This is a genomic window from Candidatus Pantoea persica, assembly GCF_013753875.1.
GTDB lineage: Bacteria > Pseudomonadota > Gammaproteobacteria > Enterobacterales > Enterobacteriaceae > Pantoea > Pantoea persica.
Genome location: NZ_SMDS01000022.1, coordinates 57672 through 153423, shown reverse-complemented (window position 1 = coordinate 153423; position 95752 = coordinate 57672). Strand labels below are relative to the sequence as shown.

The following is a 95752-nucleotide window of genomic DNA, read 5'->3' as shown; positions in this document are numbered from 1 at the left end:
CCGGTATTCCTCCAGATCTCTACGCATTTCACCGCTACACCTGGAATTCTACCCCCCTCTACGAGACTCAAGCCTGCTAGTTTCAAATGCAGCATGTGTTAGGCCTGCCGCCAGCGTTCAATCTGAGCCATGATCAAACTCTTCAATTTAAGTTTGATGCTCAAAGAATTAAACTTCGTAATGAATTACGTGTTCACTCTTGAGACTTGATATTTTTAAAGTCCTTGGACTTATTGATATCTGTCCTGCGAGTGCCCACACAGATTGTCTGATAAATTGTTAAAGAGCATGCTGCTATTATTCAGCGTCGCGGGCTGCGCATATTACGCTTTTTTCCCCTCAGAGTCAACCACTTTTTTCAGCGATTTTCTCCGGCGACTCAGCTGCCTGAGCCTCCTGAACACCGCATTCCGTAAGCCGTTGTGCCGTGTCAGTGGAGGCGCGTTATAGGGAGTTCTTTCCGGCTGACAAGTATTTCTTTTAAAAAATTTTCCGCATGCCTTATTTAAGCAAGCGGGTTAAAAGCAGGTACTTAACGGCCAAATTCCATACGAAAAGGCGGCGCTAACCGGGAAAATAGCCATCACGTCCGTTTATGCCGGTGCTATGCTGTTACCTCGGTCTCTTGCCAGCTAGTGATACCTATTATAAGAAGGATTTTCGATGATACGATCCGCGCGCAGTATGGACGGTCTGCCATGGATAGCCGCAATGGCGTTTTTTATGCAGGCACTGGACGCCGCCATCCTTAACACGGCCCTTCCCGCTATCGCCACCAGTCTTGAACGCTCCCCTCTGGCCATGCAGTCCGCCGTTATAAGCTATACGCTAACTGTCGCCATGTTAATACCGGTCAGCGGCTGGCTCGCCGACAGCTTCGGCACGCGGAAGGTCTTTATCCTGGCGGTCACGATCTTTACTCTCGGCTCGCTGGCCTGCGCCCTGTCCCTCTCGCTGACGATGCTGGTGGTGTCGCGTATCGTCCAGGGCGTTGGCGGGGCGATGATGATGCCGGTGGCGCGCCTGGCGTTGCTGCGCGCCTATCCGCGCAGCGAGCTGTTGCCAGTGCTGAACTTTGTCACCATGCCAGGCCTGGTCGGGCCGATACTGGGTCCACTGCTCGGCGGCATTCTGGTCACCTATGCCAGCTGGCACTGGATCTTCCTAATAAATATTCCCGTCGGCATCCTCGGCGTATTCTATGCGCGCAAATATATGCCGGACGTTACCCTGCCTAAGCGTCGCTTTGATTTTCTCGGCTTTCTGCTTTTCGGCGCGGGGCTGGTGCTGCTCTCGGTGGGTATCGAGCTGTTTGGCGAGCGCATCGTCTCCGCTTGGCTGGCAGCCGGCGCGCTGCTTGCCGGTCTACTGCTGCTGCTTCTCTATATCATCGCGCATGCGCGCCTTCATCCTGCACCGCTGATCGGCCTGCCGATGTTTAAGACCCGCACCTTTTCAGTCGGCGTTATCGGTAATATCGCCTCGCGCCTCGGTACCGGATGTGTTCCTTTTCTAATGCCTTTGATGTTACAGGTGGGCTTCGGCTTCTCGGCGGTCGTGGCGGGCTGCATGATGGTGCCGACGGCAATCGGCTCTATTCTGGCGAAATCCACGGTGACGCGGGTGCTGCGCCTGCTTGGCTATCGCCGCACGCTGGTCGGGATCACCATTATCATCGGCATCTTAATCGCCAGCTTTGCGCTGCAGTCGCCTGCCGAAAGCATCATTCTGCTCCTGCTGCCGCTGTTTATTCTCGGCATATCGATGTCGACGCAGTTCACCGCAATGAACACCATAACGCTGGCCGACCTGAACGATGATAACGCCAGCGGCGGCAACAGCGTGCTGGCCGTTACCCAGCAGCTGTCGATCAGCTTTGGCGTCGCCGTGAGCGCGGCGGTGCTGCGCTTTTATCAGGAGATGGAGGCCGACACCGTCGCGCAGTTCCATGCAACCTTCCTGACTATGGGGACTGTAACGGTGATTTCCGCCTTTACCTTTGCGCTTCTGCGGCCCGGCGACGGTCGTCATCTGATCACCAACCGCGATAAAAAGAAAAAAGCCGCTTAGGTCGACGCGCACACAACCAGCACCTGCGTCAGCTCCAGCGTTTGCTGGCTGCCGTCGGGGTCGCCCAGCCGATAAATAAGCGTATCGATCGCCAGCTGGCCCAGCTCGTCTTTCGGCTGGTGAATCGTGGAAAGAGGCGGCGTCAAATAGCGCGCCAGTTCGATATCGTCGTAGCCCATCACCGCCATATCCTGCAGAATGCGCATCCCCGCCTGAAAAAGCGCATGATAGACGCCGATCGCCATCGCATCGTTGCTGGCAAAGACCGCCTGCGGCGGCGTATGCAGTGCCAGCAGCGCGGTCATCGCGTTGTAGCCGCCCTGAAATTCAAAGTCGCTGTTAACGACATAGCCCGGCGAGATCGCCAGACCGTTTTTCTCCATTGCGTGGTAATAGTCCTGCAGTCGATCAGATGCTGCGTCGCCATTTCGCTGCCGAGCAGCGCATTGTCCTGAATAATGTCGCCGCAGCCTTCAAACGGCGCCTAGTCCATCATCACTGTAGGGATAGCGGTTGAGTATCGCCGCCGACGGCAGATGGCTTTCGGTACACATGATCAGCAGTCCGTCGACGCGCTTTTGCAGCAGCGTCTCCAGGCTGCGATTCATCCGCTCTTCGTCGTCCGCCGTGTTGCAGAGGATCAGGCTATAGCCGCGCTCGTAACAGCTCCCTTCCACGCCGCGCACGACTTCGGCGTAAAAACGGGTTGCTGCTGGCGGTCAGCAGCATGCGGATCGTGTGCGTCTAATTCAGCTTGAGGCTGCGCGCCAGCGCATAAGGGGCATAGTTGAGAGCGCTGATCGCCCGGTCGACTTTCTCTCGCACCGCTTCGCTGACGAAGCGGTTATTATTGATCACGTGCGAGACGGTGGAGGTGGAGACGCCCGCCATGCGGGCGACATCTTTCATGGTTGCCAAGGCTTAAGCCCTGCTGAAGTAAAAATTCGTCGATCTCTTCGCGCCACGGCACAGAGGGCTGCGCGCCCGGACGCGTAACGGCGATGGCAGCCGCCGCATGAGCGAAACACACCACATAATACAGGCTTTTGCCTTCCAGCCGGGCGGTAATAAAGGCGCAGTTAAAGGTATCGCCCGCCGCGATGGTATCCACGGCTTTTACCGTAAAACCGAAGATGAGCTGGCCCTTGCCCTGCTCGCTCAGCCAGACGCCGCGTCGACCCAGCGTAATCAGGACGGTGGCGATGCCTTTGGCGTGCAGCGCTTCCGCAGCGCGCGGCGCCTCTTCGTCACAGGTGACGGCGATGCCGGTCAGGCTTTCCGCTTCGGTTTCATTCGGCGTAATTATATCCACCAGCGCCAGCAGTTCATCATCCAGCTGCATCGTCGGCGCCGGGTTAAGGATGACCTGCGTCTGATTCGCGCGCGCGATTTTCGCCGCGGCCAGCACGCTCTCCCGCGGCGACTCCAGCTGCATCAGCAGCGCGGAGGCATCCGCAATCACCTGCTGATAAAGCGTCACGCACGCCGGCGTCAGTGCAGCATTGGCGCCCGCGCTAATGCCGATGGCGTTCTCGCCTTCGCCGTTAACGAAAATCATCGCCACGCCGGTCGATTCATCAGCGACGGTTTCTACCGGCGTGGTATCGATACGGTCCTGCGCCAGCTGCGCGCGGATACGCTCGCCGATGGCATCGTCGCCGAGACAGGCAATAAAGGCGATATCTGCGCCGGCGCGGCCGGCGGCGACTGCCTAGTTAGCTCCTTTGCCGCCAAACGCAATGATGTACTGTTTCCCGATCACCGTTTCACCGGGACGGGGAAAGTGAGCCAGGTTAAGAATATGGTTAGCATTGATGCTGCCGAGAACGGCCAGTTTTACGCTTTTGCTCATAGGGTGTGATCCAGAAAGAGTGCACCACCGGTTTAAAGGTGGCGCATTGCCTTGCTTTTCTTTGAGTTATTTGGTGACTAGCTTCAGGTCAACCGGGTTGATCGCCTGCACTTTTTCACCTTTCAGCACTTTGTCGGTAGTGTCCACGCCAATAATGCCGATTTTATCCGGCACATCTGGGCGACAGCTGCCGCCAGCTTGCCGCCTTCAACCGCTGTCACGCTGTCGGCGTTGCCGTCAAAGCCGACTACCACGACATCAGATTTCCCGGCGGTTTGCAACGCGCGTAACGCGCCGAGCGCCATTTCATCATTTTGCGCAAACACCGCCTGCACGTATGGATGCGCCTGCAGCAGGTTCTGCATCACGTTCAGGCCTTTAGTGCGATCGAAGTCCGCCGGCTGGCTCGCCAGCACCTGGAATTTATGTGTGTCAGAGTCCTGCTTGAAGCCTCCGCCGCGCTCGCGCGCCGCAGAGGTGCCCGCAATACCCTGCAGTTCGATAATCTTCGCGCTGTCGCCCAGACGTTTGGCGATATAGTCGCCCGCCATTTTCCCGCCGAAACGGTTATCAGAGGCGACGTGACTGACCACTTTGCCCTGCGCCGCCACGCGGTCTAGGGTGATTACTGGAATGTTCGCCTGGTTGGCCATCTCACCGCATTGCCGACCGCATCGGAGTCGGTGGGGTTAATCAGAAGCAGTTTGGCGCCGCGCATGGTGAGATCCTGCACGTTCGCCAGCTCTTTTGCCGGGTTGTTCTGCGAATCGAGCACTACCAAGTTATAGCCCAGCTTATCCGCCTCTTTCTGCGTGCCCTCTTTCAGCGAGACGAAGAAGGGGTTGTTCAGGGTAGAGACCACCAGTGCGATGGTATATTTTGCCACGGCGCTGGCGCTTAACGTTGCGCCAAGGATCACGGCCAGTGCAGTCAACTTTTTCATCACTTCATCCTGTGTAAAGGTAAGAGTTATTTGCTACTTTTGTTATCTACCAGCACCGCCAGCAGGATGACCACCGCTTTCACGATCATCTGGTAGTAGGAAGAGACGCCCATCAGGTTCAGGCCGTTATTGAGGAAGCCGAGGATCAGCGTGCCCATAATGCGCCCTTTGCCGCCCGCCAGGCCGGTGCCGCCCAGCGCGTAGATATAGCGGCCGAGGCGCGCGTGGTGCAGCATGTACCAGGCGAGCAGGAAAACAATGGCCATCAGCCACACCGGCGTCGGGATGCCTAGCGGACGGCCGATGCCGAACCAGCCGAAGAGATCGGCGTTGTCGTTGAAGCCGGTATTGATCGGGCTGCCGTAGGTATACATCATGTGACGCCGCGCAGCAGCAGCATCATCACCAGCGTGGCGATAAAGGCCTGTACCTTGCCGCGCGCCACGATAGTGACGGTCACGGCGCCGATTGCCGCGCCGAGCACCAGCGCGCCCGCCGCCGCCAGCGCGTTAACCTCCATGCCTGCCAGCGAGGCGGCCACCGCGCCCGTCAGCGCCAGCAGCGATCCCACCGAAAGTTCGATGCCGGACGTGAGGATCACCAGCTTCATGCCGACCGCCATGATGGCGTTGACCGAGGTCTGCTGCAGAATATTGAACAGGTTCGCCACGGTGAAGAAGTTAGGACTCTGGCTCGCGACCACCGCGATCAGCGACTTTTGACTCCATCAGCCAGGCTTTGCTGAACCAGCGACGGCTGGACGGTAAGGTTTGGGTACTCATACAACTAAATCCTCGCTGTGTTGCTTGCCCACGGCGGCTGCCATTAACGATTCCGCCTACTCACGGGTAAATTCGACGCCTGAGCGGCCTTCATGCATCACCAGAATACGGTCGCTGATGCCGAGCACTTCCGGCATTTTCGATGACACCAGAATGATGCTCAGCCCTTCGGCCTTGAACTGATTGATCAGCTGGTAAATCTCTTTTTTCGCCCCGACGTCGACGCCGCGCGTCGGTTCGTTCAAGATCAGCACGTTGGGGCGCGTCATCAGCCCGTGCGCAATCGCCACTTTTTGCTGGTTGCCGCCGGAGAGCAGGCCGATCGCCTGATCCATCGACGGCGTTTTAATATTGAACAGGCGGATGAAATTGCCCACCGCCAGCTGTTCCGCCGCGTGCTTCAGCGTGCCGCCGCCGCGGCTGAAGTAGCGCAGCGCGGTCAGCGACATGTTCTCTTTGACCGACATACCCAGCACCAGCCCGTCGCGCTTGCGATCTTCGGAGATATAGACGATGCCGCTGGCCAGTCCGTCCTGCGGCGCACGCGCCGTGATTTCCCGTCCGTCAAGCCGGACACGACCTGTGCTGAGCGGCAGCGCGCCGTAGAGCAGCTTCATCAGCCCGGACACGCCGAGAATCTCGCCTTTGCGCAGCGAGAAGCTGACGTCGTGCACGCCTGGTCCGCTGAGGTTTTCAACCTTCAGACGCACCTCGCCCGGCGCCTAATCGAGGCGCGGATACTGATCTTCCAGCTTGCGCCCCACCATCATTTCGATCAGGCTCTCTTTGCTGAGATCCTTCACCGGACGCTCGGCGATAAACTGCCCGTCGCGGAACACCGTGACGTAATCGCAAATTTCAACGATCTCTTTCATGCGGTGAAAGATATAGACAATGCCGCAGCCCTGCGCCTTCAGCTCGTTGATCACGCGAAACAGCGACAGGATTTCGGTATCGGTCAGCGCGTCGGTCGGCTCATCCATGATGATCACCTGCGACTTAAAGCTCAGCACCTTGGCGATCTCCAACATCTGCTGATCGCCGATCGATGGATCGCCCACCAGCTGGTGGCTGTTAAAGCGCAGGTTAAGGCGCTTCAGCAGCGCATCCGCCTCGGCGTACATCCGTTTCCAGTCGATGCGGCCAAAGTGGTTAACGAATTCGCGACCCAAGAAGATGTTCTCCGCCACGGTCAGCTGCGGAATCAGGTTCAGCTCCTGATGGATAATGCCGATTCCCGCTTCCTGCGACTCTTTGGGGCCGCTGAAAGTGGTCTCTTCGCCGAGCCAGCGCAGCGAACCGGCATCGCGGCTGTAGATGCCGGTCAGCACTTTCATCATGGTGGACTTGATGGCGCCGTTCTCGCCCACCAGCGCCATGAAGCGTCCCGGGTAAACAGCTAGCGACACGCTCTTTAACGCCTTAACGCCGGGAAACGATTTTTCAATCCCCTGCAGCTGTAGTGCAGTATAAGGTTGCATAACGGCCTCAGAAGGTGCCGCTAGCGCTCAGGATGACATTCGCAAACGGAGAGCACTCTCCGCTGCGAATGACCGCCTGACTACGCTGGGTCTGTTGTTTGAACTGTTCGTGGCTGATGTAGTGCACGGTGATGCGGTTTCCCTGGTGCCGTTGCAAGGCTTCGAGCACGGCGAGAAGCTCGCTGTGGAGCTGCAGATTGTACTGCTTGATATCTTCCGCCATCAGGGCGCTTTCCACCTGCATAAAAGCGGGCGTGCCCGGCGTCAACGCCAGATCGATGCGCTGCGGACCTGCCAGAATGGGCAAGCCGGCATCGGCAATAGTCAGCGTATCGGTATGGCCCAGCCCAGGCGGGCAATCACGTAAGAGAGTTCAGCGTTTAACAGGCGACCTTTTTTCATTTTTTGCTCCAGAGCGAAACGTTTCTCTCGCCGCGGTGTATGAAAAGGCGCAGGTAACTCAACGGGGGAATATGAGAAGTGTGATCGCTATCGAAACGTTTCGCTTTCGCGGGCGGGAATTTGGCTTTGGTGCCCAAACGGGCCGCTGAAGCGGCTCGTCACAAGGAAGATTACGGCGCTTTGCGCACCTGTTTGACGTCAAGCTCGATACTGTTGAAATCCTTGTCCAGCTCGCCCGTCAGCTCAACGCGATCTTTCGGCGTCACAGTCAAACCTTCCCAGCGCTTGTGGTCGATCTCTACCTTCCATCGTGCCAGTGGCGTCGCGGAACAGATAATTTTCATCGCCGATCTGCTTCTTCAGCTGACCGCGCAACGTAATCCAGCTGTCGTCCTTCATCTCTTCCGCCTGTTTAACAGTGACGACGCAGCTCTGATCGTTTTTAAAACCTCCCTGTTTCGCCTGAGTCGCAGGCGCATTCGTGTCGACAAATCCACCTTGCGTAGCGGCGAAAACCGGAGCGGTCGTCAGCGCCAAGATGGCTAAAAGTGCGGCTTGCTTTTTCATCTATCTACCTTATTTCCATGAATGTATGTTTGCTACGTCTAAAGCAGGGACTTCTTGACAGGATCTTAACCGACAAAAACAGGCGAAAAGTCGCGATATCGCCTGTACAAGCGCCGTTCTGCTTCGTATAAAGCTTTCTCGGACACAGGAGAGTATATGCGCATCTTACTGATCGAGGACGATCGCCTGATTGGCGACGGCATCAAGGCTGGACTCGGCAAGCTTGGCTTCAGCGTCGACTGGTTTATCTCCGGCGAGGAGGGCTATACCGCGCTGCACGCTGCTCCCTGGGATGCCGTTATTCTCGACCTTTCGCTACCGCAGCGCGACGGGCTGGAGATTCTGCGCGACTGGCGGCAGCAGGGCGCGGACGTGCCAGTGCTGATCCTGACGGCGCGCGACGCCCTCGATCAGCGTATTGAAGGGCTGCAGCTCGGCGCGGACGACTATCTCTGCAAACCTTTCGCCCTGACCGAGGTGGCGCGCGCCTGCAGGCGCTAATCCGTCGCCGACACGGCCAGCTGCAGCCTGAGCTACGCCACGGCAAACTGGTGATGCAGCCTGCCAGCCACAGCGTCACGCTGGATGGCGAAGCGCTGCTGTTGAAAAGCCGCGAGCTGGCGCTGCTGGAACTCTTTCTGCGCAATCCTGGCCGGGTGCTGACGCGCAGCCAGCTGGAAGAGAAGCTCTACAGCTGGTATGCGGATGTCTCCAGCAACACGGTAGAAGTACATATTCATCATCTGCGCAAAAAACTCGGCAGCGCCTTTATTCGCACCGTGCACGGCGTCGGTTATACGCTGGGAGAGGCGGAATGAGTTTGTTTCTGCGCCTTGGCTTCGTGCTGCTGCTCGGCTTCTGCTAGGGCAGCGCCAGCCTGAGCGCCTGGCTACAGACGCACGACACCGTCAACGAGCTGTTCGACACGCAGCTGCTGCTGGCGCGCAACCTGCTGGATAACGGCGCCGGGCTGAGCGAGGCGGAGATGCAGCGGCTGGGCGAGCGCTTCTGGCAGCCGCCGGGACAGGAGAAAAACGGTATCTGGCTGGGCTTGTCGATTGTGCGCGACGTCGCGCAGCTGCACGGCATACAGCTTAGCTTCAGCCAGCGGGTAGGGCGGCGGACTCTGCGTCGCCCTGCGCTGGTAGGCGTCAGATCTCGACCTGGGTGCCCAGCTCGATAACGCGGTTCGGCGGGATCTCGAACTGATCCGGCGCGCGCAGGGCGTTGCGTTGCAGCGCGAGGAAGAGCTTGCCGCGCAGGCTTAGACACCAGGGGCGTTTGCCCATAATCAGCGACTCGTGCGACATAAAGAACGAGGTTTCCATCATGCGGCAGTTCAGCCCTTCCAGCCTGCAGCGGAGGAAAATCTCCTCTACGTTAGGCGTTTCGCGCCAGCCGTAGCTGGCCACCACGCGCCAGAAGGTGGGCGACAGCTGCTCGATGGCGACGCGGCGCACGTTATGCACGTAAGGCGCATCTTCGGTGCGCAGCGTCAGAAACACCACGCGCTCGTGCAGCACCTTGTTGTGCTTCAGGTTGTGCAGCAGGGCAAACGGGATCACGTTCAGCGCGCGCGACATATAAACGGCAGTGCCCAGCACGCGCACCGGCGGCGACTTCTCCAGCGAGGCGATCATCGCCTCCAGCGAATTGCCGTGCTCATGCATACGGCGCAGCAGACGAAAGCGCTCGCTCTTCCAGGTGGTCATAATCAGGAACATTACCAGACCCAGACAGATTGGCAGCCAGCCGCCGGAGAAGAGCTTGATCAGGTTGGCGGAGAAGAGCGGCACGTCGATGCAGAGAAACAGCGTCAGGATCAGGCCGACCACCACCCGGTTCCAGTGCCAGTTCTTCACGGCGACGGTGCAGGAGAGAATCGACGTCAGCACCATAGTGCCGGTCACGGCGATGCCGTAGGCCGCCGCCAGGTTGCTGGAGTGCTCGAAGCTAATAATCACGATCAGCACCGCAAAATAGAGCACCCAGTTGATAATCGGCACGTAAATCTGTCCCGACTCCATCTCGGAGGTGTGAATAATGCGCATGCCTAGCAGATAGCCCAGACGCACCGCCTGACGCGTCAGGGAGAAGACGCCGGAAATCACCGCCTGCGAGGCGATAACCGTCGCCAGGGTGGCGAGGATCAGCAGCGGCACCAGCGCCCAGTCGGGCGCCAGCAGAAAGAAAGGGTTCTTAATCGCTTGCGGATCGCTGAGCAGCAGCGCGCCCTGGCCGAAGGCCGAAGTAGTTAAGCACCAGCGACGGCAGCACCACGATAAACCAGGCGATGCGAATCGGCAGCTTGCCGAAGTGTCCCATATCCGCATACAGCGCTTCCACGCCGGTAATCGCCAGCACCACCGCGCCGAGCGCAAAAAAGGAGATGGTTTTATAGTGCATGAAGAAACCCACCGCATGGGCAGGATTCAGCGCCTGCAGCACGTCAGGGTTTTTCATAATGCCGGAGACGCCCAGCACCGCCAGCGTCAGAAACCACACCAGCATTACCGGCGCGAAAAATTTGCCGACGATGCCGGTGCCGTGTTTCTGGATCACAAATAGCAGCGTCAGCACCGCGATAGAGAGCGGAACGATATAGGGATCGAGCGACGGCGCGGCGATTTCCAGGCCTTCAATCGCCGACATCACGGAGATGGCCGGGGTAATCACCACCTCGCTGTAGAAGAAGCTGCCGCCAAGAAGTCCCATAATGACCAGTATCGCCGTCGCCCGGCCGCCTGTGTTGCGTCCCGCCAGCGACATCAGCGTCAGGATGCCCCCTTCGCCGGCATTGTCCGCGCGCATGACGTAGCTGATATATTTCAGCGACACCACCAGCACCAGCAGCCAGAAAATCAGCGAGAGAAAACCGAACACAGCTGCGCGCTCCACGCCGAAACCGAACTGGTCGGAGAGGCATTCGCGCAGGGTATAGAGCGGGCTGGTCCCGATATCGCCATACACCACGCCAATCGCGGCCAGCGTTAACGCACCAAGTGATTGCTTATTATCCGAGCTCATAGAATTATCTTTTGTTAGAGCCGAGAGGCGCAAACCCCATAGCTCTTGCCATCAAAAAGCGCACAGTATGCACTTGTTTCCCCAAAAACCTATCCCTGCCTTCGCTGCGGGTTTGTCCTTTGCCGATTTATCATGCGATATGACAAGCCGCAGCGGCATTGTGCGATAATTGAATTTTGTGACACAAAAAAGCGGACGGCAATCAACGCTTTCACGCATCATAATCAGTAGAGTAGTGCGCCTGCCACCTTACAACGGCAGCAGAATCAGAAGGACAGTGAAGTGATTATGGCTCAACCCCATCTTTTGGCGGAAAGAATTTCTCGCCTCAGCAACGCGCTTGAGAAAGGCCTGTATGAACGCCACGATGCAATTCGCCTGTGTCTGCTGGCGGCACTGAGCGGCGAAAGCGTGTTTCTGCTTGGCCCGCAGGGCATTGCCAAGAGCCTGATAGCCCGCAGTCTGAAATATGCGTTTCAGCACGCCCTCGCGTTTGAATACCTGATAACGCGCTTCTCGACGCCGGAAGAGGTTTTCGGTCCGCTGTCGATTCAGGCATCTGAAAGATGAGGGGCGCTATCAGCGCCTGACCAAAGGCTATTTGCCGGACGCGGAAATAGTGTTTCTGGATGAGATCTGGAAAGCGGGCCCCGCCATCCTCAATATCCTGCTGACAGCCATCAACGAGCGGCGCTTCCGCAACGGCGACAGCGAAAAGAAAATCCCGATGCGCCTGCTGGTCACCGCCTCGAACGAACTGCCGGAGGAGGACAGCGGACTGGAAGCACTCTACGACCGCATGCTGATCCGCCTGTGGCTCGACAACGTGCATAAAAAGCAGAACTTCCGCAGCATGCTGACCCATCAGCAGGATGAGAACGCCAACCCAGTCGCGGAGTCGCTGCGCATCAGCGATGAGGAGTATCACCATTGGCTGCAGGGCATCACCCAGGTCACGCTGCCAGACAACGTCTTTGAGCTGATCTATCAGCTGCACCAGCGTCTAGATACCCTGCCGGATGCGCCCTACATATCCGAGCGCCGCTGGAAAAAAGCCATTCACCTGCTGCAGGCCAACGCCTATTCGATCTGATCTTGCTGAAGGATTGCCTGTGGCACGACTCGCGTCGATGCAGGTGCTGGAGCGCGCTATCGATCAGCTGATGACGCAGCAGGCCTGGCAGCAGCAGACGCTGCTGCTCAAACTGCAGCAGATCAAAACGCGCCGCCTGGCGCTGCAGCAGCAGCACAGCGTGGCGCAGGGCATCGTGCTGGAAAAACACAGCGGCATGTTCAGCCGCAAGCCGCATGACGACTAGCCCGCCAGCCTGGCTAACGAGCAGCTGACCCTGATGCTGCAGCAGCCGCTGACGCTGCACGATATGCAGGTCACGCACCTGGCTTATCGCGCGCGACGCGCTGGAGCAGTGGCTGCTGAAGGGCGGCGATATCCACGGCAAGCTCAACGGCATTGGCTTCGCCCAAAGCCTCGATCTGCTGGTGGATGCGCAGCACTGCCTGGCGCTGCGCGACGTCAGCCTGCAAACGGTGCGCCTGACGCTGCCCGGCGGTGCGGCGCACAGCGAGCTACCCGCGGAGATCAGCGAGGCGCTGGACGAGCTGGACAACTAGCTGCGTGCTCAGCGCCATCTGTTCAGCCAGCACCAGCGCTGCCTGTTTATTAGCGACGACTGGCTGGCGCGCATCGAAACCAGCCTGAAGGACGTTGCCGAACAACTGAAACAGGCGCGTAAATAATCTCACTGGAGACGCTCAGCACACTGCTCTCCATCGGCGAAGCCGAACTGAGCGAGGAGCTGATCCTCGCACTGCTCGCCTCGCCGCAGCTGGCGATCTTTTTCGAGAAATTCCTTGGTCTGAAGCAGGCGATGCTGCGCGACGTGCCGCGCTGGAAAGCGGAGACCAACGCCGAGCTGAAAGCGACGCCGGTGTCGGCGACGCTGGCCAGCGAGTTTGAGCTGTTCCAGCGCGTGCAGTTGCTCGGCCACCGCGACTTCAGCCAGCGGCTGCCTGAAATTCTGACATCGCTGGCGCAGCTTCCCTCGCCTTTTATCGACGAAGCCCATCGGCTGCTGCAGCACACCGACGCCCACGCACTCAGCGGCGCGCAGCATACGCTTTTCCTGCAGCACTGGCGGCTCAGCCTGACGCTGCAAACCTTGACGCTCAACGAGCAGCTGCTGGAGCAGCAGCGCGAGCGGCTGATGGCAGAGCTGCAGCAGCGGATGGCGCTGAGCGGCCAGCTGGCGCCGATGCTGAGCGATGTCAACGAGGCGGCCGCCGGCCGTTTGTGGGACATGAGCAAAGCGCCGCTGCAGCACGGCGACTATTAGCTGATGCTGGAGTACGGCGACTTTTTACAGCAGCAGCCGGAGCTGATGGCGCTGGCGCAGCAGCTGGGTCGCAGCCGCGAGGCGAAGTCGGTGCCGTCGCAGGAGGCGCCGCTGGAGACGTTCCACCAGCTGGTGCGCGAGCCGAACGCGGTGCCGGAAGAGGTCAGCGGCATCACCAGAGCGACGACGTACTGCGCCTGCTGCCGCCGGAGCTGGCGACCATCAGCATCGGCGACCTGGAACTGGAGTTTTATCGCCGCCTGGTAGAGAAGCGTCTGCTGACTTACAAACTGCAGGGCGACGCCTGGCATGAAAAGGTGACGCTGCGCCCGGTCAGCCACCAGCAGCACGAAGAGCAGCCGCGCGGCCCCTTTATCGTCTGCGCCGACACCTCCGGTTCGATGGGCGGCTTTAACGAACGCTGCGCCAAAGCGTTCTGCCTAGCGCTGCTGAAGGTGGCGCTAGCTGACCGCCGCCGCTGCTACATTATGCTGTTCGCTCATGAGGTTATCGACTACGAACTCACCGGTGACGACGGACTGGAGCAGGCGATCCGCTTTCTCAGCCAGCGCTTTCGCGGCGGCACCGACCTCGCCGCCTGTCTGTCGGCGGTGGTCAAACGCATGGAGGGTGCGCTGTGGCAGGACGCTGACGCCGTGGTGGTGTCGGACTTTATCGCCCAGCGCCTGCCGGACGAGATCGTGAGCACGGTGAAGCTGCGCCAGCAGCAACAGCAGCAGCGCTTTCACGCCGTGGCGATGTCGGGGCACGGCAAGCACGGTATTCTGCACATCTTCGATCATATCTGGTGCTTCGATACCGGCATGAAAAGTCGCCTGCGCCGCCGGTGGCGCCGTTAGTCACGGGGCAGCAATCCTGATTTGCTATAGTGAATGACTCGCTGTGTTTATTCAGCTAACGGAGTCACTGTGACCACCGCACAACAACATCACGATTTACCGGCGCCGACCCGCACGGTACGCCTTTCCGGCAGTAGCGTCGCAGAGAAACGCGCCGAACTGCTGGCCTATTTTACGCAAACCTGGGAACTGTATGAGAGCCTGCTCGACTGTCTCGTCGACGATTGCATCGAGGCGATGATGGCGATCGGCATGGATGAGATGAGCTGGGACGATCTCGACGACAGTCACTACGCCTGGCCTAGCGTAGAGGAAGTACGCGACTACCGCGGCAAGGTGAAAAGCCTGGTGACGCACTTTATTCAGGCGATGCCGCTGACGCTGCCCATCGACTGGGAAAGTCCGGCCTGGGTGATCATTATGGGTATCGAGCATGAGCGCATCCATCCGGAAACCTCCAGCATGCTGATGCGTCAGCTGCCGATTGAATGGGTCAAACCGCAGCCGCAGTGGCCGGTTTACTCGCAGGCGCGCCACGCGCGCGACAGTGTGCCCGCCAACAGCCTGATCGCGATGCCCGGCGGCGGCGTCACCCAGGGCAAAAGCGACGACACCTACGGCTGAGACAATGAATATGGCAGCCAGACCACCGAGCTTAAGCCCTTCAAAGCCAGCAAGATGCTGGTCAGCAACGCCGAATTCTTTGAATTCGTCGCGGCGGGCGGCTATCAGCAGCACCGCTACTGGGATGACGAAGGCTGAGGCTGGCGCAGCTTCGCCGAGGCGCAAATGCCGACCTTCTAGCTGGGCGATCCCCAGCGCCCCGAGGCGCTGAAGCTGCGCCTGATGACCGAAGAGGTCGCGATGCCCTGGGACTGGCCGGCGGAGGTCAATCAGCTGGAGGCGGCCGCGTTCTGCCGCTGGAAAGCGCAGCAAACCGGCGCGTCCGTGCAGCTACCGTGCGAGGCCGAATGGATGCAGCTGCGCGAGCAGGTCGACGGCGATCAGCCCACGTGGCAGCAGGCGACGGGCAACATCAATCTGGCGTACTGGGCCTCCTCCTGCGCCGTTGACCGCTTAACCCATTAACCCAGAGTGACTTTTTCAACATCGTGGTCAACGTCTGGCAGTGGACGACGACGCCGACCAACGGCTTCGAAGGGTTCCGCGTCCATCCGCTCTACGACGACTTCTCCACGCCGACCTTCGACGGCAAACACGCGCTGATCAAAGGTGGCAGCTGGATCTCCACCGGCAACGAAGCGCTGAAGTCGTCGCTTTTCCAGCATGCGGGCTTCCGCTACGTCGTCTCCTCACGAAACCGACAGCATGGTGTTGCAGTATCTCGACTTCCAGTACGGCCCGCGCTATTTCGGCGTCGCGAACTACGCCGAGTCACTGGTGGCGCTGCCCCACTCTCTGGCGCGCCATAAGGATATCGGTTTGGGCGCCGACCTGGCGCAGCACATCCAGTTCGTCCAGGGCGACGCCTGCAATCTGAAACCGCAGCCCGCCCAGTACGATCTGGTGCTGGCCGCCAACCTGATTGACTGGCTGCGCCAGCCGCAGCGCTTCCTGCAGGATATCGCGCCAATGATTCTTTCCGGCGGGCTGCTGCTGCTCTCCTCACCCTATATCTGGCTGGAGGAATTTACGCCGAAAGAGAACTGGCTGGGCGGCGTGCGCGAAAACGGCGAAGCGCTCACTACGCTGCAGGCGTTGCAGCGTCTGCTGGTGGCGGAATTTGAGCCGATCGGCGCGCAGCAGGATCTGCCCTTCGTGATTTGCGAGACGGCGCGCAAGTATCAACACACGCTGGCCCAGGTCACGCTGTGGCGTAAGCGTTAAGCCCAACGGCAGCGGCAAACGCCGCTGCCGGAGATTGCCTGCCGCCCCGTTTTGCTGCACATTCACCTCTGTTCAAAACAAGAAGAGCTGACCCGAGGATGATATAGCCGAATCACTGCAACTGGACAACCTGGATCGCGAGATCCTCAATGTGCTGCTGGAGAACGCCCGCACCTATGCCGAGCTGGCGAAGCAGCTTAACGTCAGCCTGGGCACCATCCATGTGCGCGTGGAAAAAATGAAGCAGGCGGGCATTATTCTCGGCACGCGGGTTGAGATCGACCCGCGCCAGCTGGGGTTCGACGTCTACTGCTTTATCGGCATTATCCTGAAAAGCGCGCGCGACTACCCGGCCGCGCTCAGCAAGCTGGAGGCGCTGGATGAAGTGGTGGAAGCTTGGTACACCACCGGCCACTACAGCATCTTTATCAAGGTGATGAACCGATCCATCGATGCACTGCAGCAGGTGCTGATCAATAAGATCCAGACCATCGATGAAATACAGTCCACCGAAACGCTGATCTCGCTGCAAAACCTGATCATGCGCACCATCAAGCCTTGATCCTTTTTCTTTCTGTGCACAAGCTTATCCCGGACGAACACCGCCTGCGCTAACGGCTGCGTTCTCTTCGCTTATTTTATTAACCCTATTTTCCACAGGTAGATCACGGCTTGATCACAGCGTACAATGCTCGCCTTTATTTCAGGGAGATCATAATGGCCGACATTACCTTAATCAGTGGCAGCACGCTGGGCAGCGCAGAATATGTGGCCGAGCATCTGGAAGAAAAGCTGCAGGACGCGGGTTTTTCGACCGAACTGCTGCACGGTCCGGCACTGGATGCGCTGCCGCAGCAGGGCATCTGGCTGATCGTCACCTCGACGCACGGCGCAGGCGAACTGCCCGACAATCTGCATCCCCTGTATGAGGCGATTGAGGAAACCCAGCCTGATCTGTCGGCGCTGCGCTTCGGCGCGGTCGGCCTCGGCAACCATGAATACGATCTCTTCTGTGGCGCAATCCGCATGCTGGACGAGTTGCTGATCGCGCGCGGCGCACAGCGTATCGGCGATCGGCTGGAAATTGACGTGCTGGAGCATGAGATCCCCGAAGATCCGGCTGAGGCCTGGCTCAGCGGCTGGCTTAGCCATCTTTAAGCGGATCTTTCGCCACAGGGGATCGCCTTTTTTGCCGGATCACTAGTTGAAAATTCTGTTTTCAGCGGATCGCGATCGCTTTTTTTATGGATAAACTGCCTGTATGCTGCGCAAAACAGGTGGTTATCCAGAGAACAACCGATAATGCTTTTTCAGGATATGTATAAGTGACCATTTTGATCTCAGTTTATACGGATCCGGATCACCGATCACTCACAGCAAGCGATCCTTTCTTTCTAGATGATCTTACTGGGCTTTCTCGCCTTATCCACAGCGTGAGGCGATCCAAATAAGAAATCTAACAGAAAGATCATAATACAGAATAAAGCTCCTTTCTTTTAAAACCCATGGATCCCGCCACTTTTACCCCAGGAGGGATTTCAGTAGAATCCACCGTCTAGAGCAACGATCCCAGCCTGTTCATCAACGAGGTACCACTTAATGTTTTATCCAGATCCTTTTGACGTCATCGTGATTGGTGGTGGTCATGCGGGCACAGAAGCCGCGATGGCCGCTGCCCGAATGGGTCAGCAAACTCTGTTACTCACCCATAACATTGATACGCTTGGACAAATGTCCTGCAACCCGGCGATCGGTGGCATTGGAAAAGGACATCTGGTTAAGGAAGTGGATGCCTTGGGCGGCCTGATGGCCACCTCGATCGATAAAACGGGCATTCAGTTTAGGATACTAAACAGCAGTAAAGGCCCTGCCGTGCGCGCCACTCGCGCGCAGGCGGATCGCGTGCTGTATCGCCAGGCGGTACGCACTGCGCTGGAGAATCAGCTCAACCTGATGATCTTCCAGCAGGCGGTTGACGATCTTATCGTGGAAAACGATCGCGTCGTGGGCGCCGTGACCCAGATGGGGCTGAAGTTCCGCGCCGAGACAGTCGTGCTCACCGTCGGCACCTTCCTCGACGGCAAAATTCATATTGGGCTGGATAACTACAGCGGCGGCCGCGCCGGCGATCCGCCGTCGATTCCGCTGGCGAAGCGCCTGCGTGCGCTGCCGCTGCGCGTCAGCCGCCTGAAAACCGGTACACCGCCGCGCATTGACGCGCGCACTATCGATTTTTCCGTGCTCAGCCCGCAGCACAGCGATAACCCGATGCCGGTCGTCTCGTTCATGGGCGATGCGTCGCAGCATCCGCAACAGGTGCCCTGCTGGATCACCCATACCAACGAGCAGACCCACGAGGTGATCCGCAATAACCTCGATCGCAGCCCGATGTGTGCCGGGATCATCGAAGGGATCGGCCCGCGCTACTGCCCGTCGGTCGAAGACAAGGTGATGCGCTTCGCCGATCGCAACGCACACCAGATCTTCCTCGAGCCGGAGGGGCTGACCAGCAACGAAATCTACCCGAACGGCATCTCTACCAGCCTGCCGTTTGACGTGCAGATGCAGATCGTGCGCTCGATGAAGGGTCTGGAGAACGCGAAGATCGTCCGTCCGGGCTATGCCATCGAGTATGACTTCTTCGATCCGCGCGATCTCAAGCCGACGCTGGAGAGCAAATATATTCACGGTCTGTTCTTCGCCGGGCAGATCAACGGCACCACCGGCTACGAAGAGGCGGCCGCTCAGGGTCTGCTGGCCGGCCTCAACGCCGGACGCCAGTCCGCCGACAAAGAGGGCTGGGTGCCGCGTCGCGATCAGGCCTATCTCGGCGTGCTAGTGGACGACCTCTGCACCCTCGGCACCAAAGAGCCCTACCGCATGTTTACCTCGCGCGCCGAGTATCGTCTGATGCTGCGCGAAGACAACGCCGATCTACGTCTGACCGAAACCGGCCGCGAGCTGGGCCTAGTGGACGACGCACGCTGGGCGCGCTTCAACCAGAAGCTGGAGGCAATTGAGCAGGAGCGTCAGCGTTTGCGCGATTGCTGGATCCATCCGAGGTCGGAAAACGTCGCGGAAGTGAACGGCCTGCTGAACGCGGCGCTGACTAAAGAGGTGAGCGGCGAAGATCTGCTGCGCCGCCCGGAACTGACCTACGCGCAGCTTACCGCGCTGCCGAGCTTCGGTCCGGCGCTGATGGACACGCAGGTGGCCGAACAGGTCGAGATTCAGGTGAAGTACGAAGGCTACATTGCGCGCCAGCAGGAAGAAATCTATCGCCAGCAGCGCAATGAGAATACGCTGTTGCCGACCGAGCTGGACTATCGTCAGGTCAGCGGCCTGTCCAACGAGGTGATCTCCAAGCTGAATGACTACAAGCCCTCCTCTATCGGACAAGCGTCGCGCATTTCCGGCATTACGCCTGCGGCGATCTCCATTTTGCTTATTTACCTGAAAAAAACAAGGGCTGCTGCGCAAAAGCGCCTGACCTGAAATGGGGCGAGGTTCCTCGCCCCCACTGACTGGACTCATGCTGTGATCACAAAACTCACCTCGCTGCTGAAGGTAGCTAATATTTTTCTCTCCGATCAGCAAAAAGCGCAGCTGGTCGCCTATGTCGGTCTGCTGGACAAGTGGAACAAAGCCTACAACCTGACCTCGGTGCGCGATCCGCAGCAGATGCTGGTGCGCCATATTCTTGACAGCATCGTCGTGGTGCCGCACCTCAAGGGCAAACGCTTTATCGATGTCGGCACCGGTCCCGGCCTGCCGGGCATTCCGCTGGCGATCGTAATGCCGCAGGCGCAGTTCACCCTGCTGGACAGCCTGGGCAAGCGCGTGCGCTTTTTACGCCAGGTGCAGTATGAGCTGGGGTTAACCAACGTCACTCCAGTGCAGAGCAGGGTAGAGGAGTTCCCGTCAGAGACGCCGTTCGACGGTGTGATTAGCCGCGCTTTCGCCTCGCTGCAGGATATGGTGAGCTGGTGTCACCAGCTGCCGTCCGCGCAGGGCCAGTTCTATGTGCTGAAGGGCGTGCGCCCCGATGAGGAGATCGCCAGCCTGCCGGCCGGTTTTCGCCTGGTATTCGTTGAAGCGCTGCAAGTGCCTGAGCTGGAAGAGGAGCGCCACCTGGTGGTGATTGCGCGCCAGTGGCCCTACGGGCAGTAAGGTTTAACGGCCACCCGCTGATTGCCTTAGCGGGCACGCCGTCTAAAAGTTAAGCAGTCGGTTGCCGGACGTGAGGTAATTTTCACGACGGCGTTAGCGAAACAAGGTCAACAAGGCTCACGGAAATTATCCGAAAAGCTCTATTACATTTAGCTTTTAATTCACATTTATTTATCAGGAAGATCACTTTTAACGGCACCGCGGTGTAAAATTATAATCATGCTAGCAAATATATCGAGGTAATAACTCTGCGTACGTAATATCAATTTAACGTTCTTGCCGCATTCTGGGTTGTCAATCGACTGTTTTTATCGAAAATAAGCGCGTTCTGGCGCGCGATAATGATAATTTCTAAGTAGCTGATTGCTATAGGTTTAAGGAGAAGTTAGCCGCCGTTATTATTGCTTGTCGGTAATTTATACCGGCGCGTTAGTGCTTAGGATGTGATATGGATCACACTTTAAAGGCAGAGCTGACAGGGAATTTCAGCTGCGCAGCAAGAGCATTCCAGCCGGTAATCTTTGGAAAAATAGCCGTTCGGGAAGAAATTTAAATAATTGTTCACCTTTTGGCTACTTACGGATTAAAATCGCAGGTGTGGCCCGTATAATTTGCAACGGCTTTATGCTGCTTGACTCGAGTGAGTAAGGGCAGTCTACGACACGCGACATACCCCTTATGGGGCAGGAGAGTAACAGCGCCATGTCAGTGTCTCTTTTTACAGTGTGAAATTCGCCCGAACCGTGCTGGCTCTTCAGCTGGTGACCGTTGTCATCATCATCGGCGCGCTCTTTGCCCTGAAATATGTCACCCTGGGTGTCTCTGCACTTGCTGGCGGAGCGGCAGCCTGACTGCCAAACGTGTTGTTCATGTTTTTAGCCTGGCGCCTGCAAGGGCAATCCCCCGCCTCGGGACGGGTTGCATGGAGTTTCGCCTTGGGCGAAATCGGCAAAGTCGTTGCAACTATCGTGTTGCTCTATTGTACGGCCGTGTTGCTCTATTGTACGGCGTTGGGTGTTTTCAGAGTGGCGTTCTGGCCGCTCGGGATAACCTGGTTATCGGTGCTGGTGGTTCAGATGTTGGCACTGGCGGTAATTAACAACAGAGGGTAAAAGGCATCATGGCTGCAGGAGAAACTCAAACTCCACAAGAGTTCATCGGTCACCATCTGACGCATCTTCAGTTGGACCTCCGTACCTTCGAGTTAGTGAATGCTCACGACGCTCCCGCAACGTTCTGGGTATTAAATACCGATTCTATATTTTTCTCTCTGGTGCTGGGATTGATCTTCCTAGTGTTGTTCCGCAAAGTGGCGAAAAGCGTCACCAGCGGCGTGCCAGGGAAAATGCAGGCTGCTATCGAACTGGTTATCGGCTTCGTTGACAGCAATGTGCGCGACATGTACCACGGTAAAAGCAAACTTATCGCCCCGCTGGCTCTGACGATTTTCGTCTGGGTCTTTCTGATGAACTTCATGGATCTGCTGCCTATCGACCTGCTGCCGTATATCGGCGAGCACTGGCTGGGCCTGCCGGCGCTGCGCGTCGTGCCGTCCGCAGACGTGAACATCACGCTCTCTATGGCGTTGGGCGTCTTTATTTTGATTCTGTTCTACAGCATCAAAATGAAAGGTGTAGTCGGCTTCGCAAAAGAGCTGACGCTGCAGCCTTTTAATCACCCGATCTTCATCCCCATAAACCTGATCCTTGAAGGTGTTAGCCTGCTGTCCAAACCGGTTTCTCTCGGTCTGCGACTGTTCGGCAACATGTATGCGGGTGAGCTGATCTTTATCCTTATTGCCGGTCTATTGCCGTGGTGGTCGCAGTGGGTGCTAAATGTGCCGTGGGCCATTTTCCACATCCTGATCATCTCGTTGCAGGCTTTCATTTTCATGGTCCTCACGATTGTTTATCTGTCGATGGCATCTGAAGAACATTGATTTTTTCTCAACACTAAGCATTTTAACTGAAACAAACTGGAGACTGTCATGGAAAACCTGAATATGGATCTGCTGTACATGGCTGCCGCTGTTATGATGGGCCTGGCGGCAATCGGTGCTGCGATCGGTATCGGCATCCTCGGAGGTAAATTCCTGGAAGGCGCCGCGCGCCAGCCGGATCTTATCCCTCTGCTGCGTACGCAGTTCTTTGTTGTAATGGGTCTGGTGGATGCAATCCCGATGATCGCTGTTGGTCTAGGTCTCTATGTGATGTTTGCTGTCGCCTAAAGCCTGTCGCTCTTTGTTCATTCATTGCACGCTGTGCCGTAATGAACGGTTCTGCCGCTTATCACTGCGATAACGGCAGATAAGTTAACAATTTAATTAGAGGCATTGTGCTGTGAACATTAACGCAACAATCCTCGGCCAGGCCATCGCGTTCATCCTATTCGTCGCATTCTGCATGAAGTACGTATGGCCGCCGATTATGGCAGCCATCGAAAAGCGCCAGAAAGAAATTGCTGAAGGCCTTGCTTCTGCTGAGCGCGCGAAGAAGAATTTGGATCTCGCACAGGCTAATGCGACCGACCAGCTGAAAAAAGCCAAAGAAGAAGCTCAGGTCATTATCGAGCAGGCGACCAAACGCCGCGCTCAGATTCTGGACGAAGCGAAAACTGAAGCCGAGAACGAGCGTAACCGCATTGTGGCGCAGGCGCAGGCAGAGATCGAAGCCGAGCGTAAACGTTCCCGCGAAGAGCTGCGTAAGCAAGTCGCGTTGCTGGTAATAGCTGGCGCCGAGAAAATAATCGAACGTTCCGTGGATGAAGCTGCTAACAGCGACATCGTTGATAAACTGGTCGCTGAACTGTAAGGAGGGAGGGGCTGATGTCTGAACTGATTACTGTAGCTCGCCCCTACGCCAAAGCAGCTTTTGACTTTGCTGTTGAGCATCAAAGCATTGAACGCTGGCAAGAGATGCTGGCGTTCGCCGCGACCGTAGCACGCAATGAACAAATGGCCGATCTGCTTTCTGGCATGCTGAAGCCGGAAGCGTTATCGGCTTCTTTCATTGCCGTCTGCGGCGATCAATTAGATGAACACGGGCAGAACCTGATTAAGGTTATGGCTGAGAACGGACGTTTGACAGCGCTTCCGGCTGTACTGGAACAGTACATTCAACTGCGCGACACCTATGAGGCGACCGCTGAGGTTGATGTGATTTCCGCCAGTACACTGAGTGACAGCCAGCTGACTAACATCAGCGCCGCGATGGAAAAACGTCTGTCACGCAAAGTTAAGCTGAATTGCAAAATTGATAAGTCCGTCATGGCAGGCGTGATCATCCGTGCGGGTGATCTGGTCATTGATGGCAGCGTGCGCGGCCGTCTTGAGCGTCTGGCAGACGCCTTGCAGTCTTAAGGGGACTGGAGTATATGCAACTGAATTCCACCGAAATCAGCGAACTGATCAAGCAGCGCATTGCTCAGTTCAATGTCGTGAGCGAAGCTCACAACGAAGGTACTATCGTCTCTGTAAGCGACGGTATCATCCGCGTACACGGCCTGGCCGATGTGATGCAGGGTGAGATGATTGCCCTGCCGGGCAACCGTTACGCTATCGCCCTGAACCTCGAACGCGGCTCTGTCGGCGCCGTGGTCATGGGCCCGTACGCTGACCTCGCCGAAGGCATGAAGGTTAAATGTACCGGTCGTATTCTGGAAGTGCCGGTCGGTCGTGGCCTACTGGGCCGCGTGGTGAACACCCTGGGCGCGCCAATCGACGGCAAAGGCGCGATCGACAACGACGGCTTCTCGCCGGTTGAAGTGATCGCACCGGGCGTTATCGACCGTCAGTCAGTCGACGAGCCGGTTCAGACCGGTTACAAATCTGTCGATGCGATGATTCCAATCGGTCGTGGCCAGCGTGAGCTGATCATCGGCGACCGTCAGACCGGTAAAACCGCGCTGGCAATCGACGCGATCATCAACCAGCGCGACTCCGGCATCAAGTGCGTCTACGTCGCTATCGGCCAGAAAGCCTCTACCATCGCGAACGTGGTGCGTAAGCTGGAAGAGCACGACGCGCTGGCGAACACCATCGTGGTTGTCGCCTCTGCGTCTGAATCTGCCGCACTGCAGTACCTGGCGCCCTACTCCGGCTGCGCCATGGGCGAATACTTCCGCGATCGTGGCGAAGATGCGCTGATCGTTTACGATGACCTCTCCAAGCAGGCTATCGCTTACCGTCAGATTTCTCTGCTGCTGCGCCGTCCGCCGGGCCGTGAAGCGTTTCCGGGCGACGTGTTCTACCTCCACTCCCGTCTGCTGGAGCGTGCGTCACGTGTAAGCGCTGACTACGTTGAGCGTCACACCAACGGCGAAGTAAAAGGTAAAACCGGTTCACTGACCGCACTGCCGATCATCGAAACCCAGGCGGGTGACGTTTCCGCGTTCGTTCCGACCAACGTAATCTCTATTACCGATGGTCAGATCTTCTTGGAATCAAACCTGTTTAACTCCGGTATTCGTCCGGCGGTTAACCCGGGTATCTCGGTATCGCGCGTAGGTGGTGCTGCACAGATCAAGATCATCAAGAAACTGTCCGGCGGCATCCGTACCGCGCTGGCGCAGTATCGTGAACTGGCGGCGTTCTCGCAGTTCGCTTCTGATCTGGACGACGCGACCCGGAAACAACTGAGCCACGGTCAGAAAGTGACCGAGCTGTTGAAACAGAAACAGAATGCGCCAATGTCTGTCGCGCAACAAGGTCTGGTGCTGTTTGCTGCCGAGCGCGGCTACCTGAACGACGTTGAACTGGCGAAGATCCTTAGCTTTGAAGCTGCGCTGCTGGCGTTCGCAGACCGCGAACATGCCGAGCTGATGCAGGAAATCAACCAAACTGGTAACTACAACAACGACATCGAAGCCAAGCTGAAAGGCCTGCTCGACACGTTTAAAGCAACCCAGTCTTGGTAATGTCTGGCGGCTTGTCTGAAAAGACAGGCCGCAAGGCTTTGGAGGAGAAGCTAATGGCCGGCGCAAAAGAGATACGTAACAAGATCGGAAGCGTGAAAAACACGCAGAAGATCACCAAAGCGATGGAAATGGTCGCCGCCTCCAAAATGCGTAAAACGCAGGAACGCATGGCGGCCAGCCGTCCGTATGCAGATACCATGCGCAAAGTGATTGGTCACCTTGCGTTAGGCAATCTGGAATACAAGCACCCTTACCTAGAAGAGCGCGACGTTAAGCGCGTCGGCTACCTGGTCGTTTCGACTGACCGCGGGCTTTGTGGTGGTTTGAACATTAACCTGTTGAAAAAGTTGCTGGCGGATATGAAAGCCTGGTCCGATAAAGGCGTACAGAGCGATCTGGCGATTATCGGTTCCAAAGGCCTGGCGTTCTTCGGCTCTGTAGGCGGCAACATCGTGGCGCAGGTCACCGGCATGGGAGACAAACCTTCCCTGTCTGCATTGATCGGCCCGGTAAAAGTAATGTTGCAGGCTTACGACGAAGGTCGTATCGACAAGCTCTATGTCGTCAGCAACAAATTCAATAACACCATGTCTCAGACTCCGGCTATTACCCAACTGCTGCCGTTACCGCCAGCGGAAGGTGAAGAAGATATGAAGGCGAAGACCTGGGATTACCTTTACGAGCCCGATCCGAAAGCGCTGCTGGATACCCTGCTGCGTCGTTATGTCGAATCGCAGGTTTATCAGGGTGTGGTGGAAAACCTGGCCAGTGAGCAGGCCGCACGTATGGTGGCGATGAAAGCCGCAACCGACAACGGCGGAAACCTGATCAAAGAGCTGCAGTTGGTTTACAACAAAGCTCGTCAGGCCAGCATCACCCAGGAACTCACCGAGATCGTCTCGGGAGCCTCCGCGGTTTAACCAGGTATACCCGCATAACAGGCGCCAAAGCCTGCCGGCAACAGAACGACGCGCGGGCACGCTCGGGGCGAGCACAAGCAGGCAACGCTGCTGCGGCGTCTGTTAAGACGGGTAAAACGAATTAGGTAGAGGATTCAAGATGGCAGCTGGAAAGATTGTCCAGATTATCGGCGCCGTAGTTGACGTCGAATTCCCTCTGGACGCGGTACCGCAAGTGTACAATGCCCTTGAGGTTAAGAATGGTGATGCTCGTCTGGTGCTGGAAGTTCAGCAGCAGCTGGGCGGTGGCATGGTGCGTACCATCGCCATGGGTTCTTCTGACGGCCTGAAGCGCGGTCTGGAAGTTGCTGACCTGAAAAAACCGATCCAGGTTCCAGTGGGTAAAGCCACCCTCGGCCGTATCATGAACGTGCTGGGCGAGCCGATCGACATGAAAGGCGACATCAAAGAAGAGGACGGCAGCGTAGTAGAGATCTCCTCTATTCACCGCGCAGCGCCTTCTTATGAAGATCAGTCTAACTCGCAGGAACTGCTGGAAACCGGCATCAAGGTTATCGACCTGATGTGTCCGTTCGCCAAGGGCGGTAAAGTCGGCCTGTTCGGCGGCGCGGGTGTAGGTAAAACCGTAAACATGATGGAGCTGATCCATAACATCGCGGTTGAGCACTCAGGTTACTCGGTATTTGCCGGCGTGGGCGAGCGTACTCGTGAGGGTAACGACTTCTACCACGAGATGACCGACTCCAACGTAATCGACAAAGTTGCGCTTGTGTATGGCCAGATGAACGAGCCGCCGGGCAACCGTCTGCGCGTTGCACTGACCGGTCTGACCATGGCGGAAAAATTCCGTGACGAAGGCCGCGACGTTCTGCTGTTTATCGACAACATCTATCGTTACACCCTGGCCGGTACGGAAGTATCTGCACTGCTGGGTCGTATGCCGTCAGCGGTAGGCTACCAGCCGACCCTGGCTGAAGAGATGGGCGTGCTGCAGGAGCGTATTACCTCCACCAAGACCGGTTCAATCACCTCCGTACAGGCCGTTTACGTCCCTGCGGATGACTTGACTGACCCGTCTCCAGCGACCACCTTCGCCCACCTGGACTCCACCGTTACCCTGAGCCGTCAGATCGCGTCTCTGGGTATCTACCCGGCCGTTGACCCGCTGGGTTCCACCAGCCGTCAGCTGGATCCGCTGGTGGTTGGCCAGGAGCACTACGACGTGGCGCGCGGCGTGCAGTCTCTGCTGCAGCATTACCAAGAACTGAAAGACATCATCGCCATCCTCGGTATGGACGAGCTGTCTGAAGACGACAAACTGCTGGTGGCACGCGCGCGTAAGATTCAGCGCTTCCTGTCGCAGCCGTTCTTCGTAGCGGAAGTCTTCACCGGTTCTCCGGGTAAATACGTCACGCTGAAAGACACGATCCGTGGCTTTAAAGGTATCATGGACGGCGAGTTCGACCATCTGCCGGAGCAGGCTTTCTACATGGTCGGCTCTATCAAAGAAGCCGTGGAAAAAGCGAAGAAACTGTAATAACGGTTTCCCGGGAGGACAGATATGGCTATGACTTATCACCTGGACGTCGTCAGCGCGGAGAAGCAGCTTTTCTCTGGCCTGGTGCAGAAGATTCAGGTGTCAGGCAGTGAAGGTGAGCTGGGAATCTTCCCGGGCCACACGCCGCTGCTGACTGCCATCAAGCCTGGAATGATCCGTATCGTGAAGCAGCACGGCGAAGAGGAGTATATCTACCTCTCTGGCGGCGTGCTGGAAGTGCAGCCGGGCAGCACCACCGTTCTGGCCGATACCGCTATCCGCGGTACCGACTTGGACGAGGCGCGCGCTCTGGAAGCGAAACTCAAAGTAGAAGCGCATATGAACAGCAGCCACGGCGACGTGGACTATGCTCAGGCCTCTGCGGAGCTGGCGAAAGCCATTGCTAAACTGCGCGTGATCGAGCTGACCAAAAAAGCGATGTAATCAGGCTTTATGCATTACGAAATGCCAGCCCATTGGGCTGGCATTTTTTTATCCCCGCCATAATCGCGGCGCGCGCCTAATTTCGACCTGAGAAAAATGTAGTAATCTCAGGGGTAAATCGTTTAACTTTCGCATGTCAAAAAATCTGTCAGGATGATTATGTCTAACAGCTCTATGAGCGTGGTGATCCTTGCTGCCGGAAAGGGCACCCGTATGTATTCCGATCTGCCCAAAGTCCTGCACACGCTTGCAGGCAAGCCCATGGTCCAGCACGTGATCGACGCCTCAATCGGCCTCGGCGCGCAGCGCATTCATCTGGTTTACGGCCACGGAGGCGACAGGCTCAAGACTGTGCTGAGTGAGCCGTCGCTTAACTGGGTGCTGCAGGCGGAGCAGCTAGGCACCGGCCATGCCGTGCAGCAGGCCGCGCCCGCATTCGCTGATGATGAAGACATCCTGATACTCTATGGCGACGTGCCGCTGATCGCTCAGGCGACGCTGCAGCGCCTGTGCGACGCGAAGCCGGCGGGCGGCATCGGCCTGCTGACGGTGGTGCTGGACGATCCCAGCGGCTATGGCCGCATCGTGCGCGAAAACGGCAACATCGTTGGCATTATCGAGCAGAAAGACGCTACGCCGGAGCAGCTGACGATCGCGGAAATCAACACCGGCATTCTGGTGGCCAACGGCGGCGATCTGAAGCTCTGGTTGGCGCAGCTCACCAACAACAACGCGCAGGGCGAGTATTACATCACCGATATTATCGCGCTGGCGCACCAGGAAGGCCACCAGATCAACGCGGTGCATCCTACGCGCGCCAGCGAAACCGACGGCGTCAACAACCGCCTTCAGCTGGCGACGCTGGAGCGGGTTTATCAACGCGAACAGGCGGAAAAACTGCTGCTGGCGGGCGTTATGCTGCGCGATCCGGCACGCTTCGACCTGCGCGGCACGCTGACGCACGGCCGCGACGTCGACATCGATGCTAACGTGATTATCGAAGGCGAAGTCACGCTGGGTAACGGCGTCAAAATCGGCGCGGGCTGCATCATCAAAAACAGCGCCATCGGCGATAACTGTGAAATCAGCTCCTGTTCGGTGATCGAGGATGCCAACCTCGCCGCCGACTGCACCGTGGGACCTTTCGCGCACCTGCGTCCCGGCAGCGAACTGGCGCAGGCCGCGCACGTCGGTAACTTCGTCGAGATGAAAAAGGCGAGGCTGGGCAAAGGCTCCAAGGCGGGCCACCTGAGCTACCTCGGCGACGCGGAGATCGGCGCCAACGTCAATATCGGTGCGGGCACCATTACCTGCAACTACGACGGCGCGAACAAATCAAAAACCATTATCGGCGACAACGTCTTTGTCGGCTCCGACACCCAGCTGGTGGCGCCGGTGAGCGTGGCGGCGGGTGCCACCATTGCGGCGGGCACCACGGTCATGAAAGATGTCACCGAGGCGGCGCTGGTCTACAACCGCAAAGAACAGAACAGCAAAGCGGACTGGCAGCGTCCGGCGAAGAAAAAGTGATTTTAACGGCCAGCCCTGCCCTGCCCTGGCCGCAGCAGTAATACAATAATAATCCCCACTCTCTACAAGGCTCGGAGAGCCCGGCAATGCCGGATATCAGGTCGTATGACAACGAAAGATGGCCTAAAACCATCAGGTCAGGAATAACGTTTATGTGTGGAATTGTAGGTGCAGTAGCACAACGCGATATCGCAGAGATTCTGCTGGAAGGTCTGTGTCGTCTTGAGTATCGCGGGTATGATTCGGCCGGTCTGGCCGTGGTCGATCGTCAGGGTCACGTGACGCGTCTGCGCCGCGTCGGCAAAGTGCAGATGCTGGCGGAGGCCGCCGAGCAGCAGCCGCTGATTGGCGGCACCGGTATCGCGCATACGCGCTGGGCAACCCACGGCGAGCCGTCGGAAGCCAACGCGCACCCGCACGTCTCCGAGCAGATCATCGTGGTGCACAACGGCATTATCGAAAACCATGAGCCGCTGCGCGAAGCGCTGATGGCGCGCGGCTATCGCTTCGCTTCTGAAACCGACACCGAAGTGGTGGCGCATCTGGTGCACAGGGAACAGAAACAGGGTGGCACGCTGCGCAACGTAGTGCTACGCGTGATCCCACAGCTGCGCGGCGCCTACGGCATGGTGATCATGGACAGCCGCGATCCGTCGCTGCTGGTGGCGGCGCGTTCAGGCAGCCCGCTGGTGATCGGACGCGGCGTCGGCGAGAACTTTATCGCCTCCGACCAGCTGGCGCTGCTGCCGGTGACACGTCGCTTCATCTATCTGGAAGAAGGCGATATCGCCGAGGTCAGCCGTCGCGACGTCACCATCGTCGATCGCGCCGGCCACAAGGTCAGCCGTCCTGAAATCGAATCCAGCGTGCAGTACGACGCGGGCGACAAAGGCATCTATCGCCACTATATGCAGAAAGAGATTTATGAGCAGCCGATGGCGATCAAAAACACCCTGACGGGGCGTTTCAGCCACGGCGAGGTCGATCTCAGCGAGCTAGGGCCGCACGCCGAAGCGCTGCTGAGCCAAGTAGAGCATATCCAGATCATCGCCTGCGGCACCTCTTATAACTCTGGCATGGTGGCGCGCTACTGGTTCGAATCGCTGGCGAATATTCCCTGTGACGTGGAGATCGCCTCTGAGTTCCGTTACCGCAAATCGGCGGTACGCAAAAACAGTCTGCTGATCACCCTGTCTCAGTCGGGCGAAACCGCTGATACGCTGGCGGCGTTGCGTCTGTCCAAAGAGCTGGACTACCTAGGCTCGCTGGCGATCTGCAACGTGGCCGGCTCGTCTCTGGTGCGCGAGTCCGACCTAGCGCTGATGACCAAAGCGGGCACCGAAATCGGCGTCGCTTCGACCAAAGCCTTCACCACGCAGCTTACCGTGCTGCTGATGCTGGTGTCGAAGCTGGGCCGCCTGCGCGGCATGTCGGCGGAGGTAGAGCACACGATCGTACCCGGCCTGCAGGCGCTGCCGAGCCGCATCGAGCAGATGCTGTCGCAGGACAAGCACATCGAGCTGCTGGCGGAAGATTTCTCCGACAAGCAGCACGCGCTGTTCCTCGGCCGCGGAGATCAGTATCCGATCGCCATGGAGGGGGCGCTCAAGCTGAAAGAGATCTCCTATATCCATGCGGAAGCCTACGCCGCGGGCGAGCTGAAGCACGGCCCGCTGGCGCTGATTGACGCCGATATGCCGGTTATCGTAGTGGCGCCCAATAACGAGCTGCTGGAAAAGCTGAAGTCGAATATTGAAGAGGTGCGCGCGCGCGGCGGCTTGCTGTACGTGTTCGCCGATCAGGACGCCGGCTTCAGCGACAGCGACGGTATGAAGATCATTTCGCTGCCGCATGTAGAAGAGGTTATCGCGCCAATTTTCTACACCGTGCCGCTGCAGCTGCTTTCCTATCACGTTGCGCTGATTAAAGGCACCGACGTGGATCAGCCGCGAAATCTGGCGAAGTCCGTCACCGTAGAGTAAAAAAGCGGGCCCTGAAAAGGGCCCGTTTACTTTTTGCGAATTGTCATATAAATGCCATATTTCGTACATTTCACTGTCATCAAACTGTCCTATTTTCCCTCCTGCAGCAATCACTGACTCCAACTATAACGGCTTCAAGCCTGAGATAAACTCCCCTGGAGGGAACATGACACTGATGTGTAGCACCGTAGCGCGAATCCTTACCGCCACTCTCGCCGTAAGTGCGGTATGTGCCTTTGCAGCCACAGATTTGACGGGCGCGGGCGGTACTTTCCTGGCGCCGGTTTATGCCAAGTGGGCAGCAGAATATCAGCAAGCCACCGGTAGCAAAATCAACAATTGCCGGGCAACGACGGTAAACGTCCAGCTTGCCAAGCTTTTCAGGATCGGTGCTGACCTTTGATACGGTGGGTTGTTTGCCGGCATCATCCACCGGTGCAGAGATCATCAGTTGTTGAAGATGCCGCTCACGGATCGCGCATTGAGCTTCAATGGGCAAACAATCAATGTGGTATTCGTAAGCCTTGGTGACGGGACGTTTACGTACCAGAGCAGGCGTATTTTTCGTTAAACGCGCCAATATCTCTCTAATGCCTTTAGTAGTTTTAGGGAGACCCATTACGCCAATAATGTTCTTTAGCAACAACAAACATAATTATGATGCCTTACGTATGTAACTTTTAATCTTGTAACGGCTGGGCCAAATGGTTTCAGGTTCGACCCCTAGCGCCTCACCAATAATCTTCTGATAGGTTTTATAAGGAGTCCGTAAAACCGTTTTGAGCGAATCCTTGCTGTAGCCGGCTTGCAAGGACAGTAAGCGAAACGACAGCCCCAACTTATGGATCTCCGCTTTAATGATTTCAGGGTGCTAATCCGCACACACGTCTTCTTTTCTACTCATCATTCGTCTATCCTAAAAAGTTATCCGTATGGGTAATCAGATGGTTATCTATACGGGTAAAATATAAATCACCAAAAAAAACCAAATCAAGGTATTTTTGGTTATTTATAACTATATTTTTTTGCTTTTTTTTTACAGAAAGGAACTGCTTATGAAAAAAGAACAAGTTGGTGTTTTTCGTGCACCTGATAAAGAACCTGTCATTGATAGAATTGCCCAGCTAGCAAGAAAGTACCCTTCTAGAAGGGCGGCGGCTAGGGCTTGGGGAATAAACATCAATACACTCAATACTTATTATAAGAAGGAGGCAAATCCACCAATGCCACGTGAAAACCTTCTTTCTCGAATCGCGGAAAGTGAGGGCGTTACTCTAGAATGGCTTAAGTTTGGAAATGATGAAACACCAAAAAAAACCAGAAAATATTGATTGTCGTGATTCATTGGTGGAGATGCTATCATTTTTAACTCAAGAAGAGCGGGTACAACTGACAGCTATGCTAGCTCGTAAAGGGGTAGAGACAATCCTCTACCTGCTTAATCCTGAAAACCAAGCACTTCTTGAGCTAACAGAAGATAAAAAACGAGCTGCTTTGAGGATGGAGTCCATATCAGAAAAACAATTTAGAGAGATTTTATCCAAAATTGAAATCAGTACCAGAGAAACCATTTCAGAAGTAGACCACTCTGATACTAACATCCGGGCCAGAGCCTGAAATAGGAATTGGCCCAGTTAAAATTTTTTGTAAATGCAATTTAAAGGACATTAAAGCTTGCTTGTAGTGGTATCAAATATTTTACTTCTAGGCGAACAATTGTTTATTTTTTAAGCATTGGTATCAAATCAGAAAATCACTTCTAACCTCAAGAAATCCCATGAGTTCCCGCCAATTCCCGGATATTCCCACAAGTATCAAATAAATTACTTCTCTATATAAGCGCACCGCGCGGGCAGGCTGGCGGGAGAAAGCGGGAGGATCAGACGTTGGTATAGCGCGCGGTTTCCGGCAGCCAGCGCTCAATCAGCGCCTTCGCCTGCTCAGGATAGTGCTGGTGGATATGGCGCGCCACACGCTGCACTTCCGGCACCATCGCCTGATCGCGCAGCAGGTCTGCGACTTTAAACTCGGCGTTGCCGGTCTGGCGCGTGCCCAGCAGCTCGCCGGGACCGCGGATCTCCAGGTCGTGCTGGGCGATAACAAAGCCGTCGTTGCTGTCACGCAGCACCTGCAGACGACGCTGCGCGGTTTTGCTCATTGGCGCCTTGTAGAGCAGCACGCAGTGCGAGGCTACCGCGCCTCGGCCGACGCGACCGCGCAGCTGGTGCAGCTGCGCCAGGCCGAGGCGTTCGGGGTTTTCGATAATCATCAGGCTGGCGTTGGGCACGTCGACGCCGACTTCAATCACCGTGGTCGCCGCCAGCAGCTGGATCTCGTTGGCTTTGAACGACGCCATCACCGCCTGCTTCTCGGCGGGCTTCATGCGCCCGTGCACCAGGCCGATATTCAGCCCAGGCAGCGCCGCTTTCAGCGCCTCCCAGCTCGCTTCCGCCGCCTGCGCCTCCAGCAGCTCCGACTCTTCAATCAGGGTGCAGACCCAGTAGGCCTGACGCCCTTCCTGACAGGCGTGCTGCACGCGCGCGATAATCTCCTTGCGGCGGCTGTCGGGAATGGCGACGGTGGTGACCGGCGTACGGCCCGGCGGCAGCTCGTCAATGGTCGAGGTATCGAGATTGGCGTAGGCGGTCATCGCCAGCGTGCGCGGGATCGGCGTGGCGGTCATTATCAGCTGGTGCGGATGGAAGCCCTGCTCTTCGCCTTTCTCCCACAGCGCCAGCCGCTGATGCACACCGAAGCGGTGCTGTTCGTCAATGATCACCAGCGCCAGCCCGTTGAACTGCACCTGCTCTTGGAACAGCGCGTGGGTGCCGACCACCATCGCCACCTGACCGCTGGCGATCGCCTCCTGCTGCGCCTGACGCGCCTTGCCTTTCTGCTTGCCAGCCAGCCAGCCGACTTCGATGCCAAGCGGCGCGAACCAGCTGCGGAAGTTGCTGGTGTGCTGCTCCGCCAGCAGTTCGGTGGGGGCCATCAGCGCCACCTGCTTGCCGTGCTCAATAACGTTAAGCGCCGCCAGCGCCGCCACCAGGGTTTTGCCGGATCCGACGTCGCCTTGGACCAGGCGCATCATCGGAAAGTCGTTGGCCAGGTCGCGCTCAATCTCCTGCACCACGCGCTGCTGCGCATTGGTGGGAGAGAAGGGCAGCGCCGCCAGCAGCTGGTCGCTCAGCGTATGGCGCGGCTGCATCGGCAGCGCGTAATAGCGCTGCGCGCCGGCGCGCACCGCCAGCATGCTGAGATTGTGCGCCAGCAGCTCTTCCAGAATCAGTCGGCGCTGCGCCGGATGACAGCCCGTCTCCAGCTCGCTCAGGCGCAGATCGGGCGGCGGGCGGTGCAGGGTGCGCAGCGCGTCCGGCAGGCTAATCAACCCCTGCGCCAGCTCCTGCGGCAGCAGTTCGGTGATTGGCACGCTCTCCAGCAGCGTCAGCGCCTGATCGGTGAGGCTGCGCAGCGTCGCCTGACGGATGCCTTCGGTAGTGGGATAGACCGGTGTTAAGGTCTCTTCCAGCGTAACCGGGCTTTGCTCGCCCTGGACGCGATATTCGGGATGGATGATTTCCGCGCCGCGCTGGCCACGCTTGATCTCGCCGTAGGCGGTGACGTGGCGGCCCGGCGCGAGGCTGTTCTTCATACCGGCGTTGAAGTTGAAGAAGCGCATGGTCAGGATGCCGCTGCCGTCGCTAATCTGGCACACCAGCATGCGACGGCGGCCGAAGGTGACGTCGGACTGCAATACCTCGCCCTCGACCGTCGCCCAGATGCCGGGCAGCAGATCGTTGATGGCGTAAAGCTGAGTGCGATCTTCGTAGCGCAGGGGAAGGTGAAGAAGCAGATCCTGAATGGTGTGCAGGCCGAGTTTGGCCATTTTCGCCGCCTGGCTGGCGCTGACGCCGGTTAGGGTACTGAGCGGAATGGCATCCAGCAGAAGGCCTTTCATTTCTTTTTCCCTGTGGCCTGCATCGTGGCCCACCAGTCAGCGTCGGCTTCCACTTTGCCCTGAGCGTTGATATGCGGACAGGGCAATCCTTTCTGCTTCGCGATGCGCGCCAGCACCGGGTAGCCGCCTTCGAACAGCAGACGCTGATAATCCGCTTCATCCAGCAGGCTGTGCTGACGCTGATAGAGGCCGGCGTTCTGCCGCTGGCGCTGCGCTTCATAGAGGATCAGCGCGGAGGCGACAGAGACGTTCAGCGACTGTACCATGCTACCACCGGGATAATGATATCGCGATCGGCCAGCGCCAGCGCTTCGGCGGTGATGCCGGTCTTCTCCTGGCCCATCAGAATGCAGGTCGGCAGGGTATAGTCGATTTCGCAAAAGTCGACCGCTTTGGCCGACAGATTGGTCGCCAGCACCTGCATGCCGCGATCTTTCAGGTCAGTCACCGCCTCGGCGATGTTGCGATGGGTTTTCATCTGCACCCAGCTGTTGCTGCCGGCAGAGGCGGAAATTGTGGTGCGCATGCGTTCGCTGGGCCAGACGGCGTGCACTTCGTGAATGCCCACCGCGTCGGCAGTGCGGATCACCGCCGAGACGTTATGCGGCTTGTGCACCTGTTCTATGCAGACGGTGAGATCGTGCTGGCGCAGCGCCAGCATCTCCTGGATACGAGCAAAACGTTGAGCGTTCATGCGTTAGTTACGGTTACGGTGCACTTTGATCACGTCAGGCATCACGCGGATTTTACGCATAATGTTAGCCAGATGGACGCGATCGCGCGCGGTCAGGCGGATAAAGGCGCTGTATACGCGGCCGTCGCGCTCTTCGGTGTTCAGGCTCTGAATATTCGAACCCGCGGTGTTAATTGCCGCCGTCAGGTTCGCCAGCGCGCCCTGATGGTTGAACATGTCGACCTTGATTTCCGCCACGAACTCCTGGTCAGTGACCTTATCCCACTCCACCGGCATGAACTTCTCCGGCTCTTTCTGGTAGCCGCGAATATTGCGGCAGGATTCGTGGTGCACCACCAGGCCTTTGCCGGGACTGACGTGCGCGACGATCGGGTCACCGGGAATAGGGCGGCAGCACTTGGCGAAGGTGATCAGCACGCCGTCGGCGCCCTTGATCGGCAGTTTGCCGCGTTTGCTGTTGCTGGGCGGCGTCGCATTGATCGATTGCAGCAGGTTCTTCGCCACCACCACGCTCATGGCGTTGCCTAGGCCGATTTCCGCCAGCAGATCGTCCAGCGACGTCAGCTTCATGCGGTCCAGCTCCTGCTTGATATTCGCCGGCGGGATCTCCGCCAGCTTGCGTCTGCCGCCGAGCGCGTGGCTCAGCAGGCGACGGCCAAGATTCACGGAGTCTTCGCGCTTGAGGTTTTTCAGCAGCTGACGAATCTTGGCGCGCGCTTTGGAGCTGACGACGAAGTTGAGCCAGGCGGCGTTGGGACGCGCGCCCGGCGCAGTAATGATTTCTACCGTCTGGCCGCTGGTGAGCGGCTGCGACAGCGGGTAAGGCTGGCGATCGACGCGCGCGCCGACGCAGGCGTGGCCGATATCGGTATGCACCGCATAGGCGAAATCGACCGGCGTCGCGCCGGCCGGCAGTTCGACGATGCGGCCTTCCGGCGTAAAGACGTAGATCTCGTCCGGGAAGAGATCGGACTTCACGCTTTCAATAAATTCAAAGGAGCTGCCTGCGCTCTGCTGCAGCTCCAGCAGGCTTTGCAGCCAGCGCTGGGCGCGGATTTGCGCAGTGGTGCCGCTTTCGCCCGCCTGTTTATAGGCCCAGTGCGCCGCGACCCCCATTTCCGCCATCTGATCCATATATTCGGTACGGATCTGCACCTCGACCGGCACGCCGTGCGGACCGATCATCGAGGTGTGCAGCGACTGATAGCCGTTGGCCTTGGGGATAGCGATGTAATCTTTCATGCGGCTTGGACGCGGTTTGTACAGGCTGTGCATCTGACCGAGCACGCGATAGCAGGTATCCACATCCTTCACGATCACGCGGAAGGCGTAGATATCCATGATGGAGTGAAAGCGCTGCTCTTTCAGCGTCATTTTGCGGTAGATAGAGTAGATATGTTTTTCACGGCCGCTGACACGGCAGGGAATGCCCGCTTCCTGCAGACGCCCGTCGATTTCCGACAGGATCTTCTGAATCATCTCTTTGCGGTTGCCGCGCGCCGCTTTTACTACCTCTTTAATCACGCGATAGCGATTAGGGTAGAGCGCCTCGAAACCCAGCTCTTCCAGCTCGGTTTTCAGGTGATGAATACCCAGGCGATGCGCCAGCGGACTGTAGATTTCCAGCGTTTCCAGCGCGATGCGGCGGCGCTTGTCCGGACGCAGCGCGCCCAGCGTGCGCATATTGTGCGTGCGGTCGGCCAGCTTGATGAGAATGACGCGGATATCCTGCACCATCGCCATAATCATCTTGCGGAAGTTCTCTGCCTGCGCCTCTTTCTTGTCGCGGAAGGTCAGCTTATCCAGCTTGGAGACCCCCTCCACTAGCTCCGCCACGCTTTTGCCGAACAGCTGCTCCATATCCTGATAGGTCGCCGGCGTGTCTTCGATCACGTCGTGCAGCAGCGCGGCCATCAGCGTTTCATGGTCGAGCTTCATCTCCGCCAGGATACAAGCGACGGCTACCGGATGGGTGATATAGGGCTCGCCGCTGGATCGTGTCTGTCCATCGTGGGCATCACATGCGACAAGGTACGCTTGCTGGAGGCGCTTGATTTGCTCCTCCGGCAGGTATTTTTCAATCAGCTGATTGAGGCTTTCAAACAGATACAAGGTAGGCCTGCAGATTGCTGTTAACGACGGCCTTCAGCGATAGCGGTAACGGCTTGTAATTCAGCGGCTTCCTGCTCTTGCTGCTCCTGACGATCACGCACATCCAGAATCTGGTTGGTGATCAGGCCTTCTTCGATTTCGCGCAGGGCGATAACGGTGGCTTTATCGTTCTCTTCCGGAACCAGCGGATCTTTGTCGCCTACCTGCATCTGACGTGCACGACGTGCAGCGACCAACACCAGGTCAAAACGGTTACCAATTTTTTCTACTGCTTCCTGAACGGTTACGCGTGCCATAGGTGTGCTACTCCACAGATGAAGAAATGACAGGGCATAATACTGAAACTGACTTCAGACTGCCAATAGTTTGCTGATTAAAGCATCATGGCGCGCCTTCTGACGCCCTATGCGCAGGCGCTCAGCGCGAATAATGGTCTTCAGATCCGACAGCGCCAGATCGAAGTCATCGTTGATAATTAAATAGTCGTATTCAGCATAGTGGCTCATTTCGGAGACCGCCTGCGCCATACGACGGGCAATCACCTCTTCTCTGTCCTGACTGCGGCCGCGTAGACGGCGGTCCAGTTCGTCCTGCGAAGGTGGCAAAACAAAGATGCTGCGTGCGGTGGGCATTTTCGCGCGGATCTGCTGCGCGCCCTGCCAGTCGATATCCAGAAACACGTCAACGCCGGTGGAGAGCACCTGCTCAATCGCTTTGCGCGACGTGCCGTAGTAGTTGTCGAACACTTTCGCATACTCAAAGAAGGCATCTTCGGCGATCATCGCTTCAAACTCATCCTTCGAAACGAAGTAGTAGTGTTCGCCATGGACTTCACCGGGACGCATGCCGCGGGTGGTGTGTGAAATAGACACCTGCGTATCGTACAGCGGTTGTGTCTTCAGTAAAGCCTGAATCAGGCTGGATTTACCCGCGCCGCTGGGGGCGGAAACAATAAAAAGCGTGCCTTGAGCCATGGTCTTCTTGAATTGAGTAAAGAGCGGAGTCGATTTACTGCACACTATACACGGCTTAGCGTCGTCACGCAGCGCTAAACTTTTGCGGCGCGGCACGTAAAATCGTGTCTGCCGGCAAGTACCCCCTCTTTTTTCCTGCGCGGCGCGTTCCGTTGTGCTCCGTTGCCCGTCGCCTTTTCATTTTGCTGCCGTTTCAATGGGCGAAACGAAAAGAAGGCTGCCATGAAATAATGCTGTGCCTGTTGTCGAGCCTGATGCTGCTGCGTGCCGGTTCGGTCAGCGCGCTCTGTCCGGTATGGACGCCAGCGCGTGCGCAGAGTGAAATTGCCCGTCTGGAGAGACAACTGCAGCAGTGGGACGACGCCTACTATCGCGCAGGCGAAAGCTAGGTGAGCGATGCGGACTACGATAGCCTGCTGCAGAGCCTCAGGGTCTGGCAGCGCTGCTTTCGGCGCGCGCCGCCAATGCGCCGTAGTTGCCGGTGAACGGCAACGTGGCGCATCCGGTGGCGCATACCGGCGTCAGAAAGCTGCGCGACAAGCTGGCGATGGCTTACTGGATGCAGAATCGCCGGGATTTGTGGGTGCAGCCTAAAATTGACGGCGTGGCGGTCACGCTGGTCTACGAGGCGGGAAAGCTGACCGCACTGATCAGCCGCGGCGACGGCTTGCGCGGCGAGTCATGGCTGGCGAAAGCCGCCTGGATTCCGGCCATTCCCCTTAGTATCAAGAGCGACGTGCCGCGCATCGTGCTGCGGGCGATCTGCCTCTGAAGATGACCGATCATCATCAGGCGCGCGACGGCGGCAAAAATGCACGGCCGCGCGTGGCGGGTGCGCTGAACAGCCAGACGCCCGTCCAGCTGCTGCATGAAATCGGCCTGTTTATCTGGGCCTGGCCGGACGGTCCGGCGTCAATGGAGGCGCGGCTGCAGCAGCTTGCCGACTGGGGGGATCGGGCTGTCGCAGGCGTGGAGCGAACCGGTCAGAGATGAAGAGAAGGTGGCGCGCTGGCAAGAGCGCTGCTTCAACGCGCCGCTGCCCTTTGTCAGACGGCGTCTGGTGCATCAGGCGATGCGTCCCGCTGGCGACAGCTGTATGCCTGGCGAAGGCGACTGGGCGGCGGCGTGGAAATTCCAGCCGCCGAACGTCACCAGCGAAGTGCGGTCGGTGGGCTTTAATGTCGGTCGCACCGGCAATATCGCCGTGGTGCTGCACCTCCAGCCGGTGCAGCTCGACGATAAAACCGTCCGACGTGTCAGCATGGGTTCGCTGCAGCGCTGGCGATGCTGGGATGTCATCGCTGGCGATCAGATGGCGATAGGCCTGGCGGAGCAGGGCATTCCGCGGCTGGAAAGGGTGATCTGGCGCGTGGGCGAGCGCAGCTATCCCCAGCCGCCAGATCCCGCAAGCTTTACGCCGCTTACTTGCTTCGACTTTACGCCGCCCTGCCATCAACAGCTGCTGTCGCGGCTGAGCTGGCTGAGCCAAAAGGCGGTGCTGAATATTGCCGGCGTGCAGCGCAGCACCTGGCTACGGCTGATGGATCAGGGCGCGATAAGCCATCTCTTCTCGTCTCGTGGATGACGCTAACGCCCGAGCAAATCGGCCCAGCGTCAGGTATCAGCCCGACGCGCGCTCGGCAAATCTGGCATCAGTTCAACCTGACGCGACAGCAGCCGCTGCGGCGCTGGATCAGCGCGCTTAACGCCCTGCCGGATACGCTCTGGTAGACGCTACAGCAACGCGACCTGCAGCAGTGGCAGACGCTGCCAGGCGTTGGGGCAACGCTGGCGCAGCGTATCCATGCCATGCTACAGGATGCACGTATACAACAGCTCATCACGTTTCTGCAACAGCAGGGCATCGCGAATGGCGTCAGTGCTCAGGATGAAGGTAATTGAAAACGGGCAGGCCGAGGCGGAAGCGCAGCGCCAGCAGACGCGCCAGAAAGCCAAACAGCAGCGTAATGATGATCTCCGCCTCATGGGCTAGCGACGTTTTTAACAGCAGAATATAGATCCAGCCCGAGGCGAAAGCGATACCTGCGTAAAGCTCCTTCTGGAACACCAGCGGAATGCGGTTGTATAACATGTCACGCAGCACGCCGCCGGTGATCACCGCGGCGATAATCATCGCATGTCCGCTGTCCAGCGCGACTTGGGCGCCAATAATAATAGAAAACACCACTAGGCCAAGCACGTCGAGCACTAAAAAGACTTTGCGCAGGTGCATCATCAGGGGCGCCAGCCATATGGTAATCACCGCGGCGGCGGCTACGATCATGATATATTCCGGATGCTTTACCCAGCTCTGCGGATAGCGGCCGAGCAAAATGTCGCGCACCGAGCCGCCACCAATCGCCGTGACCGAGGCGATGATAATCACGCCGAACAGGTCCATCTTGCATCTTCCCGCCGCGAGCGCGCCAGCCATCGCTTCTGCCGTGATGCCAATGATTTAGAGAACGGTTAATAACATAGTAGGCTCCAGAAGGCGGGCGGCAAAGCTACAGATTAAATAAAAGCGTAATGGTTGCGCATGTGTCAGGTGACGGCTTGGCATCAGTTTAACTTATGGCGGCGGTCAGAAAAACGCCGGCGTGGCAGGAAATACGTGTTGCCGCTGTGCTAACAGCCGTGAGCGCTGCTTTCTCAGGCTGCGCGCCCGGGCGCAACGGTATTAAGGAAAAGAGCGGCGCAAAACAAAAAGAGAAAAGAAAAAGAACGATGCGAAAGGAGAGCCGCGCGAGGTTTTAAAAGCGCCGCTTAATTGCAGAGAAAAAAACCGGCTGAGAAAAGAAAAAAGCGTGCTGTTTCCAGCACGCGAATGCATCTTAAGGATGCCCAGAACCCACCATACAGACTTATTTTTATTATTCGGTTCTTGCGCGAATACGCTGAAATTCTTTCAGGTCGAATCGATATTCAGGCTGAAAGCCTGAACGGCCATAATAGCAGTAAATCAACATTCTGAACGACGCCATCGCCAGATAACCCCAGATGGCGCACAGCAAGGACAGCGTTAGCCAGACGATAAATAAGGTAACGCCCAGACCAAACAGCACCGATAAAGTTTCGGTAAAGGCAATACGCGTATAATTTTTTTCACGCTGCAGAATGGCGCAATAGTGCTGGCCCTGCGGAATGATGATAAAGATGGCGGAAACCATTTTCAGCATAATAGCCAGTTCCGGCTGTTGCAAATACAGGCCAATAATATCGCTGCCGGCAAAAATCACGGCAAAAATAATCAGGCTAAGCAGCATGTTTCCCCAGTAAAGTATCGACTGGTCACGTATTGACAGGTTGCCGCTGCGCAGCAGCGAATTTGAGTAGCTGCGATCGGCGAGCGTATCGATCACCAGCAGCCCGACAATGGCGATAGCCAGCAGATTCAACTCGTTCGCCTGCAGAATTTGCGCCAGTAAAGAGAGCTGCAAAACGCCGATGCCGGTAATTTTAATCGACGACAGAATCGACCATTTTGCGCTAATAAAACTTCGTTCACGTATCGCCATTATATGCTCGTTAGATACAGAGACCGAATAAGTTTTTACGTGTTAAACAGCCAAGCTATTTCACCCAGAGATTAATGCCATCTGTCTGGTCTACGCCCTGCGGCTTTGCGACAGGCCTCACCTGTTATTATTGATTCAATGCGATGGATTTCTGATATATAAATTATTTCCCCGGTATTTTATTATCCCGGGATAAGGCCATTTTTCTGGTGTTTAACAAGAAAATAGCCAGATCCTGGGTAAATCCCTTTGTGGCTTTATATTTTCCTGCTAGCATCCTGCTTGCGATCTTAACAAGTTCTTCTTCTGACAGCAGACTAATGGGTGAGCGATCCATTCTTTATTTACCTGGTGTTGTTCTTTTTAAGTTTTGCTGTGTGTGAATGATTTATACCTCGTTTTTTTTAATTTCACACCATAAGAAAAGTCAGATAACCGCGCAGCAGAAATAAATGGAGTCACCCTTTGCATGAGATTTTTTTAGATCGGCCAGAACGTTTATTAATCGTTGTGCAGTGAAGAGGGCGATCGGGGAGGTTAGAAAATGCGCATCCGCCGCAAAAGCACGTCTTTCAGGCATTACAGCGAAGCGGCACGGCTGGCACTCCAGGATTATTCCCGGATGCCTGGCTTTAATGAAACTAGAGAGGATGCTTACCTTTGCTAAAGATAAAGGCGAAAGGGTTAATGCTTTTTTGCCTGACTTTTTTCATTTTTCTGAGCGGCAAGGCCCAGAGAAAACGAAAGCCTGGCGACTTTCGCTCATATTTACTGGGTCAGCAGCCGGTTAAGCCGGTCGAGATCGCTTCTTACAATTCAATATCCTGTGAAAACTACTCATTGGACATCAGGGGCTGACGGTAAACCACCATAATGATTTCCGCGCCCTGCTCATTGGCGATCACGCGCATCGGCATGTAAACCTCTTTGCCGAAGCCGCTGTCAATCCAGTGATCCATTACGCTGAAGGGGTTATGCGGCGTAAAGCGCACTTGACCACATCTTCCGGACCGCGCGCGCCAGCTACTGCCCTCTTGCTCCAGCGTGCTGCTGCTTAGCCCCAACGCCCATTTGGCGAAATAGTCCAGCTTCCAGATGGTTTCATAAAGATCTAACCAGTTACGCGCAATGGTCTGACTGACAATCTGGGACGACAACATGCTACCTCCGAAACGTGGTTAAAACGGCATTAAAGCATGTTGCGCCAGCAGGGAACATGCCGCGCGGCGAGAAGTGTGGCCTGTAGGGTTTCGGTAAAACGGCAGGCTGTGGGCCTGCCGTGGCGCGATCAGAGAAAGCAGCCGCGCGCGTCAACCGGCTGCTGCTCGGCGCGCCCGTCGGCGTAACGCAGCACGTAGCTGGCTGACTGCGCCATCACCGCGTAGCTGTGGTTGGGGAAAATACGCAGCAGGCTACCGAAGCGGTGCGCCGCGCCCTGTAAGGCGAGAAAGTCGTACTCCTCCGACAGTTTGCTTATCTCATAACGGCCGCCATCTTCATCGACGGCCACGCCAAAGCCGCTGGCGTCGGTGACGTGCGGACCTTTATCGGCACTCAGCATTTTGGAGCCGACGTCGATAATGGCGAAATGTTCGTTCACCGTGACGACGCGGGCGATGACGCTCAGCGCCAGCTCATCCACACGGCTCAGGCCGAGGCGACAGGCAGTAAGATCGAGCAGGGCGTAGTTGCCTGGCCGAATCTCATAGGTTCCGTCCGCGATGTCGGCGGCCAGCGCTGTAGGCGTGGCGCCAACAGAAATCGCGCAGTCGGTAAAACCCGCCTCGCGCAGCGCGCTTTTTACCTGCTGCATCAGCTGCGCTTCCTGCTGCGCGATTGCCGCAATGGACTGCGGATTGCCTGCGCCGTAGGCGTGCCCGGCGTGCGAGACCAGTCCGGCGAAAGGCAGCTGCGCCGCCTGAATCGCCTGCGCCAGGGCGACCGCCTCGCCGCGATGCGGGTTGACGCTGATACGGTGCAGCCCGACGTCGACCTTAATCGCCACCGCAATAGCGGCGTCCGGGTGCTGGCGCTGCGCTTCTGCGATGGCGGCTAGCCATGCTGCGCGTCGACAATCAGCGTGGCCTTCGCCTGATGCTGTGTCGCCAGCTGCAGCAGCGTCGCCACGCTTTCCGCGCGAATAACCGGGTAGGCCAGCAGAATGTCGCGCTCGCCGCCGCGGATAAAGACTTCGCCTTCGCTCGGCTTAGAGACGGTAATGCCGTTCGCGCCCAATTCACGCTGACGACGCGCGATAAACAGGCTCTTGTGAGTTTTGATATGGGGTCGCAGAGCTACGCCAGCGCGGCTGGCTTTTTGCTGCATGGCCTACAGATTGTTTTCCAGCCTTGTGGCGTCGATCTCAATATGGGGCGTCAGGCGATCGTCAATGAGAGGACTTTGCCAGCGTTGATTCATGTCCATGCGGGGCTCCTGCACTCATAAATGAAACCCCATCATTCAGCAATTTGCCAGCGGATACCAGACGGATACAACAGCACCAGGGCAGATGCCCTGGCGCGAAGGGGGTCAGACGTAAAGCGACGCTTCGCTTGGCGGACGGGTTTTAAAGCGGCGATGCAGCCACAGATACTGCTCTGGCGCGCGCAGGATCTGGCTTTCGATCATCTTGTTCATATAGGCGGCGGCTGCCGCTTCATCGCTGTGTGGGTAGTTTTTCAATTCAGGATCGATAATCAGCTGATAACCGTAGTTGTCGGGGTTGCGGGTAAGCGCAATGGTCAGCATCGCTGGATTTGTGAGACGCGACAGCACGAAGGTGCCTTTGGTGGTCGCGGCCTTCTCCACGGCGAACAGCGGCGCGAAGACGCTGCCTTTCGGGCCGTAATCTTGGTCGGGGGCAAACCAAACCGATTCGCCTTTATTCAGCGCATGCACCATACCCCGTAGATTGCGTCGATCGATCATTGCCTTATTAGATCGCATACGACCTTTGGTCTGCGCCCACTCCATTGCCCGGTTATTATGCGGACGATACATCGCCATCATCGGTTGACACAGACCGCTGATACGGCCGCCCAGCTCCAGCGACATAAAACGCACGCCAATTACCATCACGCCGCGTTTCTGCTCCATCGCCGTCTGCAGATGCTGTATGCCAGACACCTCGAACAGCTTTCTTACCGCACGATCGGACCAGAACCAGGCGATGCCGGTTTCTGCCAATGCCATACCGAGCGAGGCGAAATTGCCGGCGATCATGCGTTCTGTCTCATCTTCAAGAATGCCGAGAAAGCAGAGTTCGATATTACGGCGCATAATGCGTTCGCGTCGTTTAAGAAAGTGGCGGGAGAGCTTGCCGGTGTTAGCGCCAAGACGCATCAGAACAGGATAGGGAAGCTGAACTAGCAGCCACAGAATGCCCAGGCCCAGCTAGGTAAACCAGTAGCGCGGATGCAGCAGCGAACGGCAGAAAGCTCCGGTTTTTTTCATAGCGCACCTTTATGTGATGAGTGTATGTATCGCATTAAAGAAGCACTTCCTTAAGTTCCCCAGGCGCTATAGCTTGTAGTTATTCGGACCGGCACCTTATCAAAAAGTGCCGTAAGGGAAAGCGAAACTGCCGAATCCTACAGACCTAAATGTTTCATTGAGCAAGTAACCATTGAAAAGAATTTTCACGATTTTCCTAAAAATGCATTTTTTCATTGGGTTATAAAGATGGAAATTGTAACACTGTTCAAAAGGCACTCAAATTAAGAACGGTCCGGAAATGATTCCACATGGTTGTTTACGCAGTATTTACGCTAGTGAACTGAGCAATCTCTCAGCCGTCCCGAAAAATCTACGCTTTGCTATGGGAACAAGATCGCGCCTAAGGATTTTACATGCTCATCTGTCCGCTTCTGGCATATCCAATGGAAACTGAGGATTTTTTGAAGGGGAAATCATAAAGAATTTCTTCATTACTGCCGATAAATGGCTGGTACTTAAAAATATTCGAAATGGAGAAAGTATGTCTGGGATGGTTTTTTGTCGTAGATGCGGTAAAGAAATCCACAGTCCTGCGAAAGCTTGCCCACATTGCGGAGCGACTCAATCGACACAGCCTGAAGGTAAAAAAGCCGTATGGCCGCTTTACTGTTCGCCTGCTTTCTGGGCGGATTAGGCATTCATAAGTTCTATCTTGGCAAGGCGGGTCAAGGGATCTTTTATATCCTATTTTGCTGGACGTTTATCCCTTCAGTTATCGTGTTTATTGAATTCATCTTATATCTTTGCTCATCCGATGAAGATTTCGTGCTCAAGTATGGCTAAGTAATAAAAAGCTCGCCTGATGCGGGCTGATAAAAATCATTCGATGTTCTGAATCTGCTCGCGCATCTGCTCAATCAGTACCTTCAGCTCAATCGCCGATGCGGTTACGTCCGCATTGATTGACTTCGAGCCCAGCGTGTTCGATTCGCGGTTGAATTCCTGCATCATAAAGTCGAGGCGGCGACCGACGGCTTCTTTTTTATTTAGGATGTTATAGGTCTCTTTAACGTGCGCGTCGAGACGATCCAGCTCCTCCACCACGTCGATGCGCTGCGCCATTATCACCAGCTCCTGCTCCAGGCGATTATTCTCCAGCTGCACTTCCGCCTCTTCCAGCTTCGCGACCAGACGTTCGCGCTGCCACTTGAGGATCTCCGGCATCTGGGTGCGCACTTTCGCCACTTCCTGCTTCACGCCGTTGAGACGCTGCTCGATCAGCGCCTTCATCGCGGCGCCTTCGCTTTCACGCGCCAGAATAAAATCATCCAGCGCGGCGTCCAGCGCACTCAGCAGCTGGGCGTTAATCGCATCCAGATCCTGCTCCTGCGCGGACATCACGCCCGGCCAGCGCAAAATATCCATTGGGTTGATGGCGCCTTCTTCGCTCTGCATTTTCACCCAGTTGGCGGCCTGCACCAGCTGTTTTGCCAGCGTTTCATTCAGCATCAGCTCGCCCTGCGCGCTGGGGGCGGCGTCAAAGCGCAGGTTGCACTCGACTTTGCCGCGCGTCAGGCGCTGACGAATGCGCTCGCGAATGACCGGCTCCAGGCTGCGAAACTGCTCCGGCAGACGGATGTAGGTTTCAAGGTAACGCTGGTTGACGGAGCGTAGCTCCCAGGCGGCGCTGCCCCAGGTGCCTTTGGCTTCGCGGCGGGCATAAGCGGTCATACTGCGGATCATAATCGGCTACTCTCTGTGAGAAATAATGCAGCAAGTATAGCGAGATCGGTCGCGCCCTGACAGGCATAAGCGCAGGAGAAGGGCAATAAAGAAAAGATTCCGCTTTCCCGGACAGGCACTTATGATGACCGCTGGGTACTCTGACAAGGATATTTCTGATGTTGCGCTCTGTTGTCTTTTCCCTGACGCTGGCTGTCAGGCGCCGCGGCCGCCGATGGTGTCACCGACCAAACCCGTTGCCGTCTGCGCAGGTGGCGAAATGATGATGCAAACCACGCTGTGGTTTGGCCTCAGCAAACCGCAGGGCTGCAGGGTAAGCGCCGCCGAGTGGCAGCAGTTTCTGGACAGCGAAGTCACGCCGCGCTTCAGGGCGGGCCTGAGCGTCTATGACGCCAGCGGTCAGTGGTTGGAGGAAAAAGGCAGGCTGGCGCGTGAGCCGAGCAAAGCGCTGATGCTGATCCACGTCCCGGAAACCGAGGTAAACGACGCTATCAAGACGCTGCGCACGCGCTACAAGCAGCGTTTTGGTCAGGAGTCGGTGATGCGCCGGTGTGCGTAGGCTTTTAGAGAAGGGCGCGATGCGCCTGAGAGGCGGGTAGCGACGGCGCGCAGGCCGCCGTATCATCTTCAGATAAACAGGCCGGCAAAGGTGGCCGACAGCAGGCTCACCAGCGTCGAGCCGTACACCAGCTTCCAGCCGAAGCGGGAGACTACGTTGCCCTGCTGCTCGTTCAGCCCTTTGATGGCACCGGCCGCAATGCCAATAGAGGCGACGTTGGCGAACGACACCAGGAACACAGAGAGAATGCCCTGCCCGCGCGGCGTCATGCCCGCCGCTACCTTTTGCAGCTAAATCATCGCCACAAACTCATTCGCTACCAGCTTGGTCGCCATAATGCTGGCCGCTTGCAGCACGTCGGCGGCAGGAATGCCGATCAGCCAGGCGAAGGGATAGAAAACATAGCCGAGAATCTGCTGGAAGCTGTAGCCGAACAGCGCGTTGACCGCCGCGATCAGCGCGATAAAGCCGATCAGCATTGCTAGGATAATCATCGCGACCTTAAAGCCCGCCAAGATGTATTCGCCGAGCATCTCGAAAAAGCCCTGCTCTTCGTGCAGCTTATCGAGTGGGATCGCCTCCTCATCCTGCGCCTTCATGGGATTGATGATAGAGAGGATGATAAAGGTGCTGAACATATTGAGCAGCAGCGCCGCGACCACATATTTCGGCGCGATCATCGTCATATAGGCGCCGACGATAGAGAGCGAGACGGTGGACATCGCCGTCGCCGCCATGGGTGTAGAGGCGCTTAGGCGGAATGTCGCCCAGAATTCCCTTGTAGGCGATAAAGTTCTCCGACTGGCCGAGGATCAGCGTGCTGACGGCGTTGAACGACTCCAGCTGGCCCACCAGCCGAATCAGCAGCGGCAGGATGCGCCAGTGCTGCAGAATGCCGAGCAGTGCGGAAATAAAGATAATCGGGCAGAGCACGCCGAGAAAAATAAAGGCGAGGCCCTGTTTGCTCATATTGCCGAAAACAAATTCGGTGCCCTGCGCGGCAAAGGTCAGCAGCTTCTCAAAAAAGCCGCTGAAGGCACCAATTGCCGCCTGGCCGCTGGCAGAGTGCAGAAAGAACCAGCCCAGCGCGGCTTCCACCACGATCAGCTGCACGATATAACGTAGGCGTATCTGTTTGCGGTCATGACTGGCCAGCAGTGCAAGGGCGAAGATCACCGCCAGCGCCAGCAGGAAATGAAGAATTGCGATCATACTTTTTATCCTCAGTGAGTGAGGAAGGCGCATTTAGCCACAGACGGCGTGAAAATTCATCGGCCGCGGCGCGAGTCCGCCAGCAAGACAGGCGGCGAGGAAGTCCGTATAATGCGCAGCCAATTCATTTTAGCCGGAGATTACCATGCGTCCAGCAGGCCGAAGCGCACAGCAGGTGCGTCCCGTCACCCTGACCCGTCACTACACCAAACATGCCGAAGGTTCGGTGCTGGTGGAATTTGGCGAAACCAAAGTGCTTTGCACCGCCAGCATCGATGAAGGGGTGCCGCGATTCCTGAAAGGCCAGGGCCAGGGCTGGGTGACGGCCGAATATGGCATGCTGCCGCGCTCTACCCACAGCCGCATGGCGCGCGAAGCCGCCAAAGGCAAGCAGGGCGGACGCACGCTGGAGATCCAGCGTTTGATCGCCCGCTCGCTGCGCGCCGCGGTCGATCTGAAGGCGCTGGGCGAGTTTACTATCACCCTGGACTGCGACGTGATTCAGGCTGACGGCGGCACGCGCACCGCCGCGATCACCGGTGCCTGCGTCGCACTGGCCGATGCGCTGAACAAGCTGGTAGCGGACGGCAAGCTGAAAGCCAACCCGATGAAAGGCATGGTGGCGGCGGTTTCCGTCGGCATTGTTGAGGGCGAGGCGCGCTGCGATCTAGAATATGTGGAAGACTCCGCCGCGCAAACCGACATGAACGTCGTGATGCTGGAGGATGGCCGCATGATCGAAGTGCAGGGCACTGCGGAAGACGAGCCGTTCAGCCACGAGGAGCTGCTTTCCCTGCTCACGCTGGCGCGCGGCGGTATTGAAGAGCTGATCCAGGCGCAGAAAGCTGCGCTAAACAACTGATTTAACAGGCGACCAGAGAGTCGCCTTTTTTTTGTGAGAGGAGTGAGAAATGAAAGCCTGGCAGCGTCAGTTTATTGAATTCGCCCTGAACAAAAAGGTGCTGAAATTCGGCGAATTTACTCTGAAATCTAGCCGTAAAAGCCCCTATTTCTTTAACGCAGGCCTGTTCAACAGCGGCCGTGACCTGGCGCTGCTGGGGCGTTTTTACGCGCAGGCGCTGGTCGACAGCGGCGTCGATTTCGACCTGCTGTTCGGGCCGGCTTATAAAGGCATTCCTATCGCCACCACCACCGCCGTGGCGCTGGCCGATCACCACGACCGCGACGTGCCCTACTGCTTCAACCGCAAAGAGGCGAAGGATCATGGCGAAGGCGGCCTGCTGGTCGGCAGCCCGCTGGCGGGACGCGTGATGCTGGTGGACGATGTGATTACCGCCGGCACGGCGATCCGCGAATCGATAGATATTATTAACGCGCATCACGCCAAGCTGGCGGGCGTGCTGATTTCACTCGATCGTCAGGAGCGCGGGCGCGACGATATCTCGGCTATTCAGGAAGTGGAGCGCGACTACAAGTGCCACGTCACCGCCATCATCACCCTGAAAAAGCTGATTAGCTATCTGGAAGAGAAGCCGGAAATGGCCGACCACCTGGCGAAGGTGCGGGCGTATCAGAAAGAGTACGGCATTTAACTGCAGACGCGCCCCTTTCCTGCTGGGGGGAGAGGGGATCGCGTCCGGCGAGGTGCTGTGGGCGGCGAATCAGAGCAGCTGCGTGGCTAACAGTGGCCAGCGGGTATCAAAGTCGGCAGTCGGGCGAAAACGGAATTCCGAACGCACATAGCGCGACAGCACACCTTCGCAAAAGACCAGCAGCTGGCTCGCCAGCAGCGCCTCATCCGTGTCGAAACCTTCGCCTTCGCGCATTCTGCGCTCGCGCATCACCTGTCGCAGCTGAACTTCAATACGCTCAAACAACTGGTTGATGCGCCCTTGCAGGCGATCCTGCTCAAACATCAGCGCGTGGCCGGTCAGGATGCGCGTCAGCCCGGGATTACGCTCACCAAATCCCAGAATCAGCTGCACGATCAGGCGCAGGCGCGTCATTGTCTCTTTTTCATCTTTCAAGATCAGATTGATGCGGGTAATCAGACTGTCTTCAATAAATTCAATCAGGCTGTCAAACATGCGCGTTTTGCTAGGAAAGTGGCGGTAAAGCGCCGCTTCGGAAACGCCAACGTTAGCCGCCAGCTTCGCGGTGGTAATGCGTTGGCTACCGTCACTGGACTCCAGCATTTGCACCAACGCCTGCAAAATTTCTTCGCGACGGTTCCGTTTGGCGATTTTTTTCTCTGCCATGATCTTAAAAACCCCTGAAATTTACCCTGAACAGGCATACCTTTCTGTCAGCTTTAAAAACGCGTTTTAAGTCTGATAAGAAATAAACAGATGGTTAAGCAAATGCGGGCGTTACTGACGACCTGAATGGCCGAAGCCGCCCTCGCCGCGGGCGCTGGCGTCAAAATCTTCCACCAGGTTGAACTCCGCCTGCACGACCGGCACAAAGACCAGCTGCGCCAGACGATCGCCGGGATGCAGCGTAAAGCTCTGCTGGCCGCGGTTCCAGACAGAGACCATCAGCTGGCCCTGATAGTCGGAGTCAATCAGCCCCACCAGGTTGCCCAGCACGATGCCGTGCTTATGGCCCAGGCCAGAGCGCGGCAGGATAACCGCGGTGAGGCTGGGATCGCCGATATGAATCGCCAGGCCGGTTGGCACCAGCGTGGTCATGCCGGGCATGATTTCCAGCGCGCCGTCTGTGCAGGCGCGCAAATCAAGTCCGGCGGAGCCAGAGGTCGCGTAGGTCGGCAGCGGAAACTCCGCGCCAACGCGCGCATCAAGAATCTTTACGTCGATTTTTTTCATCATAAAGGCGGACAATCTCGTCTAATAACTGTTGGCCAAGGAGCGTCTTATCGATGAGCGGTAAGCGTTTTTCTCCCTCCTGCCAAAAAAGGTCAAGCGCGTTGGTATCGCTGTTAAATCCCTGTCCGGCTTTTGCCACATCGTTGGCGCAGATCAGATCCAGGTTTTTAAGTACCCGTTTTTGTCGCGAGTATTCTTCCACATTCTGGGTTTCTGCGGCAAATCCAACCACATAAGGCCGGTGGTGCTGCAGCGCGGCGACGCCCGCCACGATATCCGGGTTTTTCACCAGCTGCAGCATGATGGCGTCATCTTCGCCGCCCTGTTTTTTTATTTTTTCCGCTGCGATCGCGGCGGCACGGTAGTCTGCCACGGCGGCGCTGCCAATGAAAATCTGCTGTTGCGCCGCCTCAGCCATCACGGCGGCCTCCATCTCCAGCGCGCTGGTGACGTCGATACGCTTAACCCCGGGCGGCGTCGGCAGGCTTACCGGACCGGACACCAGCGTCACGCTGGCGCCGCGCTTCGCCGCGGCGGCGGCGATGGCAAAGCCCATCTTGCCGGAGCTGTGATTGCTGATATAGCGTACCGGGTCGAGCGCTTCGCGCGTCGGACCGGCGGTGATCATAATGTTGAGATGTTGCAGATTGTTGACGGGCGACGCCCACTGCGCTGCATGGTCGACAATCGCCAGCGGATCGAGCATTCGGCCAGGGCCGACGTCGCCGCACGCTTGGCTGCCGCTGTCGGGCCCCCAAATCAGCAGCCCGCGTGCCGCCAGCAGCTGCAGGTTATGCTGGGTCGCGGCGGCGCGATACATCTGCTGATTCATCGCCGGCACTACGGCAATGGGCGCGGCGGTGGCTAGACAGGCCGTCGTGACTAGGTCATTAGCCATGCCAGCGGCAAGGCGAGCGATCAGGTCGGCGGACGTGGGCGCCAGCACCACTAAATCGGCCCATTTCGCCAGTTCGATATGCCCCATAGCCGCTTTGGCGGCGGGATCGAGCAGGTCTTCAAACACCGGATGGCCGGAAACGGCCTGCAGGCTGAGCGGCGTAATAAACGCTTTGGCGGCTGGCGTCATCATTACGCGTACCTCGGCGCCTCGCTCGCGTAGGCGGCGCACCAGCTCGGGCGTTTTATACGCGGCAATGCCGCCGCTTAAGCCAAGCAGAATTTTCGTTCCGGCTAATCCCATCATACTGTTGGCCTCATCTCGCTGGTTGCCGCATCAGGGCGCGGCAGAATGGCAGAACTCTATCATAAATCCGGCCTGACACCTTTTCACCGCCTGCGTTTGCGATCCGTCGTGTAAATTTGCCAGAAAGTGCTGGTTAAGCATACAGCATTTGACCATGATGTCGTCAACGGCAGGAGGCACAGATGACGACGATGACACCACGGGAAAAATTGCGGCTGATGGGTGCAGAGGCGCTGAACGACGCGGAGCTGCTGGCGATCTTTCTGCGCACCGGCGCGGTGGGGGTGAACGTCATGACGCTGGCGCAGCTGCACGGCATCGCCGATCCAGGGCGGCGCTTTTCGCCAGCCAGATGGCGCAGGAGCATGGGATGACCAATCCGCAGGTGATGCGACACTGTCTGCAAAGCATGCTGGCGCATCAGGAGCGCGAAATTTTTATGGCGATTTTCCTCGACAACCAGCATCGCGTCCTGCAGGCGCAGAAAATCTTTACGGGGTCCATTAACAGCGTAGAGGTGCATCCGCGCGAGATCGTGCGCGAGGCGCTCAAGCTTAACGCTGCGGCGATTATTCTGGCGCACAATAATACTTCCGGCATGGCGGAGCCAAGCCGCGCCGACCGCCACATTACGCACAAGGTCAGCGCCGCCTGCGCCCTGATGAATATTCGTCTGCTCAACCATCTGGTGATCAGTCACGGCGAGTATGTCTCTTTTGCCGAGCGCGGTTGGCTGTAAAAAGCCAGGCGCGTCAATACGGATGGCGGTTTTTGCGCGATCTTCAGGGATCTTTATCTGTTCGGGACTTGAGCACTTGCGCTGAGCGGCGTATACTTTGCCGCCTTTGAGAATCTCGGGTTTGGCGTTTGGGCCAGCTTAGCGGGTTCACATGGAACTCGCCTGGCGGGCTATGAGCCTGACGAGGCGGCCAAGACCTGGTTTTTGAAGCTCGAGCTGATTTGATTTTTGGAGAATAGACATGTCACGAGTCTGCCAGGTAACTGGAAAGCGTCCGGTGACCGGTAACAACCGTTCCCACGCAATGAACGCAAAGAAACGCCGTTTCCTTCCGAACCTGCATTCACACCGTTTCTGGTTTGAAAGCGAGAAGCGCTTCGTTACTCTGCGTGTATCTGCTAAAGGTATGCGTGTTATTGATAAAAAGGGCATCGATACGGTTCTGGCCGAAATCCGCGCCCGTGGTGAGAAGTACTAAGGAACTGAATCATGGCTAAAGGTATTCGTGAGAAGATCAAGCTGGTTTCCTCTGCTGGTACAAGTCACTTCTATACCACCACGAAGAACAAACGTACTAAACCAGATAAGCTGGAACTGAAAAAGTTCGATCCGGTTGTACGTCAGCACGTGATCTACAAAGAAGCCAAAATTAAATAATTTTGGTGCTCTGCGAAAAACCCGGCCCTAGCCGGGTTTTTTGTTTTTGTCGCTTTGTGAGGAGATAATATGCCGGAATTACCGGAGGTCGAAACCAGTCGCCGCGGCATTGAACCGCATCTGGTCGGCGAAACCATTCTTCATGCCGTGGTGCGCAACGCGCGCCTGCGCAGGCCCGTTTCGCAGGAGATCCATACCCTCAGCGACCAGCCGGTGCTGAGCGTGCAGCGCCGGGCCAAATACCTGCTGCTGGAGCTGCCGCACGGCTGGATTATCATTCATCTCGGCATGTCCGGCCGCCTGCGCGTCCTGCCGGAGGAACAGCCCGCCGCGAAGCATGACCATGTCGATCTGGTGATGAGCAACAGCAAGGTGCTGCGCTACACCGATCCACGCCGCTTCGGCGCTTGGCTGTGGAGCACCGATCCAGAAGGCAGCAACGTGCTGGCGCACCTGGGGCCTGAACCGCTCAGCGACGCCTTTAGCGGCGACTATCTCTATGAGAAGTCGCGCGGCAAGCGCACGGTGATAAAGCAGTGGCTGATGGACAATAAGGTGGTGGTGGGCGTCGGTAACATTTACGCCAGCGAGTCGCTGTTTACCGCCGGGATCCTGCCCGATCGTCCGGCGATGAGCCTGAGCGAGGAGGAGGCGCAGCTGCTGGCCGCCACCATCAAAGCCGTGCTGCTGCGCTCTATCGAACAGGGCGGCACCACGCTGCGCGACTTTTTGCAAAGCGACGGCAAGCCGGGCTATTTTGCCCAGCAGCTACAGGTCTATGGCCGCGCGGGCGAACCGTGCCGCGCCTGCGGCACACCCATCGTCAGTGGGAAGCACGGGCAGCGCAGCACCTTCTGGTGCCCCAACTGCCAGCATTAATCAGGCCAGCTTCGCCAGCAGCGCCTGATGCACCGGTGCGGGCAGAAAGGCGCTGACGTCGCCGCGGTGGCGCGCTACCTCTTTCACCAGCGAAGAGGAAACGAAAGAGAAGCCCTCTGACGGCATCATGAACACGCTCTCCAGCGTCGGCAGCAGATGGCGGTTCATATGGGCCAGCTGCATTTCATACTCAAAGTCAGAAACAACGCGCAGGCCGCGCACCAGCACATTTGCCTGCTGCGTGCGAGCGAAGTTCGCCATCAGATCGCTGAATCCCACCACCTCGACGTTTGGCAGGTGCGCCACCACCTGGCGCACCAGTTCGACGCGCTCTTCCAGCGTAAACATCGGCTTCTTGCTCGGGCTGGCGGCAATTGCCAGCACGATGCTGTCGAACATCTGCGCGGCGCGCGTCACGATATCGAGATGGCCAAGCGTAATGGGATCGAAGGTTCCGGGATAAATCGCTTTCGTGCTCATAGACGGCCTTTATCAGCGGCATGATTCAGCGCCCACAGCGCGGAATATTTGTTAAAGGTGTACTGTGTGTTGACTACGGCGAGAATGCAGCCCTGTTTGCCGTCGAGAAAGCCTGCGCGCAGCAGAAAGGTTTTCAGAAACGCGCCCAGCGTATGGGAGAACACAGAGAAGAGGCCGCAGCGTTTGCCGCGCTGGAAGCGCTCCTGCGCCCAGGCAGCGGCGTAGGCCAGCTGCTTCTGCTGGAAGGCGATCAGATCGCGGCAGGTAAGATGCTGCAGATCGCCCTGCAGCTTCGCCACCGGCGCGCCCTGGGTGTCCAGCGACTCGTGCACCAGATTATCGTTGTAGCTCAGCGCGCGCGGATAGAGGCGCAGCACGCGATCGGGATACCATCCGCTGTAACGCATAAAGCGGCCGAGAAACAGGTTGCTGCGGTTCAGGCTGTAGACAGTAGGAGAGGGCGGCTGCGCCAGCACTGCCTCAATGCTGGCGCGCAGCGGCAGGGTCACGCGCTCGTCGGCATCGATCATCAAAATCATATCGCCGCTGGCGTAACGCTGCGCCCGCTGGCGCTGCTTGCCGAAGCCGGCCCACGCCTCGGCGTGAAACACCTTCGCACCCGCCTGACGGGCAATATCGGCAGTCTGGTCGTGACTGCCTGAATCGAGCACGATGATTTCGTCCGCCCAGCTAACCGAGTCGAGACAGTCGGGCAGCAGCGCCGCTTCGTTTTTGGCGATCATTACCACAGAAAGACGTTGGCGAGGGGTCATCAATGGGCCCGTGGCGGTAAATGAGGTTCAAGTAACTGTAGCAGGCGCTGCAGCGCGCCCTGATTCTGGTGCAGCACCTCGACCGCGTGGCGGCCGTAGTAGAGACGGTAATCTTCATCCTGCAGCAGGTTGGCTATCTCTTTCTCCAGCGATATCACGTCGGTCACGGTAATCAATCCCTGCGCTTCCTGCAGCTTACCGCAGATATCTTGGAAGTTCCAGGTATGCGGCCCCATCAGCACCGGTATGGCGTGAGCCGCCGGCTCCAGCGGGTTATGCCCGCCGCGCTCCACTAGGCTGCCGCCGACGAAGGCGAGGTCGGCAATGCCGTAGAGCAGCATCAGTTCGCCCATGGTGTCGCCGATCACCACCCGCGTCGCGCCAGAGGGAATTTCGCCGCTGCTGCGCAGGGTAAAGCTGAAATTGCGTTTTTGCGTCAGGTCGCGCGCGTCGTTAAAGCGCTCCGGATGGCGCGGCACTAGAATCAACAGCAGGTCGGGAAAGGTCTGCAGCAGGCGACGGTGCACATCCAGCACGATCGCCTCTTCCCCTTCATGGGTGCTGGTGGCGATCCACACCGGACGGCGCGGCGCCCACTGGCGGCGCAGTGTCACCGCCCGCGCCGCCAGCTCCGGCGTTACGGAGATATCGAACTTTAGGCTGCCGGTAACCGCTAGCTCCGAGCGTTTCAGGCCCAGCGCCAGAAAGCGATCGCCATCCTCGACGTTCTGGGCGGCGATCAGGGTAATACGCTGCAGCAGGTCGCGCATAAAGCCGCCCAGCTTGCGGTAGCCTTTAGCAGAGCGTTCCGACAGGCGCGCATTGGCGATCACCAGCGGGATCTGACGCTGGTGCAGGATACGGATAATGTTGGGCCACAGCTCGGTTTCCATGATGATCACCAGCCGCGGATTGACCGTATCGAGAAAGCGATTGATGGCGCCGGGCAGGTCGTAGGGCAGATAGACGTGATGCACATCTTTGCCGAACGCCGACTGCGCGCGCTCAGAGCCGGTCGGCGTCATGGTGGTGACGGTAATCGGCAGTGTCGGATAGCGATGGCGCAGTGCACGCACCAGCGGAACCGCCGCCAGCGTTTCGCCGACTGAGACCGAATGCAGCACGATGCTGTCCGGCTCCACTTTTCCTGTGCAGTAGCCGTAGCGTTCTGCCCAGCGTTTACGGTACACCGGCGCTTTGCGGCCGCGCAGCCAGAGACGCAGCCAAATAAGCGGCTGGATAAGGTAGAGCAGAACGGTGTAAAGGGTTGTCATCGTTATCATTTCGACAGCTTGGCAGAAAAATTTTCACATAAATCAATTTATGTTATCAGAAAGGCCAAATGGGCTCACCACTTTGTCAGCGAGGCGCAAGCACCTGCTGGTAAAGCGAGGTCAGCGCGTGCGCCAGTCGCTGCGGCCCATAAGGCTCGATTCTGCGCCTTGCGGCTTCGCCTAAACGCGAGTCCGTTGAAAGTGCGGGTATTGCCTGAATCGCGCTGTTTAACCCTTTAATATCAAATGCATCGCAGACGTATCCTTCCTGACCCGCGGTAATAAATTCTGCGCCGCCGCAGCCGGTGCTGGTGATGACCGGCAGGCCGCAGGCCATCGCCTCCAGCACCACGTTGGGAAAGGGGTCGTAAAGCGTCGGCAGCAGCAGAGCGTCGGCAGCGTGATAGAAGGGCTGAACATCCTGCTGGACGCCGACAAAACGCAAGCGATCGAGACAGTTAAGCTGGTTCGCCAGCTGCTGATAGCGCGACATCTGCTTATCCTGACCGACAACAATCAGATAGCGATCGCTGGCGGCCAGCGCCTCGATAGCGGCCTTCAGCCCTTTTCGCTCGAAGCCGGAGCCGACGTAGATCAGCACTGTGGCGCTGGCCGGCAGCTGCAGCTGCTGACGCGTCGCATAGCGGCTCGCCTCGCTGGCCGGCTGAAAGCGCTGCGTATCGATGGCGTTATGGATCACGTGGATTTTCTCGGCGGGCAGCGTAAAGTAGCGCAGGATGTCGCGCTTGACCATCACCGAGTTGCAGATTACAGCTTTAAGCGATGCGGCGTTGAACATCTCCGTCTCCGCCTGCAGCACGTAGCGATGGTAAGGGCTGAGCATGGCGCTGAGGCGCTGCCACGGCGACACGATGCGCGCGCGCTGCTCCAGCCAGACGCGGTGCACGCCGTCGCCGGCGCGGAAAATATCGCAGCCGGCGATGCGCTCATGGCTCTGCACAATATCGAAGCGCTCCCTTTCCCAGCAGGCGCGCGCCGCGCGGGCGAAGCCGCGTTCGCGCGAAATGCGGCCGAATTTCGGCGGATTGCAGATATGCAGATGCCAGTCGGGGTTCGGCGTGCCTTGCCAGCTGCGCGTGATGATATTGAGATCCAGCTGCTCACTGCCAAGTGCTTCCAGCGCGCGTGAGATAAAGCGTTCGGCACCGCCGTCGGGGCGATATTTTTGCCGGGCGATCGCCAGGCGTAATTTAGTCATGTAGAAACTTCCTTGCGGCCGCAACCACATCCTCCACCGGAATGGAGCTGAGATAGTGCTGGCGGGTCCGGTATCGATGGCGTCGGGGTCGCGGGCAGCAGGCCATAATTGCCCACCCAGATCACCTGATTATTGTCGCCCCACGGCCGCCAGAAGGTCAGCTTGGTCGGGCCGAAAAGCGCGATGCAGGCTGTATTGAGCGCGGCGGTCAGCACCACTTTATGGCCCGCCTGCGCCAGCTGGTCGATCGTGGCCGCCACCTTATCCTCATTCCCAGCATTTGAACTGCCAGCGCGAGGTCAGCTGGATCACGATAAAGGGCGTGTCGACGTCCTGTTCCGCCAGCAGCGCTGGCGACCTTTTCCGCATCGACACGCCCCCCCTTCAGGGAAGATGCCGAGCGGCGTCAGCGCTGTCATATTCTGCTTGACGGTATGCAGCTGGCGATGGTTAGCGGTCGACACCTGCGCATTGTAGCACAGACGCCAGAAAACGTTGTTGCGCTTGTTGAATGCGAAACCGATACACAGCGGCGCGCCGCTCAGCAGGGTGATTAGCGCGTTGCACCACTGGTCGGCGAGATTGATGACTCATCGTACCGGCTGGCGCACACGGCGGCGATCAGGCCGCGCTCATGGCGCAGCTTGCGCCAGCTGCCCTCTTGCTTCCATTTGCGGTCGATAACGTGCAGCTGGCGAATCACTGGATGCGCCTCCAGCATCGGCCGTGTCTCTTTATAGAGCAGCACATAGATATTGGCCTGGGCATAGTCGCTGGCGCAGTGCGTTGACCACCGGCGTGGTCAGCAGCATGTCGCCGTGATGGCGCAGCTTGATTAGCAAAATATTGTGTGGGGTAACGTCTGCGTGAGTCGGGTTTGCCATACACAAATGCTCTTAATTTTCAGTAAGGCGATTGTAGGGCAAACCCTGCGGGAGTGAAACCTGCGGGGCGGTTATTTGTTACGCCAGCGCCAGAGGCGACCGAGCCACACAGCAGCAGCTGATACAACTGCTTAATGCCGCGCGCGTTGCGCAGCATGCGCCAATGCGTTTTGCTGCTGAAGATATCCTCAATCATCGTCTGCTTCGCCGCCGGCTCCGGTTCGCGGCGCACGCAGTGGCAGACGCTCAGCACCTCGTGCGTAATCTGTGCATGAAAGCTCGGGTAGATCTTCACCTTATCTCGGTAGTGCGCGTTAATCTCCTCAAGCATCCGCGCAATCTTCAGATAGTGACGCTGATACTCGACGTTACGCTTGCGGTTGCTGATGGAGGCGTTGTGCATGTAGTAGCGATAAAAAATCTGCTCGGTATAGCGTACGCGCCGCGCGTTAAGCATAAATTCAGTGATCCAGGGGATATCCTGATGGTGTAAACCCGGCTCGAACGTCAGCTGCTGCCGTTCAATCAGCTCGCGGCGATAGATGCCCAGCTAGACCACGTGCAGATAGCGCCGCGTTTTTAGCACAGTATCGAGCCACGCCACGCCACGCCACGCCGCTCAGCACCGGGGTGCTGCGCAGGTGGTCGAGCGGGATAAGCGGCTTGGTGCGGCCGTCGCGCTGAAAAAACATTCGGCGTTGCACTGCGCGGCGTCAAGATCGTCCCGCTCCGCCATCTCCACCAGCATCTGGTACATCTCCGGGCGCATAGTGTCGTCTGTGTCCAGAAAGGTAACATATTTGCCGCGCGCGATACGCAACCCGACATTGCGTGCGCACGACACGCCGCCGTTTTCCTGATGGATCACGGTGATATGAGGATGCTGCGCCGCGTACGCATCGGCGCGTGCGTCGGAGCCGTCAACCGAGCCGTCATCAACGATGATGATCTCCAGTGAGGTCAGGGTCTGCGCCAGCAGCGACTGCATAAAGGTGTTGAACATCTCCCCGGCGTTATACATGGGGGAGATGATGCTGAGTAATGGGGACTAAAGGGGTTCTGTCATTACTGGGTACTGTCCTGCAAAGAAGTTTAAGCGTCAGTCATGCGCCGCATCATTAAAAATATCCTCAAATCAGTAAGATAAAATAGGGTGATTAACGATTATAAAACTGTGAGTCTCCCATACTGAAATAGATAACCGGCACGGCGAGCAGCAAGCCTTAGTAGTGAAGCGGTTTGCTGGTTACGGGAACCAGCAGCAGCGCCAGCATAAAGGCGATCATAATGACGCCGCCGGGCACGCCTTGCAGGGAAAAGCTTTCAACCAGATCGTTATGGGTATGGTACTGAATATTTAGATAGGCAATGGCGTTCCAGGCTGGTGGTTGTCGAGCCAGAGCTTCGCCTGCTGGTTGCGGCTATCTGCCGACTGCCCCCACGAGTGTTGGATAAAGGCCCACATACCTGCCTGCCACATGCCGATCCGCCCGCCGATAGAGGTGCTAGGATCAGCCCTGCTGATAAAGCTCAATTTCCGTTTTCACGGTTTCAATTCGATCAGCGACTCGTGCTGCATATTTCTGAGCGCCGAAGCCGGCTATCAGCATCAAAACAATAAGTCCCAGCCAGAGCGCGCGCATTTTATGTGAGCCATGCGCAATGTGCCAGACAGCAGCACCTACGCAGAAAAGTCTAAACAGCAACAGGGCTGAGCGGGTTTCAGCTACTGCCTGCAATATAAAAGCGACAAGAGCGATAAAAAAGGCTGGAAGAAGCGCTTGATAAGGAAAGCTTTGGCGAATGTTAAAGATATGCAGTGTAATCGCCAGCGCATGGCCTTCCACCAGCGGAGTCAATTTTCTGATATCGTCGTCGGCCAACGAACCAGAAAAGATATGGACGTGAAAGGCGTGGTCAGGGTGATTTTTCAGCATGGAGTAAAGCGTAATGCCGAGACCGCGTGCGTAGGCATGATTAATGCCAAAAGCGATATGAACCGGCTCGATGTTAGAGGTTGAAAGCGTATCCACCAAAATTTTACTTTGCTGAACGGCCTCAACAAGCGAAGTTAGCGCCATTACGCTTTTCATCCTAAATTAGCTGTAATGAAGTTTTTTATCTTATTAATCTTGTCCTGATTTAATCCAAACAGCACTTCAGCGGGCTGGTCGAAACGAAACCGGGTAGCAAAAACAAACGTCGAGGCGGGTACATCTTCCGGGCCGATAAAAAGGACATTATTGACCGGGCGCTGTTCTCTGATTTCGCACGGACCGTATAGCATGATTATAGGAACATTTTGCGCATCAGCAATGTAGGCGTTCCCCGAATCGGAAGAGATGTAAAAATCCATCTGCGCAATAGCCCAAGGGGCCTCCTCCAGCTGTAACGCCCCAATCAGGCTGACAATATTGTCGCGCTCGCCTGTCAGCGTCTTGAGTTCATCCAGCCACGGCTGTTCTGCTGGCGGACCGAAAATAAACCAGGTACAAGGGAACTCTGACAGGCTGTCTATCAGAGTTTTCCAGACGGATGCCGGAATCGTTTTAGCGCGGTTGCCAGCAGAGATGCTGATGCCAATCCGAATACTCTCGCGCGGCGCCAGCAGCGCGGAAGGCGGAGCGGGGGGTAGCCAGAGTGGTGAAGTAGCGTGCTTGTGAAAATCGGTATAACGGTAGCGACGATCAATCAATTTAAGGTAGCTGTCTAACGTCAGATCCTGCTTGCCATGATCAACAATGCCGTTGGCGCTGCGATAGAAAATCGCATGGTAGGATTTTCTGACATAGGTGCGCAGGAATTGCTTCTCCGGCGCATTGCACAGAGCGGCGAAAAAGAGATTAACGCTGTTAGGCTGCACCAGATAAACCCTGTCATAGCGATTTATCAGCTGGAAAGCGAATCTGATTTTGCTGATAAAGCTGTGCTTCACCTCTTCAATAAAGAAGGCGCGGGAAATGGTATCGTCGTGGCGAACCAGCGGCGCGATCGCTTTACTGACTAACACTTCAGAGCGGCCTAGCGCCCGCAGCATCGGCGTAATATTAATAAAGTCGCCGATTTTTGCCGTCTGGATAATCAGAGTGCGGCCGGTCGGGCGGCGAAAGAGCCGGAAAAGCTGCTTGAACGGCAGCAAAAGCAAGTAGATCAACACATAGTTCATAGCAGACTGCCCGCCAAAATAGCCGTTAATTTGTCAGCGACCGTGGCTGCAGTTAACTGCGTCAGATCCTGGTTTGGGGCCTGCACCGCATGCTGATTCAGCCCATAGCCGCCGATCAATCCCGGGTCCGTCGGCCCATACAGCGTAATATTCGGCCGATCCAGCGCCGCCGTCAGGTGGCTCAATCCGGTATCTACCGAAACCACCGCCTTTGCGCCCGCCAGTTCGCGCGCCATCGCTTCCAGCGTCAGCTTCGACAGCACCTCGACGTAATCGAAGCCTTCCGCCAGCCGCTGCGCGCGCTGATGCTCATGCTCGGCGCCCCAGGGCAGCTTAATCTTCAGGCCAGAGGCGCGCAGCAGGTCGATAAGCTCCCGCCAGTGGCTTTCCGACCAGTGCTTGTTGTCGCGCGTGGTGGCGTGCAGAAAGACCAGATAAGGCGTGGCATTGTGCGGCACATTGCGCAGAAAGTGCGCAGCGATGGCGTAGTCGCCCTGGGTCTGCGGCTTCGCATAGCCTAGGCTTTTGGCGAACAGCTCGCGCGTGCGTTCCACCGCATGCTGCTGCCTGTCGATCTCGTATCGTTGGTCATACCACCAGCTGGCGAAAGGCTCGCGCGCGCTGCGGCTATCTTGGCCGTGCTTAACGCCCTTCGCCAGACGCGTCACCAGCGCCGCGCTCTTGATCAATCCCTGTGCGTCTATCACCACGTCATACTGGCGCGACTGGAGATTGCGCTTGAAGTGCACGCGCTCTTCGCACTGCTGGCTGCCGAACCAGCGTTTGCGCCAGCGGCGAATCGCCACGGGCAATACCTTGTCCACCGCCGGATGCCAGCCTGGGATCCGGGCAAAATTCTCTTCCACGACCCAGTCGAAACGGATGCTGGGAATCGCCTGCATGGCGTCGGTTAATGCGGGAAACGTGTGAAGCACGTCGCCCATCGACGACGTTTTAACGATCAGGACGTGCATATCCTCTCCTGCTGATGCGCCAGCAGCTTGCTCAGTTCCTGATGAACGCGCTGCGGCTGGATGTCGATCAGGCTTTGATGATAGCCCTGTTCGGCATCACCTTTACGTACTTTATGGTAGCCGGTAATTAGTCGGATAATGCGTACCTGCTTCGACAGCGGCGGTGTAAAGTCGGGGCTGCTTGGCCCGTAGAGCGCCACCAGCGGACGATTAAGCGCGGCGGCGATATGCATCAGCCCGGAATCGTTGCTGACGATAGCGTCGCAGCGTGCAATCAGGATCACCGCCTGCTCAAGCTGCGTCTCGCCCGCCAGGTTGCGGCAGAAATGGCGCAATTCTGCAGGCAGCGCCGCGATAACCTCTTCGCCGCACGGCCGATCCTTCGCCGAGCCAAACAGCACCACCTGCTTGCCCTGTTCGATCAGCTGCTGCGCCAGCGCAGCGTAGTGGTAGTGCGGCCAGCGCTTCGCCGGTCCGAACTCCGCGCCGGGACAAAATCCAATCAGCGGCCGCTCCGCCGAGAGCTGAAACTGGGCACCGGTGTCGATTTTCTCCTGATCATCGATCTGAAGCTGCGGCCAGAGCAGCGGCAGCGGCAGCGGCAGCGGCTGCGAGGCGGCCACCGGCGCATCGTACGCCAGCGCGATATAGCGCTCCACCATCAGGGGAAACGCCGCCTTGTCCAGCACGCGCACGTCGTTAAGCAAGCCGTAGCGCATCTCACCGCGCCAGCCGATGCGGCGTTTAATACCGGCGAAAAAGGGCACTAGCGCCGATTTAAAAGAGTTGGGCAGCACGTAGGCGCGATCGTAACCGCTGGCGCGCAGCGCTTTGCCGATGCGGCGGCGCTCGCCGATCGCCAGCGCGCCGTGGCCCAGCGGCATCGCCAGCGCCTGGTTAACCTCAGGCATGCGCGACAGCAGCGGGCGACACCAGGCGGGCGCCATGACATCAATCACCGCATCCGGATGCTGAGCCTTGAGGGTGCGATAGAGACTTTGCGACATCATCATATCGCCGACCCACGACGGGCCAATAACCAGAATTTTCATCGCCGGTACGTGTTCCTTATGCGCTACGGTTCAGCCAGGCCATATACTTGGCTAAGCCCTGCGCCACGGTTTTGAATGGTTTGTCATAACCGGCCGCACGTAGGTTGGTGAGGTCGGCCTGGGTGTAAGCCTGATAGCGGCCCTTCAGCTTGTCCGGGAAAGGAATGTACTCAATCTGTCCTTTCTGGTGGAAATTCAGCACCGCGTCGGCCACTTCCTGGAACGATTCCGCTCGGCCAGTGCCGCAATTATAGACGCCGGAAATGTTGTTTTCCCAACACCACAGGTTAACCGCCACGACGTCGTCGACGTGGATAAAGTCGCGCTTAAAGCCGTCGCTGCCTTCGAACAGCTTGGGGGTTTCGCCGTTGGCGATCTGGGTGTTGAGGTGAAACGCCACGCTCGCCATGCTGCCTTTATGGCCTTCGCGCGGGCCGTAGACGTTGAAGTAGCGGAAGCCGCACACCGGAGAATCCGCTTCTGGTAGGATCTGACGCACGTAGTGGTCGAACAGCATTTTAGAGTAGCCGTAGACGTTCAGCGGCTGCTCATACTCGCGCTTTTCAATAAAGTTGTCGTTGCGGCCGCCGTAGGTCGCGGCAGAGGAGGCGTAGAGAAAGGGGATTTCACGCTCCAGGCAGTAGTGCAGCAGATCCTTGGAGTACTGATAGTTGTTTTCCATCATGTACTTGCCGTCCCACTCGGTGGTGGCGGAGCAGGCGCCTTCATGGAAAACGGCCTCAATCGGCCCGAAATCTTCGCTCGCGGCGATATAGGTGAGGAATTCCTCTTTATCCATGTAGTCGCTGATATCTAAATCAGCCAGATTGACGAACTTGGTGCCGTCTTTCAGGTTGTCGACCACTAGAATATTGCTCAGGCCGCGATCGTTAAGCGCCTTGACGATATTGCTGCCAATCATTCCTGCGCCACCGGTTACGATAATCATGTGCTGTACCTTAAAAGTTATGGTGTGAAACAGGCGGTTCCACGCGCGAATGTCTCACATCATAACATTTCATCCCGATGCACACAGCCAGATGACTCTGACAGCGGGAGGAGTCAGACCGCTCTGGCGTGAACTATGCTGCATAATTAACATTATCCTGGTCGATTTATCGTTTTTGGGCTTTTTTCAGTAATATATGCCGAATTTCTGCCATCTGAGGAGAACAATGATGCTAGCGCAATTTTATCAGCAGATCCGCCAGCAGCTTGATACGGCGCATCGCGAAGGGCTTTTTAGGCAGGAGTAAGTGATTACCTCTGCGCAGCAGACCGACATTGAGGTCGGCGAGGCGAATCACGTCATCAAATTCTGCGCCAACAACTATCTGGGGCTGGCGAATCATCCGGCGCTGATCGAGGCGGCGAAAGCGGGCATGGAGTCGCACGGCTCCGGCATGGCCTCGGTGCGCTTTATCTGCGGCACCCAGGACATTCACAAGCAGCTGGAGAACAAGCTGGCGAGCTTCCTCGGCATGGAGGATACGATCCTCTACTCCTCCTGCTTCGACGCCAACGGCGGCCTGTTCGAGACTCTGCTCAACGCCGAAGACGCCGTTATCTCCGACGCCCTGAACCACGCCTCGATTATCGACGGTGTGTGGCTGTGCAAGGCGCAGCGCTACCGTTACGCCAACAACGATATGCAGGCGCTGCGCGCCTGCCTGGTGGAAGCGCGCGAGAAAGGGGCACGCCATATCCTGATCGCCACCGACGGCGTTTTCTCAATGGACGGGGTGATCGCCAACCTGCGCGGCATCTGCGATCTGGCTGAAGAGTTCGATGCGCTGGTAATGGTGGATAACTCGCACGCGGTGGGGGTTGTCGGCGCCGCCGGGCGCGGCACGCATGAATAATGCTAGGTGATAGGCCGCGTCGACATCATCACTGGCACGCTGGGCAAGGCGCTGGGCGGCGCTTCCGGCGGCTATACCGCCGCGCGCGCCGACGTCATTGAATGGCTGCCAGCGCTCGCGCCCCTATCTCTTCTCTAATTCGCTGGCGCCCGCCATCGTCGCCGCCTCTCTTCGTGTGCTCGATCTGCTGAGCAAAGGCGACGGACTGCGCCAGCGGCTATGGGACAACACGCGCTTTTTCCGCGAAAAAATGACGGCGGCCGGCTTCCAGCTGGCGAATGCCGATCACGCCATTATTCCCGTGATGCTGGGCGAGGCGAGCGTGGCGCAAGAATTTGCCCGCCTGTTACAGTAGGAGGAAATTTACGTTACCGGCTTCTTCTATCCCGTGGTGCCGCGCGGCCAGGCGCGCATCCGCACGCAAATTTCGGCGGCGCATACCTAGTAGCAGCTGGAGCTCGCGGTGGAAGCCTTCACTCGCATCGGTCAATAGCTCGGCGTCATCGCCTGAGGAGCCATCAATGAAAGCGTTAGACAAACTTCACGCGCAGGAAGGTATCTGGATGGTGACCGATGCGACGATCCCGGAGCCGGGCCACAACGATTTGCTGATTAAAATCCGCAAAATCGCCATCTGCGGCACCGATATCCATATCTACCACTAGGATGACTGGTCGCGCAAAACCATTCCGGTGCCGATGATCGTCGGGCATGAGTACGTCGGCGAAGTGGTGGCTATCGGCCAGGAGGTGCGTGGATTCAGCATCGGCGACCGCGTCTCGGGTGAAGGGCATATCACCTGCGGCCACTGCCGCAACGCCATCGGCGTCGGCGTCAACCGCTAGGGCTGTTTTGCCGAGTATCTGGTGATCCCGGCGTTCGACGCCTTTCGCATACCCGACAAGACAGGGACGGATGCTGGGCTTGTAGTAGGCGGGGATCGCCTCGTCCGCTGCGCCCGCCAGCTTGGCAATCATTTCCCCATGGCGGAAGCTGGAGTAAAAATGCCTGTGTTTCATATTGATGTCAGGCATTTACAGCAGATTGAGATCGGAATCGTTCATCAAAATCCCATCGCCTTTCGCCTGCAGTGGCGCCTGAATTTTAATCAGCCGGCTGCGGTAAATCTGCTTGTAGGCATAGCCCTCTTCGCGCTGCGGCACGGCCAGCGTCACCACGTGCGTTTTCGCCAGCAGGTCGCCAAACGCCGCGTCAGGCTGATCGCTGACGATGACAATTTCCTGCACTGCAGTGGCGAAGCGCGCGGCAAACAGCGCGCTGAGCTTCGCTTCCTCAATGTAATCTTCCCCGGTACAGGGAATGACAATGGAAGTTACCAGGGTCTCGACCTGCACGTCGGGCCGGGAGTAGGGCAGATTATGACGTGCTCGGATATAACGGAAACGCGAATTTAAAAAGTTAAGCATTCTTGTTCCTGATAATGTTTTTTAAAACCATTTCAACGTCATGAACGTAGCTTTCAATGGTGTGTTGCTGACGAACCCGCTGTGCGGCGGCGTTCATTAAGCGCTGACGTAATGTATTGTCTTGCCAGAGCGTGCTGAGGTGTTGCGTTAGCTGTGAAATATTGCCGTAGTCGAACAACAGCCCGGTTTCGTTATGGCTAATCAATTCTTCTGTGCCAACGACACGAGAGCCAATCACCACCGTATTGACCAGCATCACCTCCAGTACTACGCGGGGTAAACCTTCACTGCGCGAAGCCAGAATAAAAACGTCGAAAGCGGCAAGGTAATCCATGGCGTTATTTTGAAAACCGGTAAAGATAACCCGGTCCAGAATGTTTAACCTGGCCGCCTGTTGACGCAGCGCTCCGGCTTCTGGCCCATTGCCGACTACAATAATTTTCCAGTGCGCCTCAGGGTGATCCTGTCTAAAACGTCTTAGCGCCTGAAAAACGTGGTGATTCGATTTGCGCAAAATAAGGGAGCCAATAGTGCCGAAAATAAAGGTTTCCGGCGCCAGATTCAAACGCTGGCGTACGGCGTAGCGATCGGGCAACGGCTGATGAATATCAATGGCATTGGAAACGGTGTAACAGCGTCCGGGCGTAATGCCGCTGGCACGCAGCGTATTCGCAACGCCGCGCGAAACGGCGATCACGGCGTCGCAGTCACGATTCACCATCTGCGCCAGCCGGCTATTCATCAGAGGATCGATACGGCAGTGCTGCACCACAGCTACGTTAAGGCCACGCGCTGCGGCATAGCCCTCAATGTTGGTACTGGGTTGGTTATTCATAGAGAGTATCGAAGTCGCCTTGCTGCAATATCGTACGCAGCTGACGGGTATTCGGCAGCACACGCCAGCACGGGTCGATAATATCGATGGCACGTTTTTTCAGGCGGCGGTTGAAAAAAAACAAGGTTCGCGCGGCTTCCTTGGCAAGTTTTGCCCAGTTCGGCTGTTTTCTCTGCACGATAAAGATGACGAGAATATTAATTGATTTCAGAACAGACTCAATGGATTCGCCATTGCCGCGCGTATAGTTATGGTAAAAACAGCAGGTAATTTCAAACGCTTCGCGATCGATGCGTTTGAGCAGTTCCAACAATGCTATTGGTTCCGCCACCCCACTCCCTGCCGTTATCCAGCAGCAATATTTTCTGTTTTGCCATCACCATCCGTTTCGAAATCTTCATATGCGGTCTGCGCTGTTCGCACCGGATTATAGTGATTTCCGTTCAGAAATGAATGTTAGCCGGTTAAGCCAGCGAGAAGCCTTCAAAAAAGCTGATTGAAAGTACGCAGAATAATGCCTTGATTCGCGCTCTCCCACACTACCTCAAGTGCTTTCGTCGCCGGAACCGGCGGCTGTTGTCCTTTACACACGCCTGGCGGCTGGAAGCGCGGCTTCTGCGGCTGCGGTTTTGCCGACGGCGCCGCGCCGCTCAGCGGCTCATGTAGCAGCTGGCTCGGACGCACCAGCGCAATGTCCGGCGGCAGGGTCGGCAGCATCTGCTGCAGCACGCGCACCGTATTCGGATGTGGATGGCCGATGGCGATGGCATAACCGTCGCGCTGCGCCAGCTTCACCGCGCGCGAGAACTGCTGGCGCACGGCGTTAATCTCCTGGCTGTCATCCAGAAAGACACGGCGCTTCAGCACCTTCACCGGCGTGCCCTGCGCGGCCTGAACCGACTGGCTGTTGCCGATGGTCATGCTGTCGAGAAAGTAGAAGTTGTACGGGCTGAGCGCCTGCATCACCTTTTGCATGCCGGGCAGGCTGGAGGTCATTTTGCTGCCCATATGATTATTCAGCCCGACGGCGTAAGGCACGTTGTTCACCGTGCTGCGCAGGATGCGCGCGATCTCCTCGCGGCTCATCTCCGGCGTCAGAGTGTCTTTCTCCAGCGACTGCTTGCTGAGCGGCGCCATCGGCAGATGAATCAACACCTCATGGCCGCTCTGGTGCGCCTTTATCGCCATCTGGCGCGCGCCAGGCGCGTTGGGCAACACCGCGACGGAGATCGCGGCGGGCATTTGCAATACCTTGTCCTCTTCAGCGGGACGATAGCCGAAGTCGTCGATAACGATGGCGAGCTTGCCCGCATGGGCAGCGCAGCTGAGCAACAGGCCGCCGATAGCGTTGGCGAGATGGCGACGTTGAAAAAACACTTATCTTCCTAACCACGGGAGTGGATTAGCGGCCTGTCCCTGACGTCGGATTCCAAAATAGAGCGATGGCGTTCTGCGCCCACTGCTGGTGCCCACCAGTGCGATAGGCTGTCCTGCCTTCACCTGGGCACCGATGCTCACCAGCGCACTCTGGTTATAGCCGTACAGGCTCATATCGCCTTTGCCGTGCTCCAGCACTACCACGAGGCCGTAGCCCTGCAGCCAGTCCGCCATCAGCACGCAGCCGTCGGCGATCGCCTTGATTTCGGCGCCTTCCGGCGCGTCAATCACCAGCCCTTTCCAGCGCAGTTCGCCCTGTAGCTGTTCGCCAAAGCGGTGCTCGATACGGCCGCGCACCGGCCACAGCGCCTGTCCGCCTGCGCGGCCGAGGCCGCCGGTGTGCGCCACCAGTTCGCGTTCGCTCTGCGTCGGCTGGTAGGTGGAGCCTTTGGCTTTCGCCTGCGCCTGGCGCTGTCGAACCCGTTCGACTTCGCGCGCTGCACGCTCGTGCGCTTCGCGTTCCACCCGGGCGATTTTGTCCTGCAGGCGACCTTCGTTTTGGCGCATCTCCACCAGGTCGGCCTGATCTTTTTCCAGCGCGCTTTCCAGTGCGATCAGGTTTTTTTTCCGCGATGCGCTTGCGTGCTGCAGCTTCTCCTGCTGCTGTTTCTGCACCAGCGACGCTTTTTGTTCGCCGAGCGTCTGACGCGTTTTTTGCAGCGCATCGATGCTCTGCTGACGCGCGTCGTTGAGGTGTCCGAAGTAGGCGAGAATGCGTTCGCTACGCTGGCTCTCTTCACCGCAGAGCAACAGCTGCACACTGCTGTGCTGGCCCTGGCGGAAGGCGGCGTCCAGCTGCTGCGCCTGCTGCTTTTCAAGCCGCGCGATAGAGGCGGTAAGCTGGGTGATTTCGCCGTTAAGGGCATTCAGGCTGTTGCGGGATTTGCGTAGCTGGCGGCTCGCCTGGGCGATCACCTTTTCCTGGCTTTGCAGCTGATCGAGCAGCTTGCTGCACACAAGCTTTTGCGCCTTGACGCTTTTCTCTTTCTCGGCGATGTCCTGCTGAATGGATTTGAGCTGTGTCTTGCTGTCGTCGGCGCTGCGCGCGGCAGCAGGCAACAACAGCATGCCCGCGCAAAGCAGGCTGAAGGAGAGAACGGACAGGCGTGCAGGCAACGGAAGTTTTGTTCCGTTGTGACGGGTCCTTGTGGCTAAAACAGTCGCTTTTCCCTTCATAGGCCAGTGATTATTCCACGATGAACAGCCGCTTACCAGCGCCACGCCGCGGCTTTTCCTTTTCAGAAGATGTCCGCTCTTAATTCTTATCTTGATCTCGCGTAAGGGTTGCGCCAGTTTTACGATACGGCCACTTTTTTGGAAAATGACGCACAAATCGTAACTCTGGCTGCTTAGCGTCTGTACATGAGAAGTGGCGCAGGTATACTCAGAACCCTTGTTTTTAGCTTAATTAGCCCGGTCTGGAGTCGTTACCCCTCATGCAAGAAATTATGCAGTTTGCAAGCAATCACACCATCCTCAGTCTGGCATGGGGCTTTTTACTGGTTTTGGTGATTGTTACCACTTTTAAAGGAATGTTTTCTAGGTGAACGTTATCAGCCGCGACGAAGCGACCCGCCTGATTAACAAAGAAGAGGCTGTAGTGGTAGACGTGCGGTCGCGTGACGATTACCGTAAAGGACATATCTCGGGCGCGCTGAACGTAGCGACGGACGGCATCAAAAAAGCAGCTTCGGCGAGCTGGAAAAGCATAAAGCTCAGCCCATAATTGTGGTGTGCGCGACCGGCCAGAGCGCGGGCGAATCGGCGGAAAAAATGAGCGCCACGGGCTTTAACCAGGTGAGCATGCTGAAAGATGGCGTCAGCGGCTGGAGCGGAGACAACCTCCCGCTGGTGCGCGGCAAATAACTTTTTACTGAGGAACGCGACATGGCCAACGTTGAGATTTACACCAAGGCGACCTGTCCTTTCTGCCAGCGGGCGAAGGCGCTGCTAAGTCAAAAAGGCATCGCGTTTCAGGAGATCCCCATCGACGGCGATGCGGCGAAACGCGAAGAGATGATCAAACGCAGCGGCCGCACCACCGCTCCTCAGATTTTCATCGATGCGCAGCGCGCAGCGACGACCTTTATGCGCTGGATACGCGTGAAGGATTAGACCCGTTGCTGCAGGCGTAAACGGCGCAGGATTTTTCAACTCACAGGGCTTAGTCAGATGTCAGAACATAACACCAACGAAATGCAATTCCAGATTCAACGCGTTTACACCAAAGACGTCTCTTTCGAAGCGCCAAACGCGCCGCAGGTTTTCCAGAAAGAGTGGCAGCCGGAAGTGAAGCTGGATCTGGATACCGCGTCATCGCAGCTGGCTGACGAAGTGTATGAAGTGGTGCTGCGCGTGACCGTGACCGCCAGCGTCGGCGAAGAAACCGCATTCCTGTGCGAAGTTCAGCAGGCGGGCATTTTCAACATCAGTGGCATCGAAGGCACGCAGATGGCGCACTGCCTGGGCGCCCACTGCCCGAACATCCTGTTCCCGTATGCGCGCGAATGCATCACCAGCCTGGTGTCTCGCGGCACCTTCCCGCAGCTTAACTTGGCGCCGGTAAACTTCGACGCGCTGTTCATGAACTATCTGCAGCAGCAAGGCGAAGGTGCCGAATCACATCGGGATGTCTGATGTCTACACACGCTTCGATTAGCGTCATCGGTGCCGGCTCGTACGGCACCGCTCTGGCGATTACCCTGGCGCGCAACGGCAATCCCGTGCTGCTGTGGGGCCACAATCCCGCGTACCTCTCGCAGCTGCAGGCCGAGCGCTGCAACAGCGCTTTTCTTCCCGACGTCCCTTTCCCCGATAACCTTGCGCTTGAACCCGATATTGGCAACGTCATTGCGGCCAGCCGCGATCTGCTGGTGGTGGTGCCGAGCCATGTCTTTGGTGAGGTGCTGGCCCAGATTAAGCCACATCTGCGCGCGGAGTCGCGCATCGTGTGGGCGACCAAGGGACTGGAGCGAGAAACCGGGCGGCTGCTGCAGGATGTCGCGCGCGATATCTTCGGCGAGACGATTCCGCTCGCGGTTATCTCCGGCCCGACCTTCGCCAAAGAGCTGGCAGCGGGACTGCCGACGGCCATCGCGCTGGCGGCCACCGATGCCACCTTCGCCGAGGATCTGCAACAGAAGCTGCACTGTGGCAAAAGCTTCCGCGTCTATAACAATCCCGACTTTACCGGCGTCCAGCTTGGCGGCGCGGTGAAAAACGTGATTGCCATCGGCGCCGGCATTTCCGACGGCATCGGCTTCGGCGCCAACGCGCGCACGGCGCTGATCACCCGCGGTCTGGCGGAGATGAGCCGGCTAGGCGCGGCGCTGGGTGCCGATCCTACGACCTTTATGGGCATGGCCGGATTAGGCGACTTGGTGCTGACCTGTACCGATAATCAGTCGCGCAACCGCCGCTTTGGCCTGATGCTGGGTCAGGGCGACACGGTCGACAACGCGCAGCGCATTATCGGACAAATTGTAGAAGGCTATAAAAATACTAAAGAAGTCAAAGTATTAGCTGAGCGAGTCGGCGTGGAAATGCCGATAACCGAGCAAATCTATCAGGTGCTCTATTGCGGAAAACCGGCGCGAGAGGCAGCATTGAGCCTGTTAGGCCGTGCAAGGAAGGACGAAAACAGCACAAGCTGATGCGGGATGCACAGCGTCGTCACCTGTAGCGCCATTCAGGCGCTTTTTTTATCGGGAGAAAAAGGCAATGTCGTCTGATGAATTAGAACTGGTCTGGAACAACATCAAAGCGGAAGCGCGCGCGCTGGCCGATTGCGAGCCGATGCTGGCCAGCTTTTATCATGCGACCCTGCTCAAACATGAGAACCTCGGCAGCGCCCTGAGCTATATGCTGGCGAACAAGCTCTCGAATCCCATTATGCCCGCTATCGCCATTCGCGAAATCGTCGAAGAAGCCTATTGTCAGGATCTCTCGATGATCGCCTCGGCGGCGCACGATATTCAGGCGGTGCGCCAGCGCGACCCGGCAGTCGATAAGTACTCGACGCCGCTGCTCTATCTGAAAGGCTTTCATGCGCTGCAGGCGTACCGCATCGGCCACTGGCTGTGGAACGAAGGGCGTCGCGCGCTGGCGGTCTATCTACAAAACGAAATTTCCGTCTCGTTCGCCGTCGATATCCATCCGGCGGCGCGCATCGGTCACGGCATTATGCTCGATCACGCTACCGGCATCGTAATCGGCGAAACGGCGGTGGTGGAGAACGACGTCTCTATTCTGCAGGCGGTCACCCTTGGCGGGACCGGCAAAACCAGCGGCGATCGCCACCCGAAAATCCGCGAAGGGGTGATGATCGGTGCCGGCGCGAAAATTCTCGGCAATATCGAAGTAGGGCGCGGCGCGAAGATCGGCGCCGGCTCCGTGGTGTTGCAGCCGGTGCCGTCGCACACCACCGCGGCGGGCGTCCCGGCGCGCATCGTCGGTAAGCCGGCCAGCGACAAACCCTCGATGGATATGGATCAGCACTTCAACGGCACCGTGCCGGGCTTTGAGTTCGGCGACGGTATCTGAGTCGCCGCTGGCAGAAAAGCCCCCCTGTTAAGCCTGGCGCGCTTTAGCCCCGCGCGCCCGCATAGTTGAGCTGGCGCTAGGCTTCATACACCACCACCGATACCGCATTGGGCAGGCTAATGCTGCGGCTTTCCGGGCCAAACAGCAGGTAGTCGCCCGCCTGATAGCTCGCCGCGCTATGCGCCAGCGTGCCCTTGGTGGTGAGGGCGAACAGCCGCTGCTGCTCGGCTGCGCAGAAACGCTGCGTAGCCCTCATGCTTTTTAATGGAGGTGAATTCGTGATAGTCGAGGCCGGCGCGGCGTAGCCGCTTGTCGTCCCAGACGAAGCCGAGCGGCTCAATCAGATACAGCTGAAAGCCTGTATTGGCACAGAGACGAATGATATTGCCGGTGTTCGGCGGAATTTCTGGTTCAAATAAGACGATGTTAAGCATAAGGCCCTCGATAGCACGGGCCGAAGCATAACAAATTATTGTCGGGCGGAGGAGTAAAGCGGCAGCCAGAGCGTCAGGCGCAGGCCGCCAAGCGGGCTGTCATCGGCCTTCACCCAGCCGCGATGCTGCTGAATTGCGGTTTCGACAATCGCCAAGCCCTGTCCGGTGCCGCCAGATTCGCGATTGCGCGCCTCATCGGTGCGGTAGAAGGGACGGAAAATCTGCTCGCGATCTTCCGGGCTGACGCCGGGGCCGTCGTCATCCACGTGCACCGTAATGCCACTGATATCAACCGAGAAGCTGACGCTGATATGCGTATGCGAGTAGCGCAGCGCGTTACGCACAATGTTCTCCAGCGCGCTCTCCAGCGTATGGGGGGTGCCATAGAGCGGCCACGGGCCGGGCGGATAGGGCACATCCAGCTGTTTACCCATCTGCTCGGCTTCAAATTTGGCATCCTCCAGCACGCCGCTCCACAGCTGGTTCGCCTTCATCGTCTCGCTGACCAGCGCGTTCTTGTGCTGGGTGCGCGACAGCACCAGCAGATCGTTGATCATGCCGTCCAGACGCTGCGCCTCTGTTTCGATGCGCTCCAGCTCTTTGCCTTCGCCCTGGCGACGACGCAGTAGCGCGGTGGCGAGCTGCAGGCGCGTCAACGGCGTGCGCAGCTCATGGCTGATATCGGACAGCAGGCGCTGTTGCGACGTCATCATGCGCTCGAGCGCGCTGACCATCTGATTGAAGCTCGAGCCGGCGGCCAGAAACTCCTGCGGGCCAGACTCCAGTTCCGGATGCTGACGCAGGTTGCCGCTGGCGACCTCATCCGCCGCATATTTCAGCTTGCGCGCTGGACGCGCCAGGCTCCAGGCAAGCCACAGCAGCAGCGGCGAGCTGATCAGCATGGTAACGATCAGCAGCAGCAGCGGGCGGTCGAACAGCAGATTGACGAAATCGAGCTGCGAGCTGGTGGCCGAGCGGATCAGATAGAGCTGGTAGTTGTCTTCGCCGTCGCGCACGGCAAACGGCCCGACCATCTCAATGCGGCCATACTTCTTTTTCTGCGGATGATCGGCGTTGTCAGACTGGCCGATAAAGTTACGGATCACTTGCATTTCGTTGTGCTGCGCGCCGATCACCCGTCCCTCGCTGGTGACCAGCAGCAGGCGTTGGCCGGGCGGCGCCCACTTGTCGATGGCGCGAAACAGCCGGCGCCACCACATCAGGTCGTTGGGCGGATCCTGCGACAGCTCAGCTTCTACATGTTGCTCAATCATGGTGCCCTGACGCTGCTCACTGTCGAGCAGCGAGGTCATCTGGCGAGAATCAAGTTTGGGCACCATCAATACCAGCATCAACACTAGCGCCAGGGTTAACCAGAAGATGGCGAAGATGCGGGTCGTCAGGCTGCCTATCATGACGCCGAAACCATCAGATAGCCGCGTCCGCGCAGGGTTTTAAACCAGGGATGGCCATCGCGGCGCTCAGGCAGCTTGCGGCGCAGATTAGAAATATGCATGTCGATGGCGCGGTCGAACGGAGTCAGACGCTTGCCCAGCACTTCCTGACTGAGATGTTCGCGCGACACCACCTGACCGAGGTGCTGTGCCAGCAGATAGAGCAGGGTGAACTCCGTGCCGGTTAAATCCAGCGTTTGGCTGTCGAAGCTCGCTTCCTGGCGGCTAGGGTTAAGACGCAGGCAGTCCACTTCCAGCGTGGGCGAACTGTTGTCGTGCTGCTGCTGCTGTTTGCTCCAACTCGAGCGACGCAGAATAGCGCGGATACGCGCCACCAGTTCGCGATCGTTGAAGGGCTTAGGCAAATAGTCGTCGGCGCCCAGTTCCAGCCCCAGAACTCGATCCAGCTCGCTGCCGCGCGCGGTCAACATGATGACCGGCGTCTGATGCTGCTGGCGCAGCTCTTTTAGTGTGTCGATGCCGTTCTTTTTCGGCATCATTACGTCAAGTAAAAGAAGATTGATAGAGTTATCCAGCAGGCTAAGCGCCTGCTCGCCATCGCTGGCGACGACCACTTCAAACCCTTCCATTTCCAATAGTTCTTTAAGCAGCGAAGTCAATTCGCGGTCATCGTCAACCAACAGGATTTTATTCATTTTTTATTGCCCTCCGCAGGCAAAATACCGTGTTCCTGACTTGTCAATCTAACGCTTTACGTAGTTTTACACCCCCTGACGGATGTTTGCAGCTATCGCCGTACACTGGCTCTTGTTGAATCGCAAAAAAAACTGGAGTAAACGATGCGCACAGTAACCGCCGTCGTCCTTGCCCTCAGCAATGGTTCTCAATCACGAATCACGCCAGCGCAGAAGCAGCAGACACGACGGCGATTGACGAGATGCATCATGGCGGATTGACGACAGGCAGTATGACGCAAAATCCGCAAAGCCACATGTTCGACGGTATTGCACTGACGGAAGAGCAACGTCAGCAGATGCGAGACCTCATGCAGCAGGTGCGCCATGAACGTTCTCCTGTCAGCATCTACGATATCGAAAGTATGCACGGCTTGATTACGGTTTAACGAAGCGGCTATCCGCGCACAGGCTGAAAAAGTCGCCCAAGCGCAGGTCGAACAGCATGTCGAGATGGCGCGCGTTCGTAACCAGATGTACCACTTGCTAACGCCCGCCCAGCAAGCGACTTTGCAAAAGAATTATGAGCGGCGTCTCAGTGAGTTACACAAGCTCTCAAATTTGCAGCCTACTTCATCGCTGCAAGCGGTGAATCATACCAGCAGTAACCAGTAACACAGCATCCCCGTCTTCCCCGCCATGATGGCGGGTTTTTTTGCCTGTTGTGCGCGCAGGCCTTTCATACCCGTCCGCCGCGTCCGTTATCCGCCGGACAGTAACACTTTATTTATAAAGGGTACTAACTCCTTAATACCTAAAATAATTGGCCAAATAAATACTATTTTCGCCTCGTTTATTTTAAATGCTGCTCATTTATATCAGTGTATTATATATTCAAGCGCAGCTGCGTTAAATAAATAAAGCGAAACGCTGAAGTGTTTAAATATATGATAATAAGCAATAAAATTTTAAGATACACATAAAATTACATTTATATCAATATGTTAAATGAAATGTGAGTTTCTTGTGTTCTTTCGTTTTGCTTCTAAACTTAATCCTGTCGCAGAAAGGAAGGCGCACATCCCAGGAATATTAAAGGAGTGCAGTAACCACATTACGTAAATCAACCTGAATATATTAACGGAGTAAGTTATGGCAGAACATCGTGGTGGTTCAGACAATCTGCAGAAAGCATCTGAAGCTAGCAAAAAAGGCGGTCAGAACAGCCACGGCGGTGGCCGCAGCTCATCCTGATTGTCGAGCTAAGCTGTAAGTGTGCGTTTCCCTGAGGGGAAACTATACCCCGTCCTCATTGAGGGCGGGGAGTGTTTTTTCTCCCCGCCTGTTTCTCTCTTTCCCGGTTGATGACGCAAGGTTCATGCGCAGCGACAATCTGGATGTTAAACTTTAACCATCTTTTTGTTTCGAATGCATGTCGGCATTGGCTTAGGGAGCGCACTATGCAAGCCAACTATGCTCGTCTGGTCAAATGCGCCGCATTGGCGGCGACGCTGCTGGCGACTAGCCTGCTTATCGTAAAAATTTTTGCCTGGTGGTACACCGGCTCTGTCAGCCTGCTGGCGGGTCTTGTGGACTCGCTGGTCGATATTGCCGCCTCGCTGACCAATCTACTGGGGGTGAGCTATGCGCTACAGCCCGCTGACGCCGATCACACCTTCGGCCAAGATAAAGCGGAATCGCTCGCCGCGCTGGCGCAAGGCATGTTTATCTCCGGCTCCGTCCGCGCTGTTTCTCTTTCTTACCGGCATCCAGCATATCGCCTCGTCCGGCAGATAGGCGTGATCGTAACCGTGGTAGCGCTCTGCTCGACACTGCTGCTGGTGGCTTTTCAGCACTGGGTGATGCGAAAAACCCGCAGCTAGGCGATTCACGCCGATATGCTGCACTATCAGTCAGACGTGGTGATGAACGGCGCTATCCTGATCGCGCTGGCGCTGAGCTGCTACGGCTTCAGGCGGGCGGACGCCCTGTTTGCCTTAGGCATTGGCGCCTTTATCTTATACAGTGCGCTGCGCATGGGCTATGAGGCGGTCCAGTCGCTTCTGGATCGCGCGCTGCTGGACGAGGAGCGCCAGATCATTCTGGCCATCGCCTGAACTGGCCCGGCATAGAGGGCGTACACGATCTCCGCACCTGCCAGTCCGGCCCGACGAAATTTATTCAGCTGCATCTGGAGCTGGACGACGATTTGCCGCTGGTGCAGGCGCATCACGTGGCGGATCAGGTCGAAAAAGCGCTGGAAGGGCGCTTTCCCTGTTCGGACGTGATTATTCATCAGGATCCCTGCTCTGTAGGGCCATTGGAGCAGCAAAACTCGCCCGGCTTTTAACCGGAATGAATCATTTTCATATATTTAAAATGACTAAGCGCTAACATTCCTGCAAAAAATTTAGTGAAAACTTGTCTGACCTGAATCAATTCAGCAGCAAGCCTTTGATATACTATCTGCCATCACGGGTCGCGCATGACGTCTACCCCCTTAGTGGCACACGACAGGCAGGATTAACTTTTCGTTTTAACAATCCAGAGGTTGTCATGATCAAAAAAATTGGTGTATTGACCAGCGGCGGTGACGCCCCAGGCATGAACGCAGCCATTCGCGGTGTTGTGCGGTCAGCGCTGGGCGAAGGACTGGAAGTTTTTGGGATCTATGACGGCTATCAGGGTCTGTATGAAGATCGCATGATCAATCTCGACCGCTACAGCGTATCGGATATGATCAACCGCGGCGGCACCTTCCTCGGCTCGGCGCGCTTTCCGGAATTCCGCAACGATGAGACGCGTCAGGTCGCCATTAAAAACATGAAAAAGCGCGGCATCGACGCGCTGGTGGTCATTGGCGGCGACGGTTCCTATATGGGCGCAAAACGCCTGACGGAGATGGGGTTCCCCTGCATCGGCCTGCCGGGCACCATCGATAACGACGTAGCGGGCACCGACTACACCATCGGCTACTTTACCGCGCTGGAAACCGTGGTCGAAGCGATTGACCGCCTGCGCGATACTTCCTCATCGCATCAGCGCATCTCCATTGTCGAAGTGATGGGGCGCTACTGCGGCGATCTGACGCTGGCGGCGACAATCGCTGGCGGCTGTGAATTTATCGTGCTGCCGGAAATCCCCTACACCCGCGAAGAGCTGGTGTCGGAAATCAAAGCCGGCATCGCCAAAGGCAAAAAGCACGCTATCGTGGCGATTACCGAGCACATTTGTGATATCGACGATCTGGCGAAATATATCGAGGCGGAAACCAAACGCGAAACGCGCGCCACGGTGCTTGGTCACATTCAGCGCGGCGGCGCGCCTTGCGCCTACGACCGCATCCTGGCCTCACGTATGGGCGCCTATGCGATTGAGCTGCTGCTGCAGGGCTACGGCGGTCGCTGCGTCGGTATCCAAAACGAGAAGATGGTGCACCATGACATCATCGACGCCATTGAAAATATGAAGCGTCCGTTTAAACGCGACTGGCTGGAAACTGCGAAAAAACTCTACTGATCGACAGCTAAAGGGCGCGCTATTTGAGCGCGCCCTTGCTTTCGCTATTGTTATTTCACTCTGTTATAACTACTTATTTTTAATTCTTTTAGCTCTAAAATGGTTTATGTCACCCTACCGGCATAACGACATTGGGAGCGCGCATAATGAACAAGTGGAGTATTGGACTTACCCTTCTGCTGGCTTCCGCCAGCGTTCTGGCAAAAGATTATCAGCTGTTGAACGTCTCTTACGATCCTACGCGCGAGCTGTATGAGCAGTACAACAAAGCTTTCGCGGCGCACTATAAGCAGGAAACCGGCGACAACGTGGTGGTGCGCCAGTCGCACGGCGGCTCCGGCAAGCAGGCCACTTCAGTTATCAACGGCATTCGCGCCGATGTCGTGACGCTGGCGCTGCAGTCGGATGTCGACGCCATTGCCGAGCGCGGCCGCATCGATAAAAACTGGCTCAAGCGTCTGCCAGACAACTCTACACCCTATACTTCCACCATCGTCTTCCTGGTGCGCAAGGGCAATCCCAAAAACATTTATGACTGGCCCGATCTCATCAAGCCTGGTGTCTCAGTGATCACACCAAATCCGAAAACCTCCGGCGGCGCGCGCTGGAACTATCTGGCCGCATGGGGCTGGGCGCTGGATCAAAACAACGGCGACCAGGCGAAAGCGCAGGCCTACGTCAAGGCGCTGTTTAAAAACGTCGAAGTGCAGGACTCCGGCGCGCGCGGCGCAACCAATACCTTCGTGGAGCGCGGCATCGGTGACGTGCTGATCGCCTGGGAAAACGAAGCCTATCTGGTGGTCGATAAGCTGGGCAAAGACAAGTCCGATATCGTGACGCCGAGCGAATCGATCCTTGCTGAGCCGACCGTCTCCGTTGTGGATAAGGTGGTAGATGCGCAGGACACGCGTAAGGTGGCGGAAGCCTACCTGAAGTATCTCTACTCGCCGGAGGGCCAGACCATCGCGGGGCAGAACTTCTATCGTCCGCGCGATGCGGAAGTGGCGAAGAAATTTGCCAGCACCTTCGCGCCGGTGAAGCTGTTCACCATCGACAATAAGTTTGGCGGTTGGACGCAGGCGCAGAAAACGCACTTTGCGGATGGCGGCACTTACGATCAGGTGATGAAGCCGTAACCGCGCCAGCGCAGTCATCTCGGCCAGCCCGCACGCTGGCCGTTTTTTTGTGCGTGACATTCGCCGGAAGCCAGGCGAGGATGCGGACAAAAGATGACAGAGGAACCTTGCCATGCAGGGACGTCGCCGGGCGCTGGGCCTGATTGTACTGCTGCTGTTAATTCTGATTGGCGGACTGGTGACCGCCGCTGTTCGCCTTCATAAAAACAGCGACGCGCTGTGGCAAATCGTCAGCGAAAAGTGCGGGCCGAACCAGCGTAAAACGGGGCAGCCCGCGCCCTGTCAGCGCGTCGATAATCAACACGGCATGCGCTGCTGAAAGATCTCAACGGGCCTCTGCAATATTTGCTTATCCCGCTGGCGAAAATAACCGGCATTGAAAGCCCGACGCTGCTTGATCGCGCCACGCCCAACTTTTTCGCCTTTTCCTGGCAGGAGCGCGCGCAGCTGGCAGCGCGCCGCGGCGCTCCCATCATTGACAGCACGCTGTCGCTGGCGATCAACGCGGAATATGGCCGCACCCAGAACCAGCTGCATATTCATATCTCCTGCCTGCGTCCCGACGTGTGTCACACGCTGGATCAGCTGAAGCCGCAGCTCTCCAGCCGCTGGCAGGCGGAGAAGGTGTTACAGCATCGCTACTGGGTTCGCGCCTTAACGCTGCCGGAGCTGACGCAGCAGAGCTGCTTTTATACGCGTGGCGGATGAGATCCCGCATGCACGCAGTGAAATGGGAAAATATGGGCTGGCGCTGCTGGCGTTGGAGCGTAACTGGTTGCTGCTTAACCGCGGTTCGGCGGAAGAGCTGCAGGATCACGACTGCGTCATTCTGCAGCCGTAAAAAAGGCCGCTCTGTCGCCGCCTCTGCTGTTCGCGGGCCTGCGGCCCGTATCACGCCTTTGCGCTAACCGGCCACGGCCCGTAGGCCGCCGCCGGCTTTACGCGGACGTTACGCCTGTTTTGCTTCCGCCGCGGCTTTCACTATCGCTGCGAAGGCGTCTGCCTTCAGCGAGGCGCCGCCAACCAGCGCGCCGTCAATGTCCGGCTGGGTAAAGAGCTCAGCGGCGTTTTTGTCGTTCACCGAGCCGCCATACTGAATAACGACCTGCTCAGCGACCGCAGCGTCTTTCTTTGCAATGTGATCGCGAATGAATTTGTGCACCGCCTGCGCTTGCGCAGGCGTCGCCGATTTGCCGGTGCCGATGGCCCAGATTGGCTCATAGGCGATGACCGCGTCGGTGAAGGCCTCAGCGCCCTGCGTTTCCAGCACCGCATCGAGCTGACGCGCGCAGACTTCTTCCGTTTTGCCCGCTTTGTTTTCCGCTTCGGTCTCGCCGATGCAGAGTACCGGCACTAGGCCAGCCGTTTTTAGCACGGCGAATTTCTTCGCGGTAAATTCGTCGCTCTCTTTGTGATAGGTGCGACGCTCAGAGTGGCCGATGATGATGTATTTCGCGCCGATATCTTTCAGCATCTCAGCGGAGGTGTCGCCGGTGAACGCGCCGGAGAGGTTAACGTCGACATTCTGCGCGCCCAGCGCGATATGGCTGCCGGAGAGTGCGTGCTTCGCCTGGTCGAGGTAGAGCGCTGGCGGCGCGATCGCCACGCCGCAACCCTCAACGCCGGAGAGAGCTTTGCGCAGGCCGTCGATCAGTTCGCTCGTCATCTGCTTGCTGCCATTCAGTTTCCAGTTACCCATAACCAATGGATGTAGCATTCTATCCTCCGCGATACGCGATTCATTAAATTGCCCTGCCGGCAGGCAGCGTAGACTGCCAGACAGTATAGAGATCTCTCAGGTCAATGGCTTTGCTTTTCGTCATTTTTGCCGCCCTGATCGGCGGGCGGCAGCGTCAGTTTTATCGGCTCGATAGCGAAGGTCAGCCCCTTGTCGCCGTTGTCCGCTACCACAAAGCGCAGCGCGCCTTCGGTGCGGGCGAAGTAGCGCGTGCCTTTACCTTCGGCGAGCAGCGCTTCCAGCTTCTGCCTCGCCTCCGCCGGCGACAGACCGGGGATGAAAAAACGCAGCAGCGCCGTCATATAGGCCAGTGCTTTTTCCTGAGACGCTTTCTGATCCGGCTCCGGAACGGGCAGCCAGGTCAGCTGGAGCGTTTTCACTTTGCCAGTGCCCTGTTCCAGCGCGGTGGAAGCGTAGAGCGTTTCGCTGATTTTGCTCGCCGCGCGCGTCAGACGGCTTTTATCGTTTTTGCTGTCGATGGCGCGATACTCCATCAGTGGCAGATTCGCGTTGACGGCGTTATACTTTTTGCGGAATTGGCCGATAGACATATCAAAGGTCGGCGCGCCCGCTAGCAAATAGGGGGCGGCAGGCACGGATTCGGCACGGTCGCGCAGCGCAGGATCGGCGGCTACTGCCGGTGCCGTCAGCGCAAGACTCAGCAGCAGCGCGCTTGGCAAATTCTTCATTTCGTTGGCTCTGATCAGTAAACTCAGCTGTAAATTAGAACGGGTTTTCACGACAAAAGTCAAAAGCGCGACGGGCAAATTTTTCTCTGGAAATGCACATTACACTATAGCAAGGTTGTTTTTCGTTCCGCGGCCCCGTCTCGGCGCGACTTCTGGATCTGGCAGGCGATCTGGCTGATTTTAATTACGCTGTTGTTTGTGCTGGCGGGCAGCGGTCTACTGGATACGCAGATCGCAGCGTTAGGTGTGGTTTGCCTGCTGTGGCTCGCCAGTGCGGTGCTGGTGAAGTGTCTGCACGATCGCAACCGCCGCGGCTACTGGGGATTTAGCGTCATCGTCGCCTGGCTGCTGCTCGATCTCGGCGTCTTTCGCGGCAACGGCGGCGTCAACCGTTTCGGTGCCCGCAACCGTTACGCTTCTGGCGCAAGGCTCACCAGTAATGTTCGCTGGTGATATGTCCCGGCTTGCGCTTCAGGTGCTTGCGCATATCGCGCGTCTCTTTCAGCAGCTGCTGCGTATCGCGCACCATCTGCGGATTGCCGCACAGCATAATATGGACTGATGCCGCCTCTATAGGCAGCCCTACCGTGCGCTCTAGCTCGCCGCTCTCAATCAGCACCGGCACACGGCCGGTCAGCGAGCCAGGGGCGTTTTCCCGGCTGACCACCGTTTGAATGCGCAGCTTGCCGTTGTAGATCTGCTGCAGCGACTGCATCAGCGGCAGATAGCTCAGGTCAGCGGCGTAGCGCACCGCGTGCACTAGCACAATATGCTCGAAGCGAGCCAGCCCTTCGCCCTGCTGCAAAATCGAAAGATAGGGGCCGATAGCCGTGCCGGTGGCCAGCATCCACAGGGTATTGCACGGCGGGATCTCATCCAGAATGAAAAAACCGGCTGCCTCTTTGGTCACCATCACGCTGTCGCCCGGCTTCAGCGCCTGCAGACACGGGCTGAGCTTGCCTTCCGGCACGGTGACCAGATAGAACTCCAGCAGCGGATCGCTGGGCGCGTTCACATAGGAGTAAGCGCGCTGCACGCGTTCGCCGTCAACTTCTAGCGCCAGCTTGGCGAACTGCCCGGCGGTAAAAGGATCGATCGGCGCGTGGACCCGCAGGCTAAACAGCGCCTCCGTCCAGTTCTTCACTTCCTTTACTTGCGCGTTGACCCACTCAGCCATAACGTTTCCCCTGGTCATTGATTTTTCAGGCACAGAGATATCATCGCGGCTGCGCCGCGGTTTTTCCACCCGCGCGCCGGTTTTTAGGCTCTAATCGACAAATGCACCGCACGACTGAACACGGCGTTGCCGCTCGTTGACAAGGTGGTACGAAAACTTGACGCCGCGGCGGTAACGGCTTTGCCTCCGCCTCTCGATTTGTCACGTAATCCTGATATTTTTCCCGCCATTATGCTGACGCAGCCCATTTTGCTGCTGCGTTAACCCTGTTTCCTAGACCGAGATGTCGATGAAAAAGATGGCAAATCAGCCGCTGCTGCTGATGTTGATTTTAATGCTGGCGGTAGGGCAGATGGTGCAGACCATCTACGTGCCGGCGATGGCCGATATGGCGGACGCGCTCAACGTGCATGACGGCATGCTGCAGCGCGTGATGGCGGCCTATCTGATGATCTATGGCGGATCGCAGCTGATCTATGGTCCGCTCTCCGACAGCGTGGGTCGCTGCCCGGTGATTCTCGCCGGAATGTCGATCTTTATGATCGGCGCCGTCACCTCGATGCTGGCGCCCTCGCTAAACGTGCTGGTGCTGGGCAGCGCGGTGCAGGGTTTAGGCACCAGCGTGGCGGGCGTGATAGCGCGCACCATGCCGCGCGACCTCTATGCGGGCGTGGCGCTGCGCCAGGCCAACAGCCTGCTCAATATGGGACTGCTGGTCAGCCCTCTGCGGGCTCCGGTAATTGGCGCGCTGCTGACGAAGCTGTTCGGCTGGCATGCCTGTTTCGCCTTCCTGCTGCTGCTCTGCATTGCGGTCACCGGCGCGATGGCGCGCTGGCTGCCGGAGACGCGTCCGCAGGGCGGCGACGTCACCCCTTTTTTCCGCCGCTATCAGCGCCTGCTGAGCGACGCCAGCTTTATGCGTTTTATCGTGCTGTTGATCGGCGCACTGGCGGGCATTGCGGTATTCGAGGCGAGCTGCGGCGTGCCGGGGCTGGATGAGTTTACCGTCAGCATTCTGTTTATCCTGCCGATCCCCGCCGCCTTCTTCGGCGCGTGGTTCGCCGGCCGCGAGCAGCGTTCATGGAACAGCCTGATGTGGACAGGCGTCAACAGCTGTCTGCTGGCGGGCGCGCTGATGTGGCTCACGGCCTGGTTCGGCGTTATGAATATCTGGACGCTGCTGGGGCGCCCGCCGCGCTGTTTTTCTTCGGCGCGGGGATACTGTTTCCGCTAGCGACCTCGGGCGCGATGGAGCCTTACGCGTGGCTGGCGGGCAGCGCTGGCGCGCTGATCGGCGGCCTGCAGAATCTCGGCTCCGGCGTGGTCGCCTGGGCGTCGGCGCTGCTGCCGCAGCGCGATCAGTTCAGCCTCGGCATGCTGATGTTCGCTACCGCGCTGGTGATGCTGCTGTGCTGGCTGCCGCTGTCGCGGCAGCCGGAAGAGCAAAACAGGACGGTTACAGGATAAAGGGATGCAGCGCCGCGTCCTTGCGATCGAGATAGTGGATCGACTGGATGCGGCGAATGGTGCGCGACTTGCCGCTGATCAGCAGGGTCTCGCTGGTGGCGACGTTGCCTTGGCGCGTAATGCCCTTCAGCAGATCGCCGCTGGTGATGCCGGTGGCGGCGAAGAAAATGACGTTGTCGTTGAGCACCATACGCTCCAGCGGCAGCACCTCACCCGCTTCGATGCCCATCTCGGCGCAGCGCGCCGGCTCCTGCTGGCCGGCGGCGATTCTCTTCGCTGTCGCCTTTAACCTCGTGACGCGCTAGCAGGCGGCCCTGCATGTCGCTGTCCAGCACTCGGATCACCTCTGCCGACACTACGCCTTCCGGCGCGCCGCCGATGCCGTACAGCACGTCGACTTCGCTGTCGGGCATACAGGTCAGAATCGAGGCCGCCACGTCGCCGTCAGGAAAGGCGAAGACGCGCACGTCAAGCTGCTGCAGCTGCACGATAACGGCGTCGTGGCGCGGTTTGGCAAGGATTGAGACCGTCAAGCTGCGTCAGCGGCTTATTCAGCGCCGCGGAGATCTGGCGCAGGTTCGTCTCCAGCGGCAGGTCAAGATCGATATGGCCGCGCGCCGCCGGGCCGACAATCAGCTTCTCCATATACATATCAGGCGCGTGCAGGAAGCTGCCTTTGTCACCTACCGCTAGCACCCCGCCAGCGTATTGGCCTGACCCATCGCCGTCATGCGCATGCCCTCGAGCGGATCCACCGCGTCGCCGCGCCCGCTGCCGACCTTTTCGCCGATATAGAGCATCGGCGCCTCATCGATTTCCCCTTCGCCAATCACAATCTGGCCGTCGATATCGATGGTATTGAGGACGTGTCACATGGCGTGGACGGCGGTGCTGTCGGCGCTGTTTTTGTCGCCGCGACCCAGCCAGCGATAGCCTGCTAAGGTGGCCGCTTCCGTGACGCGGGAAAATTCTATGGCGAGTTCTCGTTTCATGGCCTGCACCTGATGAAATAAAGCAGTGTAGCACAATGCGGAAGGGCAAAAAAAAGCTCGCGGCGGCAGGTGAAAGGAGGGTGAAAGCACAGCGCCCCACACAACCTGTTGTTCGGGGCGCGTGAACAGCAAGGCCGTACTGGCGTCGCCGCTAGCAGGCAAGCAGATTACTCGTCGTGATCTTCCCACGCCTGCACGCGGGCTACGGCTTTGCGCCAGCCAGCATAACGCACGTTGCGCTCGGTGGTTTCAATGCTCGGGTGGAACTCGCGCTCAACCACAGCTTTGGCGCACACCTCTTCCAGATCGTTCCAAAAGCTGACGGCCAAGCCCGCCAGGTAAGCGGCGCCCAGCGCAGTGACTTCGCGCACATCCGGACGCTCAACGCGCGTGCCGAGAATGTCCGACTGGAACTGCATCAGGAAGTTGTTGGCGACCGCGCCGCCGTCTACGCGCAGCGACTGCAGGCGAGTATCGGCGTCGTTCTGCATCGCTTCCAGCACGTCGCGTGTCTGGTAGGCGACCGACTCCAGCGTGGCGCGAATGATGTGGTTGGCGTTAGCGCCGCGCGTCAGGCCGAAAATCGCGCCGCGCGCATAGGGATCCCAGTAGGGCGCGCCCAGGCCGGTAAAGGCCGGCACCATATAGACGCCGTTGGTATCTTTCACTTTCAGGGCGAAATACTCGGAGTCAGCGGCGTCGCTGATCAGCTTCATCTCGTCGCGCAGCCACTGGATAGAGGCGCCGCCGACAAATACCGCGCCTTCCAGCGCATAGTTCACTTCGCCGCGCGGGCCGCAGGCGATGGTGGTCAGCAGGCCGTGCGATGAGGTCACTGCTTCGGTACCAGTGTTCATTAGCATAAAGCAGCCGGTGCCGTAGGTGTTTTTCGCCATGCCCGGTTGCACACAGAGCTGGCCGTAGAGCGCCGCCTGCTGATCGCCCGCGATGCCGGCGATCGGAATTCGGGTACCGCCTTTACCGCCAATGTTAGTCTGGCCATAAATCTCAGAGGAGCCTTTCACTTCCGGCAGCATTTCGCGCGGAATGTCGAGGATCTCCAGCATGCGCTGATCCCACTCCAGCTTGTGGATGTTGTACATCATGGTGCGCGAGGCGTTGGTGTGGTCGGTGATATGCACGCGACCCAGGGTCATTTTCCACACCAGCCAGGTATCGACGGTGCCGAACAGCAGCTCGCCGCGCGTCGCGCGCTCGCGCACCCCTTCCACATGGTCGAGGATCCACTTCACCTTGGTGCCGGAGAAGTAGGGGTTAATCACTAGGCCGGTGGTGTGCTGGATATACTCTTCCAGACCCTCTTTCTTCAGCTTGTTGCAGTAGTCTGCAGTGCGCGGATCCTGCCAGACGATAGCGTTATAGATCGGCTTGCCGGTCTCTTTATCCCATACGATGGCGGTTTCGCGCTGGTTGGTAATGCCGATAGCGGCTATTTCATAAGAACGGATGTCAGCGTGCACCAGCACCTCTACTAGCGTGGAGCTCTGTGACGCCCAGATATCCATGGGATCGTGCTCAACCCAGCCCGCCTTCGGATAAATTTGGGTAAACTCGCGCTGTGACACGGCAACGATGTTAGCGTCATGATCCAGCACCACGGTGCGTGAACTGGTGGTGCCCTGGTCGAGTGCAACAATATATTTTTTATCAGTGGTAGTCGTCATAATGCATTCCCGATGAAAAGGTGAAACTTATGCTTTACGCTGCTCAGCGCGTGCGACCGGTTTTTCTGTTTTGCTACTGGCCTGTGCTGCACCCGGCAGGTGGTGGCCAATCAGCGCGCGGTAGCTGAAGGCGCCCAGATAGGCTCCCACTAACGGGCCGAAAATCGGCACCAGCCCGTGAAGGTAACGTTACCCCAGCCTGCAAAGAAGGCGAATAGCTTGGGTCCGAAATCACGCGCCGGGTTCAGGGCGAAGCCGGTCAGCGGGCCCATCGCGCCGCCGATCACTGCCACCAGCAGGCCGATCAGCAGCGGAGTGAGCGGGCCGCGCGGAACGCCGTTGCCGTCGTCAGTCAGCGCCATGATCACCGCCATCAGAACCGCCGTGATCACCAGCTCAACCAGGAACGCCTGGCCTACGCTGATGTGCGGGTTCGGGTAAGTGGAGAAGATGCTGGCGAGGTCGAGGCTCTGAACCGTGCCGCGCACCATCTGATGGCTTTGCTCGTAATCGAAAAAGAGGTTGTAGTAGAGGCCGTAAACCGGCGCGGCAGCGCAGAATGCGCCGGCAACCTGCGCCAGAATGTAGGGCAGCACTTTACGTCCATCAAAGTTGGCGAACAGGCACAGCGCCACCGTCACCGCAGGGTTAAGGTGCGTGCTCGATACGCCAGCAGTAAGATACACCGCCATGGAAACAGCCCAACCTCAGATAATACGAATTTCCCATTGGCCGAAGGCGGCGCCAGCCAGTTTCAGCGCGGCTACGCAGCCAGCGCCAAAAAAGATGATCAGGCCGGTTCCAATGAATTCGGCTATGCACTGACCTTTCAGTATGTTGGTTGTCAGACTCATAATGGTATTCCTGAAGCGAGGTTAAATTTTATCAGTTTTTGTTCTCATTCCATGAGTCATCCAGCTTTATTGTAGGGCTTGTGTTAATTTATCGTTAACGAGCATAAACGAGAAATAGCGAAATCTTTATGCTGAGTTAAAGTGCTCGTTTTCGCACCTCCTGCCGTTCAGGGAACGCCATTTCACGCGTTTCACCGTTTCGTTTTCGCTGCGCGGCGCGCATCAAGGGTCGGCGCCAGGCATAAGCCGAAAAATGGTACAGAGTGCGCCCGCCGGGCCTGCGTCGCTGGACTTGCGCTGGCTGGCTACATACAATCGGGAACATTGTTGCTGGCCTGGCAGATACAGGGCGTCATGCGCTAAGGCTGGCATCATCAACGCCCTGCGAGAATTTAGGAGAGGTCAGAAAGATGTCATTTGAAGTATTCGAGAAACTGGAAGCCAAAGTACAGCAGGCGATTGACACCATCACCCTGCTGCAGATGGAAATCGAAGAGCTGAAAGAGCAGAACAACAGCCTGAGAAACGAAGCGCAGCAGGCGGCGGGCAACCACGACTCGCTGGTGCGTGAAAATCAACAGCTGAAGGAAGAGCAGCATCTGTGGCAGGAGCGCCTGCGTGCACTGCTGGGAAAAATGGAAGAGGTGTAATCCTCAGCTGAAATGAGAAACGGGAGCAGCGTGCTCTCGTTTTCGTTTGCGTCTTACTCGATATCGAGCGCGTCTTCCGACAGGATAATGCCTGTATTGTCGGCGTAGAGATGGTGAAGAAGGTGACGCCGTCGAAGTTTACGCGCACGTCGCTCTCGGCCAATGCCTTCGCCCGCCGCGCCCACCGGAATGGCGGCAATTGCCTGAATGCCGATCTCCAGCTCTTTCAGTTCGTCAACCTGGCGCACCGAGCGAGCAGTAAATCACCATGCCTTCCAACTCGTTTTCCACCGCCAGCCGAGCCAGCTGCGCATCGACCAGCGCGCGCCGCACCGATCCGCCGCCGTCCACCAGCAGCACGCACCCGCGCCCGTTATCTTCCAGCAGATCGTAGAGCAGGCCGTTGTCCTCAAAACATTTCACTACACTAGTAGTTATCTGAGCACCAAACGAGGTGCGGCCACCGAAGTTTGAAAAAGCGGTTCAACAACGTTTACTTCTTCATGGTAGATGTCGCAGAGTTCAGATGTATTGTATTTCATTGTGGGTCCGTCTGTTTGCCACAGGAGCGGTAAGTATACCGCCAGATGCAGATTGTTGGCAAAATCATCAGCGGAAAAAATTTTGCTGCATCAGCAGCATGCAGATAAAAAAAGCCCGGCGCGCAGGCCGGGCTGACAGGCAGACGTACAAAAAAGCGGATTACAGGATAAAGCGGCTGAGGTCTTCGTCCGCCACCAGCTGGTCCAGATGCTTGCTGACGTACTCCGCGTCGATGGTCACCGAATTGCCCTGGCGGTCGCTGGCGTCATAGGAGAGCTCTTCCATCAAACGCTCCAGCACGGTGTGTAGACGACGCGCGCCGATGTTCTCGGTGGTTTTGTTCACCTGCCATGCCGCTTCCGCGATGCGACGAATGCCGTCGTCGGTAAAGTCGACGTTAACGCCTTCGGTGCCCATCAGCGCTTTGTACTGCACGGTGACAGAGGCGCTCGGCTCGGTCAGGATGCGCTCGAAGTCGTTGACGGTCAGCGCCTGCAGCTCAACGCGAATCGGCAGGCGGCCCTGCAGTTCCGGGATAAGATCCGACGGGCTGGCGACCTGGAACGCGCCGGAGGCGATAAACAGGATATGGTCGGTTTTCACCATGCCGTGTTTGGTCGAAACGGTGCAGCCTTCCACCAGCGGCAGCAGGTCGCGCTGCACGCCTTCGCGCGACACGTCCGGACCGGACGACTGGCCGCGCTTACAGATTTTGTCGATCTCGTCGATAAAGACGATACCGTGCTGCTCGACGGCCTCAATCGCATCCTGCTTCAGCTCTTCCGGGTTCACCAGCTTGGCCGCTTCTTCCTCGATCAACAGCTTCATCGCGTCTTTGATCTTCAGCTTGCGCGGCTTCTGCTTCTGGCCGCCCAGATTCTGGAACATCGACTGCAGCTGGTTGGTCATCTCTTCCATGCCCGGCGGCGCCATGATCTCAACGCCGGCCGGCGCGGCGGCTAGGTCGATTTCGATCTCTTTGTCATCCAGCTGGCCTTCGCGCAGCTTCTTACGGAACGACTGGCGCGCGGCGGAAGGCTCGCTGCTCTGCTCCGGCTGGCCCCAGTTGTTCTTGGCCGGCGGGATCAGCACGTCGAGAATGCGCTCTTCTGCCATCTCTTCGGCACAGTATTTATTCTTTTCTATCGCCTGGCTGCGCACCATTTTCACGGCGGCGTCGGTCAGGTCGCGAACAATCGAGTCGACCTCTTTGCCGACGTAGCCGACTTCGGTGAACTTGGTGGCTTCCACCTTAATAAAAGGCGCATTGGCGAGCTTCGCCAGACGACGGGCAATTTCAGTTTTACCGACGCCGGTCGGGCCGATCATCAGAATATTTTTCGGCGTCACCTCGTGGCGCAGCTCTTCGTCGAGCTGCATACGACGCCAGCGGTTGCGCAGCGCGATAGCGACCGCGCGTTTTGCGCCGTCCTGGCCGATGATAAAGCGATTCAGTTCGCTGACGATTTCGCGGGGAGTCATCTCAGACATAGTTAATCCTTACGCTTTGGACGGCAATTCTTCAAAGTTAACATTATGGTTGGTATAGATGCAGATATCGCCCGCGATGTTCAGAGATTTCGCGACGATGTCATATGCGCCCAGCTCTGTGTTTTCCAGCAGCGCACGCGCCGCCGCCTGAGCGAAGGGGCCACCGGAACCAATGGCGATCAGATCGTTTTCTGGCTGGATGACGTCGCTGTTGCCGCTGATGATCAGCGAGGCGTTTTCGTCTGCCACCGCCAGCAGCGCCTCAAGGCGGCGCAGCATGCGGTCGGTACGCCAGTCTTTCGCCAGTTCGACAGCGGCTTTCACCAGATGTCCCTGATGCATTTCGAGTTTGCGTTCGAAGAGTTCAAACAGCGTAAAGGCATCTGCAGTACCGCCAGCGAAACCGGCAATTACCTTATCGTTGTAAAGACGACGCACTTTTTTAACGTTACCTTTCATTACGGTATTGCCGAGAGTTGCTTGGCCATCACCGCCGATAACGACTCGTCCGTTGCGTCGTACGCTTACTATTGTTGTCACGGGCAGACCCCTTGTTACAGTAGAAAAAAAGCGCCGCGCGGCAAGGCGCGGCGCATCATGCAACCAGATATGGGGCAGGTTTGTCGGGTTTCAACCCCCGACGGAAAGCGGAATACAGTTTGAATGGCCGTTGCCGCGCAGGCGTTTCAGCATGCTGTCGGCGCTGCTGCGATCTTTAAAGGGACCGATGACGACGCGGTTCCTGCCGCCGCCGATAGTGATGCGGCTTTCAAATCCTTCGAACGCCAGGCCGGCACGAGCCGATTCTGCCTGGTCGGTGCCTTTGAACGAGCCGCACTGCACCATCCAGCGCTGAGTCGAGGAGGTTGTTTCCGCGGCTTTCTTCGCGGTCTCCTGCGTCTGCTGGCGCTGCGCCGGGGTCTGTTCGTACCACGGCACTTCGTTCAGCTGTGTCGGCGACTGGCGCATATCCGCCTGCATCTGCTCCAGCAGCTGACGCTGTTCGTCGGTCAGCTGGGTATGCGACTGGATCTCGCCGCCCGCCGAAGGTTCGGTTGGCGTCGGCACCGTGACCTGACGATTTTCCAGCTCTTTGATGTACTTCCAGCGTTCTTCTGGCTTTGGCGGCAGGCCTTTGCCGTTGGCTTTATGATACGGGATCACCGGCACATCCTCTTTCTTATGATGCGCAAGGAACCATAAACTACCG

General features: G+C 57.5%; 66 protein-coding genes, 1 rRNA gene and 38 pseudogenes (1 of these 105 running past the window's edge). 50 read left to right on the top strand and 55 right to left on the bottom strand.

The window, feature by feature from the left end:
* Positions 1–149, bottom strand: a 16S ribosomal RNA gene (locus tag EIO60_RS15450); the annotation flags it as partial.
* A 514-nt stretch (positions 150–663) separates the two neighbouring features.
* On the opposite strand from EIO60_RS15450, the gene mdtD reads away from it, so the two are divergent.
* Positions 664–2070, top strand: coding sequence for a multidrug transporter subunit MdtD (mdtD, locus tag EIO60_RS15445; RefSeq protein WP_258577314.1), 1407 nt, complete (start codon positions 664–666; stop codon positions 2068–2070).
* On the opposite strand, the pseudogene EIO60_RS15440 reads toward mdtD, so the two are convergent.
* From EIO60_RS15440 to EIO60_RS15410, 7 pseudogenes are all read right to left on the bottom strand, one after another.
* Positions 2067–2988: pseudogene (locus EIO60_RS15440) on the bottom strand (substrate-binding domain-containing protein). The gene mdtD and the pseudogene EIO60_RS15440 sit on opposite strands and share 4 nt — an antisense overlap.
* Positions 2989–2995: 7 nt before the next feature.
* Positions 2996–3922, bottom strand: a pseudogene (gene rbsK, locus EIO60_RS15435) (ribokinase); the annotation flags it as partial.
* A 66-nt stretch (positions 3923–3988) separates the two neighbouring features.
* A pseudogene (gene rbsB / locus EIO60_RS15430) lies at positions 3989–4865 on the bottom strand (ribose ABC transporter substrate-binding protein RbsB).
* A gap of 26 nt (positions 4866–4891) precedes the next feature.
* Positions 4892–5647: pseudogene (locus EIO60_RS15425) on the bottom strand (ABC transporter permease subunit).
* Positions 5648–5706: 59 nt separating this feature from the next.
* Positions 5707–7128 (bottom strand): annotated as a pseudogene (gene rbsA / locus EIO60_RS15420) (ribose ABC transporter ATP-binding protein RbsA); the annotation flags it as partial.
* A 7-nt stretch (positions 7129–7135) separates the two neighbouring features.
* Positions 7136–7530: pseudogene (rbsD, locus tag EIO60_RS15415) on the bottom strand (D-ribose pyranase).
* Between the two features lie 170 nt (positions 7531–7700).
* Positions 7701–8097: pseudogene (locus EIO60_RS15410) on the bottom strand (YgiW/YdeI family stress tolerance OB fold protein).
* Positions 8098–8253: 156 nt separating this feature from the next.
* Here EIO60_RS15410 and qseB point away from each other — a divergent pair.
* Both qseB and EIO60_RS15395 read left to right on the top strand, forming a co-directional pair.
* Positions 8254–8915, top strand: a pseudogene (qseB, locus tag EIO60_RS15405) (quorum sensing response regulator transcription factor QseB).
* 134 nt (positions 8916–9049) lie between these two features.
* Positions 9050–9245: pseudogene (locus EIO60_RS15395) on the top strand (ATP-binding protein); the annotation flags it as partial.
* Positions 9246–9248: 3 nt separating this feature from the next.
* Here the strand turns inward: EIO60_RS15395 and kup are convergent.
* Positions 9249–11124: pseudogene (gene kup, locus EIO60_RS15390) on the bottom strand (low affinity potassium transporter Kup).
* A 288-nt stretch (positions 11125–11412) separates the two neighbouring features.
* Between kup and ravA the strand changes: the two are divergent.
* From ravA to EIO60_RS15295, 19 genes and pseudogenes are all read left to right on the top strand, one after another.
* Positions 11413–12882: pseudogene (gene ravA / locus EIO60_RS15385) on the top strand (ATPase RavA).
* Positions 12879–14338 (top strand): annotated as a pseudogene (viaA, locus tag EIO60_RS15380) (ATPase RavA stimulator ViaA). Before ravA ends, viaA begins: the two co-directional pseudogenes overlap by 4 nt.
* Before the next feature lie 69 nt (positions 14339–14407).
* Positions 14408–16186 (top strand): annotated as a pseudogene (gene ovoA, locus EIO60_RS15375) (5-histidylcysteine sulfoxide synthase).
* Positions 16187–16289: 103 nt separating this feature from the next.
* Entirely contained in the window at positions 16290–16748 is a 459-nt protein-coding gene (gene asnC / locus EIO60_RS15370) for a transcriptional regulator AsnC (RefSeq protein ID WP_258577322.1), read from the top strand.
* Between the two features lie 155 nt (positions 16749–16903).
* Complete coding sequence (gene mioC / locus EIO60_RS15365; RefSeq protein ID WP_258577313.1) at positions 16904–17344, top strand: FMN-binding protein MioC; 441 nt, start codon at positions 16904–16906, stop codon at positions 17342–17344.
* Positions 17345–17785: 441 nt separating this feature from the next.
* Positions 17786–19676 (top strand): annotated as a pseudogene (mnmG, locus tag EIO60_RS15360) (tRNA uridine-5-carboxymethylaminomethyl(34) synthesis enzyme MnmG).
* A 47-nt stretch (positions 19677–19723) separates the two neighbouring features.
* Positions 19724–20356, top strand: coding sequence for a 16S rRNA (guanine(527)-N(7))-methyltransferase RsmG (gene rsmG / locus EIO60_RS15355; protein ID WP_258577312.1), 633 nt, complete (start codon positions 19724–19726; stop codon positions 20354–20356).
* Between the two features lie 725 nt (positions 20357–21081).
* Positions 21082–21468, top strand: a pseudogene (gene atpI / locus EIO60_RS15350) (F0F1 ATP synthase subunit I).
* Between the two features lie 8 nt (positions 21469–21476).
* On the top strand, positions 21477–22295 hold the full coding sequence (gene atpB, locus EIO60_RS15345; protein ID WP_258577311.1) for a F0F1 ATP synthase subunit A: 819 nt from the start codon (positions 21477–21479) through the stop codon (positions 22293–22295).
* 48 nt (positions 22296–22343) lie between these two features.
* Positions 22344–22583, top strand: coding sequence for a F0F1 ATP synthase subunit C (atpE, locus tag EIO60_RS15340; protein ID WP_003849523.1), 240 nt, complete (start codon positions 22344–22346; stop codon positions 22581–22583).
* A 112-nt stretch (positions 22584–22695) separates the two neighbouring features.
* The gene (atpF, locus tag EIO60_RS15335) at positions 22696–23166 is read left to right on the top strand and encodes a F0F1 ATP synthase subunit B (RefSeq protein WP_258577310.1); all 471 of its coding nucleotides are present in this window, start codon (positions 22696–22698) and stop codon (positions 23164–23166) included.
* Positions 23167–23180: 14 nt separating this feature from the next.
* Positions 23181–23714 (top strand): F0F1 ATP synthase subunit delta, encoded by a 534-nt coding sequence (gene atpH / locus EIO60_RS15330; RefSeq protein ID WP_258577309.1) that lies wholly within the window; start codon positions 23181–23183, stop codon positions 23712–23714.
* 14 nt (positions 23715–23728) lie between these two features.
* Complete coding sequence (gene atpA / locus EIO60_RS15325) at positions 23729–25270, top strand: F0F1 ATP synthase subunit alpha (protein ID WP_258577308.1); 1542 nt, start codon at positions 23729–23731, stop codon at positions 25268–25270.
* A 53-nt stretch (positions 25271–25323) separates the two neighbouring features.
* Complete coding sequence (atpG, locus tag EIO60_RS15320) at positions 25324–26190, top strand: F0F1 ATP synthase subunit gamma (RefSeq protein WP_258577321.1); 867 nt, start codon at positions 25324–25326, stop codon at positions 26188–26190.
* Positions 26191–26329: 139 nt separating this feature from the next.
* Complete coding sequence (atpD, locus tag EIO60_RS15315; protein ID WP_258577307.1) at positions 26330–27727, top strand: F0F1 ATP synthase subunit beta; 1398 nt, start codon at positions 26330–26332, stop codon at positions 27725–27727.
* Positions 27728–27751: 24 nt separating this feature from the next.
* Positions 27752–28171, top strand: a complete 420-nt coding sequence (locus tag EIO60_RS15310; RefSeq protein ID WP_258577306.1) for a F0F1 ATP synthase subunit epsilon — start codon at positions 27752–27754, stop codon at positions 28169–28171.
* Between the two features lie 159 nt (positions 28172–28330).
* Positions 28331–29701, top strand: a complete 1371-nt coding sequence (glmU, locus tag EIO60_RS15305) for a bifunctional UDP-N-acetylglucosamine diphosphorylase/glucosamine-1-phosphate N-acetyltransferase GlmU (RefSeq protein ID WP_258577305.1) — start codon at positions 28331–28333, stop codon at positions 29699–29701.
* A 152-nt stretch (positions 29702–29853) separates the two neighbouring features.
* Positions 29854–31683 (top strand): glutamine--fructose-6-phosphate transaminase (isomerizing), encoded by a 1830-nt coding sequence (gene glmS / locus EIO60_RS15300; RefSeq protein WP_258577304.1) that lies wholly within the window; start codon positions 29854–29856, stop codon positions 31681–31683.
* 166 nt (positions 31684–31849) lie between these two features.
* Positions 31850–32020, top strand: a pseudogene (locus tag EIO60_RS15295) (phosphate ABC transporter substrate-binding protein PstS); the annotation flags it as partial.
* Between the two features lie 318 nt (positions 32021–32338).
* Here the strand turns inward: EIO60_RS15295 and EIO60_RS15290 are convergent.
* Positions 32339–32545, bottom strand: coding sequence for a helix-turn-helix domain-containing protein (locus EIO60_RS15290; protein ID WP_258577320.1), 207 nt, complete (start codon positions 32543–32545; stop codon positions 32339–32341).
* A gap of 193 nt (positions 32546–32738) precedes the next feature.
* Here EIO60_RS15290 and EIO60_RS15285 point away from each other — a divergent pair, with 193 nt between their 5' ends.
* Complete coding sequence (locus EIO60_RS15285; protein WP_258577303.1) at positions 32739–33014, top strand: hypothetical protein; 276 nt, start codon at positions 32739–32741, stop codon at positions 33012–33014.
* Complete coding sequence (locus EIO60_RS15280) at positions 32980–33300, top strand: hypothetical protein (protein WP_258577302.1); 321 nt, start codon at positions 32980–32982, stop codon at positions 33298–33300. Before EIO60_RS15285 ends, EIO60_RS15280 begins: the two co-directional genes overlap by 35 nt.
* A gap of 262 nt (positions 33301–33562) precedes the next feature.
* Here EIO60_RS15280 and recG read toward each other — a convergent pair whose 3' ends face one another.
* The 5 genes and pseudogenes from recG to gmk form a co-directional block, all read right to left on the bottom strand.
* A complete protein-coding gene (gene recG / locus EIO60_RS15275) occupies positions 33563–35641 on the bottom strand; it encodes an ATP-dependent DNA helicase RecG (protein WP_258577301.1) in 2079 nt (692 codons plus the stop codon).
* Positions 35638–36335 (bottom strand): annotated as a pseudogene (gene trmH, locus EIO60_RS15270) (tRNA (guanosine(18)-2'-O)-methyltransferase TrmH). Before trmH ends, recG begins: the two are co-directional and overlap by 4 nt.
* A gap of 3 nt (positions 36336–36338) precedes the next feature.
* Entirely contained in the window at positions 36339–38447 is a 2109-nt protein-coding gene (gene spoT, locus EIO60_RS15265) for a bifunctional GTP diphosphokinase/guanosine-3',5'-bis pyrophosphate 3'-pyrophosphohydrolase (protein ID WP_258577300.1), read from the bottom strand.
* A gap of 20 nt (positions 38448–38467) precedes the next feature.
* A complete protein-coding gene (gene rpoZ, locus EIO60_RS15260) occupies positions 38468–38743 on the bottom strand; it encodes a DNA-directed RNA polymerase subunit omega (protein ID WP_258577299.1) in 276 nt (91 codons plus the stop codon).
* A 54-nt stretch (positions 38744–38797) separates the two neighbouring features.
* Positions 38798–39421, bottom strand: a complete 624-nt coding sequence (gmk, locus tag EIO60_RS15255) for a guanylate kinase (protein ID WP_258577298.1) — start codon at positions 39419–39421, stop codon at positions 38798–38800.
* 230 nt (positions 39422–39651) lie between these two features.
* Between gmk and ligB the strand changes: the two are divergent.
* A pseudogene (gene ligB / locus EIO60_RS15250) lies at positions 39652–41414 on the top strand (NAD-dependent DNA ligase LigB).
* Here ligB and EIO60_RS15245 read toward each other — a convergent pair.
* The 6 genes and pseudogenes from EIO60_RS15245 to lpxL form a co-directional block, all read right to left on the bottom strand.
* Entirely contained in the window at positions 41298–41879 is a 582-nt protein-coding gene (locus tag EIO60_RS15245; protein ID WP_258577319.1) for a trimeric intracellular cation channel family protein, read from the bottom strand. The pseudogene ligB and the gene EIO60_RS15245 overlap by 117 nt on opposite strands.
* Positions 41880–42294: 415 nt before the next feature.
* A complete protein-coding gene (locus EIO60_RS15240; RefSeq protein ID WP_258577297.1) occupies positions 42295–42939 on the bottom strand; it encodes an oligosaccharide flippase family protein in 645 nt (214 codons plus the stop codon).
* Between the two features lie 768 nt (positions 42940–43707).
* Positions 43708–44099 (bottom strand): annotated as a pseudogene (locus tag EIO60_RS15235) (SH3 domain-containing protein).
* A gap of 128 nt (positions 44100–44227) precedes the next feature.
* A complete protein-coding gene (locus EIO60_RS15230) occupies positions 44228–44944 on the bottom strand; it encodes an alanine racemase (protein ID WP_258577296.1) in 717 nt (238 codons plus the stop codon).
* Positions 44945–44991: 47 nt separating this feature from the next.
* Positions 44992–45264 carry a type III PLP-dependent enzyme domain-containing protein gene (locus tag EIO60_RS15225; RefSeq protein WP_258577295.1) on the bottom strand — a complete coding sequence of 91 codons (273 nt, stop codon included), beginning with the start codon at positions 45262–45264 and terminating at the stop codon, positions 44992–44994.
* A 204-nt stretch (positions 45265–45468) separates the two neighbouring features.
* Positions 45469–46332: an LpxL/LpxP family Kdo(2)-lipid IV(A) lauroyl/palmitoleoyl acyltransferase gene (gene lpxL, locus EIO60_RS15220; protein WP_258577318.1), complete on the bottom strand. Its 864-nt coding sequence runs from the start codon at positions 46330–46332 to the stop codon at positions 45469–45471.
* A 583-nt stretch (positions 46333–46915) separates the two neighbouring features.
* On the opposite strand from lpxL, the pseudogene EIO60_RS15215 reads away from it, so the two are divergent.
* A pseudogene (locus EIO60_RS15215) lies at positions 46916–47217 on the top strand (TM2 domain-containing protein).
* 36 nt (positions 47218–47253) lie between these two features.
* Here EIO60_RS15215 and EIO60_RS15210 read toward each other — a convergent pair.
* Positions 47254–48117, bottom strand: coding sequence for a YicC/YloC family endoribonuclease (locus EIO60_RS15210; protein ID WP_258577294.1), 864 nt, complete (start codon positions 48115–48117; stop codon positions 47254–47256).
* 121 nt (positions 48118–48238) lie between these two features.
* Here EIO60_RS15210 and EIO60_RS15205 point away from each other — a divergent pair, with 121 nt between their 5' ends.
* Positions 48239–48676, top strand: a complete 438-nt coding sequence (locus EIO60_RS15205; protein WP_374058211.1) for a DUF3574 domain-containing protein — start codon at positions 48239–48241, stop codon at positions 48674–48676.
* A 68-nt stretch (positions 48677–48744) separates the two neighbouring features.
* Here the strand turns inward: EIO60_RS15205 and EIO60_RS15200 are convergent.
* Positions 48745–49888, bottom strand: a pseudogene (locus EIO60_RS15200) (NupC/NupG family nucleoside CNT transporter).
* Positions 49889–50033: 145 nt separating this feature from the next.
* On the opposite strand from EIO60_RS15200, the gene rph reads away from it, so the two are divergent.
* Complete coding sequence (gene rph, locus EIO60_RS15195) at positions 50034–50750, top strand: ribonuclease PH (RefSeq protein WP_258577292.1); 717 nt, start codon at positions 50034–50036, stop codon at positions 50748–50750.
* A 49-nt stretch (positions 50751–50799) separates the two neighbouring features.
* Positions 50800–51441, top strand: coding sequence for an orotate phosphoribosyltransferase (gene pyrE, locus EIO60_RS15190; protein ID WP_258577291.1), 642 nt, complete (start codon positions 50800–50802; stop codon positions 51439–51441).
* Positions 51442–51510: 69 nt separating this feature from the next.
* Here pyrE and slmA read toward each other — a convergent pair whose 3' ends face one another.
* The 3 genes from slmA to coaBC all read right to left on the bottom strand — a co-directional run bounded on the left by slmA (position 51511) and on the right by coaBC (position 53878).
* The gene (gene slmA, locus EIO60_RS15185; RefSeq protein WP_258577290.1) at positions 51511–52107 is read right to left on the bottom strand and encodes a nucleoid occlusion factor SlmA; all 597 of its coding nucleotides are present in this window, start codon (positions 52105–52107) and stop codon (positions 51511–51513) included.
* 111 nt (positions 52108–52218) lie between these two features.
* Positions 52219–52677, bottom strand: a complete 459-nt coding sequence (gene dut, locus EIO60_RS15180) for a dUTP diphosphatase (RefSeq protein WP_258577289.1) — start codon at positions 52675–52677, stop codon at positions 52219–52221.
* Entirely contained in the window at positions 52646–53878 is a 1233-nt protein-coding gene (coaBC, locus tag EIO60_RS15175) for a bifunctional phosphopantothenoylcysteine decarboxylase/phosphopantothenate--cysteine ligase CoaBC (RefSeq protein WP_258577288.1), read from the bottom strand. The genes dut and coaBC overlap by 32 nt, the downstream gene beginning before the upstream one ends.
* Positions 53879–54060: 182 nt before the next feature.
* On the opposite strand from coaBC, the pseudogene radC reads away from it, so the two are divergent.
* The 4 genes and pseudogenes from radC to mutM all read left to right on the top strand — a co-directional run bounded on the left by radC (position 54061) and on the right by mutM (position 56153).
* Positions 54061–54617 (top strand): annotated as a pseudogene (gene radC / locus EIO60_RS15170) (RadC family protein).
* A 241-nt stretch (positions 54618–54858) separates the two neighbouring features.
* Positions 54859–55095 carry a 50S ribosomal protein L28 gene (gene rpmB, locus EIO60_RS15165; protein ID WP_258577287.1) on the top strand — a complete coding sequence of 79 codons (237 nt, stop codon included), beginning with the start codon at positions 54859–54861 and terminating at the stop codon, positions 55093–55095.
* An 11-nt stretch (positions 55096–55106) separates the two neighbouring features.
* Positions 55107–55274, top strand: coding sequence for a 50S ribosomal protein L33 (gene rpmG / locus EIO60_RS15160; RefSeq protein ID WP_258577286.1), 168 nt, complete (start codon positions 55107–55109; stop codon positions 55272–55274).
* Positions 55275–55343: 69 nt separating this feature from the next.
* Positions 55344–56153, top strand: coding sequence for a bifunctional DNA-formamidopyrimidine glycosylase/DNA-(apurinic or apyrimidinic site) lyase (mutM, locus tag EIO60_RS15155; protein ID WP_258577285.1), 810 nt, complete (start codon positions 55344–55346; stop codon positions 56151–56153).
* Here mutM and coaD read toward each other — a convergent pair whose 3' ends face one another.
* The 12 genes and pseudogenes from coaD to rfaD all read right to left on the bottom strand — a co-directional run bounded on the left by coaD (position 56154) and on the right by rfaD (position 66924).
* Complete coding sequence (coaD, locus tag EIO60_RS15150; protein WP_258577284.1) at positions 56154–56633, bottom strand: pantetheine-phosphate adenylyltransferase; 480 nt, start codon at positions 56631–56633, stop codon at positions 56154–56156.
* The gene (locus EIO60_RS15145) at positions 56630–57406 is read right to left on the bottom strand and encodes a glycosyltransferase family 2 protein (protein WP_258577317.1); all 777 of its coding nucleotides are present in this window, start codon (positions 57404–57406) and stop codon (positions 56630–56632) included. Before EIO60_RS15145 ends, coaD begins: the two co-directional genes overlap by 4 nt.
* Positions 57406–58680 (bottom strand): lipid IV(A) 3-deoxy-D-manno-octulosonic acid transferase, encoded by a 1275-nt coding sequence (gene waaA, locus EIO60_RS15140; protein ID WP_258577283.1) that lies wholly within the window; start codon positions 58678–58680, stop codon positions 57406–57408. The genes EIO60_RS15145 and waaA overlap by 1 nt, the downstream gene beginning before the upstream one ends.
* Before the next feature lie 85 nt (positions 58681–58765).
* Entirely contained in the window at positions 58766–59899 is a 1134-nt protein-coding gene (locus tag EIO60_RS15135; RefSeq protein ID WP_258577282.1) for a glycosyltransferase family 4 protein, read from the bottom strand.
* Positions 59892–60783: pseudogene (rfaQ, locus tag EIO60_RS15130) on the bottom strand (putative lipopolysaccharide heptosyltransferase III). The gene EIO60_RS15135 and the pseudogene rfaQ overlap by 8 nt, the downstream one beginning before the upstream one ends.
* Before the next feature lie 19 nt (positions 60784–60802).
* Complete coding sequence (locus EIO60_RS16295; protein ID WP_309484724.1) at positions 60803–61240, bottom strand: glycosyltransferase family protein; 438 nt, start codon at positions 61238–61240, stop codon at positions 60803–60805.
* Between the two features lie 162 nt (positions 61241–61402).
* A complete protein-coding gene (locus tag EIO60_RS16290) occupies positions 61403–61804 on the bottom strand; it encodes a glycosyltransferase (protein ID WP_309484723.1) in 402 nt (133 codons plus the stop codon).
* A gap of 490 nt (positions 61805–62294) precedes the next feature.
* Positions 62295–62864 carry a glycosyltransferase gene (locus EIO60_RS15120; protein WP_258577281.1) on the bottom strand — a complete coding sequence of 190 codons (570 nt, stop codon included), beginning with the start codon at positions 62862–62864 and terminating at the stop codon, positions 62295–62297.
* Between the two features lie 8 nt (positions 62865–62872).
* A complete protein-coding gene (locus EIO60_RS15115) occupies positions 62873–63949 on the bottom strand; it encodes a glycosyltransferase family 9 protein (RefSeq protein WP_258577280.1) in 1077 nt (358 codons plus the stop codon).
* A complete protein-coding gene (gene rfaC, locus EIO60_RS15110) occupies positions 63946–64923 on the bottom strand; it encodes a lipopolysaccharide heptosyltransferase RfaC (protein WP_258577279.1) in 978 nt (325 codons plus the stop codon). Before rfaC ends, EIO60_RS15115 begins: the two co-directional genes overlap by 4 nt.
* Complete coding sequence (rfaF, locus tag EIO60_RS15105) at positions 64911–65975, bottom strand: ADP-heptose--LPS heptosyltransferase RfaF (RefSeq protein WP_258577278.1); 1065 nt, start codon at positions 65973–65975, stop codon at positions 64911–64913. Before rfaF ends, rfaC begins: the two co-directional genes overlap by 13 nt.
* A 16-nt stretch (positions 65976–65991) precedes the next feature.
* The gene (rfaD, locus tag EIO60_RS15100; RefSeq protein ID WP_258577277.1) at positions 65992–66924 is read right to left on the bottom strand and encodes an ADP-glyceromanno-heptose 6-epimerase; all 933 of its coding nucleotides are present in this window, start codon (positions 66922–66924) and stop codon (positions 65992–65994) included.
* A 229-nt stretch (positions 66925–67153) separates the two neighbouring features.
* Here rfaD and EIO60_RS15095 point away from each other — a divergent pair.
* Positions 67154–68330, top strand: a pseudogene (locus EIO60_RS15095) (glycine C-acetyltransferase).
* 28 nt (positions 68331–68358) lie between these two features.
* Positions 68359–68754 (top strand): annotated as a pseudogene (locus EIO60_RS15090) (alcohol dehydrogenase catalytic domain-containing protein); the annotation flags it as partial.
* Here the strand turns inward: EIO60_RS15090 and EIO60_RS15085 are convergent.
* From EIO60_RS15085 to envC, 4 genes and pseudogenes are all read right to left on the bottom strand, one after another.
* Positions 68722–69264: pseudogene (locus EIO60_RS15085) on the bottom strand (hypothetical protein); the annotation flags it as partial. The pseudogenes EIO60_RS15090 and EIO60_RS15085 sit on opposite strands and share 33 nt — an antisense overlap.
* Positions 69257–70482: pseudogene (locus EIO60_RS15080) on the bottom strand (glycosyltransferase). The pseudogenes EIO60_RS15085 and EIO60_RS15080, both read right to left, overlap by 8 nt.
* Positions 70483–70582: 100 nt before the next feature.
* Positions 70583–71476 (bottom strand): divergent polysaccharide deacetylase family protein, encoded by an 894-nt coding sequence (locus EIO60_RS15075; protein ID WP_258577276.1) that lies wholly within the window; start codon positions 71474–71476, stop codon positions 70583–70585.
* The gene (gene envC / locus EIO60_RS15070) at positions 71477–72712 is read right to left on the bottom strand and encodes a murein hydrolase activator EnvC (protein ID WP_258577275.1); all 1236 of its coding nucleotides are present in this window, start codon (positions 72710–72712) and stop codon (positions 71477–71479) included.
* A gap of 260 nt (positions 72713–72972) precedes the next feature.
* Here envC and EIO60_RS15065 point away from each other — a divergent pair.
* From EIO60_RS15065 to cysE, 5 genes and pseudogenes are all read left to right on the top strand, one after another.
* A pseudogene (locus tag EIO60_RS15065) lies at positions 72973–73402 on the top strand (rhodanese-like domain-containing protein).
* A 21-nt stretch (positions 73403–73423) separates the two neighbouring features.
* Positions 73424–73671: pseudogene (gene grxC, locus EIO60_RS15060) on the top strand (glutaredoxin 3).
* 37 nt (positions 73672–73708) lie between these two features.
* A complete protein-coding gene (gene secB, locus EIO60_RS15055) occupies positions 73709–74173 on the top strand; it encodes a protein-export chaperone SecB (RefSeq protein WP_258577274.1) in 465 nt (154 codons plus the stop codon).
* Complete coding sequence (gene gpsA / locus EIO60_RS15050) at positions 74173–75189, top strand: NAD(P)H-dependent glycerol-3-phosphate dehydrogenase (RefSeq protein WP_258577273.1); 1017 nt, start codon at positions 74173–74175, stop codon at positions 75187–75189. The genes secB and gpsA overlap by 1 nt, the downstream gene beginning before the upstream one ends.
* 67 nt (positions 75190–75256) lie before the next feature.
* Positions 75257–76078: a serine O-acetyltransferase gene (cysE, locus tag EIO60_RS15045; RefSeq protein ID WP_258577272.1), complete on the top strand. Its 822-nt coding sequence runs from the start codon at positions 75257–75259 to the stop codon at positions 76076–76078.
* 76 nt (positions 76079–76154) lie between these two features.
* On the opposite strand, the pseudogene EIO60_RS15040 reads toward cysE, so the two are convergent.
* From EIO60_RS15040 to cpxR, 3 genes and pseudogenes are all read right to left on the bottom strand, one after another.
* Positions 76155–76512 (bottom strand): annotated as a pseudogene (locus EIO60_RS15040) (TrmH family RNA methyltransferase).
* Positions 76513–76547: 35 nt separating this feature from the next.
* A complete protein-coding gene (gene cpxA / locus EIO60_RS15035) occupies positions 76548–77927 on the bottom strand; it encodes an envelope stress sensor histidine kinase CpxA (protein WP_258577271.1) in 1380 nt (459 codons plus the stop codon).
* Positions 77924–78622, bottom strand: a complete 699-nt coding sequence (gene cpxR / locus EIO60_RS15030; protein WP_258577270.1) for an envelope stress response regulator transcription factor CpxR — start codon at positions 78620–78622, stop codon at positions 77924–77926. The genes cpxA and cpxR overlap by 4 nt, the downstream gene beginning before the upstream one ends.
* Positions 78623–78766: 144 nt before the next feature.
* Here cpxR and cpxP point away from each other — a divergent pair.
* The 6 genes and pseudogenes from cpxP (at position 78767) to EIO60_RS14995 (ending at position 84097) form a co-directional block, all read left to right on the top strand.
* Positions 78767–79276: pseudogene (cpxP, locus tag EIO60_RS15025) on the top strand (cell-envelope stress modulator CpxP).
* Between the two features lie 477 nt (positions 79277–79753).
* The gene (locus EIO60_RS15020; protein WP_258577269.1) at positions 79754–79855 is read left to right on the top strand and encodes a KGG domain-containing protein; all 102 of its coding nucleotides are present in this window, start codon (positions 79754–79756) and stop codon (positions 79853–79855) included.
* 206 nt (positions 79856–80061) lie between these two features.
* Positions 80062–80951, top strand: a pseudogene (gene fieF / locus EIO60_RS15015) (CDF family cation-efflux transporter FieF).
* 206 nt (positions 80952–81157) lie between these two features.
* A complete protein-coding gene (pfkA, locus tag EIO60_RS15005) occupies positions 81158–82120 on the top strand; it encodes a 6-phosphofructokinase (RefSeq protein ID WP_258577268.1) in 963 nt (320 codons plus the stop codon).
* A gap of 146 nt (positions 82121–82266) precedes the next feature.
* Entirely contained in the window at positions 82267–83256 is a 990-nt protein-coding gene (locus EIO60_RS15000; RefSeq protein WP_258577267.1) for a sulfate ABC transporter substrate-binding protein, read from the top strand.
* A gap of 112 nt (positions 83257–83368) precedes the next feature.
* Positions 83369–84097 (top strand): annotated as a pseudogene (locus EIO60_RS14995) (CDP-diacylglycerol pyrophosphatase).
* A gap of 108 nt (positions 84098–84205) precedes the next feature.
* Here the strand turns inward: EIO60_RS14995 and tpiA are convergent.
* Together tpiA and EIO60_RS14985 are read right to left on the bottom strand one after the other, a co-directional pair.
* Positions 84206–84973, bottom strand: a complete 768-nt coding sequence (gene tpiA, locus EIO60_RS14990) for a triose-phosphate isomerase (protein WP_258577266.1) — start codon at positions 84971–84973, stop codon at positions 84206–84208.
* An 83-nt stretch (positions 84974–85056) separates the two neighbouring features.
* Positions 85057–85683 (bottom strand): DUF1454 family protein, encoded by a 627-nt coding sequence (locus EIO60_RS14985; protein ID WP_258577265.1) that lies wholly within the window; start codon positions 85681–85683, stop codon positions 85057–85059.
* Between the two features lie 110 nt (positions 85684–85793).
* Between EIO60_RS14985 and EIO60_RS14980 the strand changes: the two are divergent.
* Positions 85794–86123 (top strand): annotated as a pseudogene (locus tag EIO60_RS14980) (DUF805 domain-containing protein); the annotation flags it as partial.
* Here EIO60_RS14980 and fpr read toward each other — a convergent pair.
* Positions 86114–86860, bottom strand: a complete 747-nt coding sequence (gene fpr, locus EIO60_RS14975; RefSeq protein WP_258577264.1) for a ferredoxin--NADP(+) reductase — start codon at positions 86858–86860, stop codon at positions 86114–86116. The pseudogene EIO60_RS14980 and the gene fpr sit on opposite strands and share 10 nt — an antisense overlap.
* Before the next feature lie 289 nt (positions 86861–87149).
* On the opposite strand from fpr, the pseudogene emrD reads away from it, so the two are divergent.
* A pseudogene (gene emrD / locus EIO60_RS14970) lies at positions 87150–88327 on the top strand (multidrug efflux MFS transporter EmrD).
* Here the strand turns inward: emrD and glpX are convergent.
* From glpX to EIO60_RS14955, 3 genes and pseudogenes are all read right to left on the bottom strand, one after another.
* Positions 88317–89319, bottom strand: a pseudogene (gene glpX / locus EIO60_RS14965) (class II fructose-bisphosphatase). The pseudogenes emrD and glpX overlap by 11 nt on opposite strands.
* Before the next feature lie 167 nt (positions 89320–89486).
* Complete coding sequence (gene glpK, locus EIO60_RS14960; RefSeq protein ID WP_258577263.1) at positions 89487–91004, bottom strand: glycerol kinase GlpK; 1518 nt, start codon at positions 91002–91004, stop codon at positions 89487–89489.
* A 27-nt stretch (positions 91005–91031) separates the two neighbouring features.
* A pseudogene (locus EIO60_RS14955) lies at positions 91032–91798 on the bottom strand (MIP/aquaporin family protein).
* Between EIO60_RS14955 and EIO60_RS14950 the strand changes: the two are divergent.
* Positions 91733–91933, top strand: a complete 201-nt coding sequence (locus EIO60_RS14950) for a hypothetical protein (RefSeq protein WP_258577325.1) — start codon at positions 91733–91735, stop codon at positions 91931–91933. The pseudogene EIO60_RS14955 and the gene EIO60_RS14950 sit on opposite strands and share 66 nt — an antisense overlap.
* 335 nt (positions 91934–92268) lie before the next feature.
* Complete coding sequence (gene zapB, locus EIO60_RS14945; RefSeq protein WP_258577262.1) at positions 92269–92508, top strand: cell division protein ZapB; 240 nt, start codon at positions 92269–92271, stop codon at positions 92506–92508.
* Between the two features lie 53 nt (positions 92509–92561).
* On the opposite strand, the pseudogene rraA reads toward zapB, so the two are convergent.
* The 4 genes and pseudogenes from rraA to ftsN all read right to left on the bottom strand — a co-directional run.
* Positions 92562–93050 (bottom strand): annotated as a pseudogene (gene rraA, locus EIO60_RS14940) (ribonuclease E activity regulator RraA).
* Between the two features lie 160 nt (positions 93051–93210).
* Positions 93211–94542: an ATP-dependent protease ATPase subunit HslU gene (gene hslU / locus EIO60_RS14935; RefSeq protein WP_258577261.1), complete on the bottom strand. Its 1332-nt coding sequence runs from the start codon at positions 94540–94542 to the stop codon at positions 93211–93213.
* Positions 94543–94551: 9 nt separating this feature from the next.
* Complete coding sequence (gene hslV, locus EIO60_RS14930) at positions 94552–95082, bottom strand: ATP-dependent protease subunit HslV (protein ID WP_258577260.1); 531 nt, start codon at positions 95080–95082, stop codon at positions 94552–94554.
* A 90-nt stretch (positions 95083–95172) separates the two neighbouring features.
* On the bottom strand, positions 95173–95752 hold the 3' portion of the coding sequence (gene ftsN / locus EIO60_RS14925) for a cell division protein FtsN (RefSeq protein ID WP_258577259.1). Its footprint extends 149 nt past the window's final position; the window shows 580 of its 729 coding nt (coding positions 150–729); its start codon lies beyond the right edge, outside the window; its stop codon occupies positions 95173–95175.

Bases quoted from the DNA above. Each gene is read 5' to 3' on its own strand.
- mdtD (WP_258577314.1), top strand. From the start codon at position 664: ATGATACGATCCGCGCGCAGTATGGACGGTCTGCCATGGATAGCCGCA.
- mioC (WP_258577313.1), top strand. From the start codon at position 16,904: ATGGCCGACATTACCTTAATCAGTGGCAGCACGCTGGGCAGCGCAGAA.
- atpB (WP_258577311.1), top strand. From the start codon at position 21,477: ATGGCTGCAGGAGAAACTCAAACTCCACAAGAGTTCATCGGTCACCAT.
- atpE (WP_003849523.1), top strand. From the start codon at position 22,344: ATGGAAAACCTGAATATGGATCTGCTGTACATGGCTGCCGCTGTTATG.
- atpH (WP_258577309.1), top strand. From the start codon at position 23,181: ATGTCTGAACTGATTACTGTAGCTCGCCCCTACGCCAAAGCAGCTTTT.
- atpA (WP_258577308.1), top strand. From the start codon at position 23,729: ATGCAACTGAATTCCACCGAAATCAGCGAACTGATCAAGCAGCGCATT.
- atpG (WP_258577321.1), top strand. From the start codon at position 25,324: ATGGCCGGCGCAAAAGAGATACGTAACAAGATCGGAAGCGTGAAAAAC.
- atpD (WP_258577307.1), top strand. From the start codon at position 26,330: ATGGCAGCTGGAAAGATTGTCCAGATTATCGGCGCCGTAGTTGACGTC.
- EIO60_RS15310 (WP_258577306.1), top strand. From the start codon at position 27,752: ATGGCTATGACTTATCACCTGGACGTCGTCAGCGCGGAGAAGCAGCTT.
- glmU (WP_258577305.1), top strand. From the start codon at position 28,331: ATGTCTAACAGCTCTATGAGCGTGGTGATCCTTGCTGCCGGAAAGGGC.
- glmS (WP_258577304.1), top strand. From the start codon at position 29,854: ATGTGTGGAATTGTAGGTGCAGTAGCACAACGCGATATCGCAGAGATT.
- EIO60_RS15285 (WP_258577303.1), top strand. From the start codon at position 32,739: ATGAAAAAAGAACAAGTTGGTGTTTTTCGTGCACCTGATAAAGAACCT.
- EIO60_RS15280 (WP_258577302.1), top strand. From the start codon at position 32,980: ATGATGAAACACCAAAAAAAACCAGAAAATATTGATTGTCGTGATTCA.
- recG (WP_258577301.1), bottom strand. From the start codon at position 35,641: ATGAAAGGCCTTCTGCTGGATGCCATTCCGCTCAGTACCCTAACCGGC.
- rpoZ (WP_258577299.1), bottom strand. From the start codon at position 38,743: ATGGCACGCGTAACCGTTCAGGAAGCAGTAGAAAAAATTGGTAACCGT.
- gmk (WP_258577298.1), bottom strand. From the start codon at position 39,421: ATGGCTCAAGGCACGCTTTTTATTGTTTCCGCCCCCAGCGGCGCGGGT.
- EIO60_RS15240 (WP_258577297.1), bottom strand. From the start codon at position 42,939: ATGGCGATACGTGAACGAAGTTTTATTAGCGCAAAATGGTCGATTCTG.
- EIO60_RS15225 (WP_258577295.1), bottom strand. From the start codon at position 45,264: ATGCAGCAAAAAGCCAGCCGCGCTGGCGTAGCTCTGCGACCCCATATC.
- EIO60_RS15210 (WP_258577294.1), bottom strand. From the start codon at position 48,117: ATGATCCGCAGTATGACCGCTTATGCCCGCCGCGAAGCCAAAGGCACC.
- EIO60_RS15205 (WP_374058211.1), top strand. From the start codon at position 48,239: ATGATGACCGCTGGGTACTCTGACAAGGATATTTCTGATGTTGCGCTC.
- rph (WP_258577292.1), top strand. From the start codon at position 50,034: ATGCGTCCAGCAGGCCGAAGCGCACAGCAGGTGCGTCCCGTCACCCTG.
- pyrE (WP_258577291.1), top strand. From the start codon at position 50,800: ATGAAAGCCTGGCAGCGTCAGTTTATTGAATTCGCCCTGAACAAAAAG.
- slmA (WP_258577290.1), bottom strand. From the start codon at position 52,107: ATGGCAGAGAAAAAAATCGCCAAACGGAACCGTCGCGAAGAAATTTTG.
- dut (WP_258577289.1), bottom strand. From the start codon at position 52,677: ATGATGAAAAAAATCGACGTAAAGATTCTTGATGCGCGCGTTGGCGCG.
- coaBC (WP_258577288.1), bottom strand. From the start codon at position 53,878: ATGATGGGATTAGCCGGAACGAAAATTCTGCTTGGCTTAAGCGGCGGC.
- rpmB (WP_258577287.1), top strand. From the start codon at position 54,859: ATGTCACGAGTCTGCCAGGTAACTGGAAAGCGTCCGGTGACCGGTAAC.
- rpmG (WP_258577286.1), top strand. From the start codon at position 55,107: ATGGCTAAAGGTATTCGTGAGAAGATCAAGCTGGTTTCCTCTGCTGGT.
- mutM (WP_258577285.1), top strand. From the start codon at position 55,344: ATGCCGGAATTACCGGAGGTCGAAACCAGTCGCCGCGGCATTGAACCG.
- coaD (WP_258577284.1), bottom strand. From the start codon at position 56,633: ATGAGCACGAAAGCGATTTATCCCGGAACCTTCGATCCCATTACGCTT.
- EIO60_RS15145 (WP_258577317.1), bottom strand. From the start codon at position 57,406: ATGACCCCTCGCCAACGTCTTTCTGTGGTAATGATCGCCAAAAACGAA.
- waaA (WP_258577283.1), bottom strand. From the start codon at position 58,680: ATGACAACCCTTTACACCGTTCTGCTCTACCTTATCCAGCCGCTTATT.
- EIO60_RS15135 (WP_258577282.1), bottom strand. From the start codon at position 59,899: ATGACTAAATTACGCCTGGCGATCGCCCGGCAAAAATATCGCCCCGAC.
- EIO60_RS16295 (WP_309484724.1), bottom strand. From the start codon at position 61,240: ATGCTTAACGCGCGGCGCGTACGCTATACCGAGCAGATTTTTTATCGC.
- EIO60_RS16290 (WP_309484723.1), bottom strand. From the start codon at position 61,804: ATGTATAACGCCGGGGAGATGTTCAACACCTTTATGCAGTCGCTGCTG.
- EIO60_RS15120 (WP_258577281.1), bottom strand. From the start codon at position 62,864: ATGGCGCTAACTTCGCTTGTTGAGGCCGTTCAGCAAAGTAAAATTTTG.
- EIO60_RS15115 (WP_258577280.1), bottom strand. From the start codon at position 63,949: ATGAACTATGTGTTGATCTACTTGCTTTTGCTGCCGTTCAAGCAGCTT.
- rfaC (WP_258577279.1), bottom strand. From the start codon at position 64,923: ATGCACGTCCTGATCGTTAAAACGTCGTCGATGGGCGACGTGCTTCAC.
- rfaF (WP_258577278.1), bottom strand. From the start codon at position 65,975: ATGAAAATTCTGGTTATTGGCCCGTCGTGGGTCGGCGATATGATGATG.
- rfaD (WP_258577277.1), bottom strand. From the start codon at position 66,924: ATGATTATCGTAACCGGTGGCGCAGGAATGATTGGCAGCAATATCGTC.
- envC (WP_258577275.1), bottom strand. From the start codon at position 72,712: ATGAAGGGAAAAGCGACTGTTTTAGCCACAAGGACCCGTCACAACGGA.
- secB (WP_258577274.1), top strand. From the start codon at position 73,709: ATGTCAGAACATAACACCAACGAAATGCAATTCCAGATTCAACGCGTT.
- gpsA (WP_258577273.1), top strand. From the start codon at position 74,173: ATGTCTACACACGCTTCGATTAGCGTCATCGGTGCCGGCTCGTACGGC.
- cysE (WP_258577272.1), top strand. From the start codon at position 75,257: ATGTCGTCTGATGAATTAGAACTGGTCTGGAACAACATCAAAGCGGAA.
- cpxA (WP_258577271.1), bottom strand. From the start codon at position 77,927: ATGATAGGCAGCCTGACGACCCGCATCTTCGCCATCTTCTGGTTAACC.
- cpxR (WP_258577270.1), bottom strand. From the start codon at position 78,622: ATGAATAAAATCCTGTTGGTTGACGATGACCGCGAATTGACTTCGCTG.
- EIO60_RS15020 (WP_258577269.1), top strand. From the start codon at position 79,754: ATGGCAGAACATCGTGGTGGTTCAGACAATCTGCAGAAAGCATCTGAA.
- pfkA (WP_258577268.1), top strand. From the start codon at position 81,158: ATGATCAAAAAAATTGGTGTATTGACCAGCGGCGGTGACGCCCCAGGC.
- EIO60_RS15000 (WP_258577267.1), top strand. From the start codon at position 82,267: ATGAACAAGTGGAGTATTGGACTTACCCTTCTGCTGGCTTCCGCCAGC.
- tpiA (WP_258577266.1), bottom strand. From the start codon at position 84,973: ATGCTACATCCATTGGTTATGGGTAACTGGAAACTGAATGGCAGCAAG.
- EIO60_RS14985 (WP_258577265.1), bottom strand. From the start codon at position 85,683: ATGAAGAATTTGCCAAGCGCGCTGCTGCTGAGTCTTGCGCTGACGGCA.
- fpr (WP_258577264.1), bottom strand. From the start codon at position 86,860: ATGGCTGAGTGGGTCAACGCGCAAGTAAAGGAAGTGAAGAACTGGACG.
- glpK (WP_258577263.1), bottom strand. From the start codon at position 91,004: ATGACGACTACCACTGATAAAAAATATATTGTTGCACTCGACCAGGGC.
- zapB (WP_258577262.1), top strand. From the start codon at position 92,269: ATGTCATTTGAAGTATTCGAGAAACTGGAAGCCAAAGTACAGCAGGCG.
- hslU (WP_258577261.1), bottom strand. From the start codon at position 94,542: ATGTCTGAGATGACTCCCCGCGAAATCGTCAGCGAACTGAATCGCTTT.